The sequence below is a fragment of the Altererythrobacter sp. C41 genome (assembly GCF_016803135.1).
Classification (GTDB): Bacteria; Pseudomonadota; Alphaproteobacteria; order Sphingomonadales; family Sphingomonadaceae; genus Pelagerythrobacter.
Map to the genome: position 1 here is coordinate 114,729 of NZ_JAEVFE010000002.1, position 110,340 is coordinate 225,068.

Annotated in this window: 114 protein-coding genes and 1 tRNA gene (2 of these 115 running past the window's edge); 62 read left to right on the forward strand and 53 right to left on the reverse strand. The window is 67.5% G+C overall.

Annotation, left to right across the window (positions count from 1 at the left end; translation table 11 throughout):
- The 6 genes from ybaL to JNO53_RS04455 form a co-directional block, all read right to left on the reverse strand.
- On the reverse strand, positions 1 to 609 hold the 5' end (the start) of the coding sequence (ybaL, locus tag JNO53_RS04430) for a YbaL family putative K(+) efflux transporter (protein WP_203108095.1). 1,053 nt of this gene lie to the left of the window's left edge; only the first 609 of its 1,662 coding nucleotides appear in the window; its start codon is at positions 607 to 609; the stop codon falls past the left edge of the window.
- A gap of 134 nt (positions 610 to 743) precedes the next feature.
- Complete coding sequence (rpsI, locus tag JNO53_RS04435) at positions 744 to 1,259, reverse strand: 30S ribosomal protein S9 (protein WP_203108097.1); 516 nt, start codon at positions 1,257 to 1,259, stop codon at positions 744 to 746.
- Positions 1,259 to 1,738 carry a 50S ribosomal protein L13 gene (rplM, locus tag JNO53_RS04440; protein WP_203108099.1) on the reverse strand — a complete coding sequence of 160 codons (480 nt, stop codon included), beginning with the start codon at positions 1,736 to 1,738 and terminating at the stop codon, positions 1,259 to 1,261. Before rplM ends, rpsI begins: the two co-directional genes overlap by 1 nt.
- A 133-nt stretch (positions 1,739 to 1,871) precedes the next feature.
- The gene (locus JNO53_RS04445; RefSeq protein WP_203108101.1) at positions 1,872 to 2,468 is read right to left on the reverse strand and encodes a hypothetical protein; all 597 of its coding nucleotides are present in this window, start codon (positions 2,466 to 2,468) and stop codon (positions 1,872 to 1,874) included.
- A gap of 125 nt (positions 2,469 to 2,593) precedes the next feature.
- The gene (gene cutA, locus JNO53_RS04450) at positions 2,594 to 2,914 is read right to left on the reverse strand and encodes a divalent cation tolerance protein CutA (protein ID WP_203108103.1); all 321 of its coding nucleotides are present in this window, start codon (positions 2,912 to 2,914) and stop codon (positions 2,594 to 2,596) included.
- A complete protein-coding gene (locus JNO53_RS04455; protein ID WP_203108105.1) occupies positions 2,911 to 3,972 on the reverse strand; it encodes a COX15/CtaA family protein in 1,062 nt (353 codons plus the stop codon). The genes cutA and JNO53_RS04455 overlap by 4 nt, the downstream gene beginning before the upstream one ends.
- A gap of 94 nt (positions 3,973 to 4,066) precedes the next feature.
- Between JNO53_RS04455 and JNO53_RS04460 the strand changes: the two genes are divergently transcribed.
- The 3 genes from JNO53_RS04460 to JNO53_RS04470 all read left to right on the forward strand — a co-directional run bounded on the left by JNO53_RS04460 (position 4,067) and on the right by JNO53_RS04470 (position 6,201).
- Positions 4,067 to 4,438, forward strand: coding sequence for a MerC domain-containing protein (locus JNO53_RS04460; RefSeq protein WP_203108106.1), 372 nt, complete (start codon positions 4,067 to 4,069; stop codon positions 4,436 to 4,438).
- A gap of 17 nt (positions 4,439 to 4,455) precedes the next feature.
- The gene (thiS, locus tag JNO53_RS04465) at positions 4,456 to 5,451 is read left to right on the forward strand and encodes a sulfur carrier protein ThiS (protein ID WP_203108108.1); all 996 of its coding nucleotides are present in this window, start codon (positions 4,456 to 4,458) and stop codon (positions 5,449 to 5,451) included.
- Positions 5,452 to 5,673: 222 nt separating this feature from the next.
- Positions 5,674 to 6,201 carry a hypothetical protein gene (locus tag JNO53_RS04470; RefSeq protein WP_203108110.1) on the forward strand — a complete coding sequence of 176 codons (528 nt, stop codon included), beginning with the start codon at positions 5,674 to 5,676 and terminating at the stop codon, positions 6,199 to 6,201.
- Here the strand turns inward: JNO53_RS04470 and map are convergent.
- Positions 6,168 to 6,998 carry a type I methionyl aminopeptidase gene (map, locus tag JNO53_RS04475; protein WP_203108112.1) on the reverse strand — a complete coding sequence of 277 codons (831 nt, stop codon included), beginning with the start codon at positions 6,996 to 6,998 and terminating at the stop codon, positions 6,168 to 6,170. The two genes, JNO53_RS04470 and map, sit on opposite strands and share 34 nt — an antisense overlap.
- Positions 6,982 to 7,206: a ParD-like family protein gene (locus JNO53_RS04480; RefSeq protein WP_203108114.1), complete on the reverse strand. Its 225-nt coding sequence runs from the start codon at positions 7,204 to 7,206 to the stop codon at positions 6,982 to 6,984. Before JNO53_RS04480 ends, map begins: the two co-directional genes overlap by 17 nt.
- Positions 7,207 to 7,322: 116 nt before the next feature.
- Between JNO53_RS04480 and JNO53_RS04485 the strand changes: the two genes are divergently transcribed.
- The 6 genes from JNO53_RS04485 to JNO53_RS04510 all read left to right on the forward strand — a co-directional run bounded on the left by JNO53_RS04485 (position 7,323) and on the right by JNO53_RS04510 (position 13,843).
- Positions 7,323 to 8,060, forward strand: a complete 738-nt coding sequence (locus tag JNO53_RS04485) for a sterol desaturase family protein (RefSeq protein WP_203108116.1) — start codon at positions 7,323 to 7,325, stop codon at positions 8,058 to 8,060.
- A gap of 64 nt (positions 8,061 to 8,124) precedes the next feature.
- On the forward strand, positions 8,125 to 9,612 hold the full coding sequence (locus tag JNO53_RS04490; RefSeq protein WP_203108118.1) for a PAS domain-containing protein: 1,488 nt from the start codon (positions 8,125 to 8,127) through the stop codon (positions 9,610 to 9,612).
- Positions 9,613 to 9,664: 52 nt separating this feature from the next.
- A complete protein-coding gene (locus tag JNO53_RS04495) occupies positions 9,665 to 10,765 on the forward strand; it encodes an App1 family protein (RefSeq protein ID WP_203108120.1) in 1,101 nt (366 codons plus the stop codon).
- Between the two features lie 60 nt (positions 10,766 to 10,825).
- The gene (locus JNO53_RS04500; protein WP_203108122.1) at positions 10,826 to 12,184 is read left to right on the forward strand and encodes a M48 family metalloprotease; all 1,359 of its coding nucleotides are present in this window, start codon (positions 10,826 to 10,828) and stop codon (positions 12,182 to 12,184) included.
- Positions 12,185 to 12,197: 13 nt separating this feature from the next.
- Positions 12,198 to 12,896 (forward strand): DsbA family protein, encoded by a 699-nt coding sequence (locus tag JNO53_RS04505; protein ID WP_203108124.1) that lies wholly within the window; start codon positions 12,198 to 12,200, stop codon positions 12,894 to 12,896.
- Positions 12,893 to 13,843 carry a PDZ domain-containing protein gene (locus JNO53_RS04510; protein ID WP_203108126.1) on the forward strand — a complete coding sequence of 317 codons (951 nt, stop codon included), beginning with the start codon at positions 12,893 to 12,895 and terminating at the stop codon, positions 13,841 to 13,843. The genes JNO53_RS04505 and JNO53_RS04510 overlap by 4 nt, the downstream gene beginning before the upstream one ends.
- Positions 13,844 to 13,861: 18 nt before the next feature.
- Here JNO53_RS04510 and JNO53_RS04515 read toward each other — a convergent pair whose 3' ends face one another.
- A complete protein-coding gene (locus tag JNO53_RS04515) occupies positions 13,862 to 14,482 on the reverse strand; it encodes an HD domain-containing protein (RefSeq protein ID WP_203108128.1) in 621 nt (206 codons plus the stop codon).
- A gap of 94 nt (positions 14,483 to 14,576) precedes the next feature.
- On the opposite strand from JNO53_RS04515, the gene JNO53_RS04520 reads away from it, so the two are divergent.
- On the forward strand, positions 14,577 to 15,788 hold the full coding sequence (locus JNO53_RS04520; RefSeq protein ID WP_203108130.1) for a sensor histidine kinase: 1,212 nt from the start codon (positions 14,577 to 14,579) through the stop codon (positions 15,786 to 15,788).
- Positions 15,785 to 16,582: a LytR/AlgR family response regulator transcription factor gene (locus JNO53_RS04525; RefSeq protein ID WP_203108132.1), complete on the forward strand. Its 798-nt coding sequence runs from the start codon at positions 15,785 to 15,787 to the stop codon at positions 16,580 to 16,582. The genes JNO53_RS04520 and JNO53_RS04525 overlap by 4 nt, the downstream gene beginning before the upstream one ends.
- Positions 16,583 to 16,625: 43 nt before the next feature.
- On the opposite strand, the gene JNO53_RS04530 is transcribed toward JNO53_RS04525, so the two are convergent.
- Positions 16,626 to 17,636 carry an adenosine kinase gene (locus tag JNO53_RS04530; RefSeq protein WP_443111158.1) on the reverse strand — a complete coding sequence of 337 codons (1,011 nt, stop codon included), beginning with the start codon at positions 17,634 to 17,636 and terminating at the stop codon, positions 16,626 to 16,628.
- A 107-nt stretch (positions 17,637 to 17,743) separates the two neighbouring features.
- On the opposite strand from JNO53_RS04530, the gene JNO53_RS04535 reads away from it, so the two are divergent.
- The 3 genes from JNO53_RS04535 to JNO53_RS04545 all read left to right on the forward strand — a co-directional run bounded on the left by JNO53_RS04535 (position 17,744) and on the right by JNO53_RS04545 (position 19,585).
- Positions 17,744 to 18,436 carry an EI24 domain-containing protein gene (locus tag JNO53_RS04535; protein WP_203108134.1) on the forward strand — a complete coding sequence of 231 codons (693 nt, stop codon included), beginning with the start codon at positions 17,744 to 17,746 and terminating at the stop codon, positions 18,434 to 18,436.
- Positions 18,426 to 18,863, forward strand: coding sequence for a hypothetical protein (locus JNO53_RS04540; RefSeq protein ID WP_238401647.1), 438 nt, complete (start codon positions 18,426 to 18,428; stop codon positions 18,861 to 18,863). Before JNO53_RS04535 ends, JNO53_RS04540 begins: the two co-directional genes overlap by 11 nt.
- A gap of 83 nt (positions 18,864 to 18,946) precedes the next feature.
- A complete protein-coding gene (locus JNO53_RS04545; protein WP_203108136.1) occupies positions 18,947 to 19,585 on the forward strand; it encodes a hypothetical protein in 639 nt (212 codons plus the stop codon).
- Here JNO53_RS04545 and JNO53_RS04550 read toward each other — a convergent pair.
- On the reverse strand, positions 19,563 to 20,060 hold the full coding sequence (locus JNO53_RS04550) for a DUF2141 domain-containing protein (RefSeq protein ID WP_203108138.1): 498 nt from the start codon (positions 20,058 to 20,060) through the stop codon (positions 19,563 to 19,565). The two genes, JNO53_RS04545 and JNO53_RS04550, sit on opposite strands and share 23 nt — an antisense overlap.
- Positions 20,061 to 20,320: 260 nt before the next feature.
- Between JNO53_RS04550 and rpe the strand changes: the two genes are divergently transcribed.
- The 7 genes from rpe (at position 20,321) to dxs (ending at position 27,890) form a co-directional block, all read left to right on the forward strand.
- Positions 20,321 to 20,983 (forward strand): ribulose-phosphate 3-epimerase, encoded by a 663-nt coding sequence (rpe, locus tag JNO53_RS04555; protein ID WP_203108141.1) that lies wholly within the window; start codon positions 20,321 to 20,323, stop codon positions 20,981 to 20,983.
- Entirely contained in the window at positions 20,983 to 22,860 is a 1,878-nt protein-coding gene (locus JNO53_RS04560) for a heparinase II/III family protein (RefSeq protein WP_203108142.1), read from the forward strand. The genes rpe and JNO53_RS04560 overlap by 1 nt, the downstream gene beginning before the upstream one ends.
- 7 nt (positions 22,861 to 22,867) lie before the next feature.
- Entirely contained in the window at positions 22,868 to 24,457 is a 1,590-nt protein-coding gene (gene purH / locus JNO53_RS04565; protein ID WP_203108144.1) for a bifunctional phosphoribosylaminoimidazolecarboxamide formyltransferase/IMP cyclohydrolase, read from the forward strand.
- Positions 24,458 to 24,592: 135 nt separating this feature from the next.
- Complete coding sequence (locus tag JNO53_RS04570; protein WP_165271764.1) at positions 24,593 to 24,730, forward strand: hypothetical protein; 138 nt, start codon at positions 24,593 to 24,595, stop codon at positions 24,728 to 24,730.
- A complete protein-coding gene (msrA, locus tag JNO53_RS04575) occupies positions 24,727 to 25,404 on the forward strand; it encodes a peptide-methionine (S)-S-oxide reductase MsrA (protein WP_203108146.1) in 678 nt (225 codons plus the stop codon). The genes JNO53_RS04570 and msrA overlap by 4 nt, the downstream gene beginning before the upstream one ends.
- Before the next feature lie 37 nt (positions 25,405 to 25,441).
- Positions 25,442 to 25,912: a Fur family transcriptional regulator gene (locus JNO53_RS04580; protein ID WP_203108148.1), complete on the forward strand. Its 471-nt coding sequence runs from the start codon at positions 25,442 to 25,444 to the stop codon at positions 25,910 to 25,912.
- A 55-nt stretch (positions 25,913 to 25,967) separates the two neighbouring features.
- Positions 25,968 to 27,890, forward strand: a complete 1,923-nt coding sequence (gene dxs, locus JNO53_RS04585; protein WP_203108150.1) for a 1-deoxy-D-xylulose-5-phosphate synthase — start codon at positions 25,968 to 25,970, stop codon at positions 27,888 to 27,890.
- An 8-nt stretch (positions 27,891 to 27,898) separates the two neighbouring features.
- Here dxs and JNO53_RS04590 read toward each other — a convergent pair whose 3' ends face one another.
- The 5 genes from JNO53_RS04590 to JNO53_RS04610 form a co-directional block, all read right to left on the reverse strand.
- The gene (locus JNO53_RS04590) at positions 27,899 to 28,579 is read right to left on the reverse strand and encodes an NnrU family protein (protein ID WP_203108152.1); all 681 of its coding nucleotides are present in this window, start codon (positions 28,577 to 28,579) and stop codon (positions 27,899 to 27,901) included.
- A 52-nt stretch (positions 28,580 to 28,631) separates the two neighbouring features.
- Positions 28,632 to 29,171 carry an FKBP-type peptidyl-prolyl cis-trans isomerase gene (locus JNO53_RS04595; RefSeq protein WP_203108154.1) on the reverse strand — a complete coding sequence of 180 codons (540 nt, stop codon included), beginning with the start codon at positions 29,169 to 29,171 and terminating at the stop codon, positions 28,632 to 28,634.
- Positions 29,161 to 30,534 carry an amidohydrolase family protein gene (locus JNO53_RS04600; RefSeq protein ID WP_203108156.1) on the reverse strand — a complete coding sequence of 458 codons (1,374 nt, stop codon included), beginning with the start codon at positions 30,532 to 30,534 and terminating at the stop codon, positions 29,161 to 29,163. The genes JNO53_RS04595 and JNO53_RS04600 overlap by 11 nt, the downstream gene beginning before the upstream one ends.
- Positions 30,531 to 31,913 carry an amidohydrolase gene (locus tag JNO53_RS04605; RefSeq protein ID WP_203108158.1) on the reverse strand — a complete coding sequence of 461 codons (1,383 nt, stop codon included), beginning with the start codon at positions 31,911 to 31,913 and terminating at the stop codon, positions 30,531 to 30,533. Before JNO53_RS04605 ends, JNO53_RS04600 begins: the two co-directional genes overlap by 4 nt.
- A gap of 67 nt (positions 31,914 to 31,980) precedes the next feature.
- The gene (locus tag JNO53_RS04610; RefSeq protein WP_203108160.1) at positions 31,981 to 33,813 is read right to left on the reverse strand and encodes a peptide MFS transporter; all 1,833 of its coding nucleotides are present in this window, start codon (positions 33,811 to 33,813) and stop codon (positions 31,981 to 31,983) included.
- 220 nt (positions 33,814 to 34,033) lie between these two features.
- Between JNO53_RS04610 and JNO53_RS04615 the strand changes: the two genes are divergently transcribed.
- The 5 genes from JNO53_RS04615 to JNO53_RS04635 all read left to right on the forward strand — a co-directional run bounded on the left by JNO53_RS04615 (position 34,034) and on the right by JNO53_RS04635 (position 36,333).
- Positions 34,034 to 34,375: a GntR family transcriptional regulator gene (locus JNO53_RS04615; RefSeq protein WP_203108162.1), complete on the forward strand. Its 342-nt coding sequence runs from the start codon at positions 34,034 to 34,036 to the stop codon at positions 34,373 to 34,375.
- A gap of 172 nt (positions 34,376 to 34,547) precedes the next feature.
- Positions 34,548 to 34,829, forward strand: a complete 282-nt coding sequence (locus JNO53_RS04620) for an integration host factor subunit beta (RefSeq protein ID WP_119514808.1) — start codon at positions 34,548 to 34,550, stop codon at positions 34,827 to 34,829.
- Positions 34,830 to 34,883: 54 nt separating this feature from the next.
- Positions 34,884 to 34,968: transfer RNA gene (locus JNO53_RS04625), tRNA-Leu, on the forward strand.
- Positions 34,969 to 35,073: 105 nt separating this feature from the next.
- Complete coding sequence (locus JNO53_RS04630) at positions 35,074 to 35,547, forward strand: nuclear transport factor 2 family protein (protein WP_203108164.1); 474 nt, start codon at positions 35,074 to 35,076, stop codon at positions 35,545 to 35,547.
- A gap of 153 nt (positions 35,548 to 35,700) precedes the next feature.
- Entirely contained in the window at positions 35,701 to 36,333 is a 633-nt protein-coding gene (locus JNO53_RS04635) for a PilZ domain-containing protein (RefSeq protein ID WP_203108166.1), read from the forward strand.
- 4 nt (positions 36,334 to 36,337) lie between these two features.
- Here JNO53_RS04635 and JNO53_RS04640 read toward each other — a convergent pair whose 3' ends face one another.
- The 3 genes from JNO53_RS04640 to JNO53_RS04650 all read right to left on the reverse strand — a co-directional run bounded on the left by JNO53_RS04640 (position 36,338) and on the right by JNO53_RS04650 (position 40,153).
- A complete protein-coding gene (locus JNO53_RS04640) occupies positions 36,338 to 37,675 on the reverse strand; it encodes a cytochrome P450 (RefSeq protein ID WP_203108168.1) in 1,338 nt (445 codons plus the stop codon).
- 253 nt (positions 37,676 to 37,928) lie between these two features.
- Positions 37,929 to 39,161, reverse strand: a complete 1,233-nt coding sequence (locus JNO53_RS04645) for an ABC transporter permease (protein ID WP_203108170.1) — start codon at positions 39,159 to 39,161, stop codon at positions 37,929 to 37,931.
- On the reverse strand, positions 39,158 to 40,153 hold the full coding sequence (locus tag JNO53_RS04650) for an ABC transporter ATP-binding protein (protein WP_203108172.1): 996 nt from the start codon (positions 40,151 to 40,153) through the stop codon (positions 39,158 to 39,160). Before JNO53_RS04650 ends, JNO53_RS04645 begins: the two co-directional genes overlap by 4 nt.
- A gap of 44 nt (positions 40,154 to 40,197) precedes the next feature.
- On the opposite strand from JNO53_RS04650, the gene queG reads away from it, so the two are divergent.
- On the forward strand, positions 40,198 to 41,259 hold the full coding sequence (gene queG / locus JNO53_RS04655; RefSeq protein WP_203108174.1) for a tRNA epoxyqueuosine(34) reductase QueG: 1,062 nt from the start codon (positions 40,198 to 40,200) through the stop codon (positions 41,257 to 41,259).
- On the opposite strand, the gene JNO53_RS04660 is transcribed toward queG, so the two are convergent.
- The 8 genes from JNO53_RS04660 to JNO53_RS04695 all read right to left on the reverse strand — a co-directional run bounded on the left by JNO53_RS04660 (position 41,243) and on the right by JNO53_RS04695 (position 51,104).
- Complete coding sequence (locus JNO53_RS04660; RefSeq protein ID WP_203108176.1) at positions 41,243 to 42,469, reverse strand: NAD(P)/FAD-dependent oxidoreductase; 1,227 nt, start codon at positions 42,467 to 42,469, stop codon at positions 41,243 to 41,245. The genes queG and JNO53_RS04660 overlap by 17 nt on opposite strands.
- 71 nt (positions 42,470 to 42,540) lie before the next feature.
- On the reverse strand, positions 42,541 to 47,262 hold the full coding sequence (locus tag JNO53_RS04665; protein ID WP_203108178.1) for an NAD-glutamate dehydrogenase: 4,722 nt from the start codon (positions 47,260 to 47,262) through the stop codon (positions 42,541 to 42,543).
- A gap of 139 nt (positions 47,263 to 47,401) precedes the next feature.
- Positions 47,402 to 48,382 carry an LLM class flavin-dependent oxidoreductase gene (locus JNO53_RS04670; RefSeq protein ID WP_203108180.1) on the reverse strand — a complete coding sequence of 327 codons (981 nt, stop codon included), beginning with the start codon at positions 48,380 to 48,382 and terminating at the stop codon, positions 47,402 to 47,404.
- A complete protein-coding gene (locus JNO53_RS04675) occupies positions 48,379 to 49,233 on the reverse strand; it encodes a hypothetical protein (protein ID WP_203108182.1) in 855 nt (284 codons plus the stop codon). Before JNO53_RS04675 ends, JNO53_RS04670 begins: the two co-directional genes overlap by 4 nt.
- 16 nt (positions 49,234 to 49,249) lie before the next feature.
- On the reverse strand, positions 49,250 to 49,987 hold the full coding sequence (locus JNO53_RS04680; protein ID WP_203108184.1) for an alpha/beta hydrolase: 738 nt from the start codon (positions 49,985 to 49,987) through the stop codon (positions 49,250 to 49,252).
- A gap of 156 nt (positions 49,988 to 50,143) precedes the next feature.
- On the reverse strand, positions 50,144 to 50,335 hold the full coding sequence (locus JNO53_RS04685; RefSeq protein ID WP_203108186.1) for a helix-turn-helix transcriptional regulator: 192 nt from the start codon (positions 50,333 to 50,335) through the stop codon (positions 50,144 to 50,146).
- Positions 50,332 to 50,940, reverse strand: a complete 609-nt coding sequence (locus JNO53_RS04690) for a hypothetical protein (RefSeq protein ID WP_203108188.1) — start codon at positions 50,938 to 50,940, stop codon at positions 50,332 to 50,334. The genes JNO53_RS04685 and JNO53_RS04690 overlap by 4 nt, the downstream gene beginning before the upstream one ends.
- Positions 50,937 to 51,104 (reverse strand): hypothetical protein, encoded by a 168-nt coding sequence (locus JNO53_RS04695; RefSeq protein ID WP_203108190.1) that lies wholly within the window; start codon positions 51,102 to 51,104, stop codon positions 50,937 to 50,939. The genes JNO53_RS04690 and JNO53_RS04695 overlap by 4 nt, the downstream gene beginning before the upstream one ends.
- A 390-nt stretch (positions 51,105 to 51,494) precedes the next feature.
- Between JNO53_RS04695 and thrS the strand changes: the two genes are divergently transcribed.
- From thrS to JNO53_RS04710, 3 genes are read left to right on the forward strand one after another with little or no spacing between them, the layout of a single operon-like run.
- A complete protein-coding gene (gene thrS, locus JNO53_RS04700; RefSeq protein WP_203108192.1) occupies positions 51,495 to 53,507 on the forward strand; it encodes a threonine--tRNA ligase in 2,013 nt (670 codons plus the stop codon).
- Entirely contained in the window at positions 53,504 to 53,968 is a 465-nt protein-coding gene (locus tag JNO53_RS04705; protein ID WP_203108194.1) for an acetyltransferase, read from the forward strand. Before thrS ends, JNO53_RS04705 begins: the two co-directional genes overlap by 4 nt.
- Positions 53,965 to 54,708 carry a sulfite exporter TauE/SafE family protein gene (locus JNO53_RS04710; protein WP_203108196.1) on the forward strand — a complete coding sequence of 248 codons (744 nt, stop codon included), beginning with the start codon at positions 53,965 to 53,967 and terminating at the stop codon, positions 54,706 to 54,708. The genes JNO53_RS04705 and JNO53_RS04710 overlap by 4 nt, the downstream gene beginning before the upstream one ends.
- Here JNO53_RS04710 and JNO53_RS15450 read toward each other — a convergent pair.
- The 3 genes from JNO53_RS15450 to JNO53_RS04720 are packed head-to-tail and all read right to left on the reverse strand — an operon-like array spanning position 54,697 to position 57,560.
- Complete coding sequence (locus JNO53_RS15450; RefSeq protein WP_274380861.1) at positions 54,697 to 54,828, reverse strand: hypothetical protein; 132 nt, start codon at positions 54,826 to 54,828, stop codon at positions 54,697 to 54,699. The genes JNO53_RS04710 and JNO53_RS15450 overlap by 12 nt on opposite strands.
- A 48-nt stretch (positions 54,829 to 54,876) precedes the next feature.
- On the reverse strand, positions 54,877 to 55,845 hold the full coding sequence (locus JNO53_RS04715) for an agmatine deiminase family protein (protein ID WP_203108198.1): 969 nt from the start codon (positions 55,843 to 55,845) through the stop codon (positions 54,877 to 54,879).
- A gap of 29 nt (positions 55,846 to 55,874) precedes the next feature.
- Positions 55,875 to 57,560, reverse strand: coding sequence for a M28 family metallopeptidase (locus JNO53_RS04720; protein WP_203108200.1), 1,686 nt, complete (start codon positions 57,558 to 57,560; stop codon positions 55,875 to 55,877).
- A gap of 107 nt (positions 57,561 to 57,667) precedes the next feature.
- On the opposite strand from JNO53_RS04720, the gene glnE reads away from it, so the two are divergent.
- The 5 genes from glnE (at position 57,668) to JNO53_RS04745 (ending at position 64,175) form a co-directional block, all read left to right on the forward strand.
- Positions 57,668 to 60,358: a bifunctional [glutamate--ammonia ligase]-adenylyl-L-tyrosine phosphorylase/[glutamate--ammonia-ligase] adenylyltransferase gene (glnE, locus tag JNO53_RS04725; protein WP_203108202.1), complete on the forward strand. Its 2,691-nt coding sequence runs from the start codon at positions 57,668 to 57,670 to the stop codon at positions 60,356 to 60,358.
- Positions 60,355 to 60,828, forward strand: coding sequence for a peroxiredoxin (locus JNO53_RS04730; protein ID WP_203108204.1), 474 nt, complete (start codon positions 60,355 to 60,357; stop codon positions 60,826 to 60,828). The genes glnE and JNO53_RS04730 overlap by 4 nt, the downstream gene beginning before the upstream one ends.
- On the forward strand, positions 60,825 to 61,628 hold the full coding sequence (locus JNO53_RS04735) for a ferritin-like domain-containing protein (RefSeq protein ID WP_203108206.1): 804 nt from the start codon (positions 60,825 to 60,827) through the stop codon (positions 61,626 to 61,628). The genes JNO53_RS04730 and JNO53_RS04735 overlap by 4 nt, the downstream gene beginning before the upstream one ends.
- A gap of 137 nt (positions 61,629 to 61,765) precedes the next feature.
- Complete coding sequence (locus JNO53_RS04740; RefSeq protein WP_238401648.1) at positions 61,766 to 62,467, forward strand: M23 family metallopeptidase; 702 nt, start codon at positions 61,766 to 61,768, stop codon at positions 62,465 to 62,467.
- Between the two features lie 169 nt (positions 62,468 to 62,636).
- Positions 62,637 to 64,175, forward strand: coding sequence for an acyl-CoA synthetase (locus JNO53_RS04745; protein WP_203108208.1), 1,539 nt, complete (start codon positions 62,637 to 62,639; stop codon positions 64,173 to 64,175).
- On the opposite strand, the gene galU is transcribed toward JNO53_RS04745, so the two are convergent.
- Positions 64,172 to 65,044, reverse strand: a complete 873-nt coding sequence (galU, locus tag JNO53_RS04750) for a UTP--glucose-1-phosphate uridylyltransferase GalU (RefSeq protein WP_203108210.1) — start codon at positions 65,042 to 65,044, stop codon at positions 64,172 to 64,174. The two genes, JNO53_RS04745 and galU, sit on opposite strands and share 4 nt — an antisense overlap.
- Positions 65,045 to 65,122: 78 nt before the next feature.
- Between galU and murA the strand changes: the two genes are divergently transcribed.
- Positions 65,123 to 66,406 (forward strand): UDP-N-acetylglucosamine 1-carboxyvinyltransferase, encoded by a 1,284-nt coding sequence (gene murA, locus JNO53_RS04755; RefSeq protein ID WP_203108212.1) that lies wholly within the window; start codon positions 65,123 to 65,125, stop codon positions 66,404 to 66,406.
- 59 nt (positions 66,407 to 66,465) lie between these two features.
- On the forward strand, positions 66,466 to 66,699 hold the full coding sequence (locus JNO53_RS04760) for a hypothetical protein (protein WP_203108214.1): 234 nt from the start codon (positions 66,466 to 66,468) through the stop codon (positions 66,697 to 66,699).
- Positions 66,700 to 66,706: 7 nt separating this feature from the next.
- Here JNO53_RS04760 and JNO53_RS04765 read toward each other — a convergent pair whose 3' ends face one another.
- Entirely contained in the window at positions 66,707 to 66,937 is a 231-nt protein-coding gene (locus tag JNO53_RS04765) for a ribbon-helix-helix domain-containing protein (protein WP_203108216.1), read from the reverse strand.
- A gap of 201 nt (positions 66,938 to 67,138) precedes the next feature.
- Between JNO53_RS04765 and sugE the strand changes: the two genes are divergently transcribed.
- The 6 genes from sugE (at position 67,139) to JNO53_RS04795 (ending at position 71,075) form a co-directional block, all read left to right on the forward strand.
- Positions 67,139 to 67,456, forward strand: a complete 318-nt coding sequence (gene sugE / locus JNO53_RS04770) for a quaternary ammonium compound efflux SMR transporter SugE (protein ID WP_203108218.1) — start codon at positions 67,139 to 67,141, stop codon at positions 67,454 to 67,456.
- Positions 67,457 to 67,542: 86 nt separating this feature from the next.
- The gene (locus JNO53_RS04775; protein WP_203108220.1) at positions 67,543 to 68,325 is read left to right on the forward strand and encodes a CPBP family intramembrane glutamic endopeptidase; all 783 of its coding nucleotides are present in this window, start codon (positions 67,543 to 67,545) and stop codon (positions 68,323 to 68,325) included.
- Positions 68,326 to 68,435: 110 nt separating this feature from the next.
- The gene (locus JNO53_RS04780; RefSeq protein WP_203108222.1) at positions 68,436 to 69,278 is read left to right on the forward strand and encodes a TIGR02587 family membrane protein; all 843 of its coding nucleotides are present in this window, start codon (positions 68,436 to 68,438) and stop codon (positions 69,276 to 69,278) included.
- A gap of 13 nt (positions 69,279 to 69,291) precedes the next feature.
- Positions 69,292 to 69,714, forward strand: coding sequence for a hypothetical protein (locus JNO53_RS04785; protein ID WP_203108224.1), 423 nt, complete (start codon positions 69,292 to 69,294; stop codon positions 69,712 to 69,714).
- A 28-nt stretch (positions 69,715 to 69,742) separates the two neighbouring features.
- Positions 69,743 to 70,183 (forward strand): hypothetical protein, encoded by a 441-nt coding sequence (locus JNO53_RS04790; RefSeq protein WP_203108226.1) that lies wholly within the window; start codon positions 69,743 to 69,745, stop codon positions 70,181 to 70,183.
- Positions 70,184 to 70,301: 118 nt separating this feature from the next.
- Entirely contained in the window at positions 70,302 to 71,075 is a 774-nt protein-coding gene (locus JNO53_RS04795; RefSeq protein WP_203108228.1) for a helix-turn-helix domain-containing protein, read from the forward strand.
- Positions 71,076 to 71,123: 48 nt separating this feature from the next.
- On the opposite strand, the gene phbB is transcribed toward JNO53_RS04795, so the two are convergent.
- Together phbB and JNO53_RS04805 are read right to left on the reverse strand one after the other, a co-directional pair.
- Positions 71,124 to 71,846 (reverse strand): acetoacetyl-CoA reductase, encoded by a 723-nt coding sequence (phbB, locus tag JNO53_RS04800; RefSeq protein ID WP_203108230.1) that lies wholly within the window; start codon positions 71,844 to 71,846, stop codon positions 71,124 to 71,126.
- A 117-nt stretch (positions 71,847 to 71,963) separates the two neighbouring features.
- Positions 71,964 to 72,719: a hypothetical protein gene (locus JNO53_RS04805; protein WP_238401650.1), complete on the reverse strand. Its 756-nt coding sequence runs from the start codon at positions 72,717 to 72,719 to the stop codon at positions 71,964 to 71,966.
- Between the two features lie 339 nt (positions 72,720 to 73,058).
- On the opposite strand from JNO53_RS04805, the gene JNO53_RS04810 reads away from it, so the two are divergent.
- The 4 genes from JNO53_RS04810 to holA are packed head-to-tail and all read left to right on the forward strand — an operon-like array spanning position 73,059 to position 77,581.
- Positions 73,059 to 73,508 (forward strand): DUF3576 domain-containing protein, encoded by a 450-nt coding sequence (locus JNO53_RS04810; RefSeq protein WP_203108232.1) that lies wholly within the window; start codon positions 73,059 to 73,061, stop codon positions 73,506 to 73,508.
- 25 nt (positions 73,509 to 73,533) lie between these two features.
- Positions 73,534 to 76,053, forward strand: a complete 2,520-nt coding sequence (gene leuS, locus JNO53_RS04815; protein ID WP_203108234.1) for a leucine--tRNA ligase — start codon at positions 73,534 to 73,536, stop codon at positions 76,051 to 76,053.
- Positions 76,050 to 76,541 (forward strand): LPS assembly lipoprotein LptE, encoded by a 492-nt coding sequence (gene lptE, locus JNO53_RS04820; protein ID WP_338015300.1) that lies wholly within the window; start codon positions 76,050 to 76,052, stop codon positions 76,539 to 76,541. Before leuS ends, lptE begins: the two co-directional genes overlap by 4 nt.
- Entirely contained in the window at positions 76,538 to 77,581 is a 1,044-nt protein-coding gene (gene holA, locus JNO53_RS04825; protein WP_203108236.1) for a DNA polymerase III subunit delta, read from the forward strand. The genes lptE and holA overlap by 4 nt, the downstream gene beginning before the upstream one ends.
- A 9-nt stretch (positions 77,582 to 77,590) precedes the next feature.
- On the opposite strand, the gene JNO53_RS04830 is transcribed toward holA, so the two are convergent.
- The 3 genes from JNO53_RS04830 to JNO53_RS04840 are packed head-to-tail and all read right to left on the reverse strand — an operon-like array spanning position 77,591 to position 79,449.
- A complete protein-coding gene (locus tag JNO53_RS04830) occupies positions 77,591 to 78,142 on the reverse strand; it encodes an LptA/OstA family protein (protein ID WP_203108238.1) in 552 nt (183 codons plus the stop codon).
- The gene (locus JNO53_RS04835; protein ID WP_203108240.1) at positions 78,139 to 78,807 is read right to left on the reverse strand and encodes an LPS export ABC transporter periplasmic protein LptC; all 669 of its coding nucleotides are present in this window, start codon (positions 78,805 to 78,807) and stop codon (positions 78,139 to 78,141) included. Before JNO53_RS04835 ends, JNO53_RS04830 begins: the two co-directional genes overlap by 4 nt.
- 24 nt (positions 78,808 to 78,831) lie before the next feature.
- Positions 78,832 to 79,449, reverse strand: coding sequence for a ribonuclease D (locus JNO53_RS04840; RefSeq protein WP_203108242.1), 618 nt, complete (start codon positions 79,447 to 79,449; stop codon positions 78,832 to 78,834).
- 81 nt (positions 79,450 to 79,530) lie between these two features.
- On the opposite strand from JNO53_RS04840, the gene ung reads away from it, so the two are divergent.
- On the forward strand, positions 79,531 to 80,214 hold the full coding sequence (gene ung / locus JNO53_RS04845; protein WP_203108244.1) for a uracil-DNA glycosylase: 684 nt from the start codon (positions 79,531 to 79,533) through the stop codon (positions 80,212 to 80,214).
- Positions 80,215 to 80,221: 7 nt separating this feature from the next.
- On the opposite strand, the gene JNO53_RS04850 is transcribed toward ung, so the two are convergent.
- The 4 genes from JNO53_RS04850 to JNO53_RS04865 form a co-directional block, all read right to left on the reverse strand.
- Positions 80,222 to 81,658 (reverse strand): glutamate synthase subunit beta, encoded by a 1,437-nt coding sequence (locus JNO53_RS04850; RefSeq protein WP_203108246.1) that lies wholly within the window; start codon positions 81,656 to 81,658, stop codon positions 80,222 to 80,224.
- A gap of 124 nt (positions 81,659 to 81,782) precedes the next feature.
- Entirely contained in the window at positions 81,783 to 86,423 is a 4,641-nt protein-coding gene (gene gltB / locus JNO53_RS04855) for a glutamate synthase large subunit (protein ID WP_203108248.1), read from the reverse strand.
- Between the two features lie 196 nt (positions 86,424 to 86,619).
- Complete coding sequence (locus JNO53_RS04860; RefSeq protein WP_203108250.1) at positions 86,620 to 88,209, reverse strand: hypothetical protein; 1,590 nt, start codon at positions 88,207 to 88,209, stop codon at positions 86,620 to 86,622.
- Positions 88,210 to 88,243: 34 nt separating this feature from the next.
- Positions 88,244 to 89,473 (reverse strand): TIGR04063 family PEP-CTERM/XrtA system glycosyltransferase, encoded by a 1,230-nt coding sequence (locus JNO53_RS04865; RefSeq protein WP_203108252.1) that lies wholly within the window; start codon positions 89,471 to 89,473, stop codon positions 88,244 to 88,246.
- Between the two features lie 91 nt (positions 89,474 to 89,564).
- Between JNO53_RS04865 and JNO53_RS04870 the strand changes: the two genes are divergently transcribed.
- The 6 genes from JNO53_RS04870 (at position 89,565) to JNO53_RS04895 (ending at position 94,276) form a co-directional block, all read left to right on the forward strand.
- Positions 89,565 to 89,714 (forward strand): hypothetical protein, encoded by a 150-nt coding sequence (locus tag JNO53_RS04870; protein ID WP_203108254.1) that lies wholly within the window; start codon positions 89,565 to 89,567, stop codon positions 89,712 to 89,714.
- Positions 89,707 to 91,104, forward strand: coding sequence for a DUF5935 domain-containing protein (locus JNO53_RS04875; protein WP_203108256.1), 1,398 nt, complete (start codon positions 89,707 to 89,709; stop codon positions 91,102 to 91,104). Before JNO53_RS04870 ends, JNO53_RS04875 begins: the two co-directional genes overlap by 8 nt.
- A 61-nt stretch (positions 91,105 to 91,165) precedes the next feature.
- Entirely contained in the window at positions 91,166 to 91,615 is a 450-nt protein-coding gene (locus JNO53_RS04880; protein WP_203108258.1) for a MaoC/PaaZ C-terminal domain-containing protein, read from the forward strand.
- Between the two features lie 117 nt (positions 91,616 to 91,732).
- Entirely contained in the window at positions 91,733 to 92,914 is a 1,182-nt protein-coding gene (locus JNO53_RS04885) for an acetyl-CoA C-acyltransferase (protein WP_203108260.1), read from the forward strand.
- 69 nt (positions 92,915 to 92,983) lie between these two features.
- Positions 92,984 to 93,628, forward strand: a complete 645-nt coding sequence (locus JNO53_RS04890) for a hypothetical protein (RefSeq protein WP_203108262.1) — start codon at positions 92,984 to 92,986, stop codon at positions 93,626 to 93,628.
- Between the two features lie 51 nt (positions 93,629 to 93,679).
- Complete coding sequence (locus JNO53_RS04895) at positions 93,680 to 94,276, forward strand: DUF4126 domain-containing protein (RefSeq protein WP_203108264.1); 597 nt, start codon at positions 93,680 to 93,682, stop codon at positions 94,274 to 94,276.
- Positions 94,277 to 94,438: 162 nt separating this feature from the next.
- Here JNO53_RS04895 and JNO53_RS04900 read toward each other — a convergent pair whose 3' ends face one another.
- On the reverse strand, positions 94,439 to 95,686 hold the full coding sequence (locus JNO53_RS04900) for a polyhydroxyalkanoate depolymerase (RefSeq protein WP_203108266.1): 1,248 nt from the start codon (positions 95,684 to 95,686) through the stop codon (positions 94,439 to 94,441).
- Positions 95,687 to 95,852: 166 nt separating this feature from the next.
- Here JNO53_RS04900 and JNO53_RS04905 point away from each other — a divergent pair, with 166 nt between their 5' ends.
- The 5 genes from JNO53_RS04905 to JNO53_RS04925 all read left to right on the forward strand — a co-directional run bounded on the left by JNO53_RS04905 (position 95,853) and on the right by JNO53_RS04925 (position 101,672).
- Positions 95,853 to 97,694 (forward strand): ABC transporter transmembrane domain-containing protein, encoded by a 1,842-nt coding sequence (locus JNO53_RS04905; protein WP_203108268.1) that lies wholly within the window; start codon positions 95,853 to 95,855, stop codon positions 97,692 to 97,694.
- A gap of 160 nt (positions 97,695 to 97,854) precedes the next feature.
- Positions 97,855 to 100,005, forward strand: coding sequence for a M13 family metallopeptidase (locus JNO53_RS04910; RefSeq protein ID WP_203108270.1), 2,151 nt, complete (start codon positions 97,855 to 97,857; stop codon positions 100,003 to 100,005).
- 115 nt (positions 100,006 to 100,120) lie between these two features.
- A complete protein-coding gene (locus tag JNO53_RS04915) occupies positions 100,121 to 100,930 on the forward strand; it encodes an undecaprenyl-diphosphate phosphatase (protein WP_203108272.1) in 810 nt (269 codons plus the stop codon).
- 119 nt (positions 100,931 to 101,049) lie between these two features.
- Complete coding sequence (locus JNO53_RS04920) at positions 101,050 to 101,313, forward strand: GlsB/YeaQ/YmgE family stress response membrane protein (protein ID WP_203108274.1); 264 nt, start codon at positions 101,050 to 101,052, stop codon at positions 101,311 to 101,313.
- Positions 101,314 to 101,381: 68 nt separating this feature from the next.
- Positions 101,382 to 101,672 carry a hypothetical protein gene (locus JNO53_RS04925; RefSeq protein ID WP_203108276.1) on the forward strand — a complete coding sequence of 97 codons (291 nt, stop codon included), beginning with the start codon at positions 101,382 to 101,384 and terminating at the stop codon, positions 101,670 to 101,672.
- Between the two features lie 67 nt (positions 101,673 to 101,739).
- Here the strand turns inward: JNO53_RS04925 and phhA are convergent, their stop codons facing one another.
- The 4 genes from phhA to JNO53_RS04945 form a co-directional block, all read right to left on the reverse strand.
- Complete coding sequence (gene phhA / locus JNO53_RS04930; RefSeq protein ID WP_238401651.1) at positions 101,740 to 102,678, reverse strand: phenylalanine 4-monooxygenase; 939 nt, start codon at positions 102,676 to 102,678, stop codon at positions 101,740 to 101,742.
- Between the two features lie 61 nt (positions 102,679 to 102,739).
- Positions 102,740 to 103,033: a TFIIB-type zinc ribbon-containing protein gene (locus JNO53_RS04935; protein WP_203108278.1), complete on the reverse strand. Its 294-nt coding sequence runs from the start codon at positions 103,031 to 103,033 to the stop codon at positions 102,740 to 102,742.
- Positions 103,034 to 103,140: 107 nt separating this feature from the next.
- Entirely contained in the window at positions 103,141 to 103,623 is a 483-nt protein-coding gene (locus JNO53_RS04940) for a hypothetical protein (protein WP_203108280.1), read from the reverse strand.
- Between the two features lie 68 nt (positions 103,624 to 103,691).
- Positions 103,692 to 104,198, reverse strand: coding sequence for a peptidase S14 (locus JNO53_RS04945; RefSeq protein WP_203108282.1), 507 nt, complete (start codon positions 104,196 to 104,198; stop codon positions 103,692 to 103,694).
- A gap of 3 nt (positions 104,199 to 104,201) precedes the next feature.
- Between JNO53_RS04945 and JNO53_RS04950 the strand changes: the two genes are divergently transcribed.
- Positions 104,202 to 104,669, forward strand: coding sequence for a hypothetical protein (locus JNO53_RS04950; RefSeq protein WP_203108284.1), 468 nt, complete (start codon positions 104,202 to 104,204; stop codon positions 104,667 to 104,669).
- A gap of 37 nt (positions 104,670 to 104,706) precedes the next feature.
- Here JNO53_RS04950 and JNO53_RS04955 read toward each other — a convergent pair whose 3' ends face one another.
- The 5 genes from JNO53_RS04955 to JNO53_RS04975 form a co-directional block, all read right to left on the reverse strand.
- The gene (locus tag JNO53_RS04955) at positions 104,707 to 104,934 is read right to left on the reverse strand and encodes a KTSC domain-containing protein (RefSeq protein ID WP_203108286.1); all 228 of its coding nucleotides are present in this window, start codon (positions 104,932 to 104,934) and stop codon (positions 104,707 to 104,709) included.
- Between the two features lie 98 nt (positions 104,935 to 105,032).
- Positions 105,033 to 105,725, reverse strand: a complete 693-nt coding sequence (locus tag JNO53_RS04960; RefSeq protein ID WP_203108288.1) for a hypothetical protein — start codon at positions 105,723 to 105,725, stop codon at positions 105,033 to 105,035.
- A gap of 11 nt (positions 105,726 to 105,736) precedes the next feature.
- Positions 105,737 to 106,333: a hypothetical protein gene (locus tag JNO53_RS04965; protein WP_203108290.1), complete on the reverse strand. Its 597-nt coding sequence runs from the start codon at positions 106,331 to 106,333 to the stop codon at positions 105,737 to 105,739.
- Positions 106,333 to 107,502: an AAA family ATPase gene (locus JNO53_RS04970; protein WP_203108292.1), complete on the reverse strand. Its 1,170-nt coding sequence runs from the start codon at positions 107,500 to 107,502 to the stop codon at positions 106,333 to 106,335. The genes JNO53_RS04965 and JNO53_RS04970 overlap by 1 nt, the downstream gene beginning before the upstream one ends.
- On the reverse strand, positions 107,502 to 108,569 hold the full coding sequence (locus tag JNO53_RS04975; RefSeq protein WP_203108294.1) for a ribonucleotide-diphosphate reductase subunit beta: 1,068 nt from the start codon (positions 108,567 to 108,569) through the stop codon (positions 107,502 to 107,504). The genes JNO53_RS04970 and JNO53_RS04975 overlap by 1 nt, the downstream gene beginning before the upstream one ends.
- A gap of 285 nt (positions 108,570 to 108,854) precedes the next feature.
- On the opposite strand from JNO53_RS04975, the gene JNO53_RS04980 reads away from it, so the two are divergent.
- Positions 108,855 to 109,112 carry a hypothetical protein gene (locus JNO53_RS04980; RefSeq protein ID WP_203108296.1) on the forward strand — a complete coding sequence of 86 codons (258 nt, stop codon included), beginning with the start codon at positions 108,855 to 108,857 and terminating at the stop codon, positions 109,110 to 109,112.
- A 106-nt stretch (positions 109,113 to 109,218) separates the two neighbouring features.
- On the forward strand, positions 109,219 to 109,458 hold the full coding sequence (locus tag JNO53_RS04985; protein ID WP_203108298.1) for a DUF2171 domain-containing protein: 240 nt from the start codon (positions 109,219 to 109,221) through the stop codon (positions 109,456 to 109,458).
- 46 nt (positions 109,459 to 109,504) lie between these two features.
- On the opposite strand, the gene JNO53_RS04990 is transcribed toward JNO53_RS04985, so the two are convergent.
- Both JNO53_RS04990 and JNO53_RS04995 read right to left on the reverse strand, forming a co-directional pair.
- On the reverse strand, positions 109,505 to 109,789 hold the full coding sequence (locus JNO53_RS04990; RefSeq protein WP_203108300.1) for a hypothetical protein: 285 nt from the start codon (positions 109,787 to 109,789) through the stop codon (positions 109,505 to 109,507).
- Positions 109,790 to 109,888: 99 nt separating this feature from the next.
- On the reverse strand, positions 109,889 to 110,340 hold the end of the coding sequence (locus JNO53_RS04995; protein ID WP_203108302.1) for a hypothetical protein. Its footprint extends 490 nt past the window's final position; 452 of the gene's 942 nt are visible here — the last part of the coding sequence; its start codon lies off the right edge, out of view; it ends in the stop codon at positions 109,889 to 109,891.

A 110,340-nucleotide genomic window follows, 5' to 3' on the forward strand; every position in this document is an offset into this window, starting at 1 on the left:
GGCGAGGAAGCCGCCGACCTTGAGCACGGTGAGCGCAACGGCTGTCAGCAGGCTGCCGCCCCCGTCGCTGCCCGATCGCCCTTCCAGCATGCCCGCTATGGCGGGAAGCAGCACCAGCGCGAGGATCATCGCCAGATCCTCGACGATCAGCCAGCCGACGGCGATGCGCCCGCGTTCGGTGTCGATCAAATTGCGCGCCTGGAGGGCGCGGAGCAGGACGACGGTGCTCGCGACCGACAGCGCCAGCCCGAAGACCAGCCCGGCAGCGACCGACCACCCCAGGTAGAGCGCGAGGCCCACCCCCATCGCCGTCGCGACGGTGATCTGGATCACGGCCCCCGGCACGGCGATGTTCCTTACCGAGAGCAGATCGCGAAGCGAGAAATGCAGCCCGACGCCGAACATCAGCAGCATGACCCCGATTTCCGCCAGCTCGTTGGCGAGCGCGATGTCCGCGACGAAACCGGGGGTGAAGGGACCGACGATCACACCTGCGAACAGATAACCCGCCACCGGGGAAATGCGCAGCTTGTGCGCGAGCGCCCCCATCAGGAATGCAACGACGAACCCTGCGACGATCGTGCCCATGAGCGGCGTGTGATGCGGCATTCAGTCTCCTTAGTGTCCTTCGCCCACACTCTTGCAGGAGAAAGTGCCGGTCAATTCCCAACCTGCGGCCGGGGCACAAAAAAAGGGCGGCCCCTCGCGGGACCGCCCTTCCGTTTGTCCGGTGTGCGGAAACCTTAGCGCTTCGAGAACTGGAAGCTGCGGCGGGCCTTGGCGCGGCCGTACTTCTTGCGCTCGACCACGCGGCTGTCGCGGGTGAGGAAGCCGGCGGCCTTGACCGTGGCGCGCAGTGCCGGCTCGTACTTGGCAAGTGCCTGCGCGATGCCGTGCTTGACTGCGCCGGCCTGGCCCGAGAGCCCGCCGCCCTTGACGGTCGCGACGACATCGAACTGCTCCGCGCGATCGGTGATCGCGAAGGGCTGGTTGATGATCAGGCGCAGCGTCGGCCGTGCGAAGTAGGTTTCCTGGTCGCGGCCGTTGATGGTGATCGTGCCCTTGCCCGGCTTGATCCACACGCGGGCCACGGCGTCCTTGCGGCGGCCGGTGGCATAGGCGCGGCCTTGCTGATCGAGCTCCTGCTCGCGCAGCGGGGCAGTGCTTTCGGCGATCACCACCGCGTCACCCTCGGGGGCGTCGCCGGCGATGTTCTTGAGGTCCGACAGATCGGACACGGTGTTCTTGTCGTCAGCCATCAGGCGGTAACCTTGTTCTTGCGGTTCATGGAGGCGACGTCGAGCACTTCGGGCTGCTGCCCGTCGTGCGGGTGCTCGGTGCCGGCATAGAGGTGCAGCGCCTTCATCTGCTGGCGGCCCAGCGGGCCGCGCGGAATCATGCGCTCGACAGCCTTTTCGAGCACGCGCTCGGGGAAGCGGCCTTCGAGCACCTTCGCCGGGGTCGTTTCCTTGATCCCGCCGGCATAGCCGGTGTGCTTGTAGTACTTCTTGTCGCCCAGCTTGTTGCCGGTGAACCGCACCTTGTCGGCGTTGATCACGACAACGTGATCGCCGCAGTCGACGTGGGGGGTGTAGCTCGGCTTGTGCTTGCCGCGCAGGATGTTGGCGACGATCGTCGCGAGGCGGCCGACGACCAGACCCTCGGCATCGATCAGGTGCCACTTCTTCTCGACCTCGGCCGGCTTGATCGACCGGGTGCTCTTGTGGAGCGCCTTCATGGCTTCAATTCCTTCGAAATGTCTCTCGCCGCGAATCCGCATGAGAGCGGGCGCGGGAGCGGCGCATTTGTCGTCCGACCGCCCGAAAGTCAAGCAAATCCGGGGTTCTCGGAGGAGGTAAAATAATACCGCGCTACTCGAGCGGCTCCAGCCGCCATGTTTCCCGCGACGCGCGTACGCTGTCCTTCACGGTCGTCTCGATCCGCCGCTCCGCCGTAGCGAGATGGCGCCCGCCGGGGGCGAGTGTGCCTGCGAAACTGACGTCGATCGTGCCCGATCCGCCGTCCGGCAGCGGCAGTGTCTGCTGGTCGCGGCGAGGGGCGACCGGATAGAACAGATCCTCCGGCCATCGGCTGGTCATCGCGGCGCCGGCCTGCTGCACGGCCCGGACATACTGCATCGCGTCCGCCTGCCGCTCCGCCGTCGCGCCCTCGAGATACTTCCTCGCCGCTGCCTCGAGGCCGGGGATGGAGGTAGCGCCTGCTTGTTCCTCGCCGACGATCAGTCCGGCCTTGTCCAGCGCGACGGGGAAGGGGCCTGCATGCGGATTCTTCCGCTCGACATCGGCCAGCGCTGCAAGGGGCGGCGGTGCGTCGACCTCGACCGCGATCTGCTCGCCCTCGACCGTATATCCGGCCGCATGCGCGGCAAAGCGCACGCGCCAGGTCCGGGTGACCGTGACTTTGGCACCGTCACCCAGCTCGCGCTCGAGCACTCGCGTGAGTCGCATCGGTTCGCTTGGCGCTTTGAAGCCGGCCGCTTCGGCCACCTGAGCACCAACGCGCGCTCCACCGAGAACGGCGCCCATCGCGGCCCCCAACGCGGCAAGCGCGCCTCGGCGGTCGAAGGGCGCCGTCACCCGCGCGGCCCCACGAGCGCCCCAAGCCAGGCCTGCGTCACCGCGCCCGCGGCGTCGCAGTGCCAGCCGAGCACGGCGGGCTCGTCATAAGGATGCGTTTGTTCGAGCCGGGCGATGGCTTGCTCCAGCAGACGCACGTCGGTCTTCAGCAGGAGCCCGAACTCGCGCACTTCGTCGACTTCGCCCCGCCAGCAGAAGACCGAATGTATAGGGCCGATGACATTTCCGCACGCTGCGAGCTTCTCTTCGACCAGCGTGCGCGCGAGCGATCTGGCGGTATCCTCGTCCGGGCAGGGGCACCAGACGAGCGCGCTCACGGCCGCCGTCCCAGGACGTGCGCACCCCAGGCTACGGCAATCACCAGCAGCGCGCCGACGAACTGGTGGGCGGTCGCGATCCACAGCGATACGCCGGTCCAGACGGTGGCGATGCCGAGGATGATCTGTGTGCCGAAGGCCGCGTGAATCGCGATGGAGGCGCGGCGCTCGAACGGGCGAACCTTGCGCGCGAGCACGATCAGCGCCGCCACCGCCACCCAGGCCCACCAGCGGTGGAGGAAGTGGATCAGGAACGGATCGTGCGTCATGGCCCAGAACAGCCCGCGCGACGCGTCGAACTCGGGCACGAACCGCCCCTGCATCAGTGGCCAGGTATCGGACGCCAGTCCCGCATTGAGGCCCGCGACCCAGGCGCCGAGCAGGAGCTGCACGAACAGGATGAGCGCGGCGACCAGTGCAAGCCCGCCAAACCGCGCCGGCCGGGCGCCCGGAATCTGCGCGAGCCGGTGGAGATCGAACGCCGTCCATGCGAGGCCGCCGAGGGTGAACAGCGCCGTGAGCAGATGGATCGACAGCCAGAAGTGGCTGACGTCGGTCACTTCGCTCGACAGGCCGGAGCGCACCATGAACCAGCCGAACGCCCCCTGCAGGCCTCCGAGTGCGAGCAGCGCGAGCAGTCGCGGCTTGTACCCCTTGGGGATTGCGCCGCGAATCCAGTACCAGGCGAGCGGCAGGGCGAAGGCCAGGCCGATCAGGCGGCCGAGCAGGCGATGCGCCCATTCCCAGAAGTAGATGAACTTGTAATCTGCCAGCGTCATTCCGGCCGGGCCGGTGATCTGCTGGTACTCGCCGATCTGCTGATAGGCTTCGAACTCGGCTTGCCACTGCGCGTCCGTCAGCGGCGGGATCGCGCCCGTCACGGGCTTCCATTCGGTGATCGACAGGCCCGATTCGGTCAGCCGGGTGATGCCGCCAACCACGATCATCGCCACGACCATCCAGGCGACGATCCAGAGCCAGCGGGCGAGAGCGGCGGGGCGGGCTGTGGCGGGCGTCAGCACGGCTGTGCCCCCGCCGAAGTTCGTCGAGGAGACCATGGAGGCGCCTGATGCGTCGGCGTTCCGCAAATCGCAAGGGCTTTGCGATTTGGCCTTGCGCAATGATACATTATCACATACATGGACCTCGCCAATGAGTAATCCCCTCTCCTCGATTCGCGCACGGCTGGACCGTGCAGGCGTCGTCCTTTCCGGGCTGTGCCTGCTGCATTGCCTGGCTTCGATCGTCGTGGTCTCGGCGCTTGGAATAGGCGGTGAGTTCCTGCTTGCGCCCGCCTTTCACCGCGTCGGACTGGCGATAGCGCTCGTAATCGCCGCGGTCGCGATCGGCTGGGGCGCGCTGACGCATCGCCGTGCCGCGCCCTTCGTGACGGCCATGACCGGGCTCAGCTTCATGGGCGGCGCGCTCGCCATGCCGCACGGCACGGGCGAGGTGGTGCTGACCGTGATCGGCGTCTCGCTCGTTTCGATCGGACACTTCCTCAACTTGCGCCACGCGCATTGAACGCTATCTCGCGGGGCATGGCAGCCCCCCTTACCCTGACCGTCAACGGCGAGACCCGCCGTTCCTCCGCCCCGACTATTGCCGCGCTGGTGCGCGAGCTCGACCTCGTGCCCGAGAAAGTGGCGGTGGAGCGGAACGGCGAAATCGTTCCCCGCTCGACGCTCGCGGACGCGGCCCTGGCCGACGGCGACGTGCTCGAGATCGTGCACTTCGTCGGCGGCGGCGACCACCATGCGGCGGGAAGCGACGACACCTGGACGGTAGCGGGGCGCACGTTCCGGTCGCGGCTGATCGTCGGCACGGGCAAGTACAAGGATTTCGCACAGAACGCCGCTGCGCTGGAGGCTTCGGGCGCGGAGATCGTCACCGTCGCGGTCCGCCGCGTGAACGTCAGCGACCCCAAGGCGCCGATGCTGACCGACTTCATCGACCCCAAGAAAGTCACCTACCTGCCCAACACCGCCGGCTGCTTCACCGCAGAGGACGCGATCCGCACTCTGCGCCTTGCGCGCGAGGCCGGCGGCTGGGATCTGGTCAAGCTCGAGGTGCTGGGCGAAGCGCGCACGCTTTATCCGGACATGCGCGAGACGCTGCGCGCGACCGAGAGGCTGGCGAGCGAAGGCTTCCTGCCGATGGTCTACTGCGTCGATGATCCGATCGCGGCCAAGCAGCTCGAGGATGCGGGCGCGGTTGCGGTCATGCCGCTCGGCGCACCCATCGGCTCGGGGTTAGGCATCCAGAACCGCGTGACGATCCGCCTGATCGTGGAGGGCGCAAGCGTGCCGGTGCTGGTCGATGCCGGAGTCGGCACGGCGAGCGATGCCGCGGTCGCGATGGAGCTCGGCTGCGACGGCGTGCTGATGAACACCGCCATTGCCGAGGCGAAAGATCCGATCCGCATGGCCCGCGCGATGAAGCAGGCGGTGGAAGCCGGGCGCGACGCCTACCTCGCCGGGCGCATGGCGACTCGCAAATACGCGGACCCGTCGAGCCCCCTCGCCGGATTGATCTGATCTTCTGATCCTCCCCATTTTGCGTCAGCCAAATGGGGAGGTGGCAGACGCCGCAGGGTCTGACGGAGGGGCATCGTCAGGCATAGCCCCTCCACCACGAGCCGCTTCGCGTCTCGCGGTCCCCCTCCCCATTTGCGCTTCGCGAAAATGGGGAGGATTGGTCGGCTAACTCGAATTTAACCAAGTCCGGTGATGGTGCCCTTGCAACAGGGAACCTGCCCCATGGCCAAAACCGGAACCGCATCGCTGACGATCGCCGAGATGCGCGAGTTCGCGAGCTTCACGGCTGCCGAGCAGCGCTACATCCGCCGCAGCCTCGATATCGGACTTGGCCGGCAGGACGCTTTCAAGCTCTGGGCGCGCGATGCCGGGGAGAACGCCGCGATTCGCAGCCAATACGTCGCCTATCAGGATCTCAAGGCGCTCCGGGCGGCAATTCCCGCCGGCACCGCGCTCGACGGAATCGAAAGCTTCATCGGCAAGCTCGTGCGTGTGGCGGCGTTCGACCTCGCGCAGGAACGGATCGAGAGCTTTTCGGCCTTCCGCTTCCTCTACGAGCGACTGCTCGGTGCTGAGGCCCGACCGTGGCTGCCGAGCGCTTTCTGCGCCGCAAGCGCTCTGCCGCAGATCCAACCCGGGCGCCGCAAGGTCCTGCTCCAGTCGCTGAGCGAGGCCGCCGCTACCGCGCCCGGCTGGTCGGACCGCGCCCCCAGCTTCTACCCCGAATACATCGCGCGCGAAGTCGCCTGAACCGGCGCTCCGGCGACGCGCTTCATCTTTTCGACCATGCCGCGCTCGTCGGGGCGCAGGGTCAGCACCGAGACACCCGACGCCGTGACGGCAACCGTGTGCTCGAACTGCGCCGACAGCGAGCCGTCGCGGGTCACCACGGTCCACCCGTCCTTTTCGGTCCTCACGCCCCGGCGCCCGCGGTTGAGCATCGGTTCGATCGTGAAGACCATGCCTTCGCGCAGGACCAGCCCGGTTCCGGGTCTGCCGAAGTGCAGGATCTGCGGCTCCTCGTGCATCTCGCGGCCGATGCCGTGGCCGCAATACTCGCGCACGACAGAATAGCCGCCGCGCTTGGCATGGCGCTCGATCGCGAAGCCGATGTCGCCGAGCCGCGCGCCGGGGCGGACCGCGCGGATGCCCATCCACATGGCTTCGTAGGTCGTTCGGACCAGCCGCCTCGCGGCAGGCTCGACCTCGCCGATGAGGTAGGTCTTACTCGAATCCGCGATATAGCCGTTCTTCTCGAGCGTGATGTCGAGATTGACGATGTCCCCGTCCCGCAACACGTCCCCGGCCGACGGCACGCCGTGGCAGACGACGTGGTTGACCGAGGAATTCAGCACGAAGCCGTAGCCGTACTGCCCCTTGCTGGCGGGCCGGGCCGCGAGATCCTCGACGATGAAGCGCTCGACCATCCCGTCGATCTCGAGAGTCGCCATGCCGGCGAGCGGCACCCGGTCAAGCATCTCGAACACCGATGCGAGAAGCCGGCCGGATTCGGCCAGCAGCGCCAGCTCCTCAGGCCGCTTCGTCATGCCGTGTCTCGGCCAGGGGCGGCGCCGAAACGCCTGCGGAGCTGCGCTCGCGCTCGATGATCTGCGTGAAACTGAGCGCCGGATTGGTCTCGCACAGCATCCCGATCTTGATCCAGTAGGCCGCCTGCGCGTTGATCGAGCGGAACGACACCTTGCTGGCCCGGCGCACCTGCTCGTGCAGTTCGTCCTCGATGCTGACGATACCCATGCGGGGTTCTCCATATATGATTCGTATACGAACCGCATAGGGATCATATGGGGCGGCATCAAGGTATCGCGTACGCCCTGTCGCGCCGCATGCGGCTGCGGCATAATGCCGCCGCGATGACTCTCGCCATTATCCTCTCCGCACTGGCGATGACCGCGATCGTGGCCGTGCGCTACTTCGCCGCGAGCGGGCTGTTCGCCCTTGCCACGGCGCGCGTGCGGCCGGGGCTCTACGGCCACCTCGGCCCGCAGATCCGGCGCGAGATCGGCTGGTCGCTGCTCTCCGCCGCGATCTACGGCATTCCCGCGGGGATCGTCGCCTGGGGCTGGCAGGCACGCGGCTGGACGCTGATCTACACCGACTGGAGCGCCTACCCGCTCTGGTATTTGCCGCTGTCGCTGGTCCTCTACCTCTTCGCGCACGACACCTGGTTCTACTGGACGCATCGCTGGATGCACCGGCCGCGCCTGTTCCGCATCGCCCACGCGGTCCACCATTCCAGCCGCCCGCCGACCGCCTGGGCGGCGATGAGCTTCCACCCGGTCGAGGCGCTGACCGGCGCGGTGGTGATCCCCGCTCTGGTGTTCCTGATCCCGATCCACGTCGCAGTGCTGGGGCTGGTGCTGGCGATCATGACCGTGATGGGCGTGACCAATCACATGGGTTGGGAGATGTTTCCCCGCACCCTCGTCCGCTCGCGCCTGGGCGGCTGGCTGATCACCGCCAGCCACCACCAGCGCCATCACGAACACTACGCGTGCAATTACGGCCTCTATTTCCGCGTCTGGGACCGATTGTGCGGGACCGACCGCGGCCTGTCCGACGCTCTGGCACCTCCAGCCGGCGCGACTTAACCGTAACTTTACCACGTCGCGCCAGAACGGTCCCGAGATACGCATCGGGGGCTTCGACTAGGCGATGGATACACTGCGCGGCACTTTCGATTCGCCGGACTACGGCGAAGGCGATCGCGGTCTCGGCCATGCCGGGGACGATGGCACGCACGAGCCGCCCCCCGCCGCGATCGGCAGCGACGAGCGCCGCATGCAGGTGCGCGCCTACAACCACTGGGCGGGCCTGCTGGCCGACCGCAACTTCCCCTCGATCGAGGATCTCGATCCGGCCGCCTTGCCGGACTTCGGCCCCTACAGCGTCCTGCTCGACTTCACCGCGGGACTCGAGAACCCGGCGGTGCAATATCTCGGTGCCGAGCTTGGCGCTGAATGCGGCGCCGAGGGCGAGATCGGCGCGCTCACCGACGTGCCCGCCCGCTCTCTGCTGAGCCGGATCACCGACCACTACATGCAGATCCTCGCCAACCAGGCGCCGATCGGTTTCGAAGCCGAATTCGTGAACCAGCGCGGGGCGACGATCCTCTATCGCGGCATCCTGCTGCCGTTCTCGAGCGACGACGACACGATCGACTTCATCTACGGCGTGATCAACTGGAAGGAAATCGCCGACCAGCACACCACCGACGAGCTCATGCTGGAGATCGATCAGGCGCTAGATCCCGATGAGCCCGCGGATGGCGGGCCGCGCGATCCCGATCCGGTGACCGACTGGGCCGATGGTCCGGTCGACGAAGTCACTACGCTGCACGGGTCCTCGGCTGCCGGGGCACCCGCCAACGATTATCCCGCACCGGCGTTCGGCGAGGCCGGGCGCGATGATGGCGACGACGGACAGGGTGCCTGGCGCATGGCCGCGATGATCGCGCGCCAGTCGGCGCCGAAGAAGCCTTATGCCATTCCGCTCGTCTCCGACGACGATCCGGCCCCGGTGCCGCAGGGCGACGATCCTGCCGAACAGGGGCTCGTCGCAAGCCTTGCCGCGGCGCGCGCATGCGTCGAGGCCGCGCTGAGCTGCGAAGACCGCAGCCGCGGGGCGCTCTACGACGCGGTGGGCCGAGCTTACGACTTCAGCCTGGCCGCGGCGGCCGCGCCGGGAGAGTTCGAAGCGCTTGTGGCGCAGAACGGCCTGAAGGTGCAGGAACGCGCGCCGATGACGCCGGTGGTCAAGCTCGTCTTCGGCGCCGATTACGACAAGACGCGCCTGACCGAATATGCAGCGGTTCTCGGCCATGCCCACCGGCTGGGTCTCGCGCCCGGGATGCTCACCGGCTTCCTCGCGGCGGCCGAGGGCGGCCTCAAGGGCGTGGTCAAGGCCGAGCGCCAGTTGCGCCGGGAGGAGAGCGGCAAGGCGAACCGTTCCGACACGCCCGGCACCCGCCTCGCCAGCAAGCTGCGCGCCATCGAGCCGCGCGGGTTCGAGGCGATTGCGCCGGAAGGCGCGGAGTTCGGCCTCGTCGTGATCCGCCGCCTGGACGGCGACGTCGCGGTGATCGGCGAAGTCTCCGACGATCCCGCGCTGATCGAGCGCGTCGGGCGCAAGCTGGTCGCCTGAGAGCCGCGCAGGCTATCTTCGGTCGCCTGCGAGCGCTACCCCTTCGCGGGCGATGGATTTCTTCTCTGGCCAGCCCGTTCGCCTGCAGCCCTACTTCGGCTATCGGAGCGCCGGTCGCCTGGTGATCGCGGCGCGGGCGCTGCGGTCCGGCAAGCCGGGCTTCGAGAATGGCGGACGGCTCCAGGCGATGCGTACGATGCTTGCGCAGTTCGCCTCGCGCGAGGCGGCCGGGCTCGAGGTGCGGCTCGAGCTGAAGTCGCCCGAGGGCGAAACCTCGGATCATTTCGCGACCACCGACCGGGAAGGTTTCGTCCGTTTCGAGATCGCACTCGGCCAAGGCTGGCCGCTGCCGCGCGATCCGGCGTGGGAGATCGTGTGCCTGCACTGGCTGAACCGCGAAGGGCCACAGTGCGTCGAAGGGCACGTGCTGGTGCCGGGCAGCGCGACGCTGCTGGCGGTGATCTCCGACATCGACGACACGATCGTCGAGACCGGCATTACCGGCGGTTTCCGTCAGTTGATGCGCAACTGGCGCCGCGTGCTGGCCGAGCTGCCGGACGAGAGGATCGCCGTGCCCGGGGTGGATGCGTTCTACGGTGCGCTCGGCGGCGGTGCGGTATTGCCCGGCAAGGGCGGCGCGGGCGATGCGATCCCCGCCACGCACCGGCCGTTCTTCTACGTCTCGTCGAGCCCGTGGAACCTGTTTTCCTACCTCGTCGCCTTCCTGCGGGTCCGGAAACTCCCGCTCGGGCCGCTGCTGCTGCGCGACTGGGGCTTCGATCGGGCGACGCTGGGCAGTGCGAGCCATGGCGAACACAAGCGCGCGGCGATCGATACGGTCATGGCGATGTATCCCGACATCCGCTTCGCGCTGATCGGCGACGACACGCAGGGCGACCTGCCGGCCTATGCCGACGTGGTGAGCGGTAACTTGGGCCGGATCGCCGCGGTGTTCATCCGGACCGCAACCGACGAACCGCTCTCGCCCGAGGAACTCGCCGGCAAGGCGGCGATCGAGGCGGCGGGCGTTCCGCTGTGGCTGGGCGAGAGCTACGCGATCGGGCAGGAATTCCTGCGCGCGGCGGGGCTCAGGCCGCAAGGGGACGCGGCACGGATCGTGGAAACGGTCGAGCAGGCGCACGAGACGTCCTGAGCGTCGTTCGCCGCGCGATCTTCATTGGCGGTTCAGCCCCCGAACCGCTAGCAAGGGGCAATGCCGTTCCTCGCCCGATTCCTCGCGCTGATCGCGGTGCTCTCGCTAATGATCGCGCAGCCCGCGGCGGCGCAGTCGATCCTGCGCGATGCCGAGACCGAGGCGCTGCTCAACGACATGGCCGCGCCGCTGGTCGAGGCTGCCGGCCTCCAGCCCGGCAATGTCGAGATCGTGCTGATCAACGATCCTTCGATCAACGCCTTCGTCGCCGGCGGGCAGGCGGTCTACATCCACACCGGCCTGATCGATGCGGCGGAGACCGCCAACGAGGTCCAGGGCGTGATCGCCCACGAGCTCGGCCACATCACCGGCGGGCATATCATCCGCCATTCCGAAGGGGCGGGCGCGGCGACCAATATCTCGATCCTCTCGCTGCTGCTCGGCGTCGGCGCGGCGCTCGCCGGCGCGGGCGATGCGGCGATGGGCATGATCATGGCCGGACAGCGTGCGGCCCTGGGCAAGTATCTCGCTTTCAGCCGGGTGCAGGAATCCTCCGCCGATGCCGCCGGCGCGGAATATCTTTCCAAGGCGGGCATATCCGGCCGCGGCTCGCTGGCCTTCTTCGGCAAGTTGCAGAACCAGGAATTCCGCTACGGCTACAGTCAGGACGACGAAGTCGCCTTCGGCCGCACGCACCCGCTCTCCGGCGACCGGATCGCGCGTCTGCGCGAGGTCTATGTCAAGGACCCCGCGTGGGAAGCGCCGGACGATGCGGCCCTGCAGCAGCGTTTCGAGCGGGTGAAGGCCAAGCTGTCGGGTTATCAGGAGAAGCCCGAACGGACCCTGCAGGCCTATCCGGAAACGATGACGGGCGTGCCCGCGCGCTATGCCCGGGCTTATGCCTGGCACAAGGACGCGCAGATGGACAAGGCGCTGGCGGAGACCGACGCCCTGCTCGAGATCGCGCCGAACGATCCCTATTTCCTCGAACTCAAGGGTCAGGTCCTGCTCGAATCGGGCCGGCCGGAGGAGGCGATCGAGCCGCTGCGCCGTGCGACGGAGCTGACCCGCAACCAGCCGCTGATCGCCTCGATGTTCGGGCATGCCCTGATCGCCACCGAGGATCGGGCGAATTTCGAGGAGGCCGAGCGGGTGCTGCGCGCGGCCGTCGCGCGCGACCGGCTGAATCCCTTCGCCTGGTACCAGCTCGGCGTGGTCTATGCCGCGCAGGGCGACATGCCGCGGGCGCGCCTGGCAAGTGCGGAGCAGCAGGTGATGAACCGGCAGTTCGCACAGGCGATCCGCAGCGCGCAGGCGGCGGAGGCGGGCCTTCCCGAGGGATCGCCCGACTGGATCCGCGCGCAGGATATCGCGCTCCAGGCCCGCGCCGCGCTTGAACGCGAGCGGGAGCGCCGGTAGCGCTCGCAGCCCCATGACAATACGCCATTACCTTCTCGTCGCGCTTCTCGCGCTTGCGTTCGGCTTTGCCGGGGCCGCCGCATGGTCGCTGAGCGGGCTCGGCGACAAGCACACTCGTGCCTACCTGCTCGACAACCCCGAACTGCTCCCCGAAATGGCCGACCGCTATCAGGCGAAGCAGGCGGAGGAACGGCTGGCACAGGTTGCGGACGAGGTCGAGGTGCCGTTTCCCGGCGCCGTGCTGGGCAATCCCGAGGGCGCGGTGACGCTGGTCGAATTCACCGACTACGGCTGCACCTACTGCAAGATGAGCCAGCCCGAAGTCGCGCGTCTGGTCGAGGAAAACCCGGATCTTCGCGTCGTCATTCGCGAATGGCCGATCTTCCAGGGCAGCGAGGAAGCCGCGCGCATGGCGCTCGCTGCGGCCCGCCAGGGTAAGTACGAGGCGTTCCACGACGCGATGTTCGTGCTCGGCCCGCCCAATGCCGCGAGCATCGAGAAGGCGGCGCAGGCGGCGGCGCTCGACATGGTGGCGGCGCGGCGCTTCGCCGCATCGGACGAAGCCTCCCGCGAACTGGCGAAGAACATGGGGCTTGCCGACAAGCTCGGGTTCTCGGGCACGCCGAGCTGGGTGATCGGCGGCCGCGTGCTCCAGGGGGCGATCGGCTACGACGCGCTGCAGGACGCGGTCGCCGCAGCGCGCGGCTCGTGATCCGCGCCGCGCCGGTGCTCGCGCTGCTGCTGGCGTTGGCGCAGCCGGCGCTGGCCGAAACCCGCGAAGAGGCAGCGGCAGCTGCGCTTGCGGCGCTCCAGCAGAGTGACGCGCGCCTGCTCGCGGTCGGATGGCGGCTCGCCACCGGGAATGCCGCCTATTGCAGCGACGCGCGGCCCGCCGTCGGCCTGCTGTTGCAGGACATGGCCGGCTACGCGGAGCCCGAAGCGATGCGCAAGGCGGCCGGGATCGCCGGCCCGATCGCCGTCCAGGCCGTCGCGCCCGGCTCGCCGGCGGACGCCGCTGGCCTGCGCGCCAACGACGAGATCACGGCGATCGACGGCACGGCGGTCGCCGCTCTACCCGCTGAGGAGGAGGACTGGCGCCGCCTCGCGCGCCTGCACGATACGATCGACTCCTCGCTCGCGGCCGACGGCCTGGTAGGTCTGACGCTGCCGGATCGGGGCGAGGTCACGCTCGAAGGAGTGCCCGCCTGTGCCAGCCGCTTCGAGATCATAGGCGGCGACGGCGCGGCGGCGGAGGGCAGGCGGGTCGTGATCGGGCGCAAGTTCGTGGGTCTCTCCTATCCCGAAGACGAATTCGCCGCGGCTATCGCGCACGAGTTCGCGCACAATCTCCTGCGGCACCGCGTGTGGCTCGACAGGCACGGACGCAAGTGGAAGAACGTGCGCGCGACCGAGCGCGAGGCCGACCGCATGATGCCCTGGCTGCTGGCCAATGCCGGCTACGAGCCTGCGGCTGCGCTGCGTTTCATGCGCCGCTGGGGCCCCGACCACGGCGGCGGCCTGTTCCGCAAGCGCACGCACGAGGGATGGGACGAGCGCGCCGAGACGATCGAGGCCGAAATCGCGCTGGTGGAGGCCGTCCGCGCCCCGGATGGCAGCGCCGACTGGTCGCGCCATTTCGTGCGGGAGGTCGCCGACTAGGCCGGCGAACGGACCCGCCTATTCGGCGGCTTCGGCCTGCTCGTCGAGCTGGTAGAGGCTCGCCAGCGGCCTCGCCATCACCCGGCGCACCATCGGCTCGAAGAACGTGAGCGGCTCGCTCTCGTACTCGGGATCGAAGGCGGCCTGGTCGTACTTTTCGCAGAACTCGGCGCAGGCTTCGAAATGCTCGCTTCCGCGGAACGCCTCGCGCGCATCCTTGTCCATGCCGAGATAGTGGAAGTAGTAATACCCTTGGAAATGGCCGTGGTGCTGGCAGATCCAGTGCAGTTCCTCGCGCACGAAGGGCTTGATGATCGAGGCGGCGACTTCCGGATGGTTGTAGCTGCCCAGCGTATCGCCGATGTCGTGCAGCAGCGACATGACGACATATTGCTCGTCGCGTCCGTCGCGGTGGGCGCGCGTCGCGGTCTGCAGCGAGTGCTCGAGCCGGCAGACCGGAAAGCCGCCGAAATCGCCGTCGAGCAATCGCAGATGCTCGAGCACGCGGTCGGGCAGGCCCTTGGCGAACTGGCGATACTCGCCGCCGATGATCGCCCAGTCCTGCGCCGTGCCTTCCTTCATCTCGCGGAACTTCGCGCGCTCCGCAGCGCTGTGAAGCGTGTGATCGGTAGCGTTCATCACCAGCTCTCCCTTTGCGGACATCCTAGCGCGCCCCGGCGGGCACGCCAAAACAATCTGACGAATGCGGCGGAAATCGGCTAAAGCGCTGGTCATGGCCGTGCTGCCTTCACAACCCGCGCCGTTCTTCGCCAACAAGAACAGCGCCTTCTGGAACCTGCAGTTCGTCGGCTGGGGCGGGGCGATGGTGCTGCGCGCGGTCACGGCGATCGCGAACGGGCAGTCATTCGATTTCGTGGTTCCGGTGGTGATCGAGATCATCGCCGGCTTTTCGATCAGCCTCGTCCTCTCGGTCATCTATCGCAAGTTGATCAACCGCCGCCCGCTGGTGACCTGGGGATTGACCGCGATCGTGCTTGCGGTCGCGGTGTGCATCTACGCCGCGATCGACGGCTGGGTGTTCACGCTCTATCGCCCGCAGAGCGAATCGAGCTTCGCGACGCTCCTGCTCGGCATCTCGATCCTGCCGCTGACGCTGCTCTGCACCTGGTCAGCGCTCTATTACGCCATCAACTACTTCCTCCAGGTGGAGGAGCAGGCCGATCGGCTCGAACGGCTGGAGGCGCAGGCGACCAGTGCGCAGCTTGCCATGCTGCGCTACCAGCTCAACCCGCACTTCCTGTTCAACACGCTCAATTCGATCAGCACCCTGGTGCTGCTCAAGCAGACCGAGCCGGCCAATGCGATGCTGACCCGGCTGTCCTCGTTCCTGCGGCACACGCTGATCAGCCAGCCGGGCGGCAAGGTGACGCTGGCGCAGGAAGTCGAGACGCTCAAGCTCTACCTCGGGATCGAGCGCATGCGGTTCGAGGAACGGCTGCGGACCGAATTCAGCATCGAGCCCGCCGCGGCGCATGCCCGCCTGCCTTCGATGCTGCTCCAGCCGCTGGTCGAAAACGCGATCAAGTACGCGGTTTCGGCGCAGGAAGAAGGCGCGCGGATCAGCGTTGCGGCTCGACTCGTCGGAAACCGTCTGCGCGTCACCGTTTCCGACACCGGCCCGGGCTTGCAACAGGGCCCGCTGCGCCCCAGCCTCCCCGCTGCAATCACGGGCGAGGGACGAGCGGTTTCGACCGGGGTCGGTCTCGCCAATATCAGGAACCGGCTTGCACAGGCCTATGGCGACGACCACCTGTTCGAAATCCGCACGCCGCCCGAAGGCGGCTTCACCGTAATGATCGAGATCCCGCACGATTCCGCCGGGGCGGAGGAACCCGACGCCCCCCCACCGCGTATTTCCGGGAATTCTCCGCCTCCCCCTCCTGCCGCGCAGATCACCAAGCGGCCAATCGGAACCAAAGCATGACCATCCGCACCATCATCGTCGACGACGAGAAACTTGCCATACAGGGCCTTCAGGTCCGTCTCGAGGCGTTCGAGGACGTCGAAGTGATCGAGACTTGCGCCAACGGGCGCGAGGCGATCCGCAAGATCAAGACCGAGAAACCCGATCTGGTCTTCCTCGACATCCAGATGCCGGGCTTCGACGGGTTCTCGGTGGTCAAGGGCGTGATGGAGATCGAGCCGCCCCTGTTCGTCTTCGTCACCGCCTTCCAGGAACACGCCATCCGCGCGTTCGAGGCGAATGCGGTCAACTACCTGATGAAGCCGGTCGACCCGGACAAGCTGGCCGATACGATAGAGCGCGTACGCCAGCGCCTGGCGGAGAAGCGCTCGGCCGAAGACGCGGAAAAGCTGCTCAACGTGCTCAGCGAAGTGGCGCCCGACGCGGCCGAGGAATTCGCCGAGAGCGAGAGCGAGTCGAGCGACCGGTTCGAGAAGCTGATCAACGTGAAGGACCGCGGGCAGATCTTCCGCGTCGAAGTCGGCTCGATCGAGCACATCGAGGCTGCCGGCGACTACATGTGCATCTACACCGGCGACAATTCGCTGATCCTGCGCGAGACGATGAAGGATCTCGAACGGCGGCTGGACCCGCGCAAGTTCCAGCGCGTGCACCGTTCGACCATCGTTAATCTCGATCAGGTCCGCCAGGTGCGGCCGCACACGAACGGCGAATGCTTCCTCGTGCTCGACAGCGGCGCGGAAGTGAAGGTCAGCCGCAGCTACCGCGACGTCGTCGCGCGCTTCGTGCACTGATCCGCCCGGGGAGCATGCCCATGCTCCCCCGAAAGTGCGCCGGTCAGGCGGTCAGCCGCTCGTCCATCAGCTTCTGCAGGTCGGCTTCGGGCCGTGCGCCATAGTGGCTGATCACTTCGGCGGCGGCGATCGCGCCGCGGCGCAGGCAGGTTTCGAGCGGTTCGCCGTTGACATGCCCGTAGAGGAAGCCCGCGGCGAAGAGGTCGCCCGCGCCGGTGGTGTCGACGACCTGGTCGATCGGCTCGGCGGCGACCCGTGCCCGCTCGCCGCCGGAGAGCGCGATCGCACCGTCCGCGCTGCAGGTCACGATCAGCGTCGGCACTTTGTCCCTTAGCGCAGCGAGGCCGGCTTCGAGGTCGTTCTCGCCGGTCAGCGCGGCGAGTTCGAGGTGGTTGGCGAACAGGATGTCGATCAGCCCGTCGTCGATCAGCGTCCGGAAATCGTCGCCGTGGCGCTCGATCACGAAGACTTCCGACAGGGTGAAGGCGACCTTGCGGCCGGCGGCGCGGGCCGCCTCGATCGCGCGGCGCATGGCCGCGCGCGGCTCCTCAGGATCCCACAGGTAGCCTTCGAGATAGAGGATCTTTGCCGCGGCGACCGCTTCGGCGTCGAGCGTGGCCGGCGGCAGGTACTGGCTCGCCCCGAGGAAGGTGTTCATCGTGCGCTGCGCATCGGGCGTGACGAAGATCAGGCAGCGCGCGGTGGGCGGATCGCCCCGGCGCGGCGGCGTGTCGAAATCGATGCCCACCGCGCGGATGTCGTGCGCGAAGACGTCGCCGAGCTGGTCGTCGGCGACCTGGCCGATGAAGGCGCACTGCGCGCCCAGCGCGGAGAGACCCGCGAGCGTATTGGCCGCCGATCCGCCGGAGATCTCCCGCGCCGGCCCCATCGCGTCGTAGAGCTCCTGCGCGCGGGCGGTGTCGACGAGGGTCATCCCGCCCTTGTTCAGGCCGAGCTCCTCGATCAGCTCCTCGTTGCACGGGGCCATCACGTCGACGATGGCATTGCCGATGGCGATTACGTCGTAGCGCGGTTCGGGCGTCTGCTGAGTCACGGCGAATCCTGATTGTCCGGGAAAGCGCCGCGCCTAGCCGCTGCCGGTTCTCGCGCCAAGGCTTTGCGATTGACTTGGCCTGCCGGCCCGGCCCATTCCCTCGCGCGATGCTTTCGCTTCCCTCAGCTCTGGGCCGCGCGGCCGGTCAGTTGACCGATCCCGCCGTGCTGCGCGTGCTGGCCAAGTCGATCGCGGTGACGCTGGCGATCTTCCTTGCGCTGGGCATCGGAGCGGCGGCGGGGATCGAGGCGCTGCTCGCGCGGTGGGAGATCGCCAGCAGCGACGAGATCGGCGCGCTGGTGGGGCTGGTCCTGATGCTGGTCGGGGGCTGGCTGCTGTTCCGCATCGTCGCGCTGGCGGTGCTGCAGTTCTTCGCCGACGACGTCGTCCGCGCGGTGGAGCTGAAGCATTATCCGCAGGCGCGTGCGAGCGCGCGCGATCCGGGCTGGCGCGAGGAGCTGGGGATGAGCGCGCGGGCCACACTGCGCGCGGTGCTCGCCAATCTCGCGGCGCTGGTGCTCGCGATCCCGCTGCTGTTCACCGCGATCGGTCCTGCGGTGCTGTTCTGGACGGTCAACGCCTGGCTGCTCGGGCGCGAGCTGCAGGATCTCGCCTGGGCCCGGCATCGCCACACGCGGGGCGCAGAAGCGCCGATCCGGGCGCCCGAGCGGTTCCTGCTCGGCGGCGTGGTCGCGGGCCTGCTCGCAGTGCCTTTCGTCAACCTGCTCGCGCCGGTGATCGGCGCGGCCGCGGCCGTCCATCTCGTCCATCGCAGCAAGGAAGGTTCCGTTGCAGCATAGAATACTCGTTCTCGCGCTGCTGCCGCTGCTCGGCGCGTGCGTCTCCGCCATTCCTTCGGCACCTGCGCCTGGCGGCACCGCGCCGCCCTCCGCGCGCCCATCGGCGCCGCCGCCCACCCGGCCCGCGCCGCCGCAGGGCGGAGGAGGCTTCCGCGCGCCGCGCGTCATGAACATGGCGGGGCTGGAGGGTGTCATCGGCGCCGATGCGGAGGCGCTCCAGCGCACGTTCGGCATCGCGCGGCTCGACGTGCGCGAAGGCGACGTGCGCAAGCTGCAATACAACGGTGAAGCCTGCGTGCTCGACGTCTACCTCTATCCGCTGCGTCCAGGCGCGGAGCCGACGGCGACCTATGTCGACGCCCGCCGCTCCTCCGACGGGCTCGACGTCGACCGCGCGGCCTGCGTTGCGGCACTGCGCCGCAGGTGAGCGGCAGACCGAGCCCGATCGTAACCCGCTTTTAACCATCGGAGCCGGAAACTTGCCTCCTGAACCGGCAGGAGGGCGAGGCCATGACCATCCAGTTCGCCGATATCGCACGCGCCACCGCGGCCGACGGCGAAATCTCCGCTCCGCACTTGCTTGCGCTGCGCCAGCTCGAATGGGACGCGGGGCGGATCGGCCGCGAGGAAGCCGAGGAGATCCTCGCGCTCAACCGCACCTTGTCCCGCCCCAGCGGTGAATGGACCGACTTTTTCGTAGAGACGCTGAGCGCCTACCTGCTCGACGGCAGCGCCGCGCGCGACCGCTGCAGCGAGGATGCCGCGCGGTGGCTGACCGGCGCGCTGGACGCTCTCGGCGGGCTGGCGACGATGGCTGAGCTCGAACTGCTCGTGCGCGTCATCGAACGCGCCGAGCGGGCGCCCGAAAGCCTGCGATGCTATGCGCTGGCCGCGATCGAGACGGCGGTGCTGACCGGCGCGGGACCGACGCGGGTCGGCGGGCGACTTGGCGCGCCTCGCATCACCGGCGCCGAGTGCCGCCTCGCGCGGCGTATCCTCTTCGCCGGCCAAGGCCCGGTTTGCGCAAGCCCGCCGGCAGGGGCGTTCCTGTCGCGGATCGACCGCGCCACGCAGGGCGGCGACAACTCGCTCGAATGGCGGGCACTGCTCGATGCGCCGGGCGGCGTCAGCCCCAGTATTTCATGTTGATCGTGATCGACTTCACGCCGTCGCCGACCGGGAACGCCGTCTTCGTGTAGCTCGGCTTGCCGAGATTGAAGATGTTGATGCTCGGGTCGTTCGACATGCCGCCGCCGTCTTCGCGCAGGTCGGTGTCGCCGTTGCCGTTGAGATCATGGCGCACCGCAACGGCATAAGTGCCGGCAGAAGGCACCGGCAGGCAGAAGGTCATCGTGCCGCGCTGGGCCGGAGTTTCCACGCGGTGGAGCCACTTGCCCTTCTTGAGCCATTCGGAACTGGTGCCGCGATAGGTCTGCACGCGCATCGTGCCGCGGGAGGCTTTCACGCCCTTGACCGTCACCTTCACGGCCGGGCCGCTGCCGGCGCTGCACCGGCCGAGATCGTTGGAAATCTTCTGCTGATAGGCCTGCGCCGGCGCGGTCGCCAGCAGGCCGGCCGTGAGCATCGCGCCGGCGGCAATTCCGAGGGTTTTCCTGAGAGTCATCGTCTGCTGCGGTCCATCGTTGCTGCGGGGGAGGTGGAGCGGCAATCCATGCCGCCGGGTACGGCGATGGCCGACCCCTGTCTTGGCAATGCATCTGCGGTGCGCGGCCTTAATTGGCCCTGAATTCCCCGCCGGACAACCGTTCATCGCCGGAACGACTCGCCTCGTGCGCACGATGTGGAAAAGGTGGCGGTGCGCGCTTGTCGTGATTCCGCTCGCGATCTAGGCGGAGTTTCCCGCCGTTTGCAATGCGATCGACCATGGCCGCGCCGCTTATCTCCCCCTCCGTCCTGTCCGCCGACTTCGCCCGTCTGGGCGAGGAAGTGCGTGCGATCGACGCCGCCGGCGCCGACTGGATCCACATCGATGTGATGGACGGGCATTACGTCCCCAACATCACCATCGGCCCGGCGGTGGTGAAGGCGCTGCGCCCGCACACCGACAAGCCGTTCGACGTCCACCTGATGATCAGCCCGGTCGACGCCTATCTGGAGGCGTTCGCCGAAGCCGGCGCCGATATCATCACCGTTCATCCTGAGGCGGGCCCGCACGTGCACCGCACGCTGCAGGCGATCCGCGCGCTGGGCAAGAAGGCGGGGGTCGTGCTCAATCCCGGGACCCCGCCCGAGGCGCTCGAATACCTGCTCGACCTCGCCGACCTGGTGCTGGTGATGAGCGTCAATCCCGGGTTCGGCGGGCAGGGCTTCATCGACAGCCAGTTGCGCAAGACCGAGGCGATCCGCAGCATGATCGACGCCAGCGGGCGCGACATCCGGCTGGAGGTCGACGGCGGCGTGAACGAGGAGACCGCGCGGCTCTGCGTCGCTGCCGGTGCCGACGTGCTCGTCGCCGGCTCCGCCACTTTCAAGGGCGGGCCGGGGCGCTACGCCGCCAATATCGCCGCCCTGAGGGGGGAAGGCTGATGGACCGCGTGGCGCCGCTCGCCGATAGAGGCGCCCGCGACGCCGACGATCGCGACTGGGCGGAGCCCGCGCTGCCTCTGCACACGCACGCCGGCGACGATCTGGTCCGGCGGGAGAAGACCAGGCACGAAAGAGACAGGCGCGAAGTGCTCGAACCCGGCCGCTCGCTGGCCCTCTCCGATCTCGCGCCGCCCCCGCTCGGTGCCGGCGAGCGGCTGATCCGCCTCGCCTACAGCATGGGCGTCTCGGGGTCGACGCTCACCGCGCCGTTCGCCAAGCCGGCCAAGCCGCGGCTGCTCGGCACGGTCGAGAGCCCCTACGTGGGCGACCGGGCGGCCGGCGTCGCGCTGCGCGCCGGGCATTTCCTTATCTACGGAGTCAAGGCGCCGATCGCGCAGATGGAATTCGATTCGGTCGCGCGGCTGACCCCGCCGTTCGAGCGGACCGTTCACGGCTTCGGGTGGCTGCGCGATCTTGCCGCCAGCGCACCGCGCGAACAGTGCCTCGCCACGGCCGAGCGCCTGCTGCGTGCCTGGCTCGACGCCAATCCCGCGCCCGGGAAGGGAGCGGCGTGGCAGATCGAGCATGTCGGCAACCGCCTGCGCAACTGGCTGGTCTTCGCACCGCTGATCCTGTCCGGCGAAGGGACGCAGCTTCGCGGGCAGACGCTCGCCGCTATCGCGGAGACCGCGCGCTGGCTCGATCGCAAGGTCGGGAAGGCGGAGGACGGGCCCGGCGCGGTGGCCGGCTGGACGGCGCTCGCCGCCGCCGGGCTGCTGCTGCCCGACGGCAAGCCGCGCCGGCTCTATGCCGAGGCCGGGCTCGCGCGGGCGCTCGGCGAACTGGTGGCGGAGGACGGCGGTGTCCTCTCGCGCAGCCCGCTGGCGCAGATGGACGCGATCGCCGCGCTGGTGGATCTGCGCGCCTGCTACGAGGCGGTGAAGCGCAATCCCCCGCAAGTGCTGGAGACCATGTTGCAACTGCTCGTGCCGCCGCTGCTCTCGCTGCTGCACGGCGATGGGGGGCTCGGGAGCTGGCAGGGCGCGGGCGCGATCGGCGCGGATCGCGTTTCCGCGCTGGTCGAAGCGAGCCGCGTGCGCACGCGGCCGCTCAAGGAAGCACGCCAGTGGGGCTACCAGCGGGTCGCCGCGCACAAGTCGGTCCTGATCGTCGATACGGCGCCTCCGGCGCTGCCGCGTCACGCCCGCGCCGGCTGCGCCTCGACCCTGGCGTTCGAGTTCTCGGTCGACGGGCAGCGCATGGTCGTCAATTGCGGGGGGGCGGCGTTCGCGGGCGGGCAGGTGCCCGTGCGGATCGAGCAGGGCTTGCGCGCGACTGCGGCGCACTCGACATTGGTATTGGACGAGGCGAACTCGACCGCCGTGCTGCTGGGCGGCAAGCTCGGCAGTGGGGTCAACGAAGTCGAGGTCGATCGCCGCACGCTCGATCTCAACGGCGGCAGTGCGACCCGGATCGAGGCGAGCCACGATGGTTACGCCCCGCGCTACGGCCTCCTGCACCGCCGCATCCTGATCCTGCGCGACAACGGCCATGAACTGCGCGGTGAAGACGTGTTGCTGCCCGCGGGCAAGACTGGCAAGCGCGGAAAGATCGCGTTCGCGATTCGCTTCCACCTCGGTCCCGGGATCGAGGCGCGCCTGTCGGAAGACGGCAAGGGAGCCGGCCTCGCGCTGCCCGACGGCAGCTACTGGCAGTTCCGCTTGCCGCAGGGCGACGGGGCGGGCGATCTGGCGATCGAGGAAAGTCTGTGGATCGACGGACTGGGCAAGCCCCATCCGATCGAACAACTGGTCATTCAAGGGATGACATCGCGCAGCGGGGGAAGTTTCTCCTGGCTGCTCAAGAAGATGGGATAGAATTCGAGTGAGCGACGTGACGATCAGGCGGGCACTGCTTTCGGTGTCCGACAAGAGCGGTTTGGTGGATCTGGGTGCGAAGCTGGCCAAGGGCGGCGTCGAGCTCGTTTCCACCGGCGGCACGGCGCGCGCTCTGCGCGAGGCCGGATTGACCGTGCGCGACGTCTCCGACCTCACCGGCTTTCCCGAGATGATGGACGGGCGGGTCAAGACGCTGCACCCGATGGTCCACGGGGGTCTGTTGGCGGTGCGCGACAACCCCGAACATGCCGCGGCGATGGAAACCCACGAAATCGGCGCGATCGATTTGGTCGTGGTCAATCTCTACCCGTTCGAGGCGACCGTCGCACGCGGCGCCGAGCGCGAGGAGATCATCGAGAATATCGATATCGGCGGGCCCAGCATGGTCCGCTCCGCGGCGAAGAACCATCAGTTCGTGACCATCGTCACCGATCCGGCCGACTACGACGACCTGCTGGACGAACTCGCCGCGCACGATGGCGGCACCTCACTCGAGTTCCGCCGCAAGATGGCGGCCAAGGCCTTCGCCGCGACGGCCGCCTACGATTCGATGATCAGCCAGTGGTTCGCTTTCGCCGACCAGGGCGAGACCTTTCCCGAGATGCTGGCGGTCAACGGCCGCCGCGTGACCGAGCTGCGCTATGGCGAGAACCCGCACCAGCAGGCCGCGCTCTATACGCCCGTGGGCCCGCACGCGCGCGGCATCGCGCAGGCCGAGCAGCTCCAGGGCAAGGAGCTCAGCTACAACAACTACAGCGACGCCGACGCCGCGCTGGAGCTCTGCGCCGAGTTCGCGGGCGGCGATCCCGCCGTGGTGATCGTCAAGCATGCCAACCCCTGCGGCGTCGCCCAGCGCGGGTCCCTGCTGGACGCGTGGAACGAAGCGCTCGCCTGCGACAGCGTCTCGGCCTTCGGCGGGATCGTCGCGGTCAACACGGAGCTCGACGGGCCGACGGCGGAGGCGATCTGCGAGATCTTCACCGAAGTCGTGATTGCGCCCTCGGTGAGCGAGGAGGCGCGCGCCGCCTTCGCGAAGAAGAAGAACCTGCGCCTGCTCGTCACCGGCGAGCTGCCCGATCCGCGCCGCAGCGGCCTGTCGGTCAAGCCGATCACCGGCGGACTGCTGGTGCAGAGCCGCGACAATGGGGCGATCGCTCTGGCCGACCTCAAGGTCGTGACAGAGCGCGAGCCGACCGAGCAGGAGCTCAAGGACTGCCTGTTCGCCTGGACGGTGGCGCGCCACGTCAAGTCGAACGCGATCGTCTATGCGAAGGACGGCGCGACGGCGGGCATCGGTGCCGGGCAGATGAACCGCCGCGATTCGAGCCGCATCGCCGCGATGAAGGCGGCCGAAGCGGCGGAGGAATACGGCTGGGCAGCATCGCGCGCGGTGGGGAGCGCGGTCGCATCCGACGCCTTCTTCCCTTTCGCCGACGGTCTCCTCGCCGCGGCCGAAGCCGGCGCAACGGCCGTGATCCAGCCCGGCGGTTCGATCCGTGACGATGAAGTCATCGCCGCCGCCAACGCGGCGGGCCTGGCGATGGTCTTCACCGGGATGCGACACTTTCGCCACTAGGGCGTAAACGCAAAGTTGGCGCGGGCACTCGCGCCCGCCTCTTTCGTAAACCGATCCCGAACACCATGTTCAGTCACCCGCAAGCGCGGCCTGCTAGACCGCGTGGCAAGATATTTGCGAAAAAAGACGAATCCGATGAACCTGTTCAAGACCGACCTCTTTCGTAACTTTGCCATCGGCTTCGCCGCGGGCGCCGTGATCGTCGCCCTCCAGGCTTCGCCCGACATCGTCGGTGCGGTCCTGCCGCAGGCCGAGGCCGCCGTCTTGAAGTGAAGCCCGCTCTTGCGCCTCTCGGTGCATGTCTGCTGGCGCTGAGTGCCTGTCAGCAACCCGCCCATCTGGCGCAAAGCATCGTCCAGGCCCCGGCTCCAGAGCGTGTCGCGCGCGAAAGCCCCGGCCTGAAAACCGCGATCTTCGCCGGCGGTTGCTTCTGGGGCGTCGAAGGCGTTTTCAGCCATGTGAAAGGGGTGACCGGCGCGGTCTCCGGATATCACGGCGGCACCCGCCGGCAGGCGCGTTACGATCTCGTCGCCACCGGCCTGACCGACCATGCCGAAGCTGTCGCGGTCACCTACGATCCCGCGCAGGTTCGTTACGACGAACTGGTCCGCATCTTCTTCTCCGTCGTGGTCGATCCGACGCTCCGCAACCGCCAGGGCCCGGACGAAGGCACGCACTACCGCACCGCACTGATTCCCCTCGATGCGGAGCAGCGTGCGGTCGCCGCGGCCTATCTCGACCAGATGGAGGCCTCCCGCCTGTGGGACGCGCCGATCGTGGCCGCGATCGAACCCTATCGGGCATTCTATCCCGCGGAGGATCGCCATCAGGACTTCGCGGCCCGCAATCCGGGCCACGGATATGTCCTGCGCTGGGATCGGCCCCGGATCGCCGCCCTCGAGAGGCTTTATCCCCGCCTACACCGCGCCGCTTCCGCACGCGATTGAGTGGCGCGCGAGCGATGCAATCGCTATATCTGCAAGCATGGCGACCCAGCACGAACATTCACACCACGAACACCACGGCAGCGAGCTCATCACGGCAGCGCGCGACGCGCTCGTCGCGGCAGGCGAGCAGTGGACCGGAATGCGCGAGTCGGTGTTCGAGGAACTCGCACGCCACGAACGCCCCGCCTCCGCCTACGACATAGCCGACAACCTCTCAGCTGCACGCGGCAAGCGGGTGGCGCCCAACAGCGTCTACCGCATCCTCGACCTGTTCGTGGCGAACAACCTGGCCATGCGGGTCGAAAGCGCCAACGCCTATCTCGCCAACACCCACCCTGGGTGCGAGCACGACTGCATCTTCCTGGTCTGCGACGAATGCGGGGAAGCGACCCACGTCGACGACGACACCGTCTCGGGCGGCGTGCGCGGCGTCGCCAGGGCCAGCCGCTTCCAGACGCGGCGCCCGATCATCGAGGTGCGCGGCCTGTGCGAGACCTGCGCCGGCTGACGCGCACGGCAACGCGTTCATCGACAGTCACGCTTCGCCCGTGTAAAGCTTTGCCATGAGTCAACGCCCCGACACGCCTCTGCTCGACACCATCGCCACGCCGCAGGATCTTCGCCGGATCGACAGGAGCCGCCTGCGCCAGCTTTCCGACGAGCTCCGCACCGAAATGATCGACGCGGTCGGCAGCACCGGCGGGCATCTCGGCTCCGGCCTCGGCGTGGTCGAGCTGACCGTCGCGATCCACTACGTCTTCAACACGCCCGACGACAAGCTGATCTGGGATGTCGGCCACCAGGCCTATCCGCACAAGATCCTCACCGGCCGGCGCGACCGCATCCGCACCTTGCGCCAGGGCGGCGGCCTCTCGGGTTTCACCAAGCGCAGCGAGAGCGAGTACGACCCGTTCGGGGCGGCCCACTCCTCGACCTCGATCTCGGCCGGTCTCGGCTTCGCGGTGGCCAACAAGCTGAACGATCGCCCGGGCAAGGCGATCGCGGTGATCGGCGACGGGGCGATGAGCGCCGGCATGGCCTACGAGGCGATGAACAATGCCGAACAGGCGGGCAACCGGCTGATCGTGATCCTCAACGACAACGACATGTCGATCGCGCCGCCCGTGGGCGGGCTCTCGGCCTATCTCGCGCGCATGGTCTCCTCCAGCGAGTACATGGGTCTGCGCAGTCTCGCCTCGCGCATCTCGAAGAAACTCAGCCGGAGGGTTCACTCGGGGCTGGAGAAGGCCGAGGAATATACCCGCGGCATGGTCACCGGCGGCACGCTGTTCGAGGAGCTCGGCTTCTACTACGTCGGCCCGATCGACGGGCACGACCTCGACCATCTGATCCCGGTGCTCGAGAACGTGCGCGACAGCGAGCAGGGGCCGATCCTGGTTCATGTCGTGACCAAGAAGGGCAAGGGCTACGGTCCGGCCGAGGACAGCGCCGACAAGTACCATGGCGTCGCCAAGTTCGACGTCATCACCGGCGAGCAGAAGAAGTCGAGCGGCGGCCCGCCCGCCTATCAGAACGTGTTCGGCGACACGCTGGCGAAGCTCGCCGAAACCGATCCGCGCATTTGCGCCATCACTGCCGCCATGCCGAGCGGTACGGGCGTCGACCGGTTCGCCAAGGCGCACCCGGAGCGCGCGTTCGACGTCGGCATTGCAGAGCAGCATGGGGTCACCTTTGCTGCCGGCCTTGCCGCGCAGGGCATGCGGCCCTTCGCCGCGATCTATTCGACCTTCCTCCAGCGCGCCTACGACCAGGTCGTTCACGACGTCGCGATCCAGAACCTGCCGGTGCGCTTTGCGATCGACCGAGCGGGGCTGGTCGGCGCCGACGGGGCGACGCATGCCGGCGCGTTCGACGTGACCTATCTCGCCAGCCTGCCCAACTTCGTCGTCATGGCTGCGGCGGACGAGGCCGAGCTGGTCCACATGACCTACACCGCCGCCGAGTATGACATGGGGCCGATCGCCTTTCGCTATCCGCGCGGCGCCGGCGTCGGCGTGCCGCTGCCGGAGACACCGGAGAAGCTCGAAATCGGCAAGGGCCGCGTGGTGCGCGAAGGCAGCAAGATCGCCCTGCTCAGCCTCGGCACGCGGCTGCACGAGGCGCTCAAGGCTGCCGACCAGCTCGAGGCCAAGGGCCTGTCGACCACCGTCGCCGACATGCGCTTCGCCAAGCCGCTCGATACCGCACTGATCGAGAAGCTCATGCGCACGCACGAAGTGGTCGTGACGATCGAGGAAGCCGCGATCGGCGGTCTCGGCGCCCACGTCCTCACCTTCGCCAGCGACGAAGGGCTGACCGACGCCGGGCTCAAGATCCGCACCATGCGCCTGCCCGACTTGTTCCAGGACCACGACGATCCGGCGAAGCAGTACGACGAGGCCCGCCTCAACGCGCCGCACATCGTCGAGACGGTGCTCAAGGCGCTACGCCACAACAGCGCCGGCGTGGCGGAAGCGCGAGCCTGAGGGCCTTCCTAGGGCTGAATCCATAGCCATACGCCGGCGGGGACGCCGGCCGCGTGGATGTGCGACCAGGTGATCACCAGCCACAGGACCAGCGCGGCGAGCCACAGCAGCAAGCCTGCGCGCGGGAGCGCCGTCCAGCGGGGCCAGTAGGTCGTCCGGATTTCCCACGCGCTCCAGGCCTCTCCCATCACGGAGCGCTTCTTGCGGTCCTGCATGTGTGCGCCGACGAGGGCGAGGAACAGCACGGCGCCCGCGACGATCAGCGTGCGCACGCTCCACCACAGCGCGATGTGCGACATGGCCCAGAGCGCGAAGCCCCACATCATCGGATGGCGCGTGACGGCGAAGACGCCGTCGGGCTCCCGGCTCGCCATCGCCTCCGCCCGCGGATCGGGCAGCGCCGGGTTCTTCCGCAGCGAGCCGAGGAACAGCACGAGTGCGGGGAGCGTGAGCACGGTGGCGACGATCCACCCGGTCTGCCCCGATCCGCCGAGGTCAGCCGGCGGTGCGGCGCGGAAGGCGAGCGCCATCCAGGCGAAGGTCGCCAATGCGACAAGCGAATAGAGGCCGAGGAACGGCCCCGTTCCCACCGCCCGTACCAGCGGCGCACGCAAGGGATGGGACAGCGCGAAATGCGTGCCGACGAAAGCGATCGCGGCGGCGCTCAGCGACAGAAGAGCTTCATTCACGACATTTCTCCCGAAACGCCATTTCAGTAGCAAATAAAAACCTATTCTGCAATCAGCCCGTTTCGCCGCCGATCGCGATCAGCTCGATCTTGAACAGCAGCGTCGCATTGCCGGGGATCGGGCCCTTGCCCCTGGGACCATAGGCGAGATCGGCCGGCGCGGCGATCTCGATCGTGTCGCCGACACCCATCTGGGGGATGGCCAGCTTCCACGCAGGGATCAGCTTGCCGAGCGGGAAGGTTGCCGGCTCGCCGCGGTCCCACGAGCTGTCGAAGGTCGTCCCGTCGGTCAGCGTCCCGGCATAGTGGACGGTCACCGTGTCCTCGACCGTCGGATGCGGTCCGGTGCCGTCGCCCGACACGCGCCGGATGCGCAGGCCGCCGGGCAGGGTGCCCCACCCGTCCTCCGGCTTGAGACGAGCCAGCGCGGCCTGCTGCTCGTTGTGCCAGGCGGCGTCTTGTGATCGGTCCGGCACCGGATCCTGCGCGAGCGCGGGGACGAGCGCGCAGGTCGCGACGGCCAGCGCCGCCGCACCGAGCGCACCCAGCGTGGCCGAAGCGCCTGCCGGGCGCGGCGGGACCTTACCAGTCATAGGCCTTCGGCAGTTCGCTCTCGTCCAGATCGCGGTAGCGGTTGCGCAGGCCGGTCTGGTGATTCTCGAGCGGCTGTTCGACGCCGTCGACATAGACCCGCACCGGGGCCGAGGTCACTTCGAGCGGGTCGCCGTCCCACACCACCACGTCGCCGGCCGCGCCGGGCTTCAGCACGCCGAGCCGGCCGCCGAAACCGCTGATCTCGGCCGGGATCGAGGTGATGCTCGCCAGCGCCTCGCCCCAGCTCAGCCCGGCAGCCCGGGGAATGGAGGCAAGAGCGACGAGATTGCCCGCGAAGTGCGGCAAATAGCGCGGCTGCTCCATCGCGGCGGCATTGATCGCCACTTTCACGCCGGCGTCCTGCATGCGGCCGATATTGCTCTGGGTGGAGGCAAGCTGCTCGAACCGTGCGGGCAGGTCCGTCAGCGCATCGGCGATCACCGGAACGCCTGCAGCAGCGATCTCGTCCGCCACCATCCAGCCCTCGCTGGCGCCGACGATCACCAGGTCGAGCCGCGGAAACTCCTGCCGCAGCGCCAGGACCGAGCGGATGTCGGCCGCGCGCTCGACATGGACGTAGAGCGGCTGGCGGCCCGCCACCACCGGCACCAGGGCCGCGGCGTCGAAACGCGTCAGCAGGACATCGGTCGCGCGCTCTGCATCGCTCTCGACCAGGCGCGGGTCGATCGGGATGTCGTCGCCCGTGCTCACTTCGGCCGGGCGGCTCGGGCCCCCGACGAGGCCGGATTCCTCGCCGAAGCGCGAGGCTTCGCGCAGCGCGTTGCGGAGAAGCGTGTGTGCCGCCGTGCGGCTGCCGCCGGCCAGGCGCCCGCCCGTTTCGCCGAGCTCGACGAACTGGAACGCACGCGGGCGGTCGATGGCCTGCGGATCGTCGCCCAGGTCGATCATCGCGCCCTGTCCGGCGAAGATCGAGCTGGCGGCGGACGGCGCGACCGCAGCGCGCGTGATCCCCGCCGCCCGGCTGACCAGGATATGCTGCGAGCGGCGGTTGATCGAGGTGGCGACATCGAGCGCCGCGCTGAACGGCGAACTGCGGGCCGCCGTGTCGTTGCTCTCGCCCACGGCGCCGACGTCTACCAGGCCGAGATCGGTCACGGTGGCGAAGATGCCGGGGGTGACCCAGGTACCGCTTCCGTCAGAAACCGGCACGCCCGCGGGCACCTGCACGTTCGCGCCGGCGGCGACGACCTTGCCCCCCCGTACGATCACGGTGGCGTTCTCGATCGGCGCGCTGCCGTCGCCGGTCGCGACGGTGGCGTTGGTGATGGCGAAATCCTGCGCTCCGGCGGGTGCTGCGAGAGCCAGAGCGGCGGAGGCGGCGAGAAGCGTGCGTCCGATCATTTCACGTCTCCTTCACCGGGCTGGCCGAGTTCGAAGTCGCTCACCGGCCGGCGCTGCGGGTCGTTGGCGTCGAACATCAGCGCGCCGTCGATCCAGACTTTCTCGGGCCGTGAATAGACCGACAGCGGATCGCCGTTCCACAGCACCACGTCGGCCATCTTGCCGGCCGCGAGGCTGCCGGTCACGTCGTCGATCCCCATCGCCTTGGCGGCGTTGAGCGTGAACCAGCCGACCACTTCCGCATCGGGGATCTGGATGCCCATGCGGGCGCCGGCGGCCTGGGCCTTGGCGGCGTCCTGATTGAGCCGCTGGATGCCGTTTTCGCTGTCGGAGTGGATCACCACGCAGGCGCCCGCCTGGTAGAGCAGCGCGGCGTTTTCGGGGATGCCGTCGTAGGCTTCCATCTTGAAGCCGTACCAGTCGGACCAGATCGCGCTGCACACGTCGTTCTCGCGCAACAGGTCGCCGATCTTGTAGGCTTCGACCGCGTGGTGGAAGGCCGTGACGCGGTAGCCCATCTCCTTGCCCATATCCATCACCAGCGCCATCTCGTCGGCGCGATAGCAGTGGTTGTGGATGAGGATCTCGCCGTCGAGCACGCCGGCGAGCGTTTCCTTGCCGAGATCGCGCTCGTCCCGGTCGCCTGCGGCATATTCGTGCGCGTCGATCCAGGTCTGCCGGTTGACGGCGAAGTTGCCCATGCGGGTCGAAGGCGTGCGGCCCTTGCTGCCGTAGACGCGCTTGGGGTTCTCGCCGCAGGCCATCTTGAGGCCGTAGGGCGCGCCGGGGAACTTCATGCCCTGGACGGTGCGGCTCGGCACGTTCTTGAGCGTGACCGAGCGGCCGCCCATCAGGTTGGCCGAGCCGGGCAGGATCTGCAGCGAGGTGACGCCGCCGTTGGCGAGCGCGCGGGTGAAGCCCGGATCCTGCGGCCAGACCGAATGCTCGGCCCAGACTTCGGGCGTGGTCGGGGCGGTCGCCTCGTTGCCGTCCGAATGGGCGTCGACCGAGGGGGTCGGATAGTCGCCCAGGTGGCTGTGGATGTCGATCACCCCGGGGGTGACAAACTTGCCGGTGCCGTCGATCCGCGTGTAGCCCGCCGGGATCGCGAGATCCGCGCCGCCTACGCCGACGACCTTGCCGTCGGCGAACAGCACCGTCCCGTTGTCGATCCGCCCACCGGCCCCGTCATAGACCGTCGCGCCGACCAGCGCGGTCGGCACGCCCGGGTAGGGCTGGTAGGTCGAGGGATAGGGCGTGTCGGGATAGTCGTAGGCGCTCGCGGACTTCGCGGAATCGCCGGACCCTTCGGTGGTTGCGCACGCGGCCAGCGCCGCCGTGGCGGTCGCCGCGAGAAGGACGCGGATGGCTGCTCTCATTCGGATGCCCCCCAGAACTGGATGAAGAAGGGCGCGGATCGCTCCGCGCCCCGGTTGTTTCGGTCGATCAGCCCCGCGGACGGGTCGTCGGGTGAATGCCGGCTTCCTGCGCCTCGATGCCCGCCTCGGTCTGGCCTTCCAGATCGTCGCCGACATTGTCGTCGCGAAGGGTGTCGAGATGCATGAGCCGCTTGATCAGTGGGCTGACGACGAGCACGGCCACACCGACGCCGACCGCCGTCCAGCCGACGGTGGAGTAGACGCCGAGCACCACTTCCTTGCCGGTTTCCTCGCCCACGCCTTCGGCGCCCGTGGCAGAAGCGATCAGACCGGCGACGTAGTTGCCGGTGGCGGAGGCGAAGAACCACACGCCCATGATCAGGCTCGCCATCTGTCGCGGCGCCAGCCGGTTCATCGCGCTGAGCCCCACCGGCGACAGGCAAAGCTCGCCGGTCGTGTGCAGCAGGTAGATCAGGAAGATGAAGATCACCGGCGTGGGCACGTCGACGCCGACCGAATTGGCGCCCAGGACGAGCACCAGGAAGCCGAGGCCGACCTGCACCACGCCGAGGCCGAATTTGAATGGTGTCGAAGGCTCCAGCCCCCGCCGGCCCAGCGCGGTCCAGATGGTGGCGAACACCGGTGCAAGCAGGATGATGTAGATCGCGTTGACCGACTGGAACATCGAAGCCGGAACGCCCGAGCGGTCGACGTGGCGGTCGGTGAACAGGTTGAGCGAGGAACCCGCCTGCTCAAACAGCGCCCAGAAGATGATCGAAACGATGATCATGAACATTGCGGCCAGGATGCGGTCGCGCACTTCGTCGGCACGGGTGATGCACTGCTGGATGATGATGGCGATCAGGCCGGCGACCCCGACCAGCATTACGATCTCGCCCAGGCCGGTGCCCGACGAAGCCAGGAACATGCCAGCGGTGAGAAGCGCCGCCAGGGCGATGAACGCGTTTGCGGCGATCGAGGGCGCCTTGGCGTAGCTCCCGTATGGCAGGCTGAACGTGGCGACGAACAGCACGTAGCTGACCAGGATCGCGCCGAACGTGCCGAGCAGGACCCCGACGAGCGCCTGGTTCTGGACCATGAACCAGCACAACGCGACCATCACCAGGCCAACGCCATAGAACAGGAACTCGCGGCGGATACCGCCGGCGCGCTCGCGCAGGTACTGCGGGTCCTTCGGCTCGCCCTGCCCCATGAGAAGCGGCTTGCCGAGAACGAAGAAGATCAGGCCGATCAGCATGCCGAAGCCGGCGAGCCCGAAACCGTAGGCCCAGCCATAGGTCTGACCGAGATAGCCGCAGATCAGCGAGGCGGTCGCGGCGCCGACGTTGATGCCCATGTAGAAGATCGTATAGGCGCCGTCGCGGCGCACGTCCGTGCGGGCGTAGAGCTGGCCGACGATCACCGAAATGTTGGCTTTCAGGAAGCCCGAGCCGACGATGATCAGCGCCAGCGCGAGCCAGAAGACGTTGATCATCGGGTTGGTCTGCCCCGAGGCGCCGTCGCCCTCGAATGCCATGAAGAAGTGGCCGAATGTTAGCAGCACGGCGCCGAACAGCACCGCCTTGCGCTGGCCCAGGTACTTGTCCGCCAGATAGCCGCCCACGACCGGGGTGATGTAGACCAGCGCGGTATAGGCGCCGTAGATGACGGAAGCTTCGCTGTCGGTGAAGAGCCAGTGCTGGACCAGATAGAAGATCAGCAGCGCACGCATGCCGTAGTAGGAGAAGCGCTCCCACATCTCGGCGAGGAACAGCAGGAACAGCCCTTTCGGGTGACCGGCGAATTCGGGTTGCGGGCGCGTCACGACATAGGTGCCGCCTAGCAGGAAGATCGCGAGTACGACCACCGCCCCCCAGAAAATAATGAGTTCGAAAGACATCGGCCTGCGGCCTCCCCATCAATTTTTTTGGCAGAGCATCCCGTGCTCCGATCAGGGCGCGCACACTAACGCCTCAATCCGGCTTGTGAAGCGCTAGTTTCACGGGAAACCGTTGCAACCATCGGGGGTTGCACGAACATCGGGAACCTTGCGCGCCGCGCTGTATTATGTCACTGATGCACCTTGAGCTGCGCCGCCGCGCGCGAGGACCGATTACGCAATGACCCAGCAGAGCCGTCCCGTCTATCTCAAGTTGCGCGACCAGATCGCCGCGGCGATCATCGAGGGTGTCTATGCCGAAGGGGAAATGCTGCCGTCCGTCCGGGCCTTCGCGGCGGAACAGGGCGCCAATCCGCTGACGGTCGCCAAGGCCTATCAGCAGTTCCAGACGGACGGTCTGGTCGAGGTGCAGCGCGGGGTCGGGATGTACGTCGTCCCCGGCGCCGCGGAAAAGCTGCGGCGCAGCGAGCGCGAGCAATTCCTCGCCACGGAATGGCCCGAGCTCAGGACCCGCATGAAGCGGCTCGGCATCGATCCGGCGGAGCTTCTCGCGCATAACTGATGCGGCGCACCCCTGTTAAGACGCGCGGATTCGCGTCGCGATTGCGCGAATGATGCACATCTGGCATTGGAAATTTCCCAGGGTCGCACTAGGCTGCCGCGACGGCGGCGTTGCAAATCAGGGCCTTGCACGCCCGCTGGATTAGCCGGGCCGCTGGCCGGGAGGGTTAGGAATGATACGATCCGAACTGCTGCAGGCTCTGGCCAAGGACAATCCCGAGCTGCGCGCCGAGGAGGTCGAGCAGGTGGTCGACATCTTCTTCGAAGAGATCGCCGCGCGCCTGGCGGAAGGCGGCCGGGTCGAGCTGCGTGGTTTCGGCGCCTTCTCCACCCGCGAGCGGCAGGCCCGGACCGGACGCAACCCGCGTACCGGCGCCCCGGTCGACGTGCCGGCCAAGCGGGTGCCGTACTTCAAGCCCGGCAAGGAAATGCGCGAGCGTCTCAACACCGATTGACGCCCCGCGCGCCGGGGCCGAGGTGACCGATGGCGGCCGAACCGGCCGCGGTGCGCGGGCGTGGCGGAATGGTAGACGCCGGGGACTTAAAATCCCCTGAGCTTTGCTCGTGCGGGTTCGAGTCCCGCCGCCCGCACCAGATCGTCCGCCGCGTCGTTTCCGCGCTCGGCGCATACCACCATTTGGTGAGTTACGCCCCGGTCCATGCCGGCGATGGTCCCCTCCCAGAGTTGGGGAGAGCCACATGACCGATGACCGCCTGAACGCCCTCGAAGCCCGCCTGGGTGCCGTGGAGGACGAACTGGCCATCCTCCGCCTGCTTGCTACGTACGGCCCCCTGGTCGACAGCGGCTGCGCGGAAGAGGCGGCGGAGCTGTGGACCGAGGACGGGGTCTACGAACCCGGTGGCGTCGGCGCGATGGCGGGGCGGCCAGCGATCGCTTCGCTCTACAGCATGGACCGACACCGCGAACTCGTCGGGCGCGGATCGATGCACCACACGGCCCTGCCGAAGATCGTGCTGGATGGCGATCGCGCCGAGGCCGTCGGCTATTCGTTCGTGGCGGAGAACGCGGGCGCCGGCTTCTCGCTCTGGCGCGCCTCGATCAACCGCTGGCTGCTGCGCCGCACGGCCGAAGGCTGGCGCATCGTCGAGCGCCGCAACCGCGTGCTCGACGGGTCGGACGAGGCGCTCGCACTTCTGAAAAGCGCGCGCTGACGGCCGGTCCGACGCCGGCTTTCCGAACCGGACCGGCCGTCCCGTGGTTAGCCCCGTCTTTACCCTTAGGCCGGTGGTAACCATTTACCGATAAAGGCCTGTCAGTCGGGCGGGGCGGCGGTTCGCGTGGGACCCTGCTTTCGAAAGGCAACGATGGAACAGTCGGCAGGCAACACTGCGATGAACGACGGCCCGATCGCGGAAGAGCGCGCTGCACCGCGCTTCACGCTGCTCATCCGTTCGGCCAAGCTCATTGCGCCCGAGGGCCAGTTCCTGTGCGTGATCCGCGACGTTTCGGCGACCGGCGTCAGCCTGCGCGGGTTCCATCCGCTTCCCGAGGGCGAGCCACTGCTGCTCGAACTCCAGACGGGCGACCGGCTGGGAATCGAGCGCGTGTGGAGCCGCGGGCTCGACTCAGGCTATCGTTTCGCCGCCCCGGTCGAAGTCAGCAACGTGATCGCCGAAACCGGCGAATATCCCAAGCGGCCGCTGCGGCTCGATCTCGATCTGCCGCTCGATCTCCAGTGGGGCGGGGAGCGGGTCGAGGCCGATCTCGTCAACCTGTCGCAGCAGGGCGCACGCATCGAATGCGCGCAGTTCCTGGCGATCGGCCAGCCGCTATGGCTGATGTCCGACCGCTTGCCCGAGATTGAGGCCAAGGTCCGCTGGCGCGATGGCGATCGCTACGGCCTGACATTCGACACCACGTTCAACTTGCGCGAATTCGCGCTGCTCGCGGCGCGGCTGCAATGCCCGCGCCTGCTCGCCGGGCAATCGCAGGGGTGACTGGCTAGAAGGTGGTGACTTCCACCTCCAGCTTGCGGAAGCCGTGAACGAAGTTCGCACGCACCCGCTCGACATCGCCGGCGACATGCACGCGCAGCCGGCGCTTGTGCATCTCCTCCAGCAGCACGCGTAGCTGCAGCTCGGCCAGACGCGCACCGACGCAGCGGTGGATGCCGTAGCCGAACGCAAGGTGCCGCCGGGCGTTCTCGCGCGTGATGTCGAGCTTGTCGGGATTCTCGAACACTTCCTCGTCGCGGTTGCCCGACAGATACCACAGCACCAGCTTGTCGCCGGCCTTCACCTGCTCGCCGAACAGCTCGGTATCTTCGGTGCAGGTGCGGCGCATGTGCGCCAGAGGGGTCTGGTAGCGGATGCATTCCTGGACCGCGTTGGGGATCAGGTCTGGGTTCTCCTCGAACAGCTTGCGCTGGTCGGGGAACTTGTCGAAGCCGTGGATGATTCCGCTCATCGTGTTGCGGGTGGTGTCGTTGCCGCCGACGATCAGCAGCACCAGATTGCCCATGAATTCCTGCGGGCTCATCTGGTTCATCGCCGGCGAGTGGATCATCATGGAGATCAGGTCGGGGCCGGGTTCCTTGTTCGCCCGCTCGGCCCAGAGCGTCTGGAAGTAGGCCGCCATCTCGCGCAGAATCTCGTGCCGCAGCTCGTCGAGATCGCGCACCATGGCGAGTTCGGTATCGCCCGCCCAATCGGACCAGAAGGTCAGCAGGCGGCGATCCTCCCACGGAAAGCCGAACAGGATCGCGAGCATTCCGGTGGTGAGCTCGATGGAGACCTTGTCGACCCAGTCGAACACTTCGCCGCGCGGCAGCGAATCGAGCAACTCGCCGGTGCGGTGGCGGATATCGTCGTCCAGCCGCTTCATCTCGGCCGGCGTGAAGGCGGGGGCGACGGTGCGGCGCTGGCCGGTGTGCTTGGGCCGGTCCATCGCGATGAACATCGGCAGTTCGAACCGCTCGCGGCCCTGCGCGGCGAGCTGCTCCTCGTCCAGCTTGTTGAGGATCGTTATCCCGCCATGTTCCCAGCTCGAGGAGAACAGCTCGGGCAGCGCCTCGACATGGCCGATCGCCTTGTGGCTGACGACGTTCCAGTACGGTCCTACCGGGCTTTCGTCGACCCAGTGCAGCGGCCCCTTGGCGCGCATCTCGGCGAAGATCGGCTGCCAGCGGTCCTCGAAATAGATGTCGCTACGGCTGACGTCATAGGGGTGCGTGTGGGTCCACTTGACCTCGGGATGCTCGGCGAGGTGCGCGCGCAGCGCGTCGACCGCGATCGGCGAACGGCGATAGGTTGCAGGCTGCTGGGCGATCTGCGTTGCCATGGGCTCTCTCTCCTCCGCCCGCATGTCTTTCGCGCATTTGCGTGGCGTCCGGGACATCCTGCCCTTGCTTACCGGGATGTCAATAGTGCGTTGCGATTTGCGACTTATCTCTGCGGCGGGCCGTCGAAGCCCGCGTGAGCACGGCGTTCTGCCTTGAAACCGTCATCCCAGCGAAAGCTGGGATCGCAGGCCGCCTGTCGGACTTTAGGTGCACACGATCCCAGCTTTCGCTGGGATGACGGTAGATCTCGGCCTAGCTTGCTCCAGGCTCGGCCACACGCTGCCAGAACCGCCGCTTCTTTGCCTGCGCCGGTCCCGACTTCATCACGCGCTTGCGGAAGAGCCGCGCGCCCAGGCGTACGAACAGCGCCACCGCCGCGATCTGCCAGACGATCGCGAGCGCGTGGGGCCAGAGCGCCGGTTCCTGTGCGGCGCGCGCGATCATCGCGTAGGGCGAGCTGAGCGGGAACGCGATCGCGAACAGCTCGACCGGCGATCCCGGGTCGGTCATCGCGTAGCTGGCGAGGAAGAACACCAGGAGCTGGAGGATCGTCGCCGGCATCGACAGGGTCTGCACGTCGCGCACCGTCGGTGCCATCGATCCGATTGCGAGGAAGATCGAGCCGATCAGCAGATAGGCCATCGCGAAATAGACGAGGAACAGCACGGCAAAGGCCGGCCAGCCGATCGCCGGCGCCGGCATCTGCTCCAGCAGGTTGCCGGCGAGCGCGATCGCGCCGCCGACGCCGCCCCACACCGCGATGCCGACGAAGCTCAGCGCGAGCATCGCGAACAGCTTGCCGAAGAAGACCGCGTCCATCGGCACGGCGGCGGCGAGGATCTCGATGATCTTGTTGGCCTTCTCCTCGACAAGGTTGGACATGACCATGCCCGCCAGCAGCATCGAGAGGAGGAACAGCAGCGTCACGGCGGCCGAGGCGGTGGCAGCGTTGGCGCTGCGTTCCTGCGCCACGCTCGTCGCCGTCGGCACGAGCGCGACTTGCGGATAGTCTGCCGCGCCCGCAGACCGGGCTTCGGCCGCGACCAGCGCGACCGGCCCCCGCCAGCGTTCGATACGGTCCTCCGTTCCGCTCAGGCGCGGGGCGGCCAGGGTGCCGCTCAGCACCGCGCCGAGGTTCCGCTCGCTGTCGCCGAGCAGCACGCCGGCGTCGTCCGCTGTGCCGGGTTCGACCGTCTCGATCTCGGGCAGGTCGACGAGATCGGCGAGATGCGCATGCGCCGCGGTGAAGGCCGCCGAGTCCGCAGGCGCCATCGCCACGGCCAGCCGCGGGTTGTCGGCGCTACGGATCGCCTGCGAGCTCAGCAGGCTGGCGACCCCGCCGATCGCGAGGAAGAACAGCGGGCCGAGCAGGAAGAACAGGAACGACTTGCTGAACAGGATCGCGGTGAAGTCGCGCCGCGCGACCACGAAAGCCGCGCGGGCCAGCGGAAGACGCGCTTTCTTCCGCGAATCGGCCGGGCTCATTGCACGGCCTCCGCCGGGCTCTGCTCTGCCAGCGCGCGCGCCGCGGCCTCGCCGGCGATGTCGACGAAGGCGTCGTGCAGCCCGGCGCGCTCGATCGAGAGCGACAGGATGCCCGCCTCGCCTTCGATCAGCGCGCGCAGCAGCGGCTCGATGCCCGTTTCGGGCAGGGCAAAGTACCAGTAATCGCCCTCGCGCCGCGCGTCGGCGGGGAGCGCGTCGCGCCAGCGGCCTTCGCGCGCGCGGGTTTCCAGGCGGACCTGCGCCGGGATGCGGTCGCGCGCGGCGTCGACCGATCCGGCGTAGGGGACCTTGCCGGCGGCGATGATCGCCACTTGCTCGCACAGGCGCTCGGCGTGGGCGATCACGTGGGTCGAGAAGATTACCGTCGTGCCCTCTGCCGCGAGATTGCGGATCAGGGCCTCCAGCTTGCCCTGGTTGATCGCGTCGAGACCGGAAAACGGCTCGTCGAGGACGACCAGCCGTGGGCGGTGGACCAGCGTGCCGAGGAGCTGGACGGTCTGCGCCATGCCTTTCGAAAGCTGGCGGATCTGCTTGTCGGCGGCATGGCCGAGGCCGTGACCGTCGAGCAGCTCGCGCCCGCGGCGGCGCCCTTCGGCGAGTGGCACGCCGCGCAGCGCGCCCATGAAGGCGATCGCCTCGACCGCTTTCATCGCCGGATAGAGCCCGCGCTCCTCGGGCAGGTAGCCGATCAGCCGCGCGATGTCGTGCGGATCGTCGCGGCCGAGCACGCGGCGCACGCCCTCGTCCGGGTCGATGATCCCCAGCAGCATGCGCAGCGTCGTCGTCTTGCCCGCGCCATTGGGGCCGAGAATGCCGTAGATCGCGCCTTCGGGCACGGTCAGGTCGATCCCGTCGACCGCGGTGGTGCCCTCGAACCGCTTGACCAGGCCGCGGGCCTCGATCGCCGGCGGCCGGCGGGCCCCCGCGGTATCGTTGCTCGCCGTGAGCGGATCGCCTAGCGCGGTGTCCATGCCCGGCAGGTAGCGTCCGGGCCTATGCAGGAGCAAGTCAAAGCGTGGCCGACGCGCGAGAAAACGACCCGCTGCGCGAGGACCTGATTGCCGAGGCCCAGCGGCTGGGCTTCGTCGCGGTCGGCATCGCGCCGGCCGTGGACGATCCGCTGCGCGCGCGGCGGCTCTCCGAATGGATCGCGGCCGGACATCACGGTTCGATGGGCTGGATGGAGGATCGCGCCGAGGTGCGGCAGGGGCCGCAGTCGATGTGGCCCGAGGCGAAGAGCGTGATCGCCCTCGGCATGAGTTACGCGCCGGAAGACGACCCGCTGGCGTTGGCAGAGGCGCATGATCGCGCGCGAATCTCGGTCTATGCGCAGGGGCGCGACTATCACGACACGGTCAAGAAGGCGGCCAAGGCGCTTGCGCGATGGCTGGTGGCGCGCGAGCCGGGGGCGGAGCTCAAGGTCTTCGTCGATACCGCGCCGGTGATGGAAAAGCCGCTCGGGCAGATGGCCGGGCTCGGCTGGCAAGGCAAGCACACCAATCTCGTCAGCCGCGAGCACGGCAACTGGCTGTTCCTCGCCGCGATTTACACCACCGTGGACCTCGCGCCCGACGCGCCGCACTCCGACCGCTGCGGCTCCTGCCGCGCCTGCCAGGATGCCTGCCCCACCGCGGCCTTCCCGGAGCCTTACCGGCTCGATGCGCGCAGGTGCATTTCGTACCTCACCATCGAGCACAAGGGGCCGATTCCGCACGAGTTCCGCAAGCCGCTGGGCAACCGCATCTACGGCTGCGACGATTGCCTGGCGGTGTGCCCGTGGAACAAGTTTGCCGATGCCGCCGCACGCAATCTCGCCTTTCTGCCGCGCGCCGAACTGATGGCGCCGCGGCTCGCCGAACTGCTTGCGCTCGACGATGCCGGATTCCGCCAGCTCTTCTCGGGCTCGCCGATCAAGCGCATCGGGCGCGACCGCTTCGTGCGCAACTGCCTGATCGCGGCCGGCAACAGCGGGGATGTCGGATTGATCGATCAGGTTGCCGAGTTGACCGGCGATCCCGATCCCGTCGTCGCCGAAGCCGCGGAATGGGCGCTGGCTGAACTCAGACCAGCGCCTTGAGCGAAATCTCGGTGTCGGCAAGTGCCTCGCGCTCGGGCTTGGTGCCCGCTTCGACCAGCTTGCGCCCTTGGACGTAGTCCTTGGTCGCGTTGACGCAGTCGAGCGCGATCACACGGCCTTCCTTGAGATAGACGATCGAGAACTTGCGCTCCGCCGGGTCGCCGCGCAGCACCGTCTCGTCGTGATCGATCGAGAGGCCGACGGTCTGCAGGCGCAGATCGTACTGGTTCGACCAGAACCACGGCACGGCGTCGTAGGGCTGCGGATTGCCGCAGATCGCCTTAGCCGCGGTGGTCGCCATGTCGTTGGCGTTCTGGACCGATTCGAGCCGGATCACGGCGCCAGCGGCATAGCGATTGGCATGCGCGGCGCAGTCGCCGATGGCATAGATGTCGGGCAGCGAGGTACGGCACAGTTCGTCCACGTCGACGCCGTTCGCACCTGCCGCACCTGCGGCGATCAGCGGTCCGACCGAGGGCACGATCCCGATCCCGACCACCACCAGGTCTGCGGGAATGACCTCGCCGCTCCCGAGAGCCACCCCGGTCACCCGTTCGCCGTCACCCTCGATCCGGTCGACCGCCGCTTCGAGGCGCACGTCCACGCCGTGCGCGCGGTGCTCCTTTTCGTAGAAGCGCGAAAGCTCCTCCCCCGCGACGCGCGCGAGGACGCGCGGCAGCGCTTCGACCAGCGTCACCTCGCAGCCGAGCTTGCGCAGCACGGCTGCCGCCTCGAGCCCGATGTAGCCGCCGCCGACCACCACCGCGCGGCGCGCCCCTGCCTCCAGTTCCGCCATCATCCGGTCGACGTCGGCGCGGGTGCGGACCGAGTGGACGCCGGCGAGATCGGCGCCCGGGCAGGAGAGCCGCCGCGGATCGCCGCCGGCCGCCCAGATGAGTTGGCCGTAACCGACACGGCTTTCGTCGGAGAGCACGATCTCGTGCGCCGCGGCGTCGACCGCTACGACAGCGGTACGCAGGTGCAGTGCGATGTCCTTGTCGGCCCAGAATTGCGGCGGGCGGATGCAGATCCGCTCGAACGGCTTCTCGCCGGCGAGGTACTCCTTCGACAGCGGCGGCCGTTCGTACGGCGTTTCGCTGTCGCGCCCGATCATCGCGATCGAGCCGGCAAATCCGTTCTGGCGCAGGGCAATGGCGGCTTGCGCGCCGCCATGCCCCGTACCGACGATCACTATGTCAGCGCGTTCCATGCCCGGCGGGATTTGGGCAAATACGCTGCCGGGTCAACCCTCGCCTGGGGGTATGCGGAGACGGATCCCGGCTAACGCCCGAGCAAATTGCGCGCCTGGCTCGCGATCTGGGCCAGCATCGCGGGGGAGACCTCGCCCAGCGTCTGAGCTCGCCCAATCATGGAACGGAACTGCCGGATCGCCCCAGAATGCTCGTCCGCCCAGTTGGCGACCGCGCCGAGCGGATCGTTCTTGATCCCTTTGCGGCGCGAAAGCCGACGCAGGAAGTCGAGCCGCATCTGCTGGAAATCGCGCGAAAGACCCGCCACGAGCAGCCGTTCCCAGACGTCCGACGGGTTCATCAGAGCCGAAGTGCTCTGCGCCCAGTCGAGACCGATGCGCGCGCCCAGATCGGTGAACGCCGCGGTCAGCGCGCGCGCGTCGATATCGGCGGTTCGGGACAGCGACGCGAGACCGATCGCACCGTCGAGATCGTAGAGATGCGTGACCTGCCCGGCGAGTTTTTCCGGAGCGCCCATTTCGACGAATTCGGCCTTGAGCCTGTCCGATTGCCTGCGCGACGCCTCGGTCAGCAATTCGTCGGTGCCGGTGGAGAGCTGCGCGACGCGCTTCTGCAGGCTTTCGATCAGTTCGCTCGGCGGCAAGGTGCTGGCGCCGACCCGGATGAGATCAGCCATCTGGCTCCGCAACGCGCCTGCGGTGTGGCGGAACAGGTAGAGCCGCGCGTCTTCGGGCATGCTCGCCGTTTCCAGCTCCGCCCACAACGCGCCGACGTTGAACAGCTTGGCGGCCACGACGAAGGATGCGGTGACGTCGGCGAGGCCGACGCCTTCTTCCTCCGACAGTTCGAAGGGATGAACGAGCCCCATCCGGTTGACGAACAGGTTGGCGAGCGAAGTCGCGATGATCTCGCGGCGCAACTGGTGACCCTCGATTTGGCGCTTGTAGGTCTTGCGCATGGCCGACGGGAAATAGTCGAACAGCAAATCGGTGAGACTGGGGTCGTCGGGCAGCGACGTCTGCTCGATCGCATCCTGTAGAACCAGCTTCGTGGACGACAGGAGCACGGCGAGTTCCGGCCGTGTCAAACCGATGCCTTCGCCCGCGCGCCGGGCCAGGCTTTCGTCCGTGGCCAGACCTTCGGTCTGCCGGTCGAGTGCGCCCCGGTCTTCCAAGGCCTCGATCAACTGCAACTGAGTGGCGACAGCGGGCGCCCCGCCAGCTTCGGCGATCGACAGTGCCAGCGCCTGAAGCCGATTGCTCTCCAGCACGAGACTGGCGACTTCGTCGGTCATCGATTCGAGCAGGGCATTGCGCTTCTTCGTGGACAATTTGCCCGTTCGCACCGCCGCAGCGAGCGCGATCTTGATGTTGACCTCGTTATCCGAGCAATTCACGCCTGCGGCGTTATCGATGAAGTCGGTATTGATCCGGCCTCCGCGGAGTGCGAATTCGATCCGCCCCGCCTGCGTCGTGCCGAGGTTGGCACCCTCGCCGATGACCTTGGCCCGCACTTCGGCGCCGTTAACACGCAAGCCGTCGTTGGAGGGGTCGCCCACCTGAACGTTGTTCTCGAGGCTGCTCTTCACGTAAGTGCCGATGCCGCCGAACCATATGAGATCGACCTCGGCCTTGAGGATCGCCGAGATCAGCGCCTCAGGCTCGAGCTCCTTTTCGTCGACCTCGAGCAGCTTGCGTATCGCCGCCGAAAGCGGGATGCGCTTCATCGAGCGCGAGAAGACGCCACCGCCCTTCGAGATCAGCGCCTTGTCGTAATCCTCCCAGCTCGAAGCCGGCAGATCGAACAAGCGCTTGCGCTCCTTCCAGCTCGCGGCCGGGTCGGGATCGGGATCGATGAAGATGTGGCGGTGGTCGAACGCGGCCACGAGTTTGATCGACTTGGACAGCAGCATGCCGTTGCCGAACACGTCGCCCGACATGTCCCCGCAGCCTGCGACCCGCACAGGCTCGCTCTGCACGTCGATGCCCATTTCACGGAAGTGCCGCTGGACCGAGACCCAGGCGCCGCGTGCGGTGATGCCCATCGCCTTGTGGTCGTAACCGTTCGAGCCGCCGCTGGCGAAGGCGTCGCCTAGCCAGAAGTCCCGCTTTTGGGCGATCGCATTGGCGACGTCGGAGAAGCGCGCCGTGCCCTTGTCGGCGGCGACCACGAAGTAGGGATCGTCCCCGTCTCGGACGACGACCGCTTCGGGATGGATCACCTTGTCGCCAACGATGTTGTCGGTCACCGACAGCAGCGTGCGGATGAAGATTTCGTAGCTTGCCTGGCCTTCCGCGGCCCATGCGGCGCGGTCCTTGTCGGGCGGAGGGAGCTGTTTGGGGTAGAATCCGCCCTTGGCGCCGGTGGGCACGATGACCGCGTTCTTGACCCGCTGCGCCTTCATCAGGCCGAGAATCTCGGTGCGGAAGTCGTCGCGCCGGTCCGACCAGCGCAGGCCGCCGCGGGCGATCGGCCCTGAGCGAAGGTGGATGCCTTCGACCCGGCGCGAGTAGACGAAGATCTCGCGCCACGGAATCGGCTTGGGCAGCGCCGGAACGAGCGCCGAATCGATCTTGAATGCCAGCGCTTCCTGCGCCGCGGGGGCGAAGGCATTGGTGCGCAGGATCGCGCGCACGAGCGCGTCGTAGAGACGCAGCAGGCGGTCGTCGTTGATCGCGGCAACGTTCGCGAGGCCCTGTTTGATCGCGGCGGCCGCGTCCTTCTCCGCGACTTCGCGGTCTCCGCCGAACGCAGGGTCGTGGCGCGCGGCGAAGAGTCTCGCGATCGCGCGAGTGACCGTGGGCGCCCGGTCGAGCGCGTCGACCACAGTGTAGATCGTGAAGCTGACGCCCGCCTGCCGCAGATAGCGATAGAACGCGCGCAGCAGGTTCGCCTCATCGGCACCCAGCCCGGCGCCGATCACGAGGCGGTTGAACGGATCGTCCTCCGCGCGGCCGTTGAGCACGGCGGCGATCGCCTGTTCGATCGCGTCCGCACGCGCGAGCAGCGGCGCGGCGGTGTCGCCTTCCGGCAATGCCAGCGTGAAATCGTGGATCGTGCCCAGCCGCCCCTCGTCGAGCGGGGTCGGGATCTCGGCGAGCACGCGGAAGCCGAAGTTCTCCAGCGCGGGCACGGCGTCGGACAGCGGCAGCGCACCTTCGTGCTCGTAGATCTTGAGCCGCAGGTGTCCCTCTGTATCGCCGTCGAGCGTGTAGAGGCGCGCATCGCGCTGCGCGGCGGTTCCGCCCGGCGCGTCGGCGTCGGTCACCGAAAGGTGCCGCATGCGCGCGATATCGCGCGCGGCCTCGGCCGCACCGTACTTGTTGCGATACGGCTGGGGAAACGCCTCGGCGAAGCGGGTCGCGACCGCGGCGGCACGACCGGCTTCCATCTGTTGGGCGAGCTCACTCTCGACCGCTTCGGCCCAGCCGCGCAGCATGATCTGGAGACGCGTCTCGAGCTCCCGCTCGGGCGTCGCGACTTCGCCGCCGCGCAAGTCGAGGACGAAGCGCAGCATGGCGAGATTGCCGCCTTCGACCTGCAGGCTCCAGTCGATCAGGGTCGCGCCCGCGCCTTCCTCGAGCAGTTCCTGGATGCGCAGCCGCACCTGGGTCGCGAGCATGTCGCGCGGCATCCATACGAAGGCGAAGAGATGCCGGGCGAGCGGCGCCTCGACCAGCGCGAGGCGCGGGCGAGGACGGTCGACGAGGCTCATCATCGCGGTTGCGACACGCTCGATATCCTGGTCCGGGAAACCGATCACGAGATCGTGCGGCAGCGCGGTCAGGGCGTGAACCAGCGCCTTGCCGGCGTGGCCGGCGGCGTCGAAGTCGAACTTCTCCATCAACTCGCTCACCCGCTCGCGCAGCCGCGGAACCTGAGTGGGCGCAGCGGCAAGCGCCGCGCTGGTCCAGACGCCGGCGTGAATCGAAAGCGCCACGAGCTTTCCGTTCTCGCGCAGCGGCACGATGAACAGGTCGAGCGGCACGCGGCGGTGAACGTTGGAAACCCGGTTGGCCTTGATGATGAGCAGCTCACGCCCGTCGTCGGCCGCGCCGAACCATTCGAACGCGCGTTCGTAGGAGGCATCGGCGAGGATCTGCTTGGCGCTCTTGCGGCAGATGCCGAGCAAGTCGGAATGGCTGCCGTCGCGATAGCGGGTGACATGGCCGAGCTGAGTCAGCATGCCGCTTTCGAGCCAGCGCAGGAGGTCGGCGCCCTCGGCATCCTCGATCCGGGCGGCGTCGGCGCGCATGGCTTCGCGCATTTTCGGCCAGTCTGCCACGGCGGCGCGGACGTCGGTCAGCGTCACGCGCAGCGCACGTTCCAGTTCGCGGCGCTGGCGCGCGTCGATGCGCACCGTTTCGACGTAGATCATCGACTCGCGGTGGGTGTCGTCCCCCCGCTCGCCCGCGATTTCCTTCAGCGCGCCTTCGGCATCGCGGCGGACATGGACCACCGGGTGCACCAGCCGGTCGATTGCGAGGCCTTGCGCCGCGATCGTCGCGGCGACCGAGTCGACCAGGAACGGCATGTCGTCGTTGATCAGCGCAATGCGCATGAAGCGGCGCCCGTCGGTGGCCGAGGCAAGCGCGATCGAGACTTCGCCCGGCGCGCGCCGGCTCGCGGTGAGCATGAAGGCGGCGGCTTCGCGCACCTTGTCGGTCGCGAACGGCGTATCGCCGGGCAGCAGCGACTCGCAAATTCGCGCGGTCAGCGCCTCCGTCAGGGCAGAATTGTCGGCCAGCCGGCGGCGGGGTGTGTCGGAAGACGCGGCTGCGTTGGAACCCATCGAAATCGCTCCATCGGGCATCTGTGCCCGGCCACTGCATGCCGCAACGTGCGGCAATAATATTGCGCGCCTACGCCCAAATCGTTCGCGCCGCAAGCCAGCTCGGGCAGCCCCTTTACCACAAGGCGCGCGTCCTCGGCTAACGCATGAGATCGCCCAGCAGTTCGAGCGATCTCACACGCGCTGCCGGGTCGTACGTGGCGCCCGACATCATGATCTCGTCGGCGCCGGTACGGGCCACGAACGCCTCGATCTTGGCCTTGGCCTGCTCGGGCGTTCCGATCGCGGACGCTTCCCCGATGTGATCGAGGATGGCGCGCGCCTGCGGGGGCAGGCTGTCGCGGTATCCGGGCACCGGCGGCGGGAGACGCCCGGGGTTGCCCGTGCGCAGCCGCACGAAGCTCTGCGCCTGGGAAGACGCGATCAGTTCGGCCTCTTCCTCGCTCTCGGCGACGAACACCGTCATCGCGGCCATGACGTGGGGCCGATCGAGCGCTTCGGACGGGCGGAAGTCGCGGCGATAGAGTTCCAGTGCGGCGTCGAGATGAGTCGGCGCGAAATGGCTGGCGAAGGCATATGGCAGGCCGAGCCGCGCGGCGAGCTGTGCACCGAACAGGCTCGATCCAAGCATCCACAGATCCACCTGCGCGCCGAACCCCGGCGTCGCTTTGATCGCCACTTCGGGATCGCCCGTCAGCAGTGCGCGCAGCTCTATCACGTCCTGCGGGAAGAGCTCGGCCGCGCGGTGCAGGTCCTTGCGCAGCGCGCGCTGCAGCTCCGGCCCGGCGCCGGGTGCGCGGCCCAGCCCGAGATCCACCCGCCCCGGAAACAGCGCCGCGAGCGTACCGAACTGCTCGGCGATCACGAACGGGTTGTGGTTGGGCAGCATGATGCCGCCCGCGCCGATGCGGATGGTCGAGGTCGCATGTCCGACATGGGCGATCACGACCGAGGTGGCGCCGCCGGCGATACCCTCCATCGCGTGATGCTCGGCAATCCAGAACCGCTTGCATCCGGCCGCCTCGGCCGCGCGGGCCAGGTCGGCGGTGGCGGCATAGGCCTCCTCCAGCGTTCCGCCTTCGCGCACCGGAACGAGATCGAGAACGGCAAAATCGGTCATGGCGTATCCAACTGGTCGAGATAGGTCTGTGCGGTCGCAGCCGCTTCGCTGCTGGGCGCGGCGTCGATCACCGAGCGCCAGCTCTTGCGCGCGGCGTCGTCGCGGCCGGACATGGCGGCTATGACGCCGGCTTCGAGCCCCACGGCCGCGTCGAGCGGCGCGAGTATGGCCGCACGCTCGATCCTCGCTTGCGCCTCATCGAGGTTCCCGATCCGCCGAGAGAGGGTCGCCGACAGCAGCCAGGCCTGGGCATTCTCGGGCAGCGCCGCGCGCGCCGTGTCGAGCGCGGCTCCGGCTTCGTCGACGCGATCGAGCGCCACCAGCGCAATCGCGCGGTCGATCGCGATCTGGCCGAGAATGGCGTCCTGTCCGGCAGCCCCCTCGCCGCCTGCGGCTTGTGCGTCGACCCGTGCCGCGTCGAGGAGGGCGAGCGCGCCCGCGGGGTCGCCCTGGGCCAGCAGAGCGCCGCCTGCAAGCCCGCCGCGCAGGGCGCGCGCACGGTGGTCTGCGCCCGGCGTGGCATCGCGTGCCAGCAGGAAGGTTTCTGCCGCTTCGCCCTGCTGGCCAAGCTGGGCCTGCGCCACGCCGAGGCACTGCGCCGCATCGCCGCGTTCCCCGCCGCTCGCCGCGGCCAGCCAGGCCTCCGCCTCGCTCGCCGCACCGCCCGGATCCTGCCGCGTGCGGGTGAGGCACTGGGCTAACCGGCTCGTCGGCGGAAGAACCTCGACATAGGCGTTCTGCCGGGCGCGCGTGCGCTCGCGCTGTTCGTAGAGCTCGTCGGGAATCGGCGAAATCGGCTCGGTGGTCGGCATGGGACCGACTTGCAGGAGGAGAACGATGAGTGGGGTCATGAGATGCGGGATCCGATCATTCGGCGGGAAACGAGGCGACCGTTTGCAACAGCAGCGCGATATCCTGCTCGCGGGACAGACGGTGGTCCCCGTCCTTTATCAGCGTCACCTGTACATCGTCGGAACGCAGGGCCTCAGCGGTGCGCAGGCTCACGTCCCACGGCACGTCCGCGTCGCGCTGGCCGTGGAGCAGGCGCACGGGGCAATCGATCGCGATCGTGCGATCGAGCACCCGCAGCGCCTCGGCATCCTGCCAGAACGCGCCATGGGTCGGGGTCGGCTCGGGGCCGTAAGGGTTCTCTTCGTGGATCGTGCGCCCGGCGCGCAGCTCCGCCTTCTGCGCGGCGTCGAAGCCCCAGTCGGAGAAGTCCGGCGCCGCCGCGATACCGACGATGCCCGCCAGCCGCCCGCCCAGCGCTTCGCCCGCAAGGAGCATCAGCCACCCGCCCATCGATGAACCGGCGAGGATCACCGGTTCCGAAATCTTCGTCCCGATCAGGGCGAGCACTTCCTCCCGCCAGCACGAGAGAGTGCCGTCCGCGAAGTCGCCGTCGCTTTCCCCGCAGCCCGAGTAATCGAGCAGCAGGCAGGCGCGTCCGTTGCGGCGGGCCCAGTCGAACACCGCGGTCGCCTTCCCGCCGGCCATGTCGGACATGTAGCCGGGAAGGAACACGATTGCCGGGCCCGCGCCGTCATGCAGGCGAAAGGCGATGCGGCGCCCGTCGGGCATGGCGTGATGCTGGATGTCGCTCATTTCCGAAGCCATGCCCCCTAGATGTGGAGCATGGCAACCGGATCAATAGAGTTCGGGCACGTCGAAAGGTGCAGGCGGCTCTTCGGCGCGGTCGCCGCACGCCGAAAGGACGAGACAGGCGAGCAGCAATGTGGCGATACGCATCATGGCGCCCTCTCAATCCGGCGCGAATATAGCTTCGATCGGCATGTCGAACAATGCCGCGATGCGGAACGCGAGCGGCAGGGAGGGATCGTAGCGGCCGGTTTCGATCGCATTCACGCTCTGGCGGGAGACCTCGAGACGCTGCGCGAGATCCTGCTGGCTCCAGTTGCGCTCGGCCCGCAGGACCTTGAGGCGGTTCTTCATGATTCGGTCCCGGCCCGGTCGCGCCAGCTCATCCAGCACTGTGCGATTCCCATACCGACGGCCCAGACGGGGAAGGTCCACCAGGCGTCGACATGCGGTACGACGCCGAAAGTCTCGAGAAAGCCCCAGAAACTGCCTGCTGCGAGCACAAGACCCAGACCGGCCAGCGAAGCTATGGTCGCGCGGTGGCGCAGGAACTCGTCGTCCTCCTCGATCAGATAGCGGGCCATGGTCCAGATCATCGCGAAGATCGGCAGCACCGGTAGCAGGGCGATCGCGAAGGCGCCCACGCCCGAGAGTTCCATTCGTTCGCTGAGCGTGATCGCGATACCGAGGCCGAGCATGTATCCCAGCGAGGCAATCATGAAACGGCGCGTGTAGCGCGCCACGGCGGGGCTGAGGTGTCCGGTGGTCCGCTGGTGCGCCAGGCCGGCGCGGGTGAGCGGAACGATCAGCAGCATGGCACATGCCATCAGGATGAACCCGGTGGCCTCTCCGATCGCATCGGTGATCCTAAGCGCGGCGATCACGCCGAAGGAGGCGAACATCAGCCCCGCCCAGAACCAGCGCGCGCGGCCGCCGCGCTGGGTGCCTTGGGCGGTCATCCGGCGTTTCCGGTACTGCCGCACCGATTGCCCGTCGTCGCGGCCATGAATGGGAGCGTCAGAACGGCGGCGATGGTGGTCCAGTCGGGCAGGACATCGAGAATGTTGAGAATCCCGACGGCGATCACCGCAAGGGCCCAGAGGTACGGTCGTAAAGTGGTCATGGTCAAGCTCCGTTGCTAGAATGTAAAGCAACCTAGACACTGCTGTGCCGAATGTCAAGCGTCCACGACAATATGGCGTGCAAGCTTGCCATAGCGGCAGCCGGTACACTTGCACGCCAGCGAGGACTTGAACCGTTAACCCTTCGCGGGTATCTCGGCCGCCATGAACGCGCTGCCGATCACGGCCACGACTACCACCACCCGGGCCCTCCGGGGGCGGTCGGTCGCGGTCTGACGCGATCTGTCGCCGCCCGGTTTCGGGCGGTGCGGCGTTCCTCCTGAAATCGTGATCAACATCAACGCCGCTCTTCAAGCGCGGGGCGCGCTGTGCCATGGCGCCCTCAACTGGGCGCCGCCGATAGCGCCGCGCCAAAGGAACGGTACGAAACGATGACGGAACTGCTCAAGATCAGCCTGCCCGACGGTTCGGTGCGCGAGGTCGAGCCCGGGACCACGCCGGCCGATATCGCCGCCGCGATCGGCCCGGGGTTGGCCAAGGCCGCGCTCGCTGCGCGGATAGACGGCGAAGTGCGGGACATCATGCGCCCCTTCGAAGGCGACGCGGAGCTAGCGCTGATCACCGCGCGCGACGAGGAAGACGCGCTCGAACTGGTCCGTCACGATTACGCCCACGTGCTGGCGGAGGCGGTGCAGGCGCTGTGGCCCGGAACGCAGATCACGTTCGGCCCGGCGACCGAGGACGGCTTTTACTACGACGTGAAGGCGCCCGACACGCGCGACCCCTTCTCGATGGACGACCTGCCGGCGATCGAGGAGAAGATGCGCGAGATCATCCGCGCCGACAAACCGTTGCGGCGCGAGGTCTGGAGCCGCCAGGCGCTGATCGAGAAGTGGGAAGCCGAAGGCGAGACCTTCAAGGCCGAATGGGCGAAGGAGCTGCCCGAGGATGAGGAACTGACGGTCTACTGGTCGGGCCCCCCTCACCAAGAAGGTTCCTGGCTCGACATGTGCCGCGGTCCGCACCTCGCCAGCACCGGCAAGCTCGATCCGCAGGCCTTCAAGCTGATGCGCGTCGCGGGCGCCTACTGGCGCGGCGACCAGCGCAACGCGCAGCTTACGCGCATCTACGGAACCGGCTGGCTCAACAAGAAGCAGCTCGACGCGCATCTCCACCGGCTGGAGGAAGCCGCCAAGCGCGACCACCGCAAGCTGGGCCGCGAGATGGACCTGTTCCACTTACAGGAAGAAGCGCACGGCAGCGTCTTCTGGCACCCGCAGGGCTACCGCGTGTGGCGCGAGCTCGAGGCTTACATGCGCCGCGCGATCGACGGCGCCGGCTACCGTGAGATCAAGACGCCGCAGGTGATGGACGCCCGCCAATGGGAGCAGTCCGGCCACTGGGGCAAGTACCGCGAGAACATGTTTGTCATTCCCGACGAGGTGCCGAACGTCGAGGACGAGGGCCCGCTGGTCTCCGACGCGGCGGACTGGATGGCGCTCAAGCCGATGAACTGCCCGGCGCACGTCCTCGTCTTCAAGCAGGGCATCAAGTCCTACCGCGACCTGCCGCTGCGCCTCTACGAGAACGGTTGCTGCCACCGCAACGAGCCGCACGGCGCGCTTCACGGCCTGATGCGCGTGCGCCAGTTCACGCAGGACGACGCGCACATCTTCTGCCGCGAGGACCAGATCGTCGAAGAAGTGCGCAAGTTCTGCGAGCTGGCCGACCGGGTCTACAAGGACTTCGGCTTCACTTACGAGATCAAGCTCGCGCTGCGGCCGGAAAAGCGCTTCGGCAGCGACGAAGTTTGGGACATTGCCGAGGCCGAGCTGCGCGATGCGGTGGAGAAGGCCGGCTTCGCCACCGAGGAATACGGCTGGGGCGAGCTGCCCGGCGAAGGTGCGTTCTATGCGCCCAAGCTCGAATGGCACCTGACCGACGCGATCGGGCGCGTGTGGCAGGTCGGCACGATCCAGTCCGATCGCGTGCTGCCCGACCGGCTCGACGCGAGCTATATCGGGGAGGATGGCGAGAAGCATCGCCCGATCATGCTCCACCGCGCGATCTTCGGGTCCTACGAGCGCTTCATCGGCATCCTGATCGAGCACTTCGCGGGTCGCCTGCCAGTATGGCTCGCGCCGACCCAGGCGGTCGTGGCGACGATCGTCTCCGATGCCGATGCCTACGCGGCGGATACGGTGCGCCGGCTCGAAACGGCCGGGATCCGGGTCGAGGCCGATCTTCGCAACGAGAAGATCAACTACAAGGTGCGCGAGCACAGTCTGGCCAAAGTCCCGCACCTGCTGGTGGTCGGCAAGCGTGAGGCCGATGAAGGCACTGTCGCGGTCCGCACGCTCGGCGAGCAGCAGCAGCAGGTCATGCCGCTCGACGAGGCGATCGCGATGCTTCACGAGGCCGCGACCCCGCCCGACCTGCGGTGAATATCCGCCAGGGATCGCTGGCCGACGTTCCGCGCGCGCTGGAAATCTGGCGCGCGGCGGTCGATGCGACGCATGGTTTTCTGACGCCCGAGGATCGCGTCGAGATCGACCGCATGGTGGCGGAGCAGTTCCTGCCTCAAGCCGATCTCTGGCTGGCCGAAGATGGCGAAGGACGTGTCCTCGGCTTCCTCGTGATGGAGGGTGACGAGATCGATGCGCTGTTCGTCGATCCGGCGGTGCACGGGCGGGGCTATGGCACGGCCCTGGTCGAGCATGCGCTCACCCTGTCGCCACGCGCGACGGTCGAGGCAAGCGAGCAGGCCAGCAATGCACTGCCGTTCTACGAGGCGCGGGGGTTCGTGCGGATCGGACGATCGGAAACCGATCCACAGGGCCGGCCCTATCCGCTGGTTCGGTTGCGCTATGCCGGAGGCAGCGACCGTGGGTCGAGCGACGGATGATCGCCGACTTCACCGTGCTGCAGATCGGAGTGGCGCTGGCGAGCGGGCTCGGCGCCGCGTTCGTGCGCGGCCTGACCGGGTTCGGCATGGCGATCCTGCTGGTGCCGGTGCTCGCGCTGGCACTTACGCCGGTCGAGGCGGTTCTGGTGACCAACACCGTCTCGCTGCTGCTCGGCCTCAGCGAGTTCAGGCGCCTGCGCCAACACGCCGAGCGTTCGGCCTGGATCATTGCGGGGCTGGTTCTTCTCGCGACGCTTCCGGGGCTGGCGGTGCTGTCCGCGACGCCCCCGCCGCTCGCGCGGCTGCTGATCGCACTGGTTGCGCTCTCGGCCTTCGCAGCCATCCTGCTCCCGTCTCGCCCGGCCGATCTTCCGGGTAGGACGACGACCGCGCTGACCGGGCTTTCGAGCGGCTTTCTGACCGGCTTTGCAGGCATGCCGGGGCCACCAGTCGTCCCGTACTACGTCGGGCGCGCGATACCGCGGGCGACCGCGAAAGCGTCGATGATCCTGATCTTCACCTTCGCTTCGGCCGCCGGGCTTGCCTCGGGCGCGCTTCTCGGTGAACTGCACTGGCGCCAGCTTGCGCTTGGCGCACTGCTTCTGCCGGTGGTGCTGCTCGGCAACTGGCTGGGCAGCCTCGCATTCGGCCGGATCGGCGATACCGCGTGGCGGACGTTCGTGGCCGTGGTCCTGGCGGCAGCGGCGATCGCCGCGCTGGTCAAGCTGTTACACGGATAAGCCGGGCAGCGCAGCGTCGGCCGCGATCAGCGCAAGCGCGCATCCCATCACCACGGCCGCCCGCAGCACATCGAGCGCGCGGTGTCCGTGCCTGCGGGCGAAGGCGATCGCATATGCCATGAAGCTCGACGTACGCCGGCGGCAGCTAAGGAAGCGTTAAAGGCGGGATCAAAGCCCCGGCATCTGCTGGCTGGCGCAGTGGAAGCCGCCGCCGCCCGCAAGCACTGCATCGGCGGGAAGGCCTATCGTCGCGCGATCGGGAAACAGCGCGGCGATGGCCGCGACGCCGTCCGCATCGTGGATCGAGCCGAACGTCGGCACCACGACGAGGTTCGTGGTGATCGCGAAGTTGGCGTAGCTGGCGGGCTCGACAAGATCGCCCCGGGTAATGAGCCCGGGCGACGGAATCTCGGCCACCTCGACGCCGAAGGCTTCGGCGCGGCGCTTCGCATCGGCGTAGATCGCGGTGTTGGGATCGTCGCTGCCTGTGGCGCGCGGTAGCGCAAGACGGCCCGGCGCGACAAACCGGGCGAGGTTGTCGACATGCCCGTCGGTATGATCGTTGATCAGCCCGTCGCCGAGCCACAGCACGCGGTCGAAGCCGAGATCGCGCGCGAGCCGTGCCTCGATCTCCTCGCGCGAAAGCTCGGGATTGCGGTTCGGGTTGAGCAGGCACTGTTCGGTCGTGACGACGAGGCCGGTCCCGTCCCCGTCGATCGCCCCGCCTTCGAGGATCCAGTCCGCTCCGACGACCGGGAGCCCCGCTTCGTTCGCGAGCTCGGCACCGATCGTCTGATCACCCTCCATCAGGTACTTGCCGCCCCAGCCGTTGAACAGGCAGCGCAGCGCCGAACCGTCGGTGCGGACGAGCGGCCCGGTATCGCGCAGCCATACGTCGCCGAAGCTGCGCCGCTCGAGCTTGACCGCGCCCGAGACGAGCGAACGTGCCCGCGCCTCGTTCGCCGCGTCGCGTACCAGCAGGCGCACCTCCTGCCCGCTTTCGGCCACCGCGTTGGCGAACGCGGCGATCTGCTCCTGTGCGCGGCCGAGATAGTCCGGCCACTCGTCCGCATCGTGCGGGAAGCCGATCCACAGCCACGCCTGCGGCGCCCATTCGGGCGGCATCGAGATAGCCATCGAAAGTCGCTCCGAATGGGCGTGCGGGGTCAGCAGCCGCCGTCCGCCGCGCAGGCTTCGTCGCGGATGCGGCGGAACTCGTCGCCTTCGCGCCAGTTGGGCCACGAGGTCGACATGCCCAGCATCCGGCCGAGGCGGTAGAACAGGCGCAGGTCCTGCTCGACGCCCGACCAGTCCCAGTTCTCGTCGTACTCGTCGCCGGCCGCATGGTAGGCCGTGTCGCGGTAGCGCGCCTCGTAGGCCGCGCCCGCCTCCGTGCCGCCCTCGACCAGATCCTGCCCGCCGTCGACGTAGAGCATCGGCAGGCCGCGCTTGGCCATGCTGAAGTGGTCGGAACGATAGTAGTAACCGGCCTCGGGCGACGGGTTCGGCGTGCCGACGCGCTCCTCGGCGGTCAGCGCCGCCGTCAGGAAGTCGTCGAGCTGCGACTTGTCGGGTCCCACCACTGTCACGTCCTTTGCCGGGCCCGCGAGGGACAGCGCGTCCATGTTCACCCCGCCCACCGTCTGTTCGAGCGGGAAGACCGGGTTCGCGCCGTAGTATTCGGAACCGAGCAGGCCCTGTTCCTCGGCGGTGACGGCAAGGAACACCAGGCTGCGATCGGCCGGGCCGGCCTTCGCGTGCGCTTCTGCGAGCGCGATAAGGGCTGCGGTGCCGGTCGCATTGTCGATCGCACCGTTGCAGATCTCGTCCTCCTCACCCGGAGCGCAGCGGCCGAGATGGTCCCAGTGCGCAGTGTGAAGCACGTATTCCTCGGGACGCTCGGCACCCGGCAGAACGCCGATCACGTTCTTCGAGGTGAAGGTGCGGGCGTCGTTCTCGAACGCGGTCGACACGGTTGCGCCGAGCGGCACGGGCTTGAAGCCTTTCTTCTTCGCAGCCGCCGAAAGCTCGGCGAGGCTATGTCCGGTCGCCTCGAGGATCTGCTCGGCAACCGCCTTCTGCACCCAGCCGTTCATCACGGTCTGGTCCGCACCGCCATCCGCACGCTGGGCATAGGCCTGCGGGCCCGACCAGCTGTTCTTGACCGTGGTCCAGGGATAGGACGCCGGATAGGTGTCGTGCACGATGATCGCGCCGGTCGCGCCCTGGCGGGCGGCTTCCTCATACTTGTAGGTCCAGCGGCCATAATAGGTCATCGCCTTGCCGTTGAAGGTGCCTTCCAGCGCTTCGGCCTCGTAGTCGGGATCGTTGATCAGGATGACTGCGGTCTTCCCGGTCATGTCGATCCCGGCATAGTCGTTCCAGTTCTTCTCCGGCGCATTGATGCCGTAGCCGACGAAGACGAGTTCGCTGTTCTCGACCTTCGTCGTCGGCGTTTCGCGATAGGAGACGCCGACCCAGTCCTCGCCGAAGTCGAAGTTCATCGTCTCGCCGTCGGCCTTCACCGTCAGCGGCGCGAAATCGCGCCCGGTGATCTCGACCAGCGGCACGTCCTGGAACCAGCTTCCGTTGTTGCCCGGCTCGAGCCCGGCCTTCTCGAACTGCTCGGCGATATAGGCGACCGTTTTTTCCTCGCCCGCGGTGCCGGGCAGGCGGCCTTCGAACTCGTCCGAAGAAAGGATACGGGTCGCTTCCTTCATCGTTTCGATGGAGATTTCGGGCACTTCGATCTCGGGGATGTCGAGCGCCGCGTCGCCCTCGGGCTCGCTTACGGCGACGTTGCACGCAGCGAGCGCCAGCACGGCAGTGGCGGCTAGGATTCGGCGGATCATTTGCAAAGCTCTCTCTCAAGACTGCGATTGCCGCAAAACTTGGCAGGTCGCGCGCGCCGCGGCAACCCGTGCTTGTGCATGGTGTGCACTCCGGGCAGGGAGCGGGCATGACGGGTGACTGGCAAGATGCGATCGCGCGGGCTCGTGTCAACGCACCATTCCTCGCGCGTGCGCTCGACCGGCAGCCGGAACTCGAAGCGCTGCTGCGGGCCGGCGATGGCGAGGGCGCGCTCGCCTGGGCGCGGGCGGCGGGCAGTGAAGCGCCGACTTGCGAGATCGCGCTGCGGCGCGAGCGGCTGGCGCTGGCGGCGGCGCTGGCGGTCGGCGACCTTGCCGGGGCCTTCCCCCTCGCCCAAGTCATGGCCGAACTGTCCGACCTCGCAGACCGCGCGCTCGATCGGGCGATAGCGGAAGCGATCGCCCGCCGCGTGGAGGGCGCCGCGCCGGCCGGTTTCATCGCCTTGGCGCTCGGCAAGCACGGTGCGGGCGAACTCAACTACAGTTCCGACATCGATCCGATCCTGCTCTACGATCCGGCGACGCTGCCCCGCCGCGCACGCGATGAACCCGGCGAGGCGGCGCAGCGCTATGCACGCGAGATCGTCCAGATGCTCTCTGCCAACAGCGCCGAAGGCTATGTCTTCCGGGTCGACCTGCGCCTGCGCCCGGCCTCCGAAGTGAGCCCGCTGGCGATTTCGTGCGATGCGGCGCTCAGCCACTACGAAAGTTCGGCGCTGGCGTGGGAGCGCGCCGCCTATATCCGCGCCCGCGCCGCTGCGGGAGACATCGGGCAGGGCGAGGATTTTCTCGCCGCGATCCGCCCCTTCGTCTGGCGGCGCAGCCTCGATTTCGGCGCGATCGAGGAGATCGGCCGACTGACCTCACGCATCCGCGACCGGTATTCGGGTCCCACCGAGCCCGCCCCGGGTTTCAACCTCAAGCAGGGTCGCGGCGGGATCCGCGAGATCGAGTTCTTTGCGCAGACGCACCAGCTGATTCATGGTGGCCGCGATCCTTCGCTGCGTGTCCGGCAGACGCGTGCCGCGCTCGATGCGCTGGCCGCAGCCGGCCTCATCGCATCCGAGGATGCCGAGCTTCTCGGCCGCAGCTACGACCGTCTGCGTGTCGTCGAGCACCGGCTGCAGATGCTCGAGGATCATCAGACACATACGCTTCCGTCCGGCGAAGCGCTCGACCGCGTTGCGCGGCTCGACGGCCTGGCCGACGGCGCGGCGCTACTGGCAGAACTGACCCCGCTCTGTGCCGAGGTCGCGGCGCGTTTCGACCGGCTGCTCGACCGCCCCGGGAGCGGCGGTGCATCGCAGGCCGAGGGCCTCCCCGCGCGGCTCGAACGGCTGGGCTTCGAGGAACCGGCGGGGCTTGCCGAACGGATCGCGAGCTGGAGCGACGGCCACATCCGCGCGTTGCGCAGCGAGGCGGCGCGCGCTTCGTTCGATGCCCTGCTCCCACGCCTGCTCGATGCGCTGGCCGAGGCGCCCGACCCGCGCCGCGCGCTGCTGCTGTGGGAGGAACTGATCGCCAAGGCGTCGAGCGCGATCAATCTGTTCCGCCTGCTCGATGCGCGGCCCGCCCTGCTCGACCAGCTCGTCGGCGTGCTGACGCTCGCGCCGCCGCTTGCCGAGCAGCTCGCGCGGCGGCCGGAGCTGCTCGATGCGCTGATCGACAAGAGCGCGCTCGATCTGCCCGGCGAGGTTCCCGCGCTGGCGGAGCGCATGGCGCGGGGCGAGACCGGCGATGACTACGAGCGCGCGCTCGACCGAATTCGCGTGGTCACCGGCGAAACGCGTTTCGCTCTCGGCGTGCAGCTTATCCAGGGCGAGCACGATCCGCTCGATGTCGCCGCCGCGCTGTCGCGCACCGCCGAGGCTGCGCTGGCGATCGCGGCGCGCACGACGCAGGACGATTTCGCGGTCAAGCACGGCGTCGTGCCGGGCGGCGAGCTGCTGGTGCTCGGTCTCGGGCGGCTCGGCGGCGGCGCGCTGACGCATGCGTCCGACCTCGACATCGTCTATCTCTTCACCGGCGACCACGGCGCCGAATCCGACGGTGCGCGGCCCCTCGGCGCCACGCTCTATTTCAACCGGCTGGCGCAGCGCGTCAGCGGCGCGCTGAGCGTGCCGACGGCGCAAGGCGCGCTTTACGAGGTCGACACGCGCCTGCGCCCGCAGGGTGCGCAGGGACCGCTCGCGGTCAGCCTCGACAGCTTCGCCCGCTACCAGCGCGAGGACGCCTGGACCTGGGAGCACATGGCGCTCACCCGCGCCCGGCCGCTGTTCGGCTCGCCCGAGGCACGGTCGGCTCTCGAAAGCGCGATCGCGGACGTGCTGCTGCGCCCGCGCGATCCCGCGAGACTGCGCGCCGATGTACTGAAGATGCGCGGCGAAATGGCCGCCAACAAGCCGCCCCGCGGGCCGCTCGACGCCAAGCTGCTGCGCGGCGGGCTCGTCGATCTGGAATTCCTGATCCACTATCTGCAACTGCGCGACCAGGCCTGTATCGTGCCCGATCTGGGGCAGGCGATCGCCGGCCTGGCCGAGCGCGGGAGCTTGCCCGGCGAAATGGCTGAAGCCGAGCGGATGATGACACGCCTGCTCGTGGCGGGCCGCCTGCTCGCACCCGATCTCGACCAGCCCACGCCAGCCGCCGGTCGCGCGCTGGCCCGGGCTTGCCGGTGCGAAAGCCTCGACGAGGTCTTGCGCCGGCTGGAAGAGGCGCGGCAATGCGTCGCCGCCACCTGGCACGAGGTGTTCGAAGAAAAACTGGAGACCCAGCAATGAACGACTTTCCGAAAGCCGGCGACCCGATGCCCGACATCGCGATGGAGACGCCCGACGGCAGCACGGTGAAGCCGTCGGACTTTCGCGGGCGCAAGCTGGTCGTGTTCTTCTATCCGAAGGACAACACGCCGGGCTGCACGACCGAGGCGAAGGACTTCACTGCGCTCGCCGGCGAATTCGAGAAAGCCGGCGTCGCGCTGCTCGGGGTGAGCAAGGATTCGCCGCAGAAGCATCGCAACTTCATCGCCAAGCACGATCTGAAGGTCCCCCTCGCCACGGATGCCGAGGAAGGCGGCTTGTCCGATGCGCTCGGGATCTGGACCGAGAAGAAGCTCTACGGGAAGACCTTCATCGGCATGGTCCGCAGCACTTATCTCGTCGACGCGGAAGGGAAGATCGCCCGCGTCTGGGAGAAGGTGAAGGTCAAGGACCACGCCGAAGAGGTGCTCGAGGCGGCGAAGGCGCTTTGAGCGAAAGGCGCGAATCGATCGCCGCGGCGATCCACGGCGCGTTGCTGACCGGCGAGCCGACCGCCAAGGTCTTCGCCGCGCGCGATGTCGCGCGCCGCTGGCGCCTCGGACGGCTCGACTGGCGCTTTGATGCCGCGATGCCCGAGCGTCCCGCCGCGCCGGAACGGCCCGAACTGCTCCCGCCCAATCGTATGCCGAAGCGCGGCAAGGCCGGATCGGAGCGTGGGCGAATCGCGCTGTGGCACGCTCTCGCACACATCGAATTCGTCGCGATCGACCTCGCGCTCGACATGGCCGGCCGCTTCGGGGAGGCAATGGGCCGGGAATTCGTGAGCGATTTCCTTTCCGTAGCTGCCGACGAGGCGATGCATTTCGCTCTCCTCGACTGCAAGCTCCGCCGCCTCGGCAGCCATTACGGCGCGCTGCCGGCGCACGGAGGACTGTGGCAGGCGGCGCACGACACCCGGCACGACGTGCGCGCACGGCTCGCCGTCGTGCCGATGGTGCTGGAGGCGCGGGGTCTCGACGTCACGCCGGCTACGCGCGATCGGGTGCGTGCGCAGGGTGACGGGGACGGAGCGCGAATCCTCCAGCGAATCCTTGACGACGAAATTCGTCACGTCCGTTTCGGCACAAAGCACTTTGTCGCAAGCTGCGAAGAAGCGGGCGAAATACCTGAGAAGTGTTGGAAAACGCTGGTGGAAAGGCACTTTCGCGGCGCCTTGAAGCCACCGTTCAACGACTCGGCGCGTTCGGCAGCCGGTTTATCGCGAGAGTTCTACGCCGCTATTGCTTGTTAAACCCACCCCCGGTTAGGCCTTCAATCACTGAGACGGAGGAGGGTTCCCAGTCTCGCATAAAAATCTCGCGCCGGTGTCGTGTGTCCGGCGTGCACGGATCGCTGCGGCTTGAGGGTCGCAAACAAGAGGACGGGATCTTGGTCGCAACTCTCAGCACTCGGCGAATCGCCAAGGCCGCGGCAGCGGCAGGCGCCGCATTCCTCGCCATCGCCGCAACTCCGGCACTGGCGAATTCGAGCGCCGCAGCCGCAGCCGACATGACCGCGCCCGTGCAGGACGCCCAGAAGTCGGTCACCGGGGACGCGCAGTTCCGCGAACTCTTTGCAAGCTGGCGCTCGCTGGATGGCGACCGTGCCGCGCAGCCGATCGCAAGCACCGGCATTTCGGTTCCCTCGCGCATGCCGCTCGACGATGCGCGGCTCTCCAGCGACTACGGCATGCGCACCCATCCGGTGCTCGGCGGCCGCCGTTCGCACAAGGGCGTCGATCTTGCTGCGCCGACCGGCACTCCGGTCTATGCGACGGCTGACGGTATCGTCGGCCGCGCCAACTGGTTCAGCAGCTACGGCCTCTATGTCCAGATCGAACACGGTGCGAAGCTCCAGACGCGATTCGCGCACTTGTCGAAGCTCGCCGTGGCAGATGGTCAGCGGGTCAAGAAGGGCGACCTGATCGGCTACGTCGGCTCGACCGGCCGCTCGACCGGTCCGCACCTGCACTACGAAATCCGCATCGACGGCGAGGCGGTCAATCCGATCCCCTACATGGTCGAAACCGAAGCGCAGCAGGCTTTCGCACTGGCGACCGGCCGCGGCGGTATGGGCGGCGGCGAGGAATAGATTTCGCGCCTCGTGCGAGGGGCGGGAGGCAGGCATGGGAGAGGATGCCTGACAAAAGGGCGGCGGGAGCGATCCCGCCGCCTTTTTTCTTGCTGCCGCGGCGCGCGCAGCTAGGTTTCGAATCACAACGAGATGCCCAAAGGGCGCCGTGAGTGGAGAGAAACCGACCATGCATCCCATCACCCACGCGGAAACGCGCGCCGACCGCCCCGCGATCGTGGTCGCCGGCTCCGGCGAGACGGTCACTTATGCGGAGCTCGATCGCACTGCCAATCGCTTCGCGCATTTCCTGCGCGCGCAGGGTCTGGGGCGCGACGATGCATTCGGGCTGCTGATGGAGAACAACGCGCTCTATCTCCAGCTCGTATGGGGGTCGCAGCGCGCCGGCACGATGCTGGTCCCGGTCTCGACCCGCCTCACCGCGCCGGAAATCGCCTATATTCTGAAAGACAGCGGCGCGAAGCTGCTGATCACCTCGACGCAGTTTACCGAGGTAACGGAAGACATTCGCCGCGAATGCCCCGATCTGCCGGTGTTCGTGCTCGGCGGACAGGGGAGCGCCGACTTCGAAGCCGCGATCGCGGTGCAACCCGCCGAACCGATCGCCGACCCCTGCCCTGGGCTCTACATGCTCTATTCCTCGGGCACGACCGGGCGGCCGAAGGGCATTCGCCCCCCGCGACCGCAGGACGACGACGTCCAGGCGGCGCATGCACTCGTGATGCTGGCGGTGATGGGGCCCGGCATGCCGGCGGACGGGGAGATGGTCTACCTTTCGCCCGCGCCGCTCTATCACGCCGCGCCGCTCGCCTGGTGCTGCACCGTCCACCGGCTCGGCGGCACCGTGGTGATCATGGAGAAGTTCGATCCCGAGGCTGCATTGGCCGCGATCGAGCGATACCGGGTGACCGACAGTCAGTGGGTGCCGACCCATTTCGTGCGCATGCTCAAGCTCGATGACGCGGTGCGCACGCGCTACGACCTTTCGAGCCACGAGCGCGCCATCCATGCCGCGGCGCCCTGCCCGATTCCAGTCAAGCAGGCGATGATCGCGTGGTGGGGCCCGATCCTGGTCGAATACTACGCCGGGTCGGAAGGCATCGGGATGACGCTGATCCGCAGCGATGCCTGGCTTGCGCACCCGGGCTCGGTCGGCCCGGCGCTCCATGGCAAGGTCCATGTCTGCGGACCCGAGGGCGAGGAACTGCCGCCCGGCGCGGACGGGCTGATCTATTTCGAGAACGATACGATCCCGACCTATCACAACGATCCGGCCAAGACCGCGGAGGCGATGCATCCCGAAGGCTGGATGACGCTCGGCGACATCGGCCATCTGGATGACGACGGCTTTCTCTACCTGACCGATCGCAAGAGCCACATGATCATATCGGGCGGGGTCAATATCTATCCGCAGGAGATCGAGAACCTGCTCGTCACCCACGACAAGGTGATGGATGCGGCAGTGATCGGTGTGCCCGATCCCGATCTCGGGGAGAAAGTCGTGGCCGTGATCCAGCCGCGCGACATGGCCGATGCGGGCGAAGCGCTCGCAGCCGAGCTACGCGAATTTCTCGCGCCTCAGCTTGCCCGGATCAAGATGCCCAAGCAGTTCGACTTCCGCCCCGACCTCCCGCGGGAGGCGAACGGCAAGCTCTACAAGCGCGAACTGCGCGACGAATACGCCGCGATGGCGCGCGAGGACGCCTAGCCCAGCAGCCGCCGGGCCATCGCGCGGACTTCCTCGCCCATGTCCTCGCGGTCGAGCGCGAGGGCGAGCGTGGCCTCGACGAACCCGGTCTTGCTGCCGCAATCGAAGCGGCGACCGGCGAAAGTCACCGCGTGGAACGGCTGGTCGCCGATCATCCGCGCCATGGCGTCGGTGAGCTGGATCTCCCCGCCCGCACCCTTCTCCTGATCCTCCAGCGTGCGCATGACTTCCGGCTGCAGGATGTAACGCCCCGACACGATCTTGTTCGAGGGCGCCTCGCTGACCGGCGGCTTCTCGACGAGGCCGCGCACTTCGGTCAGTGCGCCGCGCTCTTCGCCCGGATCGATCACGCCGTAACTGGAAACTTCCTCGCGCGGGATTTCCAGCACGCTGATGAGGTTGCCCCCGACGTCTTGGTAGGCCTCGACCATCTGTTTCATGCAGCCCGGCTCGCCGACCATCAGTTCGTCGGGAAGAAGGATCGCGAAGGGCTCGTCGCCGACGATCGCGCGGGCGCACCAGATCGCGTGGCCGAGCCCGAGCGGGACCTGCTGGCGCACGGTGATGATGTCGCCGGGCGGAAAGCGCGTGGGTTCGAGGATGTCGAGGCTCTTGCCCCGCTCGGCCATCGTCGTCTCGAGCTCGAAAGCGGTGTCGAAATGTTCGACGATCGCCGTCTTGCCTCGCCCGGTCACGAAGATCATCTGCTCGATCCCGGCCTCGCGCGCCTCGTCCACCGCGTACTGGATCAGCGGCCGGTCCACGATCGGCAGCAGTTCCTTCGGAATCGCCTTGGTCGCGGGGAGGAAGCGGGTGCCGAGGCCGGCAACGGGAAACACGGCCTTCCGGATCGGTTTGCGTTCGCTCATGCCGATTGGATAGGTAGATACAGGGACCGGCGCAACCGGCGACTTGCGGGAGCATCGATTCACGCTAAACGCTCGACCATGGACAAGATCATCATCGAAGGCGGCAAGCGGCTCTCGGGCACGATCCCGATCTCTGGCGCCAAGAACGCCGCGCTTACGCTCATTCCCTGCGCGCTGCTGACCGAAGAACCGCTGACGCTGCGCAACCTGCCGCGGCTGGCCGATATCGACGGCTTCCAGCACCTGATGAACCAGTTCGGGATCACGACCTCGATCCAGGGCACTCGGCCCGAGGACTTCGGCCGCGTGATGACGCTGGAAGCGCCGCGGATCACCTCCACGGTCGCGCCGTACGAGCTCGTACGCAAGATGCGCGCTTCGATCCTCGTACTCGGCCCGATGCTGGCGCGCATGGGCGAGGCGACCGTCTCGCTCCCGGGCGGCTGCGCGATCGGCAACCGCCCGATCGACCTGCATCTCAAGGCGATCGAGGCATTCGGCGCGGAAATCGAGCTCGCGCAGGGCTACGTCCGCGCACGCGCGCCGGATGGCGGGCTGCCCGGCGGAGAGTTCGACTTCCCGGTCGTCTCGGTCGGCGCGACCGAGAACGCGCTGATGGCGGCGGTCCTCGCCAACGGCACCTCGCGTCTGTTCAACGCCGCGCGCGAGCCCGAGATCGTCGATCTGTGCAACCTGCTGGTGGCGATGGGCGCCCAGATCGAGGGCATCGGTACCTCCGACCTGACGATCCACGGCGTGCGGCGGCTGCACGGGGCGACCTACCGGGTGATGGCGGACCGGATCGAGGCCGGCTCCTACGCCTGTGCGGCGGCGATCACCGGGGGCGAGGTCCTGCTCGAAGGCGCGAAGGCCGAAGAGATGCAGGCGACTCTTCACGCGCTGCGCAACATCGGCATCCATGCCGAAAGCGAGGCGAAAGGCGTGCGCATCGGGGCGAACGGGCGGTTGAAGGCGGCCAACCTCTCGACAGCGCCCTACCCCGGTCTGGCAACCGATATGCAGGCGCAGCTCATGGCGCTGCTCACCCGCGCCGAAGGCACGAGTGTGCTGACCGAAACGATCTTCGAAAACCGCTACATGCACGTGCCGGAGCTCAACCGCATGGGCGCGAACATCGAGACCTCGGGTCGTACCGCGATCGTCCATGGGGTCGAGCGGCTGACCGGCGCCGAAGTCATGGCGACGGACCTGCGCGCTTCGATGAGCCTGGTCATCGCCGGGCTCGCCGCGGAAGGACAGACGCAGGTGCGGCGTCTCTATCACCTGGACCGGGGTTACGAACGGCTGGAGGAGAAGCTCGCTCTGGTCGGCGCGCAAGTCGAACGTATCGGCGACGAGTAGCTTCGAAGCCGCGGACCTTTCCGCCCGATGCCGCGTTGGCGAGGGGAAAGGAGTCGATCATGGCATTGCTCAAGCTGGCGGCGCTCGGAGCGCTCGGATATGTCGGGTACAAGTACTACGAGAAGAACAAGGGCGGCGATCGCGCGGCGGCGTTCGCCGGGAACCAGAGCCACGGTGACGTGCGTGACGCGGGGCCGGAGTCGATGCGCGACAAGCCGAAGCGCAGCTGGAGCAAGGCTGACGAGGCGAGCGACGAGAGCTTCCCCGCCAGCGACCCGCCCGCAACCTATTGATTTTTCTCTAGGTCGCGTTTGCGACGAGCCAGAGGCGAATGGCGCCCGCCAGGCCGGGCGGGTGCTCGGCCTGGATACGCTCCTCGTCGATCCGCGCGACCAGCGCGTTGAGCGGCACCGCCTCGCGCTCTGCCGCTGCGCGCAGCATGTCCCAGAATAGCGGTTCGAGGCTGATCGAGGTCTTGTGCCCGGCGATTTCGACCGAGCGCTTGACCGGCGGGTGGTAAGGCGCAGGCATCGTGCAGGCCTAGCAGGTCTGCGCAGGCTTGGCGCGCCTTCACGAACATGCCCAACTGTGGAACTCCTGGTTGCAGGCCGCCGCCTTCGGGATTGACCGGTCCTCCCTCCACCCTAAATAACCCGCGCGAGGCCACGTCCTCGCCCCAGCACGGGATGGTGAAGACCGGGACGCCCCGGCAGCTTGTGAATGGAGGCTGCCGTGGCTTGGCTGGTACTTATCGTCGCTGGATTGCTGGAGGTCGTCTGGGCCTTTTCGATGAAGCTTTCGGAAGGCTTCTCCCGCCTCGGGCCTTCGCTCGTTACGCTGGTTGCCATGGCAGCCAGTTTCGCGCTCCTCGCATGGTCGATGCGCAGCTTGCCGCTCGGGACTGCCTATACCGTGTGGACCGGCATCGGCGCGCTCGGTGCCTTCGTGGTCGGTATCGTCTTCCTGGGGGAGAGCGTGACCGCCCTCCGCCTCCTCGCAGCGGCACTCATCCTGAGCGGCCTCGTCCTGATGAAACTGTCCAGCGCATGACACTCATTCTCGGCCAAAAATAATGAGGCTGAGGCTGTCGTTCGCCGCTAAAAACTTTTGACCGAGGGATTTCGACGGGGGCAATGATGAAAAGCAAGCTGCGGCTACACGCCGAAGTCGCCGCCGTGATCACTTATGCCATAGCGCTTTGGTGGGGTGCACGCTCGATCAGCAAGGTCGCAGCCGGAATCTTTCCTCATTCCGATCACCTCGTGTTTGCGCTTGTCGTGGTCAGCGGCGTAATGCTGGCGCTTGCTTGGCTGAGCGGCGGGCGGGCGGCGTCATTCCAGTTTCGTCCAGCCGCGCTGCTGGCCTCCGCAGCCGGCTTCGCAGGCTATACCATCACCGCCGTCATCACGCTGGGGGCGGCGGCCTTGATAGGCGTTGTTTCGCTTTCCTTCCCCGGAGAGCCATCCAATGTCTTTGCAGGCGCGGCTGCCTTGCTTGTCTTGGTGCTGCTGTCGGAAGCGCTGCCAGAGGAGCTGCTGTTCCGTGGATGGCTGAGCGAACGCCTCCGCGGCCTGGTCGGGGGACCTTGGTTGACCATCATGGCGCAAGCGGGGCTTTTCACCTTTTTCGCGGTGGCCGTTGGTGCAGCCGCTTCGGCAAGCGACGCGGGGTTCATCGCGACCTTCGGAGTCGTTTTGGGAATGCTTCGAGCCGTGACCGGGACGGTCTGGGTGCCGGTCGGTTTCCATCTCGCCTTCATGACGGCGCAGCAATCTTCCGCTCCGAAATGGAGCCTCATCATGTCGAACGAGCCGCAACTTGTCCAAGTCGTCCTGCTGACGATGATTCCGTTCACGGTAGTCATCGCCCTTCTGTTCGACCGGGTGAAGAGGGCGCCGCGCACAGCAACACTGGCGTAATCAGCCGGACAGGTTGGGCCACCTGAAGCCTGCACCGCCGGAGGAACCGCTCGCGCCATCGGTCCGTTCTGCCTCTACAATGATGATGCGGAACTGCGACAGGGCTTCGCATGGCTAGCCAGGCGGCGAACGAGCACTCCAACAGGCGATACGCCGTCGGCCTCGCCCGCGCGTTCGGCGGGGCGATCATCTTTGGCTTGCCGAATCTGATGACCATGGAGATGTGGTTCCTGGGCTTCTATCTCGATCGCCCGCGCCTGCTGCTCTTCCTGATCGTCAATTTCGGCATCCTGGTGGGCCTCTCGCGCTTCTCCGGCTTCGAGGAGACGGCGAGTTTCAAGGAGGATCTGCTGGACGCGCTGGCCGCCTACGGCGTGGGCGTGATCGCCTCGGCCGCCGTTCTTTCCATCTGCGGAATCCTGACGCCGGACATGTCGACCAGCGAGATCATGGGCAAGATCGCCGTGCAGAGCGTGCCGACGAGCTTCGGCGCGATGATCGCGCGCAAGCAGATGGGCGGCACGGAGGACCAGGAGGAGCAGGATGTCGCCGAGCGCCGCGCCGGCTATGCCTGGCAACTGTTCCTGATGGTCGCCGGCGCGCTGTTCCTGGCCTTCAACCTCGCGCCGACCGAGGAGATGATCCTGATCGGCTTCAAGATGACGCCTCGGCACAGCATAGCGCTGGTGCTTGCGTCGATCGTGATCCTGCACGCCTTCGTCTACGGTGTGGGATTCGCCGGACAGGAGCAAGCGCCCGAGGGAAGCGGCTTCTGGCGCCTCTTCGTCTTCTACACCATCGCCGGCTATGGCGTGGCCCTGCTCGTCAGCGTCTACGTTCTGTGGACCTTCGGCCGGATGGAAGGCGCGGACCTGGGCCAGATCGTGTCGATGACCGCGGTACTCGCGTTTCCCGCGGCCGTCGGCGCCGCGATCGCGCGGCTCGTGGTTTGAAAGGGGAGAGGCGATGGCGGAGAAGGCGCGTAGGAGGGAGAGCCGGAGACGGGCGCGAACCGGCCAGCCGCTGCTCGAATGGATCGCTGCGGCGATCGGGCTCCTGCTGACCCTGGCCGTGCTGGGCGCACTGGGGTGGGAAAGCGTGAAAGGTTCGGGCGCCAGGCCGCCTGCGATCGAAGCCAGCATCGGGGCAATCACGCCCACGCCGGCGGGCTACGTCGTCGAAGTCGAACTCCGCAATCGCTCCTCCGCCACTGCCGCGGCCGTTGAGGTGGAGGGCGAACTGACCAAGGCGGACGGGACGGTGGCGACCAGCACCACCACGGTCGATTACGTGCCCGGGGATTCGACCCGGAAAGCCGGACTGTTCTTCCAGGACGATCCGCGCCGCCACCGAGTCGACGTCCGCGCCCTGGGCTTTGCGGAGCCGTGAGCCGGCGGCCAACCTTCGGGCTGACCTCATGATCGCCAACCAGCTCCTCTTCCTCGCCGGCGGGGCGGTGCTCTTCGCAGTGCTCGGAGCCTTCCATATGGGCGGTTTGCGGGTGATCGGCTGGGGCAAGCGGGAGCGTCGCCGCCATCCGCACTTGAGCGTGATCGTGACATTCTGGAGCCTCGGCCTTCTTCACCTCATCGAAATTGCGATCGGGGCGTGGGTGTTCTGGCTTCTGCTCCTGCTGCCGGGCTCCGGTTCGCTGGGCGCGACATTCGGCGGGGCACCGGCGGACTATCTCTACGTCGCAGGCATATCGTTCGTCACGCTGGGGTTCGCGGAAGTGGAGGCCCACGGCGCGATCCGCATGGTGGTGATGCTGTTCTCGCTCGCGGGGTTCATGCTCATCACTTGGTCGGCCACTTTCATCTACACGATCTGGGGCGAGAGCTTCCACGAAAAGCCGTGAGGCGTTTCGCGGGCGTCCTCAGCCACGACGCGAGCGTCTACGAATTTTTTGGGGTGGTTCGCACGCCGGCCGCCGCTAGGATTCCCGCTCGATCAGGTACACCAACGCGGGTGAGCGAATGTCGGAAGGATATCAGGCTCTCACCGAAAAAGAGAAGCAGACGCTGCGGCTGATCGTCCGGGGCTACGATGCGAAATCGCTGGCGCGGCGCCTGGGAATTTCCGTGCACACGGTGAACGAGCGGCTGCGCCACGCGCGGCGGAAGATGGAAGTTTCGAGCAGCCGCGAGGCGGCGCGAATGCTTCTCGACAAGGAGGGCGAGGGCCCCGATTTTCTTGCGGGCAAGCAAATGGGGGCAGCCGGGCCCGCCCCCGGCATGGGACATGGTGGAGCAGTGGCGGACGGTCTCGACGCGGGCCCCCGCCGCTTCTGGCTAATCGGAGGAATGCTCATGTCTCTCGTTCTCGCAGCGCTCGCGCTCACGTCCCTGTCGCATGTCGCCGAACCCGCGGCGAGGAGCAGCCAGAAAGCCCCGGTAGATGCCGGCGCTCCTGCTGCCGAAGTCGGAGGGGAAGTCGTGGAAGCGGCAAAGCAATGGCTGAGCCTCGTCGACCAGGGGCGCTGGGACGAAAGCTGGAACGCGACCGGTCAGGCGTTCAAGGAACTGAACACCAGCGAAAAATGGGCCTCGGTTTCCGAGCAGGTCCGCCCTCCGCTGGGCGAGGTGCTTTCGCGAACGGCGATCAGCCAGGAAGGCGTGCCGGCGCCGCCTTACGGCTACGAGATGATCAAGTTCCGCACCAGCTTCGCCAATAAGGCCGACGTCACCGAAACCGTGACGCTGGTGCGGGAAGGTTCGGGCTGGCGGGTGGTCGGCTACTGGCTCTCCTGACGGCGATGGCAGCCACCGTTCGGCGAAGCCGGGTGGCTGCCGCGTGGCTCAGTACATGTGCTGGCCGCCGTTGATGCTCATCGTGGAGCCGGTGACGAAGCCGGCTTCGTCGCTGGTGAGGAAGGCGACGCCGCGGGCAATTTCGTCCGCCTGGCCCAGGCGCCCGACCGGGATCTTGGCGACGATCTTCTCCAGCACCGGTTCCGGGACGGCGGCGACCATATCGGTGTCGATATAGCCGGGCGCGATCGCGTTGACGGTGACGCCTGAGCGCGCGCCTTCCTGTGCCAGGGCTTTGGTAAAGCCGTGGATGCCGCTCTTGGCCGCGGCGTAGTTGACCTGGCCGTACTGGCCCGCCTGACCGTTGATCGAGCCGATATTGACGATGCGGCCCCAGCCGCGCTCGCGCATCCCGGGGAAGCAGGCCTTGGCCATGTTGAAGCACCCGCCGAGGTTGATTCGCATGACCTCGTTCCAGTCGTCGAAGGTCATCTTGTGCAGTGTGCCGTCGCGGGTGATGCCGGCGTTGTTGACCACGATGTCGACCGCGCCCACCTCCTCGGTCACCCGCCTGCAGCCGTCCTGGCAGGCCTCGTGATCGCCCACGTCCCATTTGTAGACCGGAATGCCGTGCGCGGCGGAGAAGCGCTGCGCCCGCTCGTCGTTGCCGGCATAGTTGGCGACCACGGTGCGCCCCTGCGCCTTGAGCGCGAGGCTGATCGCCTCGCCGATACCGCGGGTTCCGCCGGTGACGATTGCAACGCGAGCCATGGACTTGTCTCCGCCTGATTTTTGTGGGTCCCGCAGGTCTACGCGAAGGCTGCGCGACACAAAAGAAAAACCCCGCCGGAGCGGGGCCTTGCAGACGAATTCAGGCCTCGATGACGGTCAGAAGCGGAACTGCGTGCCGACATAGACCGCCTGGCTGTCCTGCTCCATGTCAGTGAGCGGCGCGAGCCGGTCGCGATCCTGCGAAAGCCGCACGCCGGCGGTGACGTCGAGATTGCGGGTGACGCGGTAGGCGCCGCCGAGATCGACCGACTGATCGCCCAGCCCTTCCAGCGTGCGCGGCGAGCGGCCGACGCTGCGGTCCCGTTCGAACGCAATGCGCGGCTGGAACCGGCTTGGTTCCTCCTCACGGCCCTGGGCGGGTTCGAAGCTGGCGAGATCGGGAACGTCCATCTCGCGCACGCCCTCTGGCAGCGAGGTCGCCTTGGCGAAGGTCTGGTAACCGCGGGCAATGCCTAGATTGTAGCGGGTCGATGCGATCGTCGCAGCGCCGGTTCCCGGCTCCCCGGCGATCGAGGCCAGGGTCGAGCGGAACGAGATCGCGCGTGCGGTCTGCTCGTCGACGCGGACGGCTACGGTCACGGTGCGGTCGAGCGGCTTGGCGGGGCCGGCGGGTGTGAAACGAAGCGTCTGGCCGCTCGCGGCGACCTGTTGCGCGACTCGCCGGGCGAGCTGCGGGTCGACCGATGCGGGCGTGAAGGGGGCGAACTGTGCGGTCGCGGGGGCGGCGGCTTCCCCATTCTCCAGCCCGACGAGCGCCAGGCCGGCCGAAGGGATCGCGAGCGCAAGGCACGCAGCCGACAGCAGCGTGGGCGCAAACCCACCCTTGCGTGTCATCTTGCGTGACCCAGACATTGCAGCGCGTCCTTCCCCTTGTTCCCCCGCCATCCAAGCCGATCGGCCCTGAACGGTTCCTGACTCTTCACGCACCATCCCCTGTCGGGACTCGGGCGCAGAAGAGTCGAAAGGAAAGTTAGAATCGATCCAATGCCTTGACCAGCATTTTCCACAGGACGGAGTCCGTGATTCGGCGCAGGTGTTGCACCATGCACACAGCCCCGGCGATTAAGGCGCGGTTCAAACGCTGGCCGGTCAATCGCGGGCTCCGAACAAGGAGTCCACGCTGTGCTTGCCGCTCGCGCCGTGGGGGTTATAGAGACGAACGAGCACACTGACAGGATACGACCCGATCATATGAACGCGACCCGCCTTACCTCGACCGTTTCCCGCGGCCTGCTCGTCTCGCTGGCGCTTGCCGGTCTCACGGCGTGCGGCGGCGGTGGCCGCCCCGCCTCGGATCTCGCCGCGAGCCAGGTGACCACGATCGGCGTCAACTCCTACCTCTGGCGCGCCGCGCTGGAGACGGTGAGCTTCGCACCCCTGCTCCAGGCCGACAGTGCTGGCGGGGTGATCGTGACCGACTGGTACACGAATCCCGAAAACCCGGGCGAACGCGTCAAGCTGACGGTCTCGATCCTCGACCAGGACCTGCGCGCCGACGCCGTGCGCGTCGCTGCCAGCCGCCAGGTTGCGCAGGGCGGAACCTGGGTCGATGCGCCGGTTCAGGCGGCGACCGTGCAGAAGCTCGAAGGCATCATCCTCACCAAGGCGCGCGACCTGCGTCGCCAGGCGGTGGTTTCCTAGTTCAATTCGCCCTAACGGGGTTTCCATGACCGAGAACCGTTTCGATCCGTCGCAGGCCGACGGGCGCTGGCAGCGCGCGTGGGAAGAAGCGCGCTGTTTCGAAGCCGACAGCAATTCCGCCAAGCCCAAGAGCTACGTGCTCGAGATGTTTCCCTATCCCTCGGGCCGCATCCATATCGGGCATGTCCGCAACTACACGATGGGTGACGTGCTCGCGCGCTACAAGCGGATGACCGGGCACGAGGTGCTGCATCCGATGGGGTGGGACGCCTTCGGCATGCCGGCCGAGAACGCCGCGATGGAGAAAGGCGTCCACCCGGGCGGTTGGACCCGCGACAATATCGCCAACATGAAGGCCCAGTTGAAGCGCATCGGCTTCGCGCTCGACTGGAGCCGCGAGCTCGCGACCTGCGACGCCGACTACTACGGGCACGAGCAGGCGCTGTTCCTCGATCTCTACGAGGCCGGGCTGGTCTATCGGAAGGAGAGCGAGGTCAACTGGGACCCGGTCGACATGACCGTGCTCGCCAACGAGCAGGTGATCGACGGCAAGGGCTGGCGCTCCGGCGCCGAGGTCGAGAAGCGCAAGCTCAACCAGTGGTTCCTCAGGATCACGCAGTTCGCCGGGGAACTGCTCGACGGGCTGGGCGAGCTCGAGAACTGGCCCGACAAAGTCCGTCTGATGCAGGAGAACTGGATCGGCCGGAGTCGCGGACTGGAGTTCTCGTTCGAACTGTCGGACGGGGACAGCCTGGCGGTCTATACCACGCGGCCCGACACGATCTTCGGCGCGAGCTTCGTCGCCGTCGCGCCCGACCATCCGGTCGCCCAGCGCGTGGCGATGATCAACTGCGATGCGGCCAAGTTCGTCGAACTCTGCAAACGCGGCGGGACGACCGCGGCCGAGCTCGAGACGGCGGAGAAGCTCGGCTTCGATACTGGCATCGGCGCGCGCCATCCGTTCACTGGTGAATACCTGCCGGTCTACATCGCGAACTTCGTGCTGATGGACTACGGCACCGGCGCGATCATGGCGGTGCCCGGACACGACCAGCGCGACTTCGAATTCGCGACCAAGTACGGCCTGCCGATCCCGCGCGTCGTTGCGGCGAGTGCGGAAGAGGCGGACAAGCCCTTCGCCGGCGAGGCCGAGTCTGGCGACGGCATGCTGGTCAACTCGCAGTTCCTCGACGGCATGGAAGTCGAGGCGGCCAAGCGCGAGGTGATCGCGCGCGCCGAGGCCGGCGACTGGGGCCAAGGCACGACCGTGTGGCGCCTGCGCGACTGGGGTGTCTCCCGCCAACGCTACTGGGGCACGCCGATTCCGTTCATCCACTGCGCCGCCTGCGGTGTGGTGCCGGTGCCGAAGGACCAGCTCCCCGTCGTCCTGCCCGAGGACGTCGATTTCAAGACGCCCGGCAATCCGCTGCTGCGTCATCCGACCTGGAAGCACGTCAACTGCCCCAAATGCGGCGGAAAAGCGGAGCGGGAGACCGATACGCTCGACACGTTCGTCGATTCGAGCTGGTACTTCCTGCGCTTCGCCAGCCGGCCGGCCGACAAGCCGTTCGACCGCGAGGAAGTCGCCAAGTGGCTGCCGGTCGAGCAGTATATCGGGGGGATCGAGCATGCGATCCTGCACCTGCTCTACGCCCGCTTCTGGACTCGCGCGCTGCAGCACATCGGCCAGCTCGACTTCGCCGAGCCTTTCGCCAGCCTGTTCACGCAAGGCATGGTGACGCACGAGACCTACAGCCGCGAGATCGACGGGCGCACCGTCTACTACGCGCCGAACGAGGTCAGCCGCGAGGCGGAGCGGGCGCTGCTCAAGGACGACGGCGGCGAGGTCGCGATCGGCCGCGTGATCAAGATGTCCAAGTCGAAGAAGAACACGGTCGACCCGGATGAGATCGTCGCCAAATACGGTGCCGACGCGGTGCGCTGGTTCATGCTCTCAGACAGCCCGCCCGAGCGCGACCTGCCGTGGTCGGAAGCCGGGATCGAGGGCTGCTGGCGCTTCGTCCAGCGCCTCTGGCGGTTGTTCGGCCAGCACGACGCCGCAGCGAGCGGCGAGGACAAGGCGCTGCTGCGCAAGACGCACCAGACGATCGCCGCGGTGGCCGAGGATATCGAGGCGCTCTCGTTCAACAAGGCCGTCGCGCGGCTCTACGAGCTGACTGGCGCGATCGAAAAGGCGCAGCCTTCGGCCACGCGCAGCGAAGCGATCCGCACCGTGCTGCTGCTGGCCAGCCCGATGATGCCGCACCTGGCCGAGGAAGGCTGGGCCACGATCGGGGGTGAAGGCCTGATCGCGAACGCGTCCTGGCCGCCGGTCGACCCGGCGCTGCTGGTCGAGGATGAGGTGACGATCGCTATCCAGCACATGGGCAAGCTGCGCGACACGCTTACCGCGCCGAAGGGCGCGGCGAAGGAAGACCTGGAAGCGCTTGCCTTGGCGAGCGAGAAGGTCCAGCGTTCGATCGATGGAGCAACCGTGCGCAAGGTGATCGTCGTGCCCGATCGGCTGGTGAACATCGTCACGTGATCCGTGCGGCCGCCCTCGCTGCGGCTCTGGCCGCGCTGTCCGGCTGCTCGCTGCAACCGATGTATGCGGGCGGCGGGAACGGCGCGGTGGCGCGCGGGCTCGCCGCGGTCGACGTGCCGCCGATCGAAGGGCGTGCGGGCTGGCTGGTGCGCAACGCGCTGCAGGATCGCCTGGGTGCGGCGGGTGAGGCCAATCCGCGCTACCGCCTCGACGTTCGGCTCGATGACCGACTCGAAGGGCTCGGCGTGCTGAGCGATGACACGATCGGGCGCGAACGCCGCACGCTGCGGGCGCGCTACCAGCTCGTCGACACCGCCGACGGTTCGATCCTGCTCGATGCGACCGCCGGGTCGGACGCGGGGATCGACGTCGTCTCCAGCGAATATGCCACCATCGCCGCGGAGCAGACCGCGCTTGAGAATCTCGCGCAGGAGGTCGCCGACCGTATCGTGACGCAGCTCTCGCTCACGCTGCGCGAAGCGCGGTGAAGGCGACCCAGCGCGATTTCGCCGCTGCCGCCCGGCGGGCGGCGCAGCAGTGCCGGGTGTTCTTCTTCTGCGGACCCGACGAAGCCGGCGCCGCGGCCGCGGCGGACAGGATCGTCGAACTGCTCGACGATCCGGGCGAACGCATCGAGATGTCGGGCGCGGCCTTACGCAAGGATCCCGTCCTCCTCGGCGACGAGGCCCGCTCGGGCTCGCTGTTCGGCGATGCGCGCCACATTTACGTTCGCACGAGCGGCGACGAGGCGCTCGACGCGATCGGCAATCTGCTGCTCGGCACGGGCGAGGCCTGCCCGGTGCTGATCGTCGCCACCTCCGCCACCGACAAGTCCCGCACCGCCAAGCTGCTCGAGAAGCGCGATGACGCGCTGGTGGCCATGTTCTGGCCGCCCGATCTCGCCTCCGTTACCGCCAGCGTGCGTGGGATGGCGGATGCGGCCGGCCTGCGTCTCAACGGCGATCTTGCCGAACGGATCGCGCGTGCCGCCGGGCTCGACGTGCGGCTCGCGCAGTCCGAGGTGGACAAGCTCGCGCTCTATCTCGACGCCTCGCCGGCGGCGCCCAGGAACGCCGATGCCGCCGCGCTCGACGCCATCGGTGCCTCGAGCGAGGAAGACGGCTTCATGCCCCTAGTCAACGCAGTGCTCGCGGGCGAGACGCGCAAGATCCCGGCCGAGCTTCACCGGCTGCGTGAATTGTCGCTCAACCCGGTCGGCGTGCTGCTCGCGATCGAGCGGCGCGCGGCCCAGCTCGCGCAGATCGCGGCGAAGATCGGGCCGCGCGGCAACGTGGCGGCGGCGCTGGAGGCGGAGAAACGCGCTCGCCGTATCTTCTGGAAGGACGAGCGCGACATTGCCGCCCAGCTCAAGCACTGGCGCGGGCGCGAGCTCGACCGGCTGGTGGCCAAGCTGGTGGCGCTCCACCGCGCGCTGCTCGCCAACAGCCAGTCGGCCGAACTGCTGCTGTCGCAGGGTCTTGCCGAAATCGCCCGCCGCGCCGCGGCCCGGCGGTGTCGAATCCGATAGTGAGGCAGCCTAGTTTTCGGGAACCTGGAAGGTGCCCGATACGCGCCCGTCCGACGTGGTCGATGTGCCCGAGGCGCTTCCGTCGACGCTCGACACGCCGGTCCGCAGGTCGATCACCAGCCGCCCGCCGTTGAGCGTGTCGGTGCCGCGGCGCAGGCGGACGTTGCCGGCCATCGTGATGATCCGGCGGTTGAAGTCGTAGACCGCGACGTCGCCGGTCGCAGATTCGCTCCCGCGTGTCACCCGCACACCGCCCGTCGCGGTGATGCGCTGGATGCTCAGCGAACCTGCGTCGCTGTAGTTGACCAGCGTACGCGCGGCGCGCAGGCGCAGGTCGGCCTGGGTGATGTCGACGTTGCCCGACAGGACGACGCGGTTCTGCCGGTCCTGCAACTCGATCCGGTCGGCGGCGTAGTTGACCGGCGCGTTCGAATTGTGCCCGGCGATCGCCTGGGCGTTGATCTGCATGCCCGCGAACACGGCGAGGGCGCCGACGAAGCCGGCGATGGCCCAACGCAATGCGGTGGAAATGTGCGACGCGGTGGAAAGGTGCGATGTCATGAGGGCATCCTCAGTTCGCCCGGAATCATCCGCAGGCGGGCGTTGCCGTCAAGCGTGACCGTGCGTTCGGTCATGTCGGCGATCAGGCGGTCGGCGGAGAACGTGCCGGCCGGGATCTCCCCTTCGACCCCGCCGCGCCCGACCATGCGCTTCGCCGCGAGATCGACCGAAACCCCGCGCGCGACCATGCGATAGCCGTCCGCCGCGGTCAGGCGGACCGGGCCGAAAACGGACACGACTTCCTCGTCGATATCGTAGGCGCCGGCCTGCGCGCCGAGCCGGGCCGGGCCCTCGGGCAGTGCGATCCGGGCGACGAGGTCGTTCATTCGCACGATTCCTTCCGCGCTCGACCGCTGCACGGCCTCGCCGGCGGTCAGCGAGAACGGCCGTCCCTTGTCGTCCTGCCCGCGGTACATCGCGTTGTCGACGCGCAGGCGCTCGTCGATCATGGCGACTTCGTTGCGATCCAGCAGGAAGCTGACCTCGCCGCGCGGGCTGAGCGGCGTGATCACCATCAGGGCCGCGACCACGCCTATACCCATCGGCAGGACTTTGGCGAGAAACGCGACGAGCCGGTCGTGCGACCCGCCGGGCGCGGCGAAGTGCTGCCGCTCGCTCCTCAGCCGGGCTGCCTCCTGCGTCTCGATGCGCCGCTTCGTCACCATGATCTGCGTCTACCCTGTGAAGGACTACGCGTGGCTGAAAATATCGTTCTCGGCCCATCCGGCAAGGTCGAGCCGTGCGCGAGTGGGCAGGAAATCGAAGCAGGCCTGGGCTATCTCGGTGCGACCCTCGCGCGCGAGCCGCTCGACGAAGATGGCGTGCATGCGGTGGAGGAAGCGCACGTCGGACGCCGCGTATTCGCGCTGTGCCTCGGTGATCTCGGGTGCGCCCCAGTCGGAGCTCTGCTGTGCCTTCGAGATCTCGCCGCCGAGCAGTTCCTGAACCAGGTTCTTGAGCCCGTGCCGGTCGGTATAGGTCCGTGTCAGCTTGCTCGCGATCTTGGTGCAGAAGACCGGCGCGGCAGTGACGCCAAGATAATGTTCGATCGCCGCGAGGTCGAAGCGCGCGAAGTGGTAGAGCTTGAGCCGCGCAGGGTCGGCGAGCACGGCCTTGAGGTTGGGCGCATCGTAAGGGCTGCCGACGCGGAAGCGCACGAGGTGCTCGTCGCCGTGGCCGTCGCTGAGCTGGACGACGCAGAGCCGGTCGCGCGGCGTGACGAGACCCATCGTTTCGGTGTCGACCGCGATCGGCCCGTCGGCGAGAACGCCGGCGGGCAGGTCTTCTTCGTGAAAATGCACTGCCATAAGGCGCGGCTCTTAGGCGCATTGGGGATTGAGGGAAAGGGCTGCTGGAACGCGGCGCGCGCGCCGCCTATCCTGCCGCCCATGAGCGACACTCTACCCCAGAGCTGGCGGCCGGTGCTCGATCCGGTCCTTGCCGCCCCCGAAGCGAGGCGGCTGGGCGGCTGGCTTCGCGCCGAGGAAGCTGCCGGGCGGACGATCTACCCCCCGCGCGGCACGCGCCTCGCCGCGCTCGACCTGACGCCGCTGGAGGACGTGAAAGTCGTGATCCTCGGACAGGATCCCTACCACGGGCCGGATCAGGCGATGGGCCTGTGCTTCGCCGTGCCCGAAGGCGTCCGTGTGCCGCCGAGCCTGGTCAACATCTACAAGGAACTGGAAAGCGATCTCGGCCTGCCCCCACCGGGGCACGGCGATCTGAGCGCCTGGGCGCGGCAGGGCGTGCTCCTGCTCAACAATTCGCTGACCGTGGAGGCGGGGCGCGCGGGCAGCCATGCCGGCAAGGGGTGGGAGACGATCACCGATGCCTGCGTCGCGGCGGTCGCCGCGCGGCCCGAGCCGAGCGTGTTCATCCTCTGGGGTAGCCACGCGCAAGGGAAGGCCGCGCGCATTCCCGAACTCGCGCAGAGCGACCGACATCTCGTGCTGCGCTCGCCGCACCCGAGCCCACTCTCCGCCCACCGCGGCTTCTTCGGCTCGCGCCCCTTCAGCAAGGCCAACGCCTTCCTCGAGGCGCAGGGCCGCGGCGCGATCAACTGGCGGGTTTAGACGCGCCCTAGCGCGGCAGTTCGCTCGTGCCCATCAGCGCTTCGTCGACGGCCCGGGCAGCCTGGCGGCCTTCGCGGATCGCCCAGACGACGAGGCTTTGCCCGCGGCGCATGTCGCCGCAGGAGAAGACGTTCGGCTCGCTCGTGGCGTAGCTCCGCGTGTCGGCGGCGACATTGCCGCGTCCGTCCAGTTCGACGCCCGCGCGGTCGAGCAGACCGCGGCGCTTGGGGCCGGTGAAGCCCATCGCGAGCAGGATCAGGTCGGCCCGCAGCGTGAATTCGCTGCCTTCGACCTCGTGCATGCGTCCGTCACGCCATTCGACGCGCACGCATTCGAGGCCGGCGACTTCGCCGTTCTCGGCAACCACGCGCTTCGCCAGCACGGCCCAGTCGCGGTCCACGCCTTCCTGGTGGCTGGAGGACGTGCGCAGCTTGAGCGGCCAGTCGGGCCAGGTCAGCGCCTTGTCTTCCTTCTCCGGCGGCTTGGGCATGATCTCGAGCTGGGTCACGCTTGCGGCGCCCTGGCGGTTGGAGGTGCCGACACAGTCGCTGCCGGTGTCGCCGCCGCCGATCACGATCACGTGCTTGCCCGTCGCCGTCAGCGAGCCGCGCGGGGCGGCGCGCACTTCGTCGTCGCCCGCGTTGCGCTTGTTCTGCTGGGTCAGGAATTCCATCGCCAGCCGCACGCCCGGAAGCTCGGCGCCCGGAATGTCGAGCTGGCGCGCCTTCTCCGCGCCCCCGGCCAGCACGATGGCGTCGAAATTCTCCTTCAGCGCGCTGAACGAAACCTCGACGCCGACTTCGCTGTTGGTGCGGAACTGGACCCCTTCGGCCTCCATCTGCACCGCACGGCGGTTGATGAGGTGCTTCTCCATCTTGAAGTCGGGAATGCCATAGCGCAGCAGGCCGCCGATCCGGTCGGCCTTCTCGAACACCGTGACTGCATGGCCCGCGCGGGCGAGCTGCTGAGCGCAGGCGAGACCGGCCGGGCCCGATCCGATCACCGCGACCGATTTGCCGGTCGGCTTTTCCGCGATCTGCGGCTTGATCCAGCCTTCCTGCCAGCCGCGGTCGACGATCGCGCATTCGATCGACTTGATCGTCACCGGGGTGTCGACGATGTTCAGCGTGCAGGCCGCTTCGCACGGGGCCGGGCAGACGCGGCCGGTGAACTCGGGGAAATTGTTGGTCGAATGGAGCGTGTCGAGCGCGCGCTTCCAGTCCGCTTCGTAGACGAGATGGTTCCAGTCCGGGATCAGGTTGTTCACCGGGCAGCCGGTGTGACAGTACGGAATTCCGCAGTTCATGCAGCGCGCCGCCTGGTTGCGCAGCTTGTCGTCCGGCAGGGGGACGACGAATTCCTTGTAATGCGCGAGGCGCTCGGCGGGATCGGCATAGCCGCGATCCTCGCGCTCGAATTCGAGGAAGCCTGTTTCCTTGCCCATGACGGTCAAGTCTCCGATTTGGCCGTCACCCCTGCGCAGGCAGGGGTCCAGTCGACGCCGCCGATATCGACGGACGGTATCTGGATCCCCGCCTTCGCGGGGATGACGAAAAGAAAATGAAAAGTCACTCCGCCGCCACGCTTTCGGCCTCGATCCGCTCGCTCTCGAGCTGTTCGAGCGCGCGGGCATAGTCGCGCGGCATGACCTTGACGAAGCGCGTCAGCGCCGCGTCCCAGTTCTCGAGCAGCGCGGCGGCCTTGGCCGAACCCGTGTGCAGCTTGTGCCGCTCGACCAGGATGCGCAGGCGCTCTGCGTCGTGGCGCAGCATGTCGCCCATGCCGAGGTCGTGGACCGAGCGTGCGCGCTGCTGCGGGCGGCCCGTGCCTTCCTCGGCGTCGGGCGCGGCCGATACCGGCAGCAGATCGACCTGCGCCGGATTGCACAAGTGCTCGAAGTCGCCGTCCTCGTCGTAGACGTAAGCGACGCCCCCGCTCATTCCCGCGGCGAAGTTGCGCCCGGTGCGGCCGAGCACGCAGACGACGCCGCCAGTCATGTATTCGCAGCCATGGTCGCCCGTGCCCTCGACCACCGCGACTGCGCCCGAATTGCGCACCGCGAAACGCTCGCCCGCGACGCCGGCGAAGTAGGCCTCGCCCGAGATCGCGCCATAGAGCACGGTGTTGCCGACGATGATGTTCTCGCCCGGATCGCGTGCCACGTGGGCCGGCTGGCGCACGACGATGCGGCCGCCCGACAGGCCCTTGCCGACGTAGTCGTTCGCATCGCCCGTCAGGTCCAGCGTAACCCCGTGTGCCAGCCACGCGCCGAAGCTCTGGCCGGCGACACCGGTCAGGTTGATGCGAATCGTCTCGGGCTTGAGGCCGGCATGCCCGTGGCGGCGGGCAACCTCGCCCGACAGCATCGCGCCGAAGGTGCGGTTGACGTTGCGGATCTCGCGCTCGATCTGGATCGGGGCCCCGCTGTCGATCGCGGCGCGGCAAGCTTCGATCACCTCGTTGTCCATCGCGGCGGCGAGGCCGTGCTCCTGCACCTGGGTGTGATGCAGTGCGCCGCTGCCCTGGGGGGCGGCCACCTGGAGCACGCGGGACAGATCGACGCCGTGCGCCTTCCAGTGGCGCTCGACCCGGCGCGTGTCGATCCGGTCCACCCGGCCGATCATCTCCTCGATCGTACGGAAGCCCATCTCGGCCATGATCTGGCGCAGTTCCTCGGCGACGAAGAAGAAGTAGTTGATCACATGCTCGGGGGTGCCGGTGAAGCGCTTCCTCAACACCGGATCCTGCGTCGCCACGCCGACCGGGCAGGTGTTGAGGTGGCACTTGCGCATCATGATGCAGCCCGCCGCGATCAGCGGCGCAGTGGCGAAGCCGAACTCGTCGGCGCCGAGCAGCGCGCCGATCGCCACGTCGCGCCCGGTGCGCAGGCCGCCGTCGACCTGCACCGCGATGCGGCTGCGAAGGTCGTTGAGCAGCAGCGTCTGCTGCGTTTCGGCCAAGCCGATTTCCCACGGCGATCCGGCATGCGTCAGGCTGGTCAGCGGCGATGCGCCGGTGCCGCCTTCGTAACCCGAGATGGTGACGTGGTCGGCCTTGCTCTTGGACACGCCCGCGGCGACCGTGCCGACGCCGACTTCGCTCACCAGCTTGACCGAGATGCGCGCGCTCGGCTGCACGTTCTTGAGATCGTGGATGAGCTGCGCCAGATCCTCGATCGAATAAATATCGTGATGCGGCGGCGGGCTGATCAGGCCGACACCCGGGGTCGAGTGGCGCACCGCACCGATCGTCTTGTCGACCTTGTGGCCGGGGAGCTGACCGCCCTCGCCGGGCTTGGCGCCCTGGGCCATCTTGATCTGGATGTCGTCGGAATTGACCAGGTACTCGGTCGTCACGCCGAAACGGCCCGAGGCGACCTGCTTGATGCGGCTGCGCATCGAATCGCCGTTGTCCAGCGGCGTGAAGCGATCGGGTTCCTCGCCGCCTTCGCCGGTGTTCGAGCGGCCGCCGATGCGGTTCATCGCGATCGCGAGCGTGGTGTGCGCTTCGCGGCTGATCGAACCGAAGCTCATCGCGCCGGTGCTGAAGCGCTTGACGATCTCGCTTGCCGGCTCGACCTCGTCGATCGGCACCGGCGTCTCGGCCGGCTTCAGGTCCATCAGCCCGCGGATCGTCAGCAGCCGTTCGGACTGCTCGTTGATTTCGCGCGCGAAGTCCTCGTAGCGCTCCCGCGAGTTGCCGCGCACCGCGTGCTGCAGGCTGGCGACGCTGCCCGGCGTCCAGGCGTGGTCCTCGCCGCGCAGACGGTACTGGTAGATGCCGCCCGCGTCGAGCATGCCGCGGTAGAGCGGATTGTCGCCGTGCGCGAGCGCGTGGCGGCGGACCGCCTCTTCCGCCACTTCGGCAAGGCCGATGCCTTCGATCGTCGTCGCCGTGCCGGTGAAGTACTTCTCGATGAAGGCGCTCGACAGACCGACCGCATCGAAGATCTGCGCCCCGCAATAGGACTGGTAGGTCGAGATGCCCATCTTGGACATGACCTTGAGCATGCCCTTGCCGATGGCCTTGATGTAGTTCTTTCGCGCGTCGGCCGGCGCGATCTCGGGGAAACGCTCGGCGCGCAGGGCCTCGATCGTCTCGAACGCGACGTAGGGGTTGATCGCCTCCGCGCCATACCCGGCGAGCACGCAGTAGTGATGCACCTCGCGCGCTTCGCCGGTCTCGACCACCAGGCCGGTCTGCATTCTGAGACCTTGGCGCACGAGGTGGTGGTGGACCGCCGCGGTGGCGAGCAAGGCCGGGATGGGGATGCGATCCGGGCCCTGTGCACGGTCCGACAGGATCAGGATGTTGTGATCGAGCAGAACGGCCTCGGTCGCGGCCCAGCAGAGCTCCTTGAGGGCCATTTCGAGCCCGTCTGCGCCGCTGTGTGCATCCCAGGAAATGTCCAGCGTGTGGGTGCGGAAGGCGCCGTCGAGCGCGGCCTCGACAGAGCGGATCTTGGCCAGATCCTCGTTGGTCAGGATCGGCTGGCTGACCTCGAGCCGCTTGTGTGTGCCCGCGTCGCGCCCGAGCAGGTTGGGGCGCGGGCCGACCATCGACAGCAGGCTCATGACCAGCTCCTCGCGGATCGGATCGATCGGCGGGTTGGTCACCTGGGCGAAGTTCTGCTTGAAGTAATCGTAGAGCAGGCGCGGCCGCTGGCTCAGCACGGCGAGCGGCGTGTCGGTGCCCATCGAGCCGATCGGGTCGTCGCCGGTCAGCGCCATGGGCTCGAGGAAGCGTCCGATATCCTCCTGCGTGTACCCGAAGGCCTGCTGGCGTTCGAGCAGCGCCGTCGTATGATCGGGGATCGCGGCCAGCTCGGGCTCGATCGTGTCGAGGTCCTCGAGCTTGTACTGCGTCTGCGCCAGCCACTTCTCGTAGGGGTGCGCGGCGGCGAGCTCGGCTTTGAGCTCGGCATCCTCGACGATGCGGCCCTGTTCGAGATCGATCAGCAGCATCTTGCCCGGCTGGAGCCGCCACTTGCGCACGATGTCGGCTTCCGCGAACGGCAGCACGCCGCTTTCCGAGGCGAGGCAGACGAGATCGTCCTTGGTCACGCAGTAGCGCGCGGGCCGGAGGCCATTGCGGTCGAGCGTCGCGCCGATCTGGCGCCCGTCGGTGAAGGCGACAGCGGCGGGCCCGTCCCAGGGTTCCATCAGCGCAGCGTGATATTCGTAGAACGCGCGCCGCGCCGGATCCATCAGCGGGTTCTTCGCCCATGCTTCGGGCATGAGCATCATCATCGCGTGGGCGAGGCTGTATCCGCCCGCGAGCAGCAGTTCGAGCGCGTTGTCGAGGCAAGCGGTATCCGACTGGCCGTGCGGGATCAGCGGCCACATCTTGTCGAGATCGGCGCCGAGCAGCTCGCTCTCCATCGTCCGCCGGCGCGCTTCCATCCAGTTCACGTTGCCGCGGACGGTGTTGATCTCGCCGTTGTGCGCCATGAAGCGGTAGGGGTGCGCGAGCCGCCAGCTCGGGAAAGTGTTGGTCGAGAAGCGCTGGTGCACGAGGCCGAGCGCGGAGACGCAGCGCGGATCGCGCAGATCGTCGTAGAAACTGCCGACCTGATTCGCGAGCAGCAGGCCCTTGTAGACGATCGTGCGGCTGGAGAAGCTCGGGATGTAAGTTTCGGTCAGTCCGGGCAGGCCGTGCTTCTCGGCCAGCTTGCGCAGCGGATTCAGCGTCTGCTTGCGGATGACGATCAGCTTGCGCTCGAACGCGTCGCGATCGGCGCAGTTGTCGCCGCGCGCGACCACGCACTGCCGCATGACCGGCATCGATTCGATCACCGCCTTGCCGAGCCCGTCGAGCGTGACCGGCACGTCGCGCCAGCCGACGAGCCGCTGACCTTCCTTGGCGACGAACTTTTCGAGTTGTTCGGCGACGAAGGTGCGTGCCGCCTCGTCCTGCGGCAGGAAGCATTGCGCGACGGCATAGTCCCCGGCGGCCGGCAGGTCGTAGCCTGCCTCCGCCGCCCAGTCGCGCAGCAATGGATCGGGAACCTGCAGCAGGATGCCCGCGCCGTCGCCCAGCAGCGGGTCGGCGCCGACGGCGCCGCGGTGGTCGAGGTTGGCGAGAATCTCGAGCGCCTGCGCAACGATCGCGTGGCTTTTCTGGCCTCTGATGTGCGCTACGAAACCGACACCGCACGAATCGTGTTCGTTGCGTGGATCATACAGACCTGTCGGCGTGGGAAATCCCATCCAGAAACCTCGTCATGTCAGGTGCCGAAGCGCGTGCCTCCCCCACGCTCCGGCAATGAAGCGCTTTCCGTGGCGCGCAATCGCGCACGAAAATTATCGCGAAGGCGCTTCATGACGATACGAACGGATTTTTGCAACTGCGAAGGCAGCGCATAGGTATTAGTAATTCTTGCGCGCGCAAAAGCGCCCCGGGGCCTCAGGCGGTGCCGCTGAGGCGCTGAAGCTTGTGCAGGGCCTCGCGCAGGGCGCGTTCGGCCTGTGCCTGATCGACTGGCGGCAACTCGCCTGCCGGCGGCGCGGCGCGCACGCCGCGAGGCGCGTCGAAGGGGCGCTCCAGCGCCATGAGCGGCGACGCCGCCGGCGCGACACGGCGCTCCTCCTGTCCGGGAAAGACCACGACCGGCTCGAACGCTTCGTTTTCACCGTCCTCCGGATCGTCTTCGATGCGCACGAACTCGCGCTCGCGTTCCGGCCGCCGGATGCTGAGCAGCGAGCTGTAGGTACCGTCGACAGGCGAGTCGTCGCTCTCGTCCTCCCCGGGGTCGGACGGGGGCGCGGCGAACGGACGCGTCTCAGGCGTCAGCGACAAGGTGAGCGCGAGATCGTCCTGCTCCTCGTCGATGAAATCGTCGTCCAGCGCGAGCGGGCGCAGCGCGGCGGGAATCGCTTCCGCCGGTGCTGCGCCTTCGGCCGACGACACCGGTTTCGGCGCAGGCTTCGGCTCGAGGCGCGGCGCTTCCTCCGCCTCCACACCGAGGTCGGGCACGTAGCGGGCCGGCATCTCGACGGGAGGAAGTTCCGTCTGGGCCCGTTCGGCCGCACGCTGGAGCGAGATCGCGAATCGATCGACGAGCTCGGCGATGGACAGTTCGCGCAGTGGCCGGTCTTCCGCGCCGATGGGCCCGCCAGCGGGCGCCGGCGATGGCTCGCCTGCTTCGCCGTCAGTGGCCATCAACGGGTGGCCGAACGGTGCGGGCGTTGCCGCGGGGTCAAATTCGTCGCGCAGGGCATCGACGGGCGTTTCCGCGCCGAGCGGCACGTCGATCGGGTCGATTTCCGGCGCGGCGAAGGCGGATGGCACGTCGAAGGGACGCGTCGGCTCGGCTGCGACCGGCGTCGACGCGACCACAGGGTCTTCGATTCGGTGCACAGGTGCTTCCGCGGTTTCGGGTTCCTCGACCGGTTCGGGCGAGTGGTCCGCAAACGCCGTGAGATCGAGCGCCTCGTCTTCCAGCGCTGGCGGTTCTTCCTCGGCGAGCATCACGATCTCGGCATCCGCACCCGGCAGGGGCGCGTAGTCGAGCAGTTCACTCGGCCCGCTTTCCTCGGTCAGCGAAAGCGCGCGGCGGCGCCCGGGGATCGGCGCGGAACGCAAATCCTCGACCGGCTCGTCGAAGCCGTCGGCACCGAGTTCCTCGTGCGCCGAGATCGGACGCTTCGCGGGCTCGGCGCTTTTCGGCTCGCGTCGCACGGATACAGGTACGAAGCGCGGCGCAGCCTGAGCGGCAGCGACCTTGCGCGCGATGTAGAGCCCGGCGAGGGCGCCGAGGCCCGCACCGACCAGCGCGATCAGGATGCGGGCGGCAACCCCCAGCGGCGGTTCCGCGGCCGAAACGACCGTGTGCAGGCCCGTCGCGATTACGAGACTCTCGAACAGGGCCACGGGCAGGACGAGGCTGCCGATGCCGAGCAGCGCGGCGAACCATAGCGCCACGATGGCGGGAAACGCCGGATGCTGGCTGATGGGCGGCTTGCTGGCGATCGTGCCGATGTGCGTGGCTGCCACTTCGTTCTTCCCCGTTGCGCGGGCGATGCGCGCCTTATGCGGCGGCGGGCACGGCCCCATTCGGCATGGGGGCTAACAGGCGATGGTAAACGTCTTGATAACGACGAACGTTGCGCGCCCAGTCATGGTGTTCCGCCACGTGAGCCCGCGCCTGCGCGCGCATTGCATCCCAAGCGCCGCGGTTCCGCAGGAGGTTGGCCAGCGTGGCGGCGCAGGCGGCCGGATCGTCGGCGGCGAACAGGGCGCCGGTCTTCCCGTCCGGGATCAGCTCCCGGTGACCGCCGACGTCGGACGCCGCGACGAGCCTGTGCTGCGCCATGGCCTCGAGCGGCTTGAGCGGCGTCACGAGGTCCGTCAGGCGGCTGCGCTTGCGCGGATAGGCGAGCACGTCGATCAGCGAATAGTATCGCTCGACCACTTGGTGCGGCACCCGCCCGGTAAAGCGAATCGCCTCGCCAGCGGGGCTCGCGTGGGCTTGCGCGCGCAGCGCATCGTCCATCGGTCCGCCCCCGACCAGAAGAAGCTGCGCACCCGGTATCTCGGCGCGCAGAAGGGGCATGGCGGCGATCAGATCGTCCAGCCCTTCGTAGTCGTAGAAGCTGCCGATGAAGCCGATCACAGGGCCGCTCCCGAGATCCAGCTCCTGGACCAGCGCCTCGTCGCGAGCGACGGGTTCGCCGAACAGCGACAGATCGACGCCATTGGGGGAGAGGCCAATCTTGCCCGGCGCGAAGCCGCGCACGACGAGATCGTCCTTCAACCCCCAGCAGATCGTGAACACTGCGTCCGCCCCCGCGACCACGCGGTTCTCCAGTGCGCGTGTCAGCCGGTACTTGAGCGAGCCTTCGCGCCCGGTGCCGTTGCCGACCGCCGCGTCCTCCCAGAAAGCGCGGATCTCGTAGACCAGGGGAATGCCATGGCGGCGCGCGACCTTCATCGCCGCGGCGCCGCACAAAGCGGGGGAGTGCGCGTGGAGCACGTCGGGCCGCCATTCGCGCGCGACTCGCTCGATCGATTCCGCGAAACGCGCGATCTCGCGCCATTCGCGCAGGCCAGCCGGCCCCGATGCCGAACCGGACGCGCGGTGGAAGGTGAGCCCGTCCACCGTCTCCACGGGCGGGCCGTCCGCCGCATGGCGCAGGCCGGTCACGCCGCGCACCTCCAGCCCCGCGGCTTCCTGGCTCTTCAGGATTGCGCGCGTGCGGAAGGTGTAGCCGCTGTGCAGCGGCAGCGAGTGGTCTAGGACGTGCAGCACCCGGGTCATCGCGCCGCGTGGTGCCACGGCAACCTTAACGGCGCGTCAACCGCCGGGTGCTAGTCGGCCTCGACGCGCCAATCGAAAGCACTTTTCCGGTTTGATCGACTACTTCGCCCTCGGTTTGATCCACGCGCTGATCGCGATCGCACTGCTGCGGCTCGCGGGGCGCGACGCGACCGACCGCGATCCGGCTCTCGAGGAGGCGCGCGGCGACAGCGGCGACAGCGGGCAGGCGCCCGATGCTTGACCTCGCGCTGTTCTGCTTCGTCATGGCGTTCCTCGTGGTCGGCCTGCGCCGCCCGTTCCTCTGGGTGCTTGCCTACTGCTACATCGACATCCTCGCGCCGCAGAAGATCGGCTGGTCGATCACCTCGGCGCTGCCGATCTCGCTGATCGCCTTCTGCGCCGCCTTCGCCGGATGGCTGCTGACCGACAGCAAGAAGGACCTGGGCTTCACTTTCCGCCAGTTCCTGTTGGCGGTGCTGCTGCTCTACTGCTTCTGGACCACGCAGATAGCCGATTTCCCGGTCGAGGCGCAGGTGAAGTGGGACTGGGTGTGGAAGGCGCTGGTCTTCGCGATCTTCCTGCCGTTCACGCTTACCACGCGCCTGCGCATCGAAGGCGTCGCGCTGATCATGGTGCTGACCGCAGGCGCGATCATCATCAGCGCAGGGATGAAGACCGCGCTGGGCGGCGGCGGCTATGCCTCGCTCTATTTCTTCGTCAACGACAACAGCGGGATGTACGAAAGCTCGACGCTGGCGACGGTGGCGATCGCGATCATACCGCTGATCGTCTGGTTCACGCGCCACGGCACCGTGTTCCCTCCCGACTGGCGGGTGAAGGCGTTCGGCTACGCGCTGATCTTCGCCTGCCTGCTCATCCCGGTTGGGACGGAGGCGCGCACCGGCCTCCTGTGCCTTGCCGTACTGGCCGTGATCTCGCTGCGCGACGTCAAGCGGCGCTTTACCTACATCGTCGCGGGCGCCGCGCTGGGGCTGATGGCGCTGCCGTTCCTGCCGCAGAGTTACTACGAGCGCATGGCGACGATCGGCACACACGACCAGAATCAGTCCGCCTCCACCCGCGTCGCAGTGTGGCGCTGGACATACGATTACGCGAAGGAGAATCCCTTCGGCGGCGGGTTCGATGCCTATCGCGGCAACAGCTTCACCTACAAGCTGCCGGTCCTCGTCGAGCAGCGCGGCACGACCGCGATCGAATACAAGGACGTCGTCGACAAGGCGCGGGCCTACCACTCCGCGATATTCGAGATGCTGGGCGAGCAGGGCTGGCCTGGCCTTGGGCTGTGGCTCTGGATCCACGCGCTCGGCCTGTGGCAGATGGAGCGAATCCGTCGCCGGTGGCGCGGCCGGACCGGCGCGGCAGAGCAATGGCAGGCGCCGCTCGCCAGCGCCTTGCAGGTGGCGCAGATCATCTACCTCGTCGGATCGCTGTTCCAGGGCATCGCCTATCAGCCGTTCGTGCTCATGCTGATCGGCCTCCAGATCGGCCTCTGGTCCTATTGCAAACGGCTCGATTCGCGGGCCCGGGAGGCCCGCCGCGTCCGTCGGCCGCAGGCCCCGCCGATCTCCGGCGGCGATGCCGTAGCGGCAGGCGCGGGCGCGTTGCGCTAGCTCCGGCGATGCGTCATGAAGCCGCGGTTTCTAGTCAGACTCGCGGCAAAGGAGAGGCGCAGTGACCCCGCAGGAAATCGCAGAAAAGGTCGGCCAGCAGATCGGCACCAGCGAATGGGTCGAAATGAGCCAGGAGCGGATCAACCAGTTCGCCGAAGCGACGGGCGATCACCAGTTCATCCATGTCGACGAGGAAAAGGCGAAGATGACGCCCTTCGGCGGCACGATCGCCCACGGCTTCCTGACGCTGTCGATGATCCCTTATCTTGGCGCCAAGTCGGACCTGCCGCGGCCCGAGGGCGTGAAGATGGGCGTCAACTACGGCGGCAACAAGACGCGCTTCATCAACCCGGTCCGCTCGGGCAAGCGCATCCGCGGGCACTGGAAGCTGATCGAAATGGTCGAGAAGCGCCCGGGCCAGTGGCAGCAGACGCACGAGATCACGATCGAGATCGAAGGCGAGGAGAAGCCTGCCCTCATCGCCGAGTGGATCACGCAGCTTTTCGTCTGAACGAGCACCCCCCATTTGGGGAGGGAAGGCGGCGGCGGGTGCCGCTACCGGTGGTGCGAGGCCTTTCCCGATCCGCTCTCCGAAGGGCGGATCTGATTTTCGAAGGAGTTTGTTTCCATGTCACGCGACGCAGTCATCGTATCCACCGCCCGCACTGCCATCGGCCGCGCCTACAAGGGCGGGTTCAACGACACCAGGGGCGCCACGCTCGGCTCCTATTCGCTTGCGCCCGCCATCGAGCGCGCCGGGATCGAGCCGGGTGAGATCGACGATGTGCTCTGGGGCTCGGCGCTCCAGCAGGGCACGCAGGCGGGCAATCTCGCGCGCCAGGTCGCGCTGCGTGCCGGGTGCCCGATCGGCACCTCGGGCATGACGATCGACCGCCAGTGCTCGTCCGGCCTGATGTCGATCGCCACGGCGGCCAAGCAGATCATCATCGACAACATGGACGTCGTCGCCGCCGGCGGGCAGGAATCGATCAGCCTCGTGCAGACCAAGGAAATGCGCGTGATGCCCGATCCCGAACTCATCAACATGCACGGCGCGATCTACATGCCGATGCTGCAGACCGCGGAGACGGTCGCCCAGCGCTACGGCATCACTCGCGAGGCGCAGGACGAATACGCCCTGCAATCGCAGCAGCGCACGGCTGCGGCGCAGGCCGCTGGCAAGTTCGACGGCGAGATCGTGCCGGTCACCACGACGATGAAGGTGACGAACAAGGAAACCGGCGAGGTTTCCGACCGCGAAGTCACCATCGCCAAGGACGAAGGCAACCGGCCCGAGACCACGCTAGAAGGCCTCGCCGCCCTGCAGCCGGTCATGGGCCCGGGCACCACGATCACCGCGGGCAACGCCAGCCAGCTCAGCGACGGCTCCTCGGCCAGCGTACTGATGGAAGCCAGGCTCGCCGAGAAGCGCGGCCTCACCCCGCTCGGCCGCTATGTCGGCATGGCGGTCGCGGGTACCGAGCCCGACGAGATGGGCATCGGCCCGATCTTCGCGATCCCCAAGCTGCTCGAGCGCACCGGCATCAAGCTCGAGGACGTCGGCCTGTGGGAACTCAACGAAGCGTTCGCGGTCCAGGTGCTTTATTGCCGCGACAAGCTGGGCATTCCGAACGAACTGCTCAACGTCAACGGCGGCTCGATTTCGATCGGCCATCCCTATGGCATGACCGGCGCGCGCTGCGTCGGCCACGCGCTGATCGAAGGCAAGCGGCGCGGCGCGAAATATGTCGTCGTGACGATGTGCGTGGGCGGCGGCATGGGCGCGGCGGGGATGTTCGAAGTCCTCTGATTCATCCGCATTTGAACGGGCGGGCGGTTCATGCGTTCTTCTTCGTGCGTCTTGCCGAAGGAGAACCGCATGCGCCGCCCTTTCGTTTGGCTATGGCTTGCAGCCGTGCTGCCGCTCGCCGGGTGCTCGCAGGAAGCCCCGGAGCGTGAGCCGGTGGAGGCGCCGCCCTCGCCTGCTGCGCGGGACGCCGGAACCCCCGCCGCGGAGCGAGCGCCCGATCCTGCAGCCGAAGAACCCGCCCGCGCGGACGGCTACTCGTCCGCCTATACCGCGTTCGACCTCGAAGCCTGCCGTCTAACCGGCGAATCGAGCGAGGGCGCGAGCGCCGACTATGCGTGCCCCGGCCGCGGGGATGTCCCGATCTTCGTCCATCTCGGCGACGGGCGGCTCGATATCGATGCAGGCATCGACGGCGAGGAATTCACGACCATCGGCGCCTTCAACGAACTCGGGGAGGGGCTCGAATGGCGAATGAAGGACGGGACGCCGTTCGCGGTGATCTTCCGCTACCGCGACGTCGCCCCGCAAAGCGAGGGCCGCACGGTGATCGGAATCGAGAAGATCGGACAGGCGGGCGAACCGGGCTGCCGCGTGGCGCAGATCGGCGGTGAAACGCCGGGCGCGAACCGCGTCGCGCGCGAAATCGCCGACACGCGCGCGGAAGACTTCCGCTGCGGCGCCGACGAGATGCGGGTGGTGGGCAACGCACGCTAGCGCTTGCCGTGCCTCCGTTTGCGGCGCATTCTCGCGGCGAAGGAGAGTGCGATGGGCGTGATGGAGATCATCGGCATCGCAGGCAGCGTCAGTCTGCTTGCCGGATGGCGCCTCTACCTGTGCGTCTTCGCCACCGGGCTCGCCATGCGGCTCGACGCGATCCCGGTGCCCGAGCATCTGGCGAGTCTCGCCGTGCTCGAAAACCCGTGGGTCATGGGTATCGCGGCGGTGGCTGCGCTGTGCGAGTTCTTTGCCGACAAGATCATGTGGCTCGATTCGGTGTGGGACGCGGTGCACACCTTCGTCCGCCCCGTTGGCGGCGCGCTGCTGGCGCTGGCGATCGTCGATCCGTCCGACCCGGCGACCCAGGTGATCGCCTTCCTCCTGGGCGGCAGCGCGGCTTTCGCGGCACATGCCGGGAAGGCCGGCGCGCGCGGCGTGGTCAACACCAGCCCCGAGCCCGTCTCCAACATCGCCGTGTCGACCGTGGAGGACGTCGCGACCGCGGGCCTGCTCTGGGCGGCGTACGAGTATCCCTACGTGGCCGGCGCGATCGCGCTGGTGCTGCTGGCACTGACCGTGTGGCTCCTGCTGCTGGCGCGCCGGATGGTGCGGCGGTTCTTCGGCCAGAGGGACAGGACGGGTTAGATCCTCCCCCATTTTCGCGTAGCGCAAATGGGGAGGTGGCAGACGCCGAAGGCGGCTGACGGAGGGGCAAGCGCGGCGCGAGGCCCCCTCCACCACGAGCCGCTTGCGCGCCTCGCGGTCCCCCTCCCCATTTGGCTGACGCAAAATGGGGAGGATCTTGGCTCAGGCCGTCGCTCCGCGGTGCTTCGCCATGAAAGCCTCGACCGCGGGCGCGATCTTCGTGCGCCAGCGGCTGCCGTTGAAGATGCCGTAGTGGCCGGCGCCCTCGGCGAGCTGGTATTGCTTCCTGGTCTTCGCAAGGCCCGTAGCGAGCGTAAGCGCGGCTTTCGTCTGCCCGATGCCGGAAATGTCGTCCCGCTCGCCTTCGATCGCGAGCAGCGCGGTGTCGCGGATCGCCCCTAGATCGACCGGCGCGCCGCGGTGGGTGAAGGTACCGGTCGCCAGCGAATGCTTCTGGAATACCTCCTCCACTGTCTGGAGGTAGAATTCGGCGGTCATGTCGCAGACCGAGCGGTATTCGTCGTAGAAATCCTTGGTCGCCTGCGCGCTATCCTCGTCGCCCACCGTGAGATGCTTGAACATCTCGTAGTGGCTGAGGATGTGCTGGCCGAGATTCATGCTCATGAACCCTGCGAGCTGAAGGAAGCCCGGATAGACCCGCCGCCCCGCGCCGCGGTGCTGCATCGGCACGGTGGCGATCACCGTGTTGCGGAACCATTCGATCGGGCGGTCCATGGCGACGTCGTTGACCGAGGTCGGGCTCTCGCGCGTATCGATCGGCCCGCCCATCATGGTCAGCGTCGCGGGGCGGCAGGGATGCTCCTGCGCCCCCATGATCGCGGTAGCTGCGAGCGCGGGCACCGATGGCTGGCACACCGCCATCATGTGCGTGCCCGATCCGTCTTTCTGGGGCCCGATGTGTTCGAGGAACTCGATCAGGTAGTCGATGTAGTCGTCGAGGTCGAAGCGGCCTTCCGACAGCGGCACCGTCTTCGCGTCGGCCCAGTCGGTCACATAGACCTCGCAGCTCTCGACCATCCGCCGCACGGTGCCGCGCAGCAGGGTAGCATAGTGCCCGCTCATCGGCGCGACGATCAGCAGCTTGGGCGCGCCTTCGGGCAGCCCTTCGCGGGTGAAGCGCTTGAGATCGCCGAACGGGCGGTTGACGACGGTGGCTTCCTCCACCGCGCGCGGTTCGCCGGCGATCTCCACGAACTCGATCCCGAACGCCGGCTTGTCGCGCGGCGCGGTGGCGTGGGCGAAGACCTCGAGCGCACTGGCGCCGATCTGGCCGGCGCCCAGATAGCTCGCCGGCAGATAGGGGCTCGAAAGCGCCTCGGCGCCGATCGAGGCGAGCGCGCTCGCGCCGCTGAGCCAGGCGCGCTGCAGTTCGTAGGCGTGATAAAGCAAGTCGCGGGTTCCTTGCCGGGCGTCTCTTCATGGACGCTTTCCGTCGTCGTTGTGCACTGCACAGTGACGGGTCGCGGCCAATTGTGCAATGCATCATTTGCGGATTCGTGCCGGTCCCGCGCGGGATGAGTGGATTTTGCCGCGCTGCATCGCTACCTGCCCTGGCATGGACGCGGACACCCCCCAGCCCGACGCGCCGCCCGCGCGCCGGGGCTTTTTCCGCCGGAGCGCGGCGATCGAGGGCGAGGCGAAGCCGGCGCGCACGCTCGGCCCGCTGAAGATGATCTTTCGCGAGGCGGCGAACTATCCGGGCCGGGTCGCGATGGCGCTGGTTGCGCTGATCGTCACCGCCGCGGCGACACTGGCGATTCCGAACGGCTTCAAGCTCATCATCGACCGCGGCTTTGCGCAGGGCGACCCGGGCGACGTGGCCCGCTGGTTCCAGTACTTGCTGATGATCGTCGGCGTGCTCGCGATCGGAACCGCGCTGCGGTTCTATTTCGTGAGCTGGCTCGGGGAGCGGGTGGTCGCCGATATCCGCTTGAAAGTGCAGAACAACCTGCTGCGCCTCGCACCGGGCTTCTACGAGGAGAACAGCCCGAAGGAGATCGCGAGCCGGATGACGGCCGACACCGCGCTGATCGAGCAGGTGGTCGGCACGACGATCTCGACCGCGCTGCGCAACGCGCTGATGGCCGTGGGCGGCACGGCCTATCTGTTCTGGCTCGCCCCGCAGCTCACCGTGGGGCTGGTGATCGGCATTCCGGTCGTGATCCTGCCGATCATGTTCTTCGGCCGCCGCATCCGCAACGTCTCGCGCTCGAGCCAGGACCGGATCGCCGACGTCGGGGCGATGGTCGCGGAAGTGCTCGCGGCGATGAAGATCGTCCAGGCGTTCAATCAGGAAAGGCGCGAGGGCGAGCGCTTTGCCGTCGCAGTCGAACGCACGTTCGCCACTGCGAAACGCCGCATCCTGCTGCGCGCGGTGATGACGGCGACGATCATCTTCGTCGTCTTCGGCGCGATCACGCTGGTCATGTGGCGCGGCGCGATCGCGGTGACGAGCGGTGAGATCAGCGGCGGCACGATCGCCGCCTTCGTCATCACCGGCATTCTGGTGGCGGGAGCCTTCGGCGCGCTCACCGAAGTCTACGGCGAGCTCCTGCGCGGCGCGGGCGCGGCCAGCCGGCTCGAGGAATTGCTGGAGGAAAAGCCTGCGATCGCCCCTCCGGCGCGCCCGCTCGCGCTGCCCGAGCCGCCGCGCGGCAGCCTTTCGTTCCGCGGCGTCTCCTTCCGCTATCCGACGCGGCTCGAGACCCCGGCGCTCAAGGAATTCACGCTCGAGATCGAGCCCGGCGAAACGGTCGCGCTGGTCGGCCCCTCGGGTGCGGGCAAGTCGACCGTGTTCCAGCTCGCCGAGCGGTTCTACGATCCGCAAGCGGGCACGATCCGGCTCGACGGGATCCCACTCACCAGTGCCGATCCGGCGGAGGTTCGCAAGCGCATCGCGCTCGTCCCGCAGGACGGCGTGCTGTTCTCGGCCAATGCGCGCGACAACCTGCGCTACGGTGCCTGGGATGCGAGCGACGAGGATATCTGGGAAGCGGCCCGCGCGGCCAATGCCGAGCGGTTCCTGCGCGAGCTTCCCGAGGGGCTCGACACTTATCTCGGCGAGAGCGGCACGCGGCTGTCCGGCGGGCAGCAGCAGCGCCTCGCCATCGCCCGCGCGCTGTTGCGCGATGCGCCGATCCTGTTGCTCGACGAAGCGACCAGTGCGCTCGACGCGGAGAGCGAGCGGCTGGTGCAGCAGGCGCTCGACCGGCTGATGGCGCAGCGCACGACGCTCGTCATCGCGCACCGCCTTGCCACCGTTCGCGCGGCCGACCGGATCGTGGTGATGGACGAGGGGCGGATCGTGGAGCAGGGCACGCATGCCCAGCTTGCCGAAGCGGGCGGGCTCTACAGCCGACTCGCTGCACTCCAGTTCGCCCCCAGCGAAGCCGCCTGAACCGATGGCCATGCGTTCAGCCCAGACACAGGCTGGACAATCTATGAAGTTGCAACTGAAACCGACGAACGGCGACGCGCCGGGCGCGCCGTCGCCTATGCTGGGGGCAGAGGATCTCTGCATCCTTGGGGCTGACTGAAATTTCCGGGAGTATTCCGACATGATCCGCACCATGCTTGCCGCGGGGGCCAGCGCTCTCGCCTTGACCTTTGCCGTTCCGGCGCTGGCGCAGGACGCCGGCGCCGCGGCGCCGGCCGCCAAGGCGGAGGAAACTCCGCTGCCGACGATGAGCTTCGGCGAATGGGGCTTCGATCCCGCCTATCTCGACAAGACCGTCGATCCGGGCGACGACTTCTTCGCCTACGCGAACGAGAAGTGGCTCGAAGCCAACCCGCTGCCGCCCGAGTTCTCGCGCTTCGGCGCGTTCAACCTGCTGCGTGAGAAATCGACCAGCGACGTGAAGACTCTGGTCGACGAACTCGTGGCGAAGGACCCGGCGAGCCTCTCGGCCGACGAGAAGCGCATCGTCGATGCCTACAACGCCTTCCTCGATACCGCCGCGATCGATGCCGCCGGCCTCGCGCCGGCCAAGCCTTACCTCGACCGGATCGAAAGCGCCGGGACCCTGGCGGACCTCGCGACGCTGTGGGGCACGCCCGGCTACTCCTCGCCCGTCGGCGGCTTCGTGACGGTCGATGCCAAGGAACCGACGCGTTACTCGGTCTATGTCGCCTCCGGCGGCCTCGGCCTGCCCGACCGCGACTACTATCTCGACAAGACCGAGAAGGGCCGCGAGATTCAGGCCAAGTACCGCGAATACCTCGCCTTCCTGTTCCAGCAGGCCGGCTACGCCGATCCTGCCGCGACCGCGCAGCAGGTCTACGCGCTCGAAGACGCGATCGCGCGCAACATCGCGTGGGACCGCGCGACGCGCCGCAACCGCGACCTGACCTACAATCCCGTGACGCCGGCTGAGCTTGGCGATCTGGCCGGCGGCTTCCCGCTGACCGCAATGCTCGAGGCGAGTGGGTTCGGCGAGACCGACCGCTTCGTCATCTACGACCTTCCGCCGACCGAGCAGGAAGCGGCTGCACTCGGCCTCGCCGAAGATACGCTCGCCAAGATCGGTGGCGGCACGCCGGCGATGCTGGCGCTGCTGGCGAAAACGCCGGTCGAGGTGCTGCAGGCGTGGACCGTCAAGGAATTCCTCGTCGCCAATGCCGCCGTCCTGCCAAGCGCGATCGACGAGGCGGACTTCGCCTTCTACGGCCAGACGCTCACCGGCACGCCCGAGCAGCGCGCGCGCTGGAAGCGGGCGACCGCGGAAACCGAGGGTCTGCTCGGCGAACTGGTCGGCGCCTCCTACGTCGAGCGCTACTTCCCGCCCGAGAACAAGGCGGCGATGGAGGACCTGGTCGTCAACCTGCGCAAGGCGCTGGCGATCAGCATCGAAGAGAACGACTGGATGAGCGCGGCGACCAAGCAGGAAGCCGTCGCCAAGCTCGACAGCTTCGATCCCAAGATCGGCTACCGCGAAAACCTCGAGACGTATCCCGGCCTCGCGATCGATGCCGGCGCGCCGCTCGCCAACCGCATGGCCGCGGCCGCGTGGCAGTGGAACGACATGCTCTCGAAGCTCGGCGGGCCGATCGACCGCACCGAGTGGGGCATGCTGCCGCAGACGGTGAACGCCTACTACAACTCGACCAAGAACGAGATCGTCTTCCCGGCCGCGATCCTGCAGCCGCCGTTCTACAACGTGTCCGCGGATCCGGCGGTGAACTACGGCGGCATCGGCGCGGTGATCGGGCACGAGATGGGTCACGGCTTCGACGACCAGGGCTCCAAGTCCGACGGCACCGGCATGCTGCGCAACTGGTGGACCGAGGCGGACCGCGCCGCGTTCGACAAGCTCGGCAATGCGCTGGTCGAGCAGTACGGCGAGTTCTGCCCGCTCGACGACGGCACGACCTGCGTCAACGGACGCCTGACGCTGGGCGAGAATATCGGTGACGTGGGCGGTCTCAGCCTCGCCTACCGCGCCTACAAGCTCTCGCTGAACGGCAAGGAAGCGCCGGTGATCGACGGCCTGACCGGCGACCAGCGCTTCTTCCTCGCCTGGGCGCAGGTCTGGCGCTCGCAGCAGCGCGAGGACGCCGCGCGCCAGCGGCTGCGGACCGATCCGCACAGCCCCGAGCAGTACCGCACCAACGGCGCGGTACGGCAGATGGACGCATGGTACGAGGCGTTCAACGTGACCGCCGACGATGCGCTCTACCTGCCGCCCGAGGAGCGCGTGCATATCTGGTAAGGCACTATTGCTGTCGCCAAAGATTGCCCCCGGCCACGCGGTCGGGGGCAATTTTTATGTGCGGCGGCCGATTTGCGTTTGACACGCCGCGCACCATCGCCATGACCCGCAGGCAATGAGCCTTACCCTGACCGCGATCCTGCTCGGCATCCTCGAAGGGCTGACCGAGTTCCTCCCCGTCTCCTCGACCGGCCACCTGATCCTCGCGCAGGCCTTCTTCGGCTATGACCCGGCGCAGTGGCGGCAGTTCAACATCGTCATCCAGCTCGGCGCGATCCTCGCGGTCGTGGTGACGTACTGGAAGACGTTCTGGACCATGGGCATGGGCTTTCTCCGCCTCGAGCCGGAAGCCCTGCGGTTCGTGCGCAACATCCTGCTCGGCTTCCTTCCGGCGGCGGTGATTGGACTGCTGGCGAAGGATGCGATCGACGTGATGCTGGGAACGCCGATGATCGTGGCCGTCGCCCTGGTGATCGGCGGCATCGCGATCCTCGCGCTCGAGAAGACGATCCCGGTGCGCGAGGACGTGGGCGTGGCGGGCCTCTCGTGGAAGACGGCGATCGCGGTCGGCTTCGCCCAGTGCCTGGCGATGATCCCGGGCACGAGCCGTTCGGCGGCGACCATTCTCGGCGCGCTCGCCATGGGCGTGGGGCGCAAGACGGCGGCCGAATTCTCGTTCTTCCTAGCGGTCCCGACGATGCTGGGCGCGGCGACGGTCAAGATCCTCGACGAACCCGCGCTGCTGGCGGGCGAGGCGGCCGTCGGCTGGGGTGAGATCGCGCTCGGCTTCTTTTCCGCCTTCCTGGTTGCGCTGGTCGTGATTCGGGCGTTCGTCGCCTACGTCAGCCGCCACGGTTTCGCGCCGTTCGCCTGGTACCGTATCGTGCTCGGCGCGGGTGCGATCGCCTGGCTCGCTCTCGGCTGATCCATCCTGGCGGATCGTTGCCCGCGTGCAACTATCCTACTCGACCGGTCGCAAGCTCCGGAACGTTTGGCGACCAACCCGGGTTGTATCGGGAAGGATGGTTCACAGACGATAACACGATGGGTTTGATCTTTTTTCTAGCGGGTGGCGCGGTTCTCGGCTGGCTCGCGGCAATCGTGCTGCGCGTCGAGAACGGGCGCGGCATCATGGCCAACGTCGCCGCGGGCAGCCTCGGGGCCGTCATCGGCGGTGTGGTCGGCAATCGCGGGTCGATACTTTCCGGCCTCAGCGCGATCTCGATACCCGTCGCCGCCGTTGGCGCGCTGGTCCTCATCGGTGCCCTGGCCCTGTTTCGAAACCGGCTCGACGGGCGCCGCAGGTAAACGCTATTCACGCCGGGTCGACATAGTGTACAGGTCGGCCCACCCAACAGCAAAGGGGAAAGACTGAGATGAAGAGCATTTTCAAGAGCGCGATGGTTGCTTCCGTTGCCGCAATGGGCCTCAGCCTCGCTGCCTGCGATAGCGCGCAGGAGAACGCGGCCGAGGATGCCGGCGAGCAGAACGCCGAGATGGTGAACGAGCAGGCCGAAGCGATGGAAGACACCGGCCAGATCACCGACGCCGAAGCCGATGCGATGACCGACGCGGCCGAAGATCAGGCGGACGCGATGGAAGAGCAGGCCGAAGCCGCTGCCGAGGGCGATGCCGCCACCGACGCCGCGACGCCGCCGGCCGAGTAAGCTTCGCTTCTCGAATTCGGGAGAGCCGGTCCGGGTCACCCCGGGCCGGCTTTTCTTTTGCCGCCGGTCAGACCGGCGCCGCACCGCTCCCGCGGCCGCCGCGCAGGAGGTATTCCTGGGTGCCGCGGTGGATCACGTTGTCGACGTCGATCACGGCCGAGTTGGCGTACGTGAAGGCGGGCGGCAGGTTGCGGTAGAGGCGGTCGAAGTCGCGCTCCACCGTCTGGCGGTAGAGATCCTCGAAGCTCTCGATGACGAAGTAGGTCGGCTGCAGGTCGCTGATCACGTAATCGGTGCGCATCACCCGGTCGACGTTGAGCATGATCCGGTTGGGGCTCTTGCCCTCGACCGCGAAGACCACCTCGGTCGGGCCCGAGAGAATGCCCGCGCCGTAGGCCCGCACTTCGCCGTGTTCGAGCATCAGGCCGAATTCCACCGTGTACCAGTAGAGCGCGCCGAGCGCCTTCAGCCGGTTGTAGCGCATCGCCTTCCACCCGGCCTTGCCGTATTCCTGCATGTAGTCGGCATAGACCTGGTCGGTCAGCATCGGGACGTGGCCGAAGACGTCGTGGAACACGTCGGGTTCCTGGATGTAGTCGAACGTCTCGCGGGTGCGGATGAAGTTGCCGGCAGGGAAGCGGCGGTTGGCGAGATGCCAGAAAAACACGTGATCGGGGATCAGCATCGGCACCGGCACGACGCTCCACCCGGTCAGCTTGCCAAGATCCTCCGACAGCCGCCCGAACTCGGGCACGCCGCCCTGGCCGAGGTCGAGCTTGTCCAGCCCCTCCAGGAAAGCGCTCGCCGCGTGGCCGGGCAGGACCGCCATCTGCCGGGCGAAGAGATCGTTCCAGATCGCATCGTCCTCGGCCGTATAGTCGGTCTGCTTCGGCTCCAGCCAGTCGTCGCCGACATGGGCCGGCTTCCTGAGCGGGGCGGTGAAGACGTCCGCCGGCATCTCGGGGAGAGCCGTGAAGTCGTGTTCCTGAGGTGCGATCGTTGCCATGGTTTCTCCTGTAACCAATAACACCGCCGCGGGTGACTGACAAACGGCGTGCGGCCCGCCGTCAGTCGAAGATATCCTCGAGCCAGCTCTTGCGCCGCTTGTAGGGCTTGCCGTGATGGCCGTGGCCGTAGCCCGCGTGCGCCTGCCCGCCGTGGCGCGCGTAGTCGGGCGCGGGGCGCTGCGGGGCGGCCTGGGGCGCGCTGCGCTCCACGATCTTGTCGAGCTCCCCGCGGTCGAGCCAGACGCCGCGGCACTGCGGGCAATAGTCGATCTCGATCCCCTGCCGGTCGCTCATGGCGAGGGGCACGCGGCAGACGGGGCATTGCATGGCGGCGACTTCGGCTTCGGTGCGCATCGGCGGATCGGTCCTCTCTCTAGCCTGGTATCTCTAGCAGATGGGGGCGGCGGCGCCGCGATCAAGCGGGCGGCCGGTGTTGACGCTCCGCCAAGTTTTACGCCGTGTCACCTTGTGGCGGAAGCGGGGGTCCGGCGCCCCAGCCGGTCCAGCCGCGCGAGATGCTGAAGCAGCGCATTCATGTCGGGTTTCCAATACCTTGCGGCATAGTGCCCGCGGCCCATGACGATCTGGATCATCCCGTGCTCGGCGCGGTAACCGGCATCGAGGCCTGTGGACTTCGCCGAGGCCAAGTTGACAGGCGAGTGTAACCTTCCGAGCGCCGCGTCCCAGGCGGCGGCGAAACCCGCCGCGCCCGGGCGCTTGCGCAGGCGGTAGGCGCTTTCCCGCCCCATGCCGACCGCCCGCGCTGCGGCGAGGACCGAACGCGTTTCGGCGAGGTAGCCGATGAAGGCCGCCTGCCGTTCGGGCACCCAGCCGTCGCGGCGCGGGCCGACCGGCACCGGATGAAAGGCGGGGATACGGCGGCGGGTGCGCCGCGGCTCGGATGCCGGCTCGGGGGCCGGCTGACGGGAGGAATTGCGCTTCATTCGGCATGATGAACCACATTTGTTCCATGTAGGAAAATGGTTTCTGCCGCGACGGCCGGGCGGTTCGGTCAGCCGCCGTCGACGATCCCGGCGATCAACTTTCGCTCCAGCGCGTCCTCGGCGGTGAGGTACCAGTTGTGCAGCGCCTTCTCGAGCAGTTCGTCGATCGTGATCTCGCTGCCGGCGATCAGGCGCTCGAACCCGTCGATCTCCATCTCGCAGCCCAGCTTGAGCTGGCGGCACAGCGCCTCCACCAGCGGCAGGCTGCCGCGCATCGGGCCGGAGAGCTCGACCGTCTTCTGAAGCTGGCGGCAATGGATCAGGAACACGCCGTCCGCCGTGACGAAGCGGTCGCCGCGGGGGAAGGCGCTCATGATCGTCACCCCGGCGGAATAGACGGTCGTCTTGCCGATGAAGACCAGGCGCCGGCCCTTCAGCCGCTCGCGCGCGAGGCCGATCTCCAGCACCATGCGGCGCCCCACTTCGGCATCGCCGCCGAGCGTGCAGACCTCGATCGCGACCGGGCCCTCGCCCCCTTCGGCGGAGGCAAAGCCGTCAAGCAGTGTGTCGAGCATCGGGTGGCCGACCTCGCCGTGGAGGCGGATGGTCGGGTGGTGCAGCAATTCGCGCGCCGGGGCGTCAACGCCCGGGCGGCGCGGTTCCTCGTCGGCCATGGCCGATCTCCCCTGTCGCACAGCGCAGCGGCCGCCCCCGGCACGAGAGCGGCCACTGTCTGCATTTTGCGTGCGTCGGGCGCCTTAGCGCTGCTGGTCGTCGCGGTCCTGCTGGCCGCGCTGACGGTTCTGCTGGCCGCCCTGCTGCTGGCGCTGGTTGCCACCCTGCTGCTCGCGCTGGCGTTCCTGCTGACCACCGCCCTGCTGGCGCTGATCGCCACCCTTGTTGTTGTTGTTCTGATTCACGGTTCGTCTCCTTCTCCAACGGTCCGCTCGTCGCGGGACCTGTTCTATCAAGGCGCGGCCGGCCCGGCGGTTCCGTGCTTGCGCCCAAGCGATGATCGGGAGCGTCAAGTTGCTGAATTCCGGTAGAAAATTCACTTATGTTTGATTCGTGGCGGAGGCGATGTCAGGCGGCGTCCTCGCGGCTCTCGTCCCAGCCCGGCAGGCGCTCGAAGCGGTAGCGGTCGCGGATCGCGCGGTTGAAGTAACCGCCCTTCGATCCCGACCGGGCGAACGCCTGCGCGACCTGCTCCGGCATGTCGAAGTAACGATAGACCCGCCCGCCGACGAACTGCACGTCGAGCGCCCCGAGCGCGGGGCGATAGGCCAAGCGTGCGATCGCGGTCGACGGCATGCCGGGACAACGCGCAGGGCGGGCGGAGGGGGCCGGGGGATTCCTGTCACGCAAGGGCGCCTTGCGTGAAAAAACCCTCTAGCGAACGCTGCGGACGATCACTCGTCCTCGATCTCGCGCCGCATGACCTCATGCCCGGTCGGGTTCGGCCCTTCGATCTGGCGCGCGATATCGGCCGCCATGAGCTGCGCCACCGGATCCTCCGCGAGAGCGGCAAGGCGCGCCCGCTCGGCTTCGAGCAGGGCCGTCCGCTCACCCTCGGGCGCGGCGGCGACTTCGGCATAGAACCGGGTGAGCCGCAGCCACGGCGCATCCTCGACCAGCACGTCCTCCGCCCAGCGCGAGAACGGCCTGCCCGACGGCCGCCAGCCCTCGCCGTCCGGCGCGCGCTCGAGGAAGAACAGCGCCGTGGTGCCGGCAGGGAAAGCGCGGCGGATGCAGGCGCCGGACAGGCTCTCCGGATGCGGTTCGGCCAACTCATAGGGATTGCTGAGCGTCACGCTGCGTCGCTCGCCCGGATGCAGCAGCCCGACGCCGGTGATCCATACGGCGCTGTCGGGCATGGTTCCCTTGACTGCTAGCACCGGCGCGACCCGCAGCGAAGTATGCCAAGGCTTCACCCCGGCCGCCTCGTCGACCACCCGCCCCAACAGGATCAACTCGGCATCCGCGGCAAGTTCAAGATTGGTGGGCGCGCGATAATCGGCCGTGACGGAGCACGCGACGGCGGGGGTGGCGAGGGTGAGGGTGAAAGTGAGGGCGGCGATGCCAAGAGGCAGGAAGAATCGCATAGTTATTCCAGTCAGGAATTGGCTTCGGTCCATCTTTCGATATGTCGCATCAGCCGCGCCAAGCTATCCGCTCGATCAGAGGCACGTACCGCGTCCCAATGTGAGGTGACGAACTTCTGTAGAATGGCGTTATACTCGGGGCCTACCCTCGCTCCCGACCCTTCGCGTGGGATCAAGCCCTCTCGCAAACGGCGATGCCTTGAGTGAGCCGCCAAGGCCATCAGAGTTTGCTTTGGTTTTTCCACGCTTTCCGGTTGAGCCGGAATATGAACTTGCGAGATTCCGAGAAAATTTGCAAAGACTGCGCGATCAGCGAGTATCCAAGACTCGATCTCTCGAACGACGACTCTGAACAATAAATTTTGGTAGTTATGCCTATTCGGAATTAGTTGATCGGCTAAGCTGACAGGACACTCGGCCGCATCCATATCTCTCAAGACCAGCCAAGGGCACTGCTGTGAAGCATTCGCGTACCCTGGAAGATTAGCATCCAATTTGGCATGCCCACCTTTGTTAAAAGATCCATAGACTTCATAGCCAAAATGACTGAGAATTTTATGGGCTACGGAGAGATCAAGTTCGCTCTCGCCTGCAATCATGAATGCCATTATTCTGCTATGGCATCGAACAATGAGAGCTGATTGCTACGCGATGGACGGACGAGGGGGAATACCGCGTCCGCTACAGTAATGCCGCCCTCGAGGAGAAGCCGGACCTGTGACACGTTAACAGCGGTTTGGACTCTCGTCCCTTCATGAGCACTCGCGAGGAGATGTACCTCATCAAGGCCAACCCCGCGGTCAGCGAGAAGAGCCTCAGAATGAGTAGTGACCAAAATTTGCCTACCGCTTCGACGTGACACTCGGCTGAAAACGGAGGGAAGGTGCTGAACCACCGCCGGATGAAGCGACAACTCGGGTTCTTCTAAAAGCAGCGCGCCTCCAGACTCCATCAGTGCCCATAGGAGGCCCATGAGTCGGAGAGTGCCGTCGCTAAACTGGTCCTCTGTCTGCCACGCTCCGGTGGCACGCCAGTGCTCATATCTGCCCTTAAGGTGCCAAAAGCCTTTTGTGTCTTGTTCCAGCGTAAGCTCGCTCAACTGCGGAACAGCAAACTTGATACTCTCTGCGATGCGCCGCAATCGCGAATCCCGAGTTCTCTTGGGAGTATTCGCAACAGTCTCTAGAAAATCTCCACCAAACGGATCCTCCAAGCGACCGAACGATCTGTCTGGCTCCCTTACAATTTGTGGTACAATGTGTCGATAATTTATAGAAGAAAAAAAGGAAACAAGCTGGCGAAATTCTTTATTAGCACTAATTTGCTCTAAATGCGTTTGGCTTAAGAGGGCTTCGTCGTTCTTATCATCTTGGTCCGGACGATTCCGAATCAGGACGCCTGATCGCCATATCTTTTCTTCAATGATAAATGGATTGCGGTTGTTATCTTGCGAGAAGGCTAATCGGTAGCGCCAAATTTCTGGACTGCCGTCAGTTCCAATCGCCACTTCAATTACAACGTCACTCTTCTTGCGCGAGAAGAGGCTTCTTATGGCGGATACCCCCCCCCGGCTCTCGACGGCCTCTCGGAATCCTCCGCCCGTGCGAGCCAAATCCCTTAGGAATCGGAATATATCTAGGATGTTTGACTTGCCTGCAGCGTTTGCTCCCACAAAGAATGCTCTTCTCTGAAGCGAGATCGTGAAATCGCTAAAGTTCTTCCAGCGCGCGGCATGAAGCTGCGTGAAGTATAAGTTGGTGTGAGGGGTATCAGCCATCACTCCGCCGCCACGCTCCCGCTCTCGCCGCCGTCGCCGAACAGCCCCGGCCCCTCGTCGCCGAGGTCGTTCGCTTCCTCGCCCTTCTTGGCCTTCTGGCGCTTGTCGAAGCTCGACCAGACGTCCTGCCAGTTGCCCTTGGTCGCGCCCTTCGAATACTCGGTCGCGCGGGTTTCGAAGAAGTTGGCGTGCTCCACGCCGTTGAGCAGCGGGGCGAGCCAGGGGAGGGGGTGGTCCTCGACCATGTAGATCGCGGGCAGGCCGAGCTGGCCCAGGCGCCAGTCGGCGATGTAGCGGATGTAGTGCTTGATCTCCTTCGCCGTCATCCCCGGGACCGGGCCCTGCTCGAACGCGAGGTCGATGAAGGCATCCTCCAGCCGCACCGTCTTCTGGCACATGTCCATGATGTCTTCCTTGACCGCCTTGGTCAGGCAGTCGCGCTCCTGCACGAAAGCGTGGAACAGGCGGGTGATGCCTTCGCAGTGCAGGCTCTCGTCGCGGACCGACCAGCTCACGATCTGACCCATGCCCTTCATCTTGTTGAAGCGCGGGAAGTTCATCAGCATGGCGAAGCTGGCGAAGAGCTGCAGCCCCTCGGTGAAGCCGCCGAACATCGCCAGCGTGCGGGCGATGTCCTCGTCGCTGTCGACGCCGAACTGCTGCAGGTAGTCGTGCTTGGCCTTCATCTCCTCGTACTCGAGGAACATGCCGTATTCGCTTTCCGGCATGCCGATCGTGTCGAGCAGGTGCGAATAGGCGGCGATGTGCACCGTCTCCATGTTGGAGAAGGCGGCGAGCATCATCTTGATCTCGGTCGGCTTGAACACGCGGCCGTATTTCTCGTGGTAGCAGTCCTGCACCTCGACGTCGGCCTGGGTGAAGAAGCGGAAGATCTGGGTGAGCAGGTTGCGCTCGTGGTCGGAGAGCTTCTGCGCCCAGTCGCGGCAGTCCTCGCCCAGCGGCACTTCCTCGGGCATCCAGTGGATCTGCTGCTGGCGCTTCCAGAAGTCGTAGGCCCACGGATATTCGAAGGGTTTGTAGGTCTTGCGGGCTTCGAGAAGGGACATCTGGCGTCTCCGGTTGGCGTTGGCCCCAATATATAGCGTATCGGGGGGCATATGTGAATCGGTTTGCGGCGCCGGGGGAGACATTGGTGGGAGGTTGAGTCGCGCGGGCCGCAGCCCGCACCCGCCCGCGAATCGCTCCCCCGGCGCCCGCGTCAGGCCGGCAAGTCTATGCCCGCCGCCCGGCGCGCCAAAACGGGCGCTGGCGATAGAGTGGGGATAACCGGGGGCGGCCGCGGAACGCCCGGGCGCGGCCGGCCGTTGGTCGCTCGCGAAAGGAGAATTTCCATGGGCGAATACGAACCGGACGACAGCCGCAACGTCACTCTGAAGCCGGGGCCCGAGCCGGGCGGCATCGAGCGCACCGGCCCGCGCGAGCATGAGACGCGGCCCGGCGACAAGGGCAAGCCCGAAGGCGGCAAGGTGCAGGACCTCAACACCGGCGCGATCGGCGAGCGGCAGGCGCAGGCGGGGGAGCCGGTGGTCGGCGAGACCTCCGGCGATCCGGCGCGCCGGGCCCGGGCCGACGCCGAGCGGCCGGCCTGATCCCGCGGCATCTCGAACGAGCCGTTCCTCGCGTGCGCCCAGTCACGGAACGGGCGCCCGCCGGCCTCCGTTGGTTTCGCGTGGGGCAAGCGAAAGGACCGGAATCATGTTCGAGAAAATGCGCATCAAGGAACACATGGAAGTGGCCGACAGCAACGGCCAGCACGTCGGCACGGTCGACGAAGTGGACGGCGACGCGATCAAGCTGACGCGGTCGGACAGTGCGGACGAGATGCACCACTTCCTCGCGATCGACGACATTGAATCGATCGACGACAACCGCATCTATCTGAAAGCGGGCGCGCGGGTCCCGAGCGGCCTCGGCACCAGCGCCACGCGGGCCTGAACTCGCGGGGCAGGAGTCCCGGCGTCCGTGGGCGCCGGGGCCTCGCCTAGCTACGCTTGCGCGAACCGAACCAGGATCCGCCGCCGAGCACGGTGATCCCGAGGAAGAACCCGAAGTCGTACCATCCGCCGCGGTTGGGCACGGCATAGACCGCGATGTCCGGATCGAACAGCGAACCGATCCAGGCGAACGGGAAGACGAATCCGTGCCACAGGCCCCAGAGGAAGCCGGGCGCGCTCGCCTCCTGCGAGACACCCGCGTCGACTTGCGACGCGCAACTTGCGAGCAGCACAATGGCAAGCGCGCCAAAGATCAGACGTGAATAGTTCATGGAAACTCTCCCCGGTGAAGGCGCTTTTAGCGGGTTCTTCAGTTCGAGTCACCGAGCGCCCGTGAAGGGGGGATTCCAGTTCCTGTACTCGACAGGCGGTCAGGAGAGCGGCATTCTGGATTCGCCCCAAGCGTGACGAAGAATAAAGACAGCCGCCATATCGGGTAAAATCTTCCATCGGCTGCGGGCAGCCAACATCACGCTTTGCGGCGCTGCTCTATCTTCATAATTGCTCGAGAAAAGTTCTCGAAATTGTCTTCGACCAATCTGATCCGCAACTTGGATATCCTTATACTGGTGGCATGCGAAATATCGCTTCCCCGACTCGCAGCCGCACCATTCATCCGGTTTGAACTCTTGGCGACGATAATAGGCACACGCTCCGACCTGCGGGCCGGGCCAAAGATCGAGATGCGTTCTGTGCCAGCTCTTGATGATCCAGAGGGAATAATGATCGAGTAGTGCTGTGAGACCATCCTTAGGCTCCCATGCACCGCTCTCTTTAGTAAACGCGCAAACCGAGGCATCCGGGAAATTCGTATGCTTGAGCG

Coding starts and splice junctions, on each gene's coding strand:
- phhA (WP_238401651.1), bottom strand. CDS start 102,678: ATGGCAACGATCGCACCTCAGGAACACGACTTCACGGCTCTCCCCGAG.
- JNO53_RS04470 (WP_203108110.1), top strand. CDS start 5,674: ATGGCCAAAACCGGAACCGCATCGCTGACGATCGCCGAGATGCGCGAG.
- JNO53_RS04830 (WP_203108238.1), bottom strand. CDS start 78,142: ATGACATCGCACCTTTCCACCGCGTCGCACATTTCCACCGCATTGCGT.
- JNO53_RS04605 (WP_203108158.1), bottom strand. CDS start 31,913: ATGAGAGCAGCCATCCGCGTCCTTCTCGCGGCGACCGCCACGGCGGCG.
- JNO53_RS04515 (WP_203108128.1), bottom strand. CDS start 14,482: ATGAACGCTACCGATCACACGCTTCACAGCGCTGCGGAGCGCGCGAAG.
- JNO53_RS04600 (WP_203108156.1), bottom strand. CDS start 30,534: ATGATCGGACGCACGCTTCTCGCCGCCTCCGCCGCTCTGGCTCTCGCA.
- JNO53_RS04645 (WP_203108170.1), bottom strand. CDS start 39,161: ATGAGCCCGGCCGATTCGCGGAAGAAAGCGCGTCTTCCGCTGGCCCGC.
- JNO53_RS04895 (WP_203108264.1), top strand. CDS start 93,680: ATGGGCGTGATGGAGATCATCGGCATCGCAGGCAGCGTCAGTCTGCTT.
- JNO53_RS04955 (WP_203108286.1), bottom strand. CDS start 104,934: ATGCCGTCGACCGCGATCGCACGCTTGGCCTATCGCCCCGCGCTCGGG.
- JNO53_RS04635 (WP_203108166.1), top strand. CDS start 35,701: ATGGAACAGTCGGCAGGCAACACTGCGATGAACGACGGCCCGATCGCG.
- JNO53_RS04485 (WP_203108116.1), top strand. CDS start 7,323: ATGACTCTCGCCATTATCCTCTCCGCACTGGCGATGACCGCGATCGTG.
- JNO53_RS04480 (WP_203108114.1), bottom strand. CDS start 7,206: ATGGGTATCGTCAGCATCGAGGACGAACTGCACGAGCAGGTGCGCCGG.
- ung (WP_203108244.1), top strand. CDS start 79,531: ATGAGCGACACTCTACCCCAGAGCTGGCGGCCGGTGCTCGATCCGGTC.
- JNO53_RS04660 (WP_203108176.1), bottom strand. CDS start 42,469: ATGGAACGCGCTGACATAGTGATCGTCGGTACGGGGCATGGCGGCGCG.
- JNO53_RS04615 (WP_203108162.1), top strand. CDS start 34,034: ATGACCCAGCAGAGCCGTCCCGTCTATCTCAAGTTGCGCGACCAGATC.
- JNO53_RS04780 (WP_203108222.1), top strand. CDS start 68,436: ATGGCTAGCCAGGCGGCGAACGAGCACTCCAACAGGCGATACGCCGTC.
- JNO53_RS04545 (WP_203108136.1), top strand. CDS start 18,947: ATGACCATCCAGTTCGCCGATATCGCACGCGCCACCGCGGCCGACGGC.
- JNO53_RS04810 (WP_203108232.1), top strand. CDS start 73,059: ATGAACGCGACCCGCCTTACCTCGACCGTTTCCCGCGGCCTGCTCGTC.
- JNO53_RS04550 (WP_203108138.1), bottom strand. CDS start 20,060: ATGACTCTCAGGAAAACCCTCGGAATTGCCGCCGGCGCGATGCTCACG.
- JNO53_RS04795 (WP_203108228.1), top strand. CDS start 70,302: ATGTCGGAAGGATATCAGGCTCTCACCGAAAAAGAGAAGCAGACGCTG.
- murA (WP_203108212.1), top strand. CDS start 65,123: ATGGACAAGATCATCATCGAAGGCGGCAAGCGGCTCTCGGGCACGATC.
- JNO53_RS04675 (WP_203108182.1), bottom strand. CDS start 49,233: ATGACCCCACTCATCGTTCTCCTCCTGCAAGTCGGTCCCATGCCGACC.
- JNO53_RS04715 (WP_203108198.1), bottom strand. CDS start 55,845: ATGGCTATCTCGATGCCGCCCGAATGGGCGCCGCAGGCGTGGCTGTGG.
- JNO53_RS04805 (WP_238401650.1), bottom strand. CDS start 72,719: ATGTCTGGGTCACGCAAGATGACACGCAAGGGTGGGTTTGCGCCCACG.
- JNO53_RS04905 (WP_203108268.1), top strand. CDS start 95,853: ATGGACGCGGACACCCCCCAGCCCGACGCGCCGCCCGCGCGCCGGGGC.
- JNO53_RS04695 (WP_203108190.1), bottom strand. CDS start 51,104: ATGACCACTTTACGACCGTACCTCTGGGCCCTTGCGGTGATCGCCGTC.
- glnE (WP_203108202.1), top strand. CDS start 57,668: ATGACGGGTGACTGGCAAGATGCGATCGCGCGGGCTCGTGTCAACGCA.
- JNO53_RS04970 (WP_203108292.1), bottom strand. CDS start 107,502: ATGGCTGATACCCCTCACACCAACTTATACTTCACGCAGCTTCATGCC.
- JNO53_RS04665 (WP_203108178.1), bottom strand. CDS start 47,262: ATGGGTTCCAACGCAGCCGCGTCTTCCGACACACCCCGCCGCCGGCTG.
- JNO53_RS04910 (WP_203108270.1), top strand. CDS start 97,855: ATGATCCGCACCATGCTTGCCGCGGGGGCCAGCGCTCTCGCCTTGACC.
- JNO53_RS04560 (WP_203108142.1), top strand. CDS start 20,983: ATGGACCGCGTGGCGCCGCTCGCCGATAGAGGCGCCCGCGACGCCGAC.
- JNO53_RS04935 (WP_203108278.1), bottom strand. CDS start 103,033: ATGCGCACCGAAGCCGAAGTCGCCGCCATGCAATGCCCCGTCTGCCGC.
- dxs (WP_203108150.1), top strand. CDS start 25,968: ATGAGTCAACGCCCCGACACGCCTCTGCTCGACACCATCGCCACGCCG.
- JNO53_RS04685 (WP_203108186.1), bottom strand. CDS start 50,335: ATGAAGAACCGCCTCAAGGTCCTGCGGGCCGAGCGCAACTGGAGCCAG.
- JNO53_RS04940 (WP_203108280.1), bottom strand. CDS start 103,623: ATGAAGCGCAATTCCTCCCGTCAGCCGGCCCCCGAGCCGGCATCCGAG.
- JNO53_RS04835 (WP_203108240.1), bottom strand. CDS start 78,807: ATGGTGACGAAGCGGCGCATCGAGACGCAGGAGGCAGCCCGGCTGAGG.
- JNO53_RS04490 (WP_203108118.1), top strand. CDS start 8,125: ATGGATACACTGCGCGGCACTTTCGATTCGCCGGACTACGGCGAAGGC.
- JNO53_RS04630 (WP_203108164.1), top strand. CDS start 35,074: ATGACCGATGACCGCCTGAACGCCCTCGAAGCCCGCCTGGGTGCCGTG.
- rpsI (WP_203108097.1), bottom strand. CDS start 1,259: ATGGCTGACGACAAGAACACCGTGTCCGATCTGTCGGACCTCAAGAAC.
- JNO53_RS04670 (WP_203108180.1), bottom strand. CDS start 48,382: ATGACCGATTTTGCCGTTCTCGATCTCGTTCCGGTGCGCGAAGGCGGA.
- JNO53_RS04775 (WP_203108220.1), top strand. CDS start 67,543: ATGAAAAGCAAGCTGCGGCTACACGCCGAAGTCGCCGCCGTGATCACT.
- JNO53_RS04445 (WP_203108101.1), bottom strand. CDS start 2,468: ATGCGACTCACGCGAGTGCTCGAGCGCGAGCTGGGTGACGGTGCCAAA.
- rplM (WP_203108099.1), bottom strand. CDS start 1,738: ATGAAGGCGCTCCACAAGAGCACCCGGTCGATCAAGCCGGCCGAGGTC.
- JNO53_RS04650 (WP_203108172.1), bottom strand. CDS start 40,153: ATGGACACCGCGCTAGGCGATCCGCTCACGGCGAGCAACGATACCGCG.
- rpe (WP_203108141.1), top strand. CDS start 20,321: ATGGCCGCGCCGCTTATCTCCCCCTCCGTCCTGTCCGCCGACTTCGCC.
- JNO53_RS04580 (WP_203108148.1), top strand. CDS start 25,442: ATGGCGACCCAGCACGAACATTCACACCACGAACACCACGGCAGCGAG.
- JNO53_RS04745 (WP_203108208.1), top strand. CDS start 62,637: ATGCATCCCATCACCCACGCGGAAACGCGCGCCGACCGCCCCGCGATC.
- JNO53_RS04720 (WP_203108200.1), bottom strand. CDS start 57,560: ATGATCCGCCGAATCCTAGCCGCCACTGCCGTGCTGGCGCTCGCTGCG.
- phbB (WP_203108230.1), bottom strand. CDS start 71,846: ATGGCTCGCGTTGCAATCGTCACCGGCGGAACCCGCGGTATCGGCGAG.
- JNO53_RS04915 (WP_203108272.1), top strand. CDS start 100,121: ATGAGCCTTACCCTGACCGCGATCCTGCTCGGCATCCTCGAAGGGCTG.
- gltB (WP_203108248.1), bottom strand. CDS start 86,423: ATGGGATTTCCCACGCCGACAGGTCTGTATGATCCACGCAACGAACAC.
- JNO53_RS15450 (WP_274380861.1), bottom strand. CDS start 54,828: ATGGCATATGCGATCGCCTTCGCCCGCAGGCACGGACACCGCGCGCTC.
- JNO53_RS04785 (WP_203108224.1), top strand. CDS start 69,292: ATGGCGGAGAAGGCGCGTAGGAGGGAGAGCCGGAGACGGGCGCGAACC.
- JNO53_RS04965 (WP_203108290.1), bottom strand. CDS start 106,333: ATGGCATTCATGATTGCAGGCGAGAGCGAACTTGATCTCTCCGTAGCC.
- JNO53_RS04710 (WP_203108196.1), top strand. CDS start 53,965: ATGATCGCCGACTTCACCGTGCTGCAGATCGGAGTGGCGCTGGCGAGC.
- galU (WP_203108210.1), bottom strand. CDS start 65,044: ATGAGCGAACGCAAACCGATCCGGAAGGCCGTGTTTCCCGTTGCCGGC.
- JNO53_RS04925 (WP_203108276.1), top strand. CDS start 101,382: ATGAAGAGCATTTTCAAGAGCGCGATGGTTGCTTCCGTTGCCGCAATG.
- JNO53_RS04730 (WP_203108204.1), top strand. CDS start 60,355: ATGAACGACTTTCCGAAAGCCGGCGACCCGATGCCCGACATCGCGATG.
- JNO53_RS04680 (WP_203108184.1), bottom strand. CDS start 49,987: ATGAGCGACATCCAGCATCACGCCATGCCCGACGGGCGCCGCATCGCC.
- map (WP_203108112.1), bottom strand. CDS start 6,998: ATGACGAAGCGGCCTGAGGAGCTGGCGCTGCTGGCCGAATCCGGCCGG.
- JNO53_RS04455 (WP_203108105.1), bottom strand. CDS start 3,972: ATGGTCTCCTCGACGAACTTCGGCGGGGGCACAGCCGTGCTGACGCCC.
- JNO53_RS04960 (WP_203108288.1), bottom strand. CDS start 105,725: ATGCGATTCTTCCTGCCTCTTGGCATCGCCGCCCTCACTTTCACCCTC.
- JNO53_RS04500 (WP_203108122.1), top strand. CDS start 10,826: ATGCCGTTCCTCGCCCGATTCCTCGCGCTGATCGCGGTGCTCTCGCTA.
- JNO53_RS04570 (WP_165271764.1), top strand. CDS start 24,593: ATGAACCTGTTCAAGACCGACCTCTTTCGTAACTTTGCCATCGGCTTC.
- JNO53_RS04945 (WP_203108282.1), bottom strand. CDS start 104,198: ATGCTCGACACACTGCTTGACGGCTTTGCCTCCGCCGAAGGGGGCGAG.
- JNO53_RS04495 (WP_203108120.1), top strand. CDS start 9,665: ATGGATTTCTTCTCTGGCCAGCCCGTTCGCCTGCAGCCCTACTTCGGC.
- JNO53_RS04460 (WP_203108106.1), top strand. CDS start 4,067: ATGAGTAATCCCCTCTCCTCGATTCGCGCACGGCTGGACCGTGCAGGC.
- thrS (WP_203108192.1), top strand. CDS start 51,495: ATGACGGAACTGCTCAAGATCAGCCTGCCCGACGGTTCGGTGCGCGAG.
- JNO53_RS04525 (WP_203108132.1), top strand. CDS start 15,785: ATGACCATCCGCACCATCATCGTCGACGACGAGAAACTTGCCATACAG.
- JNO53_RS04765 (WP_203108216.1), bottom strand. CDS start 66,937: ATGCCTGCGCCTTACCACCCGCCGGTCAAGCGCTCGGTCGAAATCGCC.
- JNO53_RS04975 (WP_203108294.1), bottom strand. CDS start 108,569: ATGTCCCTTCTCGAAGCCCGCAAGACCTACAAACCCTTCGAATATCCG.
- JNO53_RS04790 (WP_203108226.1), top strand. CDS start 69,743: ATGATCGCCAACCAGCTCCTCTTCCTCGCCGGCGGGGCGGTGCTCTTC.
- JNO53_RS04920 (WP_203108274.1), top strand. CDS start 101,050: ATGGGTTTGATCTTTTTTCTAGCGGGTGGCGCGGTTCTCGGCTGGCTC.
- leuS (WP_203108234.1), top strand. CDS start 73,534: ATGACCGAGAACCGTTTCGATCCGTCGCAGGCCGACGGGCGCTGGCAG.
- JNO53_RS04505 (WP_203108124.1), top strand. CDS start 12,198: ATGACAATACGCCATTACCTTCTCGTCGCGCTTCTCGCGCTTGCGTTC.
- JNO53_RS04690 (WP_203108188.1), bottom strand. CDS start 50,940: ATGACCGCCCAAGGCACCCAGCGCGGCGGCCGCGCGCGCTGGTTCTGG.
- JNO53_RS04890 (WP_203108262.1), top strand. CDS start 92,984: ATGCGCCGCCCTTTCGTTTGGCTATGGCTTGCAGCCGTGCTGCCGCTC.
- JNO53_RS04520 (WP_203108130.1), top strand. CDS start 14,577: ATGGCCGTGCTGCCTTCACAACCCGCGCCGTTCTTCGCCAACAAGAAC.
- JNO53_RS04985 (WP_203108298.1), top strand. CDS start 109,219: ATGTTCGAGAAAATGCGCATCAAGGAACACATGGAAGTGGCCGACAGC.
- JNO53_RS04980 (WP_203108296.1), top strand. CDS start 108,855: ATGGGCGAATACGAACCGGACGACAGCCGCAACGTCACTCTGAAGCCG.
- JNO53_RS04865 (WP_203108252.1), bottom strand. CDS start 89,473: ATGACCCGGGTGCTGCACGTCCTAGACCACTCGCTGCCGCTGCACAGC.
- JNO53_RS04885 (WP_203108260.1), top strand. CDS start 91,733: ATGTCACGCGACGCAGTCATCGTATCCACCGCCCGCACTGCCATCGGC.
- JNO53_RS04840 (WP_203108242.1), bottom strand. CDS start 79,449: ATGGCAGTGCATTTTCACGAAGAAGACCTGCCCGCCGGCGTTCTCGCC.
- JNO53_RS04595 (WP_203108154.1), bottom strand. CDS start 29,171: ATGACTGGTAAGGTCCCGCCGCGCCCGGCAGGCGCTTCGGCCACGCTG.
- JNO53_RS04535 (WP_203108134.1), top strand. CDS start 17,744: ATGCTTTCGCTTCCCTCAGCTCTGGGCCGCGCGGCCGGTCAGTTGACC.
- JNO53_RS04875 (WP_203108256.1), top strand. CDS start 89,707: ATGCTTGACCTCGCGCTGTTCTGCTTCGTCATGGCGTTCCTCGTGGTC.
- thiS (WP_203108108.1), top strand. CDS start 4,456: ATGGCAGCCCCCCTTACCCTGACCGTCAACGGCGAGACCCGCCGTTCC.
- JNO53_RS04760 (WP_203108214.1), top strand. CDS start 66,466: ATGGCATTGCTCAAGCTGGCGGCGCTCGGAGCGCTCGGATATGTCGGG.
- JNO53_RS04990 (WP_203108300.1), bottom strand. CDS start 109,789: ATGAACTATTCACGTCTGATCTTTGGCGCGCTTGCCATTGTGCTGCTC.
- JNO53_RS04640 (WP_203108168.1), bottom strand. CDS start 37,675: ATGGCAACGCAGATCGCCCAGCAGCCTGCAACCTATCGCCGTTCGCCG.
- JNO53_RS04850 (WP_203108246.1), bottom strand. CDS start 81,658: ATGGGCAAGGAAACAGGCTTCCTCGAATTCGAGCGCGAGGATCGCGGC.
- JNO53_RS04610 (WP_203108160.1), bottom strand. CDS start 33,813: ATGTCTTTCGAACTCATTATTTTCTGGGGGGCGGTGGTCGTACTCGCG.
- JNO53_RS04620 (WP_119514808.1), top strand. CDS start 34,548: ATGATACGATCCGAACTGCTGCAGGCTCTGGCCAAGGACAATCCCGAG.